Annotated in this window: 80 protein-coding genes, 1 pseudogene, 1 riboswitch and 1 other annotated feature (2 of these 83 running past the window's edge); of the genes and pseudogenes, 63 read left to right on the top strand and 18 right to left on the bottom strand. The window is 45.1% G+C overall.

Translation table 11 applies throughout. The annotated features are described in order from the left end of the window. The 3 genes in view from opuFB to MHI55_RS14090 are tightly spaced (at most 57 nt apart) and all read left to right on the top strand, a layout consistent with a single transcriptional unit that may run on beyond the window. A protein-coding gene (gene opuFB, locus MHI55_RS14080) for an osmoprotectant update ABC transporter permease/substrate-binding subunit OpuFB (protein WP_340390339.1) crosses the window boundary here: on the top strand, nt 1-32 show its 3' portion. The gene continues 1,483 nt to the left of window position 1, outside the view; 32 of the gene's 1,515 nt are visible here — the last part of the coding sequence; the start codon falls outside the window, past its left edge; it ends in the stop codon at nt 30-32. Between the two features lie 50 nt (nt 33-82). Then, nucleotides 83-1,429 (top strand): NAD(P)/FAD-dependent oxidoreductase, encoded by a 1,347-nt coding sequence (locus tag MHI55_RS14085; RefSeq protein WP_340390601.1) that lies wholly within the window; start codon nt 83-85, stop codon nt 1,427-1,429. Between the two features lie 57 nt (nt 1,430-1,486). Next, on the top strand, nt 1,487-2,095 hold the full coding sequence (locus MHI55_RS14090; RefSeq protein WP_340390341.1) for a DUF1349 domain-containing protein: 609 nt from the start codon (nt 1,487-1,489) through the stop codon (nt 2,093-2,095). 230 nt (nt 2,096-2,325) lie between these two features. Here MHI55_RS14090 and MHI55_RS14095 read toward each other — a convergent pair whose 3' ends face one another. After that, entirely contained in the window at nt 2,326-2,799 is a 474-nt protein-coding gene (locus MHI55_RS14095; RefSeq protein WP_100528913.1) for an SET domain-containing protein, read from the bottom strand. Nucleotides 2,800-2,996: 197 nt separating this feature from the next. Between MHI55_RS14095 and MHI55_RS14100 the strand changes: the two genes are divergently transcribed. Next, nucleotides 2,997-4,553, top strand: a complete 1,557-nt coding sequence (locus tag MHI55_RS14100; RefSeq protein WP_017688769.1) for an ABC-F family ATP-binding cassette domain-containing protein — start codon at nt 2,997-2,999, stop codon at nt 4,551-4,553. A gap of 474 nt (nt 4,554-5,027) precedes the next feature. Continuing rightward, on the top strand, nt 5,028-10,232 hold the full coding sequence (locus MHI55_RS14105) for an S-layer homology domain-containing protein (protein ID WP_340390343.1): 5,205 nt from the start codon (nt 5,028-5,030) through the stop codon (nt 10,230-10,232). Between the two features lie 169 nt (nt 10,233-10,401). Here the strand turns inward: MHI55_RS14105 and MHI55_RS14110 are convergent, their stop codons facing one another. Continuing rightward, a complete protein-coding gene (locus MHI55_RS14110; RefSeq protein ID WP_340390345.1) occupies nt 10,402-10,962 on the bottom strand; it encodes an NAD(P)H oxidoreductase in 561 nt (186 codons plus the stop codon). Nucleotides 10,963-11,139: 177 nt separating this feature from the next. Between MHI55_RS14110 and MHI55_RS14115 the strand changes: the two genes are divergently transcribed. The 5 genes from MHI55_RS14115 to MHI55_RS14135 all read left to right on the top strand — a co-directional run bounded on the left by MHI55_RS14115 (nt 11,140) and on the right by MHI55_RS14135 (nt 17,368). Continuing rightward, nucleotides 11,140-11,529: a winged helix-turn-helix transcriptional regulator gene (locus tag MHI55_RS14115; protein ID WP_133384562.1), complete on the top strand. Its 390-nt coding sequence runs from the start codon at nt 11,140-11,142 to the stop codon at nt 11,527-11,529. A gap of 219 nt (nt 11,530-11,748) precedes the next feature. Continuing rightward, nucleotides 11,749-13,584, top strand: a complete 1,836-nt coding sequence (locus tag MHI55_RS14120) for an assimilatory sulfite reductase (NADPH) flavoprotein subunit (RefSeq protein WP_340390347.1) — start codon at nt 11,749-11,751, stop codon at nt 13,582-13,584. Nucleotides 13,585-13,637: 53 nt separating this feature from the next. Further along, nucleotides 13,638-15,359: an assimilatory sulfite reductase (NADPH) hemoprotein subunit gene (gene cysI / locus MHI55_RS14125; protein ID WP_100528917.1), complete on the top strand. Its 1,722-nt coding sequence runs from the start codon at nt 13,638-13,640 to the stop codon at nt 15,357-15,359. Nucleotides 15,360-15,637: 278 nt separating this feature from the next. Next, on the top strand, nt 15,638-16,354 hold the full coding sequence (locus MHI55_RS14130) for a YebC/PmpR family DNA-binding transcriptional regulator (RefSeq protein ID WP_036608916.1): 717 nt from the start codon (nt 15,638-15,640) through the stop codon (nt 16,352-16,354). A gap of 729 nt (nt 16,355-17,083) precedes the next feature. Further along, complete coding sequence (locus MHI55_RS14135) at nt 17,084-17,368, top strand: hypothetical protein (RefSeq protein ID WP_339784125.1); 285 nt, start codon at nt 17,084-17,086, stop codon at nt 17,366-17,368. Between the two features lie 496 nt (nt 17,369-17,864). Here MHI55_RS14135 and MHI55_RS14140 read toward each other — a convergent pair whose 3' ends face one another. Further along, nucleotides 17,865-18,287: a hypothetical protein gene (locus tag MHI55_RS14140; protein WP_076249507.1), complete on the bottom strand. Its 423-nt coding sequence runs from the start codon at nt 18,285-18,287 to the stop codon at nt 17,865-17,867. Nucleotides 18,288-18,389: 102 nt separating this feature from the next. Between MHI55_RS14140 and MHI55_RS14145 the strand changes: the two genes are divergently transcribed. From MHI55_RS14145 to MHI55_RS14155, 3 genes and pseudogenes are all read left to right on the top strand, one after another. Next, nucleotides 18,390-18,542 (top strand): hypothetical protein, encoded by a 153-nt coding sequence (locus MHI55_RS14145; protein WP_340390350.1) that lies wholly within the window; start codon nt 18,390-18,392, stop codon nt 18,540-18,542. A 304-nt stretch (nt 18,543-18,846) separates the two neighbouring features. Next, nucleotides 18,847-19,908, top strand: a complete 1,062-nt coding sequence (locus MHI55_RS14150) for a DUF3427 domain-containing protein (RefSeq protein WP_340390352.1) — start codon at nt 18,847-18,849, stop codon at nt 19,906-19,908. A gap of 91 nt (nt 19,909-19,999) precedes the next feature. Beyond that, nucleotides 20,000-20,221: pseudogene (locus MHI55_RS14155) on the top strand (YebC/PmpR family DNA-binding transcriptional regulator); the annotation flags it as partial. A gap of 90 nt (nt 20,222-20,311) precedes the next feature. On the opposite strand, the gene MHI55_RS14160 reads toward MHI55_RS14155, so the two are convergent. The 4 genes from MHI55_RS14160 to MHI55_RS14175 form a co-directional block, all read right to left on the bottom strand. After that, complete coding sequence (locus tag MHI55_RS14160; RefSeq protein WP_076327893.1) at nt 20,312-20,800, bottom strand: DMT family transporter; 489 nt, start codon at nt 20,798-20,800, stop codon at nt 20,312-20,314. Between the two features lie 14 nt (nt 20,801-20,814). Continuing rightward, nucleotides 20,815-21,513 (bottom strand): cyclic nucleotide-binding domain-containing protein, encoded by a 699-nt coding sequence (locus MHI55_RS14165; protein WP_340390602.1) that lies wholly within the window; start codon nt 21,511-21,513, stop codon nt 20,815-20,817. A 45-nt stretch (nt 21,514-21,558) separates the two neighbouring features. Then, nucleotides 21,559-21,984 carry a DMT family transporter gene (locus MHI55_RS14170; protein ID WP_076327895.1) on the bottom strand — a complete coding sequence of 142 codons (426 nt, stop codon included), beginning with the start codon at nt 21,982-21,984 and terminating at the stop codon, nt 21,559-21,561. 482 nt (nt 21,985-22,466) lie between these two features. Next, on the bottom strand, nt 22,467-23,264 hold the full coding sequence (locus MHI55_RS14175) for a Nif3-like dinuclear metal center hexameric protein (protein WP_340390354.1): 798 nt from the start codon (nt 23,262-23,264) through the stop codon (nt 22,467-22,469). A gap of 348 nt (nt 23,265-23,612) precedes the next feature. Between MHI55_RS14175 and MHI55_RS14180 the strand changes: the two genes are divergently transcribed. From MHI55_RS14180 to MHI55_RS14265, 18 genes are all read left to right on the top strand, one after another. Next, nucleotides 23,613-24,203, top strand: a complete 591-nt coding sequence (locus tag MHI55_RS14180) for a biliverdin-producing heme oxygenase (protein ID WP_315372717.1) — start codon at nt 23,613-23,615, stop codon at nt 24,201-24,203. 410 nt (nt 24,204-24,613) lie between these two features. Next, complete coding sequence (locus MHI55_RS14185; RefSeq protein WP_340390356.1) at nt 24,614-26,191, top strand: TerB N-terminal domain-containing protein; 1,578 nt, start codon at nt 24,614-24,616, stop codon at nt 26,189-26,191. 6 nt (nt 26,192-26,197) lie between these two features. Then, the gene (locus MHI55_RS14190) at nt 26,198-27,541 is read left to right on the top strand and encodes an ATP-binding protein (protein WP_340390358.1); all 1,344 of its coding nucleotides are present in this window, start codon (nt 26,198-26,200) and stop codon (nt 27,539-27,541) included. Next, complete coding sequence (locus MHI55_RS14195; RefSeq protein WP_340390360.1) at nt 27,538-29,757, top strand: DEAD/DEAH box helicase; 2,220 nt, start codon at nt 27,538-27,540, stop codon at nt 29,755-29,757. The genes MHI55_RS14190 and MHI55_RS14195 overlap by 4 nt, the downstream gene beginning before the upstream one ends. Nucleotides 29,758-29,904: 147 nt before the next feature. Then, a riboswitch (purine riboswitch) is annotated at nt 29,905-30,015 on the top strand. A gap of 106 nt (nt 30,016-30,121) precedes the next feature. After that, nucleotides 30,122-31,075: a DMT family transporter gene (locus MHI55_RS14200; protein WP_017688752.1), complete on the top strand. Its 954-nt coding sequence runs from the start codon at nt 30,122-30,124 to the stop codon at nt 31,073-31,075. A 205-nt stretch (nt 31,076-31,280) separates the two neighbouring features. Beyond that, nucleotides 31,281-31,706, top strand: coding sequence for a cupredoxin domain-containing protein (locus tag MHI55_RS14205; protein WP_017688751.1), 426 nt, complete (start codon nt 31,281-31,283; stop codon nt 31,704-31,706). Nucleotides 31,707-31,802: 96 nt separating this feature from the next. After that, nucleotides 31,803-32,825: an SDR family oxidoreductase gene (locus MHI55_RS14210; protein ID WP_076249496.1), complete on the top strand. Its 1,023-nt coding sequence runs from the start codon at nt 31,803-31,805 to the stop codon at nt 32,823-32,825. A 156-nt stretch (nt 32,826-32,981) separates the two neighbouring features. After that, nucleotides 32,982-40,484 carry a fibronectin type III domain-containing protein gene (locus MHI55_RS14215; protein WP_340390362.1) on the top strand — a complete coding sequence of 2,501 codons (7,503 nt, stop codon included), beginning with the start codon at nt 32,982-32,984 and terminating at the stop codon, nt 40,482-40,484. A 126-nt stretch (nt 40,485-40,610) separates the two neighbouring features. After that, nucleotides 40,611-41,321, top strand: a complete 711-nt coding sequence (gene treR / locus MHI55_RS14220; protein ID WP_047842758.1) for a trehalose operon repressor — start codon at nt 40,611-40,613, stop codon at nt 41,319-41,321. 173 nt (nt 41,322-41,494) lie between these two features. Beyond that, nucleotides 41,495-44,833 carry a DUF5107 domain-containing protein gene (locus tag MHI55_RS14225; protein ID WP_340390364.1) on the top strand — a complete coding sequence of 1,113 codons (3,339 nt, stop codon included), beginning with the start codon at nt 41,495-41,497 and terminating at the stop codon, nt 44,831-44,833. Between the two features lie 52 nt (nt 44,834-44,885). Further along, complete coding sequence (locus tag MHI55_RS14230) at nt 44,886-47,225, top strand: beta-galactosidase (protein WP_340390367.1); 2,340 nt, start codon at nt 44,886-44,888, stop codon at nt 47,223-47,225. Between the two features lie 365 nt (nt 47,226-47,590). Continuing rightward, nucleotides 47,591-48,571 (top strand): glycoside hydrolase family 5 protein, encoded by a 981-nt coding sequence (locus tag MHI55_RS14235; protein WP_076327755.1) that lies wholly within the window; start codon nt 47,591-47,593, stop codon nt 48,569-48,571. A gap of 179 nt (nt 48,572-48,750) precedes the next feature. Next, nucleotides 48,751-50,820 carry a bifunctional aldolase/short-chain dehydrogenase gene (locus MHI55_RS14240; protein ID WP_340390369.1) on the top strand — a complete coding sequence of 690 codons (2,070 nt, stop codon included), beginning with the start codon at nt 48,751-48,753 and terminating at the stop codon, nt 50,818-50,820. A 19-nt stretch (nt 50,821-50,839) separates the two neighbouring features. Next, the gene (gene rhaA, locus MHI55_RS14245) at nt 50,840-52,111 is read left to right on the top strand and encodes an L-rhamnose isomerase (protein WP_036670709.1); all 1,272 of its coding nucleotides are present in this window, start codon (nt 50,840-50,842) and stop codon (nt 52,109-52,111) included. 158 nt (nt 52,112-52,269) lie between these two features. Further along, nucleotides 52,270-53,943: a ribonuclease J gene (locus MHI55_RS14250; protein WP_340390371.1), complete on the top strand. Its 1,674-nt coding sequence runs from the start codon at nt 52,270-52,272 to the stop codon at nt 53,941-53,943. Nucleotides 53,944-54,188: 245 nt separating this feature from the next. Next, on the top strand, nt 54,189-55,172 hold the full coding sequence (locus MHI55_RS14255) for a LacI family DNA-binding transcriptional regulator (RefSeq protein WP_036608469.1): 984 nt from the start codon (nt 54,189-54,191) through the stop codon (nt 55,170-55,172). 147 nt (nt 55,173-55,319) lie between these two features. Then, nucleotides 55,320-56,795, top strand: a complete 1,476-nt coding sequence (locus tag MHI55_RS14260; RefSeq protein ID WP_340390373.1) for a sucrose-6-phosphate hydrolase — start codon at nt 55,320-55,322, stop codon at nt 56,793-56,795. A gap of 26 nt (nt 56,796-56,821) precedes the next feature. Then, nucleotides 56,822-58,804: a sucrose-specific PTS transporter subunit IIBC gene (locus MHI55_RS14265; RefSeq protein ID WP_340390375.1), complete on the top strand. Its 1,983-nt coding sequence runs from the start codon at nt 56,822-56,824 to the stop codon at nt 58,802-58,804. Nucleotides 58,805-58,990: 186 nt separating this feature from the next. Here MHI55_RS14265 and MHI55_RS14270 read toward each other — a convergent pair whose 3' ends face one another. Together MHI55_RS14270 and MHI55_RS14275 are read right to left on the bottom strand one after the other, a co-directional pair. Next, on the bottom strand, nt 58,991-59,890 hold the full coding sequence (locus MHI55_RS14270) for a manganese catalase family protein (protein ID WP_101313990.1): 900 nt from the start codon (nt 59,888-59,890) through the stop codon (nt 58,991-58,993). 128 nt (nt 59,891-60,018) lie between these two features. Continuing rightward, nucleotides 60,019-61,746: a cellulase family glycosylhydrolase gene (locus tag MHI55_RS14275; protein ID WP_340390377.1), complete on the bottom strand. Its 1,728-nt coding sequence runs from the start codon at nt 61,744-61,746 to the stop codon at nt 60,019-60,021. Nucleotides 61,747-62,068: 322 nt separating this feature from the next. On the opposite strand from MHI55_RS14275, the gene MHI55_RS14280 reads away from it, so the two are divergent. From MHI55_RS14280 to abc-f, 5 genes are all read left to right on the top strand, one after another. Then, nucleotides 62,069-62,899, top strand: a complete 831-nt coding sequence (locus MHI55_RS14280) for an amidohydrolase family protein (RefSeq protein WP_340390379.1) — start codon at nt 62,069-62,071, stop codon at nt 62,897-62,899. 239 nt (nt 62,900-63,138) lie between these two features. Beyond that, the gene (locus MHI55_RS14285; protein WP_036670717.1) at nt 63,139-64,581 is read left to right on the top strand and encodes a 6-phospho-beta-glucosidase; all 1,443 of its coding nucleotides are present in this window, start codon (nt 63,139-63,141) and stop codon (nt 64,579-64,581) included. A 424-nt stretch (nt 64,582-65,005) separates the two neighbouring features. Beyond that, nucleotides 65,006-65,836 (top strand): PRD domain-containing protein, encoded by an 831-nt coding sequence (locus MHI55_RS14290; protein ID WP_074094875.1) that lies wholly within the window; start codon nt 65,006-65,008, stop codon nt 65,834-65,836. Between the two features lie 211 nt (nt 65,837-66,047). After that, a complete protein-coding gene (locus tag MHI55_RS14295; protein WP_340390381.1) occupies nt 66,048-67,937 on the top strand; it encodes a beta-glucoside-specific PTS transporter subunit IIABC in 1,890 nt (629 codons plus the stop codon). Nucleotides 67,938-68,424: 487 nt separating this feature from the next. Then, the gene (gene abc-f / locus MHI55_RS14300) at nt 68,425-69,894 is read left to right on the top strand and encodes an ABC-F type ribosomal protection protein (RefSeq protein WP_340390383.1); all 1,470 of its coding nucleotides are present in this window, start codon (nt 68,425-68,427) and stop codon (nt 69,892-69,894) included. 147 nt (nt 69,895-70,041) lie between these two features. On the opposite strand, the gene MHI55_RS14305 is transcribed toward abc-f, so the two are convergent. After that, entirely contained in the window at nt 70,042-70,632 is a 591-nt protein-coding gene (locus tag MHI55_RS14305) for a biotin transporter BioY (RefSeq protein ID WP_215075083.1), read from the bottom strand. 112 nt (nt 70,633-70,744) lie between these two features. On the opposite strand from MHI55_RS14305, the gene MHI55_RS14310 reads away from it, so the two are divergent. The 5 genes from MHI55_RS14310 (at nt 70,745) to MHI55_RS14330 (ending at nt 75,174) form a co-directional block, all read left to right on the top strand. After that, nucleotides 70,745-71,599 carry an ATP-binding cassette domain-containing protein gene (locus MHI55_RS14310; protein ID WP_340390385.1) on the top strand — a complete coding sequence of 285 codons (855 nt, stop codon included), beginning with the start codon at nt 70,745-70,747 and terminating at the stop codon, nt 71,597-71,599. Then, nucleotides 71,584-73,347 (top strand): ATP-binding cassette domain-containing protein, encoded by a 1,764-nt coding sequence (locus MHI55_RS14315; RefSeq protein WP_340390387.1) that lies wholly within the window; start codon nt 71,584-71,586, stop codon nt 73,345-73,347. The genes MHI55_RS14310 and MHI55_RS14315 overlap by 16 nt, the downstream gene beginning before the upstream one ends. A gap of 159 nt (nt 73,348-73,506) precedes the next feature. Further along, nucleotides 73,507-73,806, top strand: coding sequence for a hypothetical protein (locus MHI55_RS14320; RefSeq protein ID WP_253508087.1), 300 nt, complete (start codon nt 73,507-73,509; stop codon nt 73,804-73,806). A 166-nt stretch (nt 73,807-73,972) separates the two neighbouring features. Continuing rightward, entirely contained in the window at nt 73,973-74,548 is a 576-nt protein-coding gene (locus MHI55_RS14325) for a GNAT family protein (protein WP_340390390.1), read from the top strand. 44 nt (nt 74,549-74,592) lie between these two features. Next, nucleotides 74,593-75,174: a GNAT family N-acetyltransferase gene (locus tag MHI55_RS14330; RefSeq protein WP_340390392.1), complete on the top strand. Its 582-nt coding sequence runs from the start codon at nt 74,593-74,595 to the stop codon at nt 75,172-75,174. Between the two features lie 117 nt (nt 75,175-75,291). Here MHI55_RS14330 and MHI55_RS14335 read toward each other — a convergent pair whose 3' ends face one another. Then, nucleotides 75,292-75,651, bottom strand: a complete 360-nt coding sequence (locus MHI55_RS14335; protein WP_076249478.1) for a MerR family transcriptional regulator — start codon at nt 75,649-75,651, stop codon at nt 75,292-75,294. Between the two features lie 102 nt (nt 75,652-75,753). Between MHI55_RS14335 and MHI55_RS14340 the strand changes: the two genes are divergently transcribed. Both MHI55_RS14340 and MHI55_RS14345 read left to right on the top strand, forming a co-directional pair. Further along, nucleotides 75,754-76,464, top strand: coding sequence for an SDR family NAD(P)-dependent oxidoreductase (locus MHI55_RS14340; RefSeq protein WP_339187707.1), 711 nt, complete (start codon nt 75,754-75,756; stop codon nt 76,462-76,464). 258 nt (nt 76,465-76,722) lie between these two features. Then, entirely contained in the window at nt 76,723-77,193 is a 471-nt protein-coding gene (locus tag MHI55_RS14345) for a GNAT family N-acetyltransferase (RefSeq protein WP_340390394.1), read from the top strand. A 255-nt stretch (nt 77,194-77,448) separates the two neighbouring features. On the opposite strand, the gene MHI55_RS14350 is transcribed toward MHI55_RS14345, so the two are convergent. Both MHI55_RS14350 and MHI55_RS14355 read right to left on the bottom strand, forming a co-directional pair. Next, a complete protein-coding gene (locus MHI55_RS14350; protein ID WP_340390397.1) occupies nt 77,449-78,966 on the bottom strand; it encodes an ATP-binding protein in 1,518 nt (505 codons plus the stop codon). Continuing rightward, nucleotides 78,966-79,649: a response regulator transcription factor gene (locus MHI55_RS14355; RefSeq protein WP_340390399.1), complete on the bottom strand. Its 684-nt coding sequence runs from the start codon at nt 79,647-79,649 to the stop codon at nt 78,966-78,968. Before MHI55_RS14355 ends, MHI55_RS14350 begins: the two co-directional genes overlap by 1 nt. Nucleotides 79,650-79,873: 224 nt before the next feature. Between MHI55_RS14355 and MHI55_RS14360 the strand changes: the two genes are divergently transcribed. The 6 genes from MHI55_RS14360 to asd all read left to right on the top strand — a co-directional run bounded on the left by MHI55_RS14360 (nt 79,874) and on the right by asd (nt 87,341). Continuing rightward, complete coding sequence (locus MHI55_RS14360; protein WP_340390603.1) at nt 79,874-82,039, top strand: glycosyltransferase family 39 protein; 2,166 nt, start codon at nt 79,874-79,876, stop codon at nt 82,037-82,039. Nucleotides 82,040-82,318: 279 nt separating this feature from the next. Continuing rightward, entirely contained in the window at nt 82,319-83,305 is a 987-nt protein-coding gene (locus MHI55_RS14365) for a glycosyltransferase family 2 protein (protein ID WP_076249473.1), read from the top strand. Then, on the top strand, nt 83,298-83,690 hold the full coding sequence (locus tag MHI55_RS14370) for a GtrA family protein (protein ID WP_101314006.1): 393 nt from the start codon (nt 83,298-83,300) through the stop codon (nt 83,688-83,690). Before MHI55_RS14365 ends, MHI55_RS14370 begins: the two co-directional genes overlap by 8 nt. 57 nt (nt 83,691-83,747) lie before the next feature. Then, nucleotides 83,748-84,620 (top strand): UTP--glucose-1-phosphate uridylyltransferase GalU, encoded by an 873-nt coding sequence (galU, locus tag MHI55_RS14375; RefSeq protein WP_047842782.1) that lies wholly within the window; start codon nt 83,748-83,750, stop codon nt 84,618-84,620. 149 nt (nt 84,621-84,769) lie between these two features. Continuing rightward, nucleotides 84,770-85,615: a class I SAM-dependent methyltransferase gene (locus MHI55_RS14380; RefSeq protein ID WP_340390402.1), complete on the top strand. Its 846-nt coding sequence runs from the start codon at nt 84,770-84,772 to the stop codon at nt 85,613-85,615. A gap of 190 nt (nt 85,616-85,805) precedes the next feature. Continuing rightward, nucleotides 85,806-86,083, top strand: a binding site (T-box leader). 172 nt (nt 86,084-86,255) lie between these two features. Next, a complete protein-coding gene (asd, locus tag MHI55_RS14385) occupies nt 86,256-87,341 on the top strand; it encodes an aspartate-semialdehyde dehydrogenase (protein ID WP_017688716.1) in 1,086 nt (361 codons plus the stop codon). A gap of 260 nt (nt 87,342-87,601) precedes the next feature. Here asd and MHI55_RS14390 read toward each other — a convergent pair whose 3' ends face one another. Beyond that, nucleotides 87,602-88,120: a MerR family transcriptional regulator gene (locus tag MHI55_RS14390; RefSeq protein WP_340390404.1), complete on the bottom strand. Its 519-nt coding sequence runs from the start codon at nt 88,118-88,120 to the stop codon at nt 87,602-87,604. A 172-nt stretch (nt 88,121-88,292) separates the two neighbouring features. Here MHI55_RS14390 and MHI55_RS14395 point away from each other — a divergent pair, with 172 nt between their 5' ends. Continuing rightward, nucleotides 88,293-89,144, top strand: a complete 852-nt coding sequence (locus tag MHI55_RS14395) for an aldo/keto reductase (protein WP_340390407.1) — start codon at nt 88,293-88,295, stop codon at nt 89,142-89,144. Between the two features lie 120 nt (nt 89,145-89,264). Here MHI55_RS14395 and MHI55_RS14400 read toward each other — a convergent pair whose 3' ends face one another. Then, nucleotides 89,265-90,233 (bottom strand): bile acid:sodium symporter family protein, encoded by a 969-nt coding sequence (locus MHI55_RS14400; RefSeq protein WP_340390409.1) that lies wholly within the window; start codon nt 90,231-90,233, stop codon nt 89,265-89,267. A 171-nt stretch (nt 90,234-90,404) separates the two neighbouring features. On the opposite strand from MHI55_RS14400, the gene MHI55_RS14405 reads away from it, so the two are divergent. The 3 genes from MHI55_RS14405 to MHI55_RS14415 all read left to right on the top strand — a co-directional run bounded on the left by MHI55_RS14405 (nt 90,405) and on the right by MHI55_RS14415 (nt 93,211). Further along, a complete protein-coding gene (locus tag MHI55_RS14405; protein ID WP_124114481.1) occupies nt 90,405-90,845 on the top strand; it encodes a DUF6376 family protein in 441 nt (146 codons plus the stop codon). A 325-nt stretch (nt 90,846-91,170) separates the two neighbouring features. Next, a complete protein-coding gene (locus MHI55_RS14410) occupies nt 91,171-91,926 on the top strand; it encodes an SDR family NAD(P)-dependent oxidoreductase (RefSeq protein ID WP_076318015.1) in 756 nt (251 codons plus the stop codon). A gap of 487 nt (nt 91,927-92,413) precedes the next feature. Beyond that, the gene (locus MHI55_RS14415; RefSeq protein WP_339286696.1) at nt 92,414-93,211 is read left to right on the top strand and encodes a sulfite exporter TauE/SafE family protein; all 798 of its coding nucleotides are present in this window, start codon (nt 92,414-92,416) and stop codon (nt 93,209-93,211) included. Here the strand turns inward: MHI55_RS14415 and MHI55_RS14420 are convergent. Continuing rightward, nucleotides 93,186-93,356, bottom strand: coding sequence for a hypothetical protein (locus tag MHI55_RS14420; RefSeq protein WP_155985036.1), 171 nt, complete (start codon nt 93,354-93,356; stop codon nt 93,186-93,188). The two genes, MHI55_RS14415 and MHI55_RS14420, sit on opposite strands and share 26 nt — an antisense overlap. Before the next feature lie 42 nt (nt 93,357-93,398). Between MHI55_RS14420 and MHI55_RS14425 the strand changes: the two genes are divergently transcribed. Both MHI55_RS14425 and MHI55_RS14430 read left to right on the top strand, forming a co-directional pair. After that, nucleotides 93,399-95,780, top strand: coding sequence for a polyprenyl synthetase family protein (locus tag MHI55_RS14425; RefSeq protein ID WP_340390411.1), 2,382 nt, complete (start codon nt 93,399-93,401; stop codon nt 95,778-95,780). A gap of 266 nt (nt 95,781-96,046) precedes the next feature. Next, nucleotides 96,047-98,674, top strand: a complete 2,628-nt coding sequence (locus MHI55_RS14430; RefSeq protein ID WP_340390413.1) for a PAS domain S-box protein — start codon at nt 96,047-96,049, stop codon at nt 98,672-98,674. A 127-nt stretch (nt 98,675-98,801) separates the two neighbouring features. Here the strand turns inward: MHI55_RS14430 and MHI55_RS14435 are convergent, their stop codons facing one another. After that, complete coding sequence (locus tag MHI55_RS14435) at nt 98,802-100,568, bottom strand: ABC transporter substrate-binding protein (RefSeq protein WP_340390415.1); 1,767 nt, start codon at nt 100,566-100,568, stop codon at nt 98,802-98,804. A gap of 367 nt (nt 100,569-100,935) precedes the next feature. Between MHI55_RS14435 and MHI55_RS14440 the strand changes: the two genes are divergently transcribed. The 3 genes from MHI55_RS14440 to MHI55_RS14450 all read left to right on the top strand — a co-directional run bounded on the left by MHI55_RS14440 (nt 100,936) and on the right by MHI55_RS14450 (nt 106,288). After that, nucleotides 100,936-102,171, top strand: a complete 1,236-nt coding sequence (locus MHI55_RS14440; RefSeq protein WP_340390417.1) for an MFS transporter — start codon at nt 100,936-100,938, stop codon at nt 102,169-102,171. A 605-nt stretch (nt 102,172-102,776) separates the two neighbouring features. Then, complete coding sequence (locus MHI55_RS14445) at nt 102,777-104,522, top strand: ABC transporter ATP-binding protein (protein WP_340390419.1); 1,746 nt, start codon at nt 102,777-102,779, stop codon at nt 104,520-104,522. Beyond that, nucleotides 104,519-106,288, top strand: a complete 1,770-nt coding sequence (locus tag MHI55_RS14450) for an ABC transporter ATP-binding protein (protein WP_340390421.1) — start codon at nt 104,519-104,521, stop codon at nt 106,286-106,288. Before MHI55_RS14445 ends, MHI55_RS14450 begins: the two co-directional genes overlap by 4 nt. 115 nt (nt 106,289-106,403) lie before the next feature. On the opposite strand, the gene cyoE is transcribed toward MHI55_RS14450, so the two are convergent. Then, a complete protein-coding gene (gene cyoE, locus MHI55_RS14455; RefSeq protein ID WP_036608378.1) occupies nt 106,404-107,333 on the bottom strand; it encodes a heme o synthase in 930 nt (309 codons plus the stop codon). A 464-nt stretch (nt 107,334-107,797) separates the two neighbouring features. Here cyoE and MHI55_RS14460 point away from each other — a divergent pair, with 464 nt between their 5' ends. The 5 genes from MHI55_RS14460 to MHI55_RS14480 form a co-directional block, all read left to right on the top strand. Further along, a complete protein-coding gene (locus MHI55_RS14460) occupies nt 107,798-108,718 on the top strand; it encodes an NAD(P)/FAD-dependent oxidoreductase (protein ID WP_340390604.1) in 921 nt (306 codons plus the stop codon). Nucleotides 108,719-109,016: 298 nt separating this feature from the next. Beyond that, nucleotides 109,017-112,190 (top strand): cytochrome P450, encoded by a 3,174-nt coding sequence (locus MHI55_RS14465; protein WP_340390423.1) that lies wholly within the window; start codon nt 109,017-109,019, stop codon nt 112,188-112,190. A gap of 205 nt (nt 112,191-112,395) precedes the next feature. Further along, nucleotides 112,396-112,710, top strand: coding sequence for a hypothetical protein (locus MHI55_RS14470; protein WP_340029614.1), 315 nt, complete (start codon nt 112,396-112,398; stop codon nt 112,708-112,710). A gap of 574 nt (nt 112,711-113,284) precedes the next feature. Further along, on the top strand, nt 113,285-113,872 hold the full coding sequence (locus tag MHI55_RS14475; RefSeq protein ID WP_047842796.1) for a TetR/AcrR family transcriptional regulator: 588 nt from the start codon (nt 113,285-113,287) through the stop codon (nt 113,870-113,872). Nucleotides 113,873-113,940: 68 nt separating this feature from the next. Next, nucleotides 113,941-115,343, top strand: partial view of a DHA2 family efflux MFS transporter permease subunit gene (locus MHI55_RS14480; RefSeq protein WP_076249950.1) — the 5' portion only. Its footprint extends 79 nt past the window's final position; 1,403 of the gene's 1,482 nt are visible here — the first part of the coding sequence; it begins with the start codon at nt 113,941-113,943; its stop codon lies off the right edge, out of view.

Here is a 115,343-nt window from a genome sequence, read left to right on the forward strand (position 1 = left end):
CAGAGTACCTTAAACAGGCTGGATTGCTGTAACTTCAGACATCCCTGCACTAGATGTACCAAAAGGATGAGGAGGAACCATGATGACACAAAAAACGTATGACTTGATTGCAATTGGAACAGGAAGCGCGGCAAGCTCTGTTATCACCCGTTGCGCTGAAGCTGGATGGAAAATTGCTGTAATTGATGAACGTGAGTTCGGCGGAACGTGTGCACTGCGTGGCTGTGATCCCAAGAAAGTGCTGGCTGGAGCGGCTGAGCTGATTGACTGGAATGAACGGATGCAAGGGAAAGGAATTCAGGGACAGGCGACCATCAACTGGTCTGAACTTATGGCCTTTAAACGCACCTTTACCGAGAGCATACCTAGAGCAAGTGAAGATCAATTCAAACAGGCCGGAATGGATACGTTCCATGGTAAAGCTTCATTTGTCGATGAAAATCATATTCGAGTTGGTGAAGAAGTTCTCCATGGGAAACACATTCTGATTGCTACCGGTGCAAGACCTGCGCCACTTGAGATTGAGGGCTCGGAGCATCTTATATATAGTGATGACTTTCTGGATCTGGAACAGTTGCCGGATCGTTTAGTTCTGGTAGGCGGCGGATACATTGCATTTGAGTTTGCGCATATTGCGGCCAGAGCCGGGACGGAAGTCCATATCCTGCATCGGAGTGAACAGCCTCTGAAGTCGTTTGATGTGGAGCTTGTAGAATCTTTGTTGCAAAAATCAAAAGAGATCGGCATTCATGTTCACTTGAACGCGGAGGTGAAGTCCATACGGCAAGAGGGGAACGCCTATGTCGTTCATGGCACACGTAATGGTGCAGATCACCAGTGGCAGTGCGGACTTGTCGTTCATGGAGCCGGGCGTGTTCCTAATGTGGATGGGCTGGAATTGGAGAAAGCCAACGTCAGCTACAGCAAAAAGGGGATTACGGTGAACGAGTACTTGCAAAGTGAAAGTAATCCGAGAGTGTATGCTGCTGGCGATGTAACGGATACTAAAGGGTTGCCTTTAACCCCGTTAGCAGGTCAGGAATCCCGGGCTGTATCGTTCAATTTGTTGGAGGGAAATCAACACAAACCTAATTATAAGGTGATGCCTTCCATTGTGTTTACTGTCCCTGCCCTTGGAGCTGTAGGTATGAGCACGGAACAAGCCAAAAAAGAGGGCTACGAGGTGCAGGTAAATGATATGTCGAAATGGTATACTTACAAGCGAACTCATGAAAAATTTGCCATGGCCAAAGTGGTGATCGATAAATCAACCGGGCGTATTCTGGGCGCGCATGTGCTCGGGAGCAAAACAGAAGAATTGATTAACCTTTTTGCAATGGCGATTCAGTTCAATCTGACTATCAATCAGTTAAACACCATGAATTTTGCATATCCTACTGCTGCATCGGATCTGGGTTCTTTAATTTAGAAGTGATGAAGTGAGGATGAACCCCCCTTTGGGACGGAAGAAAGGATGAAAATAACGATGTCATCGGATTTTATTGGGCTTCATGAAGGCAAGTGGACTAAGGAACCCGTTGCTGCACGGATGAATGGGGATCGTTTCGTTGTGGAAGCTAGGGAAGGCAGTGACTTTTGGGAGAACACATTCTACGGGTTCTGTCATCGGGATGGACACGCCATGCTTGCTCCATGGGACGGAACGGAAGCGATTGAGGTATCGTTTGATCTAAGCTCATTCACCGAATTATATGACCAGGCGGGATTAATGTTATGGTACGGAGAAGACCAATGGATCAAGGCCGGAGTTGAGGTCAATGATGGTGTGGCACATGTTGGAGCCGTCGTGACGGATACGTATTCCGATTGGTCACTCTCTCCTGTGCCAGAGTGGGGTGGACGAATCGTAACAATCAGAGCCTCCTACAGTAATGAGGCTGTTGTCATTCGTGCACGCACAGATGAGCATCCTTGGCGTACGATTCGGGTTGCACGGTTTGCCTATCCAACGAACAAACATGCAGGTCCATTTCTGTGTTCACCAAAGCGAGCAGGGTTTGAGGTAGCCTTTACCAAGTGGAGATCCACGACACCCGATCAAGACTTGCATACAGATCCGCCGATTACAGATTAAAACAAGTTAAGATGCACGATAAACAATAAAACATGAACAGGTGTATCTGGCTTAGAAAGCAAGACAACACAAATAAGCAAGTCTTCCATTAACGGAGGACTTGCTTATTTGTGTGTTTAAACTTTGGACTGTGAAAAGTCTCCAGTTACTCATTTCATCATTCACCGGGTACAGTGAGTTCTTTTCGCACATACAACAGAGTGCTTGCGAACTTTACTTGAGTTTAACGTTTATTTACTCGTGTCCGTATCCAGGGAATGGGGTTCAGTCTCTTTTTCACCCTCATCATCATTGGACTTATTGAACTCCAGCATACGCTCCTCGTAATCGTCCAGGAACCATAACGGGTCCATGCTGTCTTCCTCACCGTTGTAATTGATTACGATTTCGTCGCCAGCTTTGATGTCTGTATACGCGTAGAAGTCAAAGGTGTGGTTATCAAAATTGATATCGTAAGTAGCGTTAGGTTCATAAGAGTGGTTGATCAGACTGCCGTAACCGAGCAGAATTGCGGTATGATTCGCCCCATATTCGAACACGTAATCTTCCAAAATCGTTTTTTCGACATGCTCATGATCTTCATTTGGGTAAGGCACAACGGGTGCCTGATGGATAAGCGTTCCTTTGGCAATATCAACGGTAGCAAATACCCCGCGGTTAAACTCACCACCATCACCCAACTTGGATTGTTTCACTTCAATCATAATCTTCACCTGATGCTCTTCGAAGAGCTCCGTTCTATATAATAGTAATTCGTTAAGGCAAAATTTTAACCCATACTTTCATATAAGGCAAATTTCAGACAAAAAGGTGGAATAATTTTTAATATGGCGTTGAGTTGTGCAGGATATAACGCTTATAATATACAAAGAATTAAGTCTATATAGAAAAGGTGTCATGAATGAGCATATTAAATGTAGAAAAATTAAGTCACGGTTTTGGTGACCGTGCTATCTTTAACGACGTTTCATTCCGCCTGTTGAAGGGCGAACATATTGGTCTGATCGGGGCCAATGGTGAAGGTAAATCCACCTTCATGAACATTATCACAGGAAAACTTCAGCCGGATGAAGGCAAGGTGGAGTGGTCCAAACGGATGCGGGTTGGTTATCTGGACCAGCATGCTGTATTGAATAAAGGCCAATCGATCCGTGACGTACTTCGCGGCGCGTTCCAGTATTTGTTTGACATGGAACAGGAAATGAATGATATGTATGGCAAAATGGGCGATGTTACCCCGGAGGAGCTTGAACAACTGCTTGAAGACGTAGGTACGATTCAGGATACGCTGACAAACCAGGATTTCTACATGATCGATGCCAAAGTGGATGAAACTGCACGTGGTCTGGGCCTGACGGATATCGGTCTGGATAAAGACGTCAATGACCTGAGTGGTGGACAACGTACCAAAGTACTGCTTGCCAAGCTGCTGCTGGAAAAACCCGATATTTTGCTCCTGGATGAGCCTACGAACTATCTGGATGAATTGCATATCGAATGGCTGAAACGTTATTTGCAGGAATATGAGAATGCTTTTATTCTGATCTCTCACGATATTCCGTTCCTGAACAGTGTTATCAACTTGATCTATCACATGGAGAACCAGAATCTAACTCGTTATGTGGGCGATTATGATCACTTCCAGGAAGTGCATGAGATGAGAAAACAGCAGCTGGAGTCGGCGTACAAACGCCAACAACAAGAGATTGCTGACCTCAAGGATTTTGTAGCGCGGAACAAAGCAAGTGTTGCTACACGTAATATGGCGATGTCCAGACAGAAGAAACTCGACAAGATGGATGTCATCGAGATCGCCAAGGAGAAACCGAAACCGCAGTTCAACTTCCGTGATGCAAGAACATCCGGCAAGCTCATTTTCGAAACCAAAGGTCTTGTAATTGGATACAACGAACCGTTGTCCAGACCACTGGATCTGCGTATGGAGCGCGGACAGAAGATCGCCCTTGTTGGTGCGAACGGAATCGGTAAAACAACCCTGATGCGTAGTATTCTGGGTGAAATTCAAGCTCTGGAAGGAACCGTTCAACGTGGTGAACATCTGGAGATTGGTTACTTCCAGCAAGAGATGAAGGATGCCAACTACAATACATGTATTGAAGAGATCTGGCAGGAGTTCCCTTCGTATACCCAATTCGAGGTGCGTGCTGCACTTGCAAAATGTGGTTTGACTACCAAACACATTGAGAGCAAGGTAGCTGTACTAAGTGGTGGGGAGAAAGCTAAAGTGCGTCTCTGTAAGCTGATCAATAATGAAACCAACCTGCTTGTGCTCGATGAGCCGACGAACCATCTGGACGTTGATGCCAAGGAAGAGTTGAAACGTGCGCTCAAGGCCTACAAAGGCAGTATTCTTCTGATTTCCCACGAACCGGAATTCTACCGTGATGTCGTTACGGAGACGTGGAACTGTGAGTCGTGGACCACGAAAGTATTCTAAATAGAGGTTGTTCAAAAAGTCCGCTTTTGATTACGAATCATGTGCGAGCTTGCGAACAAGCTCGAAGCGTGAGAAAAGGCGCGAATTTTGCTTGCAAAACAGGCAGAACTCGCGCCTTTTTTGCGTGGTTTTAACGAAAAATGTTTGAGCCCAATTCACAGTTGACAGCTTGAATAAGGCAATAATATAATTCAGGAAAGCGATTACATTTATATGTTGAAAACCTGTTTCACTGCATAGGGGCAAAGAAAACACGGTATTCCGTATGGGTATCATTGCACTTAGAAGGGAAGACGGGTCTTTTTTTGCACTCCAATGAAACCGGTTTCATTAAAATAAGGAGGTGGACAAGAGCTCGTTACTGACCACTGGTTGCTGAGGATAGGCTGAACAACAACACCGCGCTTTCAAGAACCATGCTTTCATCTTTCACGCCAAAGGAGAGAATGAACATTGGATAAACTCAGGAAACCCATGATATTTATGTTATCAGCAACACTTGCGCTGTCTTCGGGACCGTTGATGCTGCCGAGTAAGGCGTATGCCGATCTGAGCAGTATACCCGCCACGTTGTTGCAGGACGATTTTTCGGATGGGAATTACACGGAATCACCTGCGTGGAACGTAAGCTCAGGCAACTGGGAAGTGATTGCTGACCCGACAGATGCGTCCAACTTCACGCTTTTCCAGAGCGATACCAATGAAGGCATCATCTCTACTGGAGACTCCATGTCGGACATGACCGTGTCCATGCGCTTTTACACGGGAGCCGGTCAAGGATATCCGGGAATATTGCCGCGGTTTCAGGATAAGAGCAACTATTATTATTTTCAAATGCAGGTACCTAACAACAAATTGGTCTTCAGCAAAAAGGTGAATAACGGCGATACAACGTTGAAAACGGTGGACTATGCGTTTGCCAAAGATACGTGGTACACACTCAAAATAGTGCTGTCGGGTGCCACCATTCGAGGATATATCGCCGAAAATGGCTCCGATCGGTTGGTATTTGATTTAAACGATTCTTCCATTGGGTCAGGTGTTGTTGGCATTCGAAATAAGTGGCAGTCGGTACATATGGATGACGTTATTATTGCCGAGCAGCCACCAGTGAACGATGCTTTGCTCGCCATTGCAGAGCAGACGGCATCTTCGGTTTCACTGCAATGGTCTGAAATCGTAGGTGCATCAGCCTATCGCCTGTACCGTTCCTCTACGCCAGAAGGCGGTTATTCTCTGGTAACCAGTACCGGATCTTTGGAACATACGGATGTAGGATTAAGCGGGGATACGGTGTATTATTACAAGCTCGCTTATGAATACGGAGGTCTAACCGAGTCACTATGGACTGCTCCTCTGGAAGTTCGGACGACTGCGGCGGCACCACAGGCTCCTGGCGAATTAAAGGCCGAAGCACTTAATGCCACAAGCGTGAAGCTATCTTGGTCCGCTGTGGACAAGTCAACGGGTTATCGCGTGGTTCGGGCCGAAGCTGGCAGTGAGCAATACGAGCAGATTTATGAAGGGAAGGGACTTACTTATACAGACCAGGAGCTTGAGCCCGGCACTAGCTACAGCTATCGTGTGACGGCCTATAATGCAGCTGGTGAGTCAGCGGCCACTGTTGCTGAAGCTACGACATACTCCATTGACTCTCCAGCAGAGTTCGCTGCCACAGCTGTGAAGGATACATCAATCTCTCTGGGGTGGAATGTCCTGCCTGGATCTGATGTAACGTATACCCTGTCCAGGTCAACCAGTGCTACGGGTACGTATCAGCAGGTCTATAGTGGCAATGAAAACACGTTTAACGATAGCGGTCTGACGATGGGCACAGGATATTTTTACATCATTCAGGCGACCGTGGACGGCGTAACTTCTCCAGCATCCGCACCGCTGGGTGTTGCCACAGTTCGCACAAGCATTACACCAGGGCAATTGTGGCCAGATCTGGACGGGAAACCGATTGATGCTCATGGGGCTGGCTTTTTCTATGATGAACAGACGGAGACCTATTACTGGTATGGCGAATATCATAAGGGCGGCTGGCCAGCTGTTGGTGTGCGTGTGTATTCATCCAAGGATCTGATGAATTGGAAGGATGAAGGCATGGCTTTAACAACAATTCAATCCATGGATGATTTTGACAATGACCCGTTGATCTCCAAATTGTATGCGGGGCGTGAAGACCGCGTGGATATCTGGGCAGATATCCGCAAAGGACGGATTATTGAACGACCAAAGGTCATCTACAACGACAAAACGAAGAAATACGTGATGTGGGCCCACATGGACGGCGACAAAGACCCCTATAACGATAATGCGAATTATGGTAAGGCGCGGGCCGGTTATGCGATCAGCGACTCTCCAACAGGGCCTTTTGTGTATCAGAAGAGTTACCGGATGGACAGAGCTCCCGAAGGGGAGAAAGATTTCTTCCCAACCGATAAGGGTATGGCACGTGATATGACGTTGTTCAAGGACGATGACGGCACTGGCTATCTGATCTACTCCAGTGAGGAAAATCTGACGCTCTATATCTCCAAACTGAATGAAGACTACAGTGACGTAACAGGGTGGCATAAGGAAGGACGAACGGATGACAAAGGCAATCCGGTACGAGATTCCACCTATCAGGCGGAATACGGCGTAGATTACGTGCGTGTGTTCCCGGGAGGGCAACGTGAAGCACCGGCGATGTTCAAGTATCAGGGGAAATATTATATTTTGACTTCCGGAGCTTCCGGTTGGGCCCCTAACGAAAACAAAGTGACGGTGGCGGATAACATTTTTGGCCCGTGGTCAACACAGACCAATCCGTTCGTGCGCACGTTGCCAACCGATCCTGATCCAGGCAAGGCATTTGGCACACAGACGACTTCCGTCATACCGGTTGATCCGGAAAAAGGCAAATTCATTTACGTGGGGGATACGTGGAATGGTGGCAATTTCTCGAATGATGCTGCAAAATACGTGTTCTTGCCAATTGAGTTTGGAATAGGCTCCGACATCGCGATCAAGTGGTATAACAGCTGGACACCTGATCTACTGAATTCGATGGGCAAGGTAGATATTGCTGATCCGTTGCCAGAAGCCGTGGCGCTAGGCAAAGTACCATCCCTGCCAACAACATTGAATGTGCGCGACGGTGGAGCACTGGTATCAACGCCAGCAGTATGGACGATTGATAACCGGGCCATGACGGCAGAGGATTTTGCCAAGCCAGGACCGCTCACATTACAGGTAACGACACCGGAATATAACAACAAAAAGCAGGCAGTTCGCGTAAATGTCATTCCGGAGAATACACTCTATTTTGTGAACAGCGGGGGTTACGAAACGGCTGATTACAGTCTCATGGGTGATTATATGAAGGGAACGCTTGCGAACCCGGAAACGGCGGATCAGATGTACGCTCAGGCTGAGGGACGTAATTGGGGTTATGTCAGCGCAGATGCACTGGCATCCGGTTCGAATGGCGGGGATATATTCTCGACCGTACGTTATCTGAACGGTGGAAATGTCAGCAATTCTCCTAAAGGCACGGACTTAACCTATAGATTTGATGTGCCAAACGGGACATACGATGTGTACGCCGGATTCAACGATCCGTGGACCAATACATCGCGCAGAGCGAATTTAATCATCAATGGCACCAATACCGGTGCAGTTACTTTTACGCCTGCCAACGTTAGAGCCCAGAAAGGCATCAGCGTGTCGGACAACAAGCTGGAGTTAACCGTGCGTAATACGGCATCACAGGACCCGATGATTAGCTGGATTATGATCGTTAAACCTGACGCCGCACCACCTGCAAATGATAGTGCTGGCCTTACTGCTGATGCGTTAGATTCAACGAGCGCAACGCTTCGCTGGGATGCTCATCTTGGTGCAGCAAGCTACAAGCTCCACCGCTCAGATCGTGAGCAAGGTGAGTATAAGGTGGTTTACAGTGGCAATGGACGGAAGTACACGGACAGTGAACTGAACCCCGGCACGGAATATTATTACAAAGTGGAAGCTTTGGATGCGACGGGGCAATCCTTGAGAGGTGTATCTTCCGCTTATCAGGTGCATACGGCTCAGCAGAGCGCTGCCGATGTAGCTACAGGCATCACAGCATTGGAACAGCCTTCCGCAGGCACGAAAAAACTGAAGTTACCATCCGTGCCGCAAGGTTTCACGGTTAATATCGCTTCCAGTTCGGTACCGTCGGTCATACAAACCGATGGAACGATTGTTCCACCATCTAAGGAAACAACAGTAACCCTGGAGTTGGAAATTACTCGAACTTCTGACGAGAGTAAAGCCTTGACTGTACCGTTGACAGTGAAGGTGCCGGCGTCTGTTCCTTCCCCTGGAGGCACGGACCCTGGTTCGGGCGGTAATCCAGGCGGCAATTCTGGTGGAAATCCAGGAAATGGTTCTGGTTCATCCAGCAATGGTGGACAATCCGGAAGTGGTAACCCAAGTGCAGAGAATGCGGTACCACAACCTAAACCGGAAAAGGACCGTTCTGTTCTGGAGTTGCAGGGACAGTCAGATCAGAAGGGTTTAGTGCAGTCCAACGTGGATGCTTCAACGATTAAAGATGCTTTTAAAGTTGCCCCCTCAACAGATGCGGGCCAGCGCTTGGTCGAACTTCGGCTGAAGCCGGTTTCGGGAGCAACGGCATATGAATTGTCTCTGCCTGCCGCTGCCTTGATAGATCAGGGTGAGTCACATGTGTTCAACATTGTTACAGAGCTGGGAACGTTGGAGCTTCCTGCGACACTGTTAACAAAGGATATCGTTGGTGATGGGATTGCATCAATCCGATTGGTCAGAACGGAGCTGCCAAAAACAGTCGCAGATCAGCTCGGCACGAAATATGGAGTCCAGCTTGAACTTCAACTGGATGGTCAACCATGGCCATCGGAAAGCGAATTGATACTTCGTCTGCCTTTCCAATCCTCACAAAATGCTCAGCAGGATCGGATTGTAGCATTTGCTATCGGCGCGAACGGTGTGGCAACTCCATTACCGCAAAGTTACTACGATCCAAACAGCGGGCAACTTGTATTTTCCGTAACATCACTCACAGGAAATTATGCTGTTGTGCCTGTTGAGCAGACATTCGCAGATCTTGCAGAAGTGCAGTGGGCCAAGAAAGCAATGGAGGCTTTGGCTGTTAGAGGTGTAATTGATGCTGAGGCAAGTGGTGATTCCACGCAGTTACATCCAAAACAGGAGATGACCCGCGGCCAATACATGCAGTGGTTGATGACTGCGCTGGGCTTGAATGCTTCTTCCGGGAATGCGTTCTCTGATGTAAACGAAAATGCTCCGTACTACGAAGCAGTTACAGCTGCGCGTTCGCTAGGTATTACTAGTGGTACCGGTGACGGGCGCTTCTTGCCAGAGTCCACGATCACTCGTCAGGAGATGATGACGTTGACAGTGAGAGCACTTGCGGCGGCTGGACTGGTTGACTCTGAGACGACTGTAACAGATAACCTTACTCGTTTCCGTGACGCTTCCGAGATTCGCTCCTATGCCAGGGATAGTGTGGCATTACTTGTGAATCTGGGTATCGCCCACGGGTACAATGGTGAAGTGAAACCACTTGCCGAAGCGACCCGAGCCGAATCGGCTACGTTGTTATATGCGATGATGAGCAAACTGGTATGGAAGAAATGATGATACACCAGAATCGTAGCGTGTGAAAAAGAAGGCTTACTTTGACCTGGAACTCAGGTTGGAGTAAGCCTTCTTGATTGCACGCCCGTCATGGGCGAAAAGTCAGTTACTCAACGAACGAGTAACCTCCTATCGTTTTGCAGTTGTTATCTGTAATATTTGCAAATTGTTAATTGTAATGTTTGCCGATTTGATATGCTTGCTCAAGCAAGCCTTCGATATGTTCTTTGGATTCTGAAATGGTTTCATAGAGGAATTCGACTCGGGATTCCTGCATTCTTGCATAACCTGCGATCCCATTATTCAGATAATTGGAGATCATGTTGTAATAGTCGTATTTATGGAATGAAGCCTCCGTTCCTCCAGCTAGTGCAATCCACAGTGCCTTTTTGGAGTTTGCCTTGTTCAGCAGCCCCATGTTCCATACCTTGTCCAGATAGGCTTTGAGCATGGAGGGAACGTTGTACCACCAGATCGGGAAAACAAATACAATGGCATCAGCTGCAAGCACACGATCCAGCTCCTTACGAATCACAGGGGCATGCTGTTTATCGGGATTTTGCCAGTCGCGCTCATCTTCTACACGATATAGGGGATCGAATCCGTCATGATATAGATCGAGGATATCGATTTCATGGAAATTCTCCTGCATACCTTCTATAAAACGATTCATCACAGCAAATGTTAGGGAGTCCTGTCTTGGGTGAGTAACGACCAGTTTAACTTTCATGTAGGAGTAACCATCCTTTTTTCTTTTTATTTTGGTTAAACATTCTGACCAATGTTATTATAAGTTTCATGACATCTTCTTGAGAAGTACGCACCTGAGAGTGCTGTAGATACTTTGGGGTTCTTCGGTTACTTTTAATAACGGGTATACATATATGTGAATTATGGGGGAGTACAAGTGGAACAAGAAATGAAAAAATATGAGAGTGGTGTGCAGGCCATGCTGGAACTGGTCGGTGGAAAATGGAGGATTCTTATTCTGCATCAGTTGATATCAGGTAAAAAACGAACAAGCGAACTTCGCAGAGCCATTCCTGGCATTACCCAGAAGGTCTTAACCCAGCAGCTGCGTGAACTGGAAAAGAATGAAATCATCCATCGGATCATTCATCCCCAGATTCCGCCCAAGGTAGAGTATGAGCTGACAGAGTACGGCTTGACACTACAGGACATCATTGACCGCATATGTCTGTGGGGAGAAAATCATTTGGACAGAGTATACGGAGATAAAAGCAGAGTGCTGGGAAATGATTTTAGTGACTATATTCCACTTTCAACTTCAACTTAAGCTGGCCGCCAAATTAAAAATAAAACAAAAACCGTCCTTGATTTGAAAAGGAGGGTTTTTGTTGTTTTTTGTCCTTTATCAGCGAAACTGATAAATGCTATAAAATCATTGAAATTGACCCTCAACACCCGGTGTGTTAGGTTTTAGAGAGAAGAAATTAAATTAATGTGATGATTTTAGTCGGAATTAAAATCGAAGCAATGCGCGAGGTGGCAAACAGTGGAACTTCAAGTGACAAACAGCCCTTTTAATCAAGAACAAGTTGAACTGCTTAATCGTCTTATTCCTACGTTGACCGATGGACAACGGACTTGGTTGAGTGGATATATTGCAGCAATCCAGGCAAGCGCGACAATAGCGGCTCCAACTAACCTGGTACAGGCTGCACCCACTACAGGTATTGCACCTGTCAGTGCTCCGCCAGTATCACGGGAAGTTACCGTGCTTTTTGGTTCACAAACCGGGAATTCCAGTAGCCTATCGAAAAAGCTGGCCAAGAAACTTGAAGAGCAAGGTCTTCAGGTAACGTTGTCATCGATGGGAGATTTCAAACCGAACGGACTCAAGAAAATTGAAAATCTTCTCATCATCATCAGTACGCATGGCGAAGGCGAACCACCAGATAATGCGATTCCGCTGCATGAATTCCTGAACAGCAAACGGGCTCCGAAGCTTGAAGGACTTCGTTACTCGGTGTTGGCTCTGGGAGATACCTCCTATGAGTTCTTCTGTCAGACAGGTAAGGACTTCGATAAACGATTGCAGGAGTTGGGTGGTACAGCGCTTGTACCGCGTGTGGACTGTGATGTTGATTTTGATGAAGCAGCTGCAGAGTGGATGAATGAAGTACTGGCATCCTTAAGCAGTACATCTGCTGGTGCGAGTACGGTAACCACTGAGGCTGTCACAGCAGCGGTGAGCGGCGGGGAATCCGAATATGATCGCACGAATCCATTCAAGGCTGAAGTGTTGGAAAATCTCAATCTGAATGGCAGAGGATCAGATCGTGAAACACGCCACATTGAGTTGTCTTTGGAAGGCTCCAGTCTGGACTACGAGCCAGGTGACAGCCTTGGGATATTCCCTGAGAATCATCCGCGCCTTGTGGAGGAATTGATTGCAGCCATGGGATGGAATGCCGATGAACGCGTGACCGTGAATAAAAACGGGGGTCAGGCATCTGTGCAAGAAGCGTTGCTGCGTTATTTTGAAATTACAGCTGTGACGAAACCGGTCGTGGAACAACTTGCGAAACTGAATCCTGGGAGTGGCCTGACGGCGTTACTCGCAGATGATTCCGAATTCCGCAAGGTCATGAATAGCTGTGATCTCCTGGATCTGGTACAGGATTATAATCTGAAAGGGATTCCTGCTGCAGAATTCGTAGCTGCTCTTCGCAAAATTCCGGCACGTCTGTACTCCATAGCGAGTAGTTCGAAGTCTTTCCCGGATGAAGTTCATCTTACCGTTCGCTCGGTACGTTATGAAGCGCGTGGCAGAGAACGTTACGGTGTGTGCTCGGTACATCTGGCAGAACGAATCGAAGCTGGCGACACCCTGCCTGTATATATACAGCATAACCCGAATTTCAAGCTGCCTGAGAACCCGGATACACCGATCATCATGGTTGGCCCAGGTACAGGTGTTGCACCGTTCAGATCTTTCCTTGGTGAGCGTGAAGAAACAGGAGCAGAGGGCAAGACATGGCTGTTCTACGGAGATCAGCATTTCGCCACTGACTTCTTGTACCAGACGGAATGGCAACGTTGGCTCAAAGATGGTGTGCTCACGAAGATGGATGTAGCCTTCTCACGTGATACGGAACAGAAAGTGTATGTACAACATCGTATGCTGGAACACAGCAAAGAACTGTACCAGTGGCTCCAGGAAGGTGCAAGCGTATATATCTGTGGTGACGAGAAAAAAATGGCACATGATGTGCATGCTGCGCTCACCACGATTCTTGAACAAGAAGGCGGTTTATCGCCTGAGCAGGCATCGGAATATCTGACACGGTTACAGCAGGAGAAACGTTATCAGCGGGACGTCTATTAATTACCGGCCCAGCCGGATTGCACCATCCCGCAGAGACGAGAGGAGAAAGCAGCATGGTTTATAATAACTTACTTAACCCACAGCGCACTAATAGCGATGTGGAAGATATAAAGATCAAAAGTGATTACTTGCGCGGAAGTCTGACCGAGACGTTGGCTGATCGCATCACGGGTGCAATTCCAGAGGACGACAACCGTCTGATGAAACACCACGGTAGTTATATGCAGGATGACCGTGACCTGCGTAATGAGCGTCACAAATCCAAGCTGGAGCCTGCATACCAATTCATGTTACGTGTGCGTGCTTCCGGTGGGATTGTAACCCCGGAGCAGTGGTTGATGATGGACAGAGTGGCACATAAATATGCGAATGAGACGATTCGTCTGACCACACGTCAGTCTTTCCAACTGCATGGCGTATTGAAGTGGGATCTTAAGAACACCATTCGCGAAGTAAACGATTCGTTGTTAAGCACACTGGCTGCATGTGGTGACGTGAACCGTAACGTGATGTGTAACCCAAATCCGAATCAATCCGATGTGCATGCTGAAGTGTATGAGTGGGCATGTCAGGTGAGCAATCATTTGGACCCTCGCACCCGGGCTTATCATGAGCTGTGGCTGGACGGAGAGAAAGTGGTTGATTCCCAGGACTCGGATGAAGAAGTTGAACCAATCTATGGCAAAGTGTATTTGCCACGGAAGTTCAAAATCGGTATTGCTGTACCACCATCCAATGATGTGGACGTCTATTCACAGGATCTTGGCTTTATTGCTATTGTGGAGAACGGCAAGTTGCAAGGCTTCAACGTTTCCGTAGGAGGCGGCATGGGGATGTCTCATGGTGACGCCAAAACCTATCCTCAGGTGTCCAAAGTCATTGGTTTCTGTACGCCGGAGCAAATGATTGATGTTGCAGAGAAAACAGTTATGATTCAGCGTGATTATGGAGATCGTGCAGTTCGTAAACATGCTCGTTTCAAATATACGCTGGATGATCGTGGTGTGGAGTGGTTTGTCGAAGAGCTGACCACCCGTCTGGGATGGAAACTGGATGCGGCACGTCCATATCATTTTGAGACTAACGGAGATCGATATGGTTGGGTAAAAGGTAATAATGGTAGATGGCACTACACGCTGTTCATTCAGAATGGTCGTGTAAAGGATGTTGATGGATATCCTCTCATGACGGGTTTACGTGAAATTGCCAAAGTGCATACGGGTGATTTCCGTCTGACTGCGAACCAGAATCTGATCATCGGTAATATTAGCAGCCAGAAGAAGAAAAAGATCGAAGCGCTGATTCAGCAGTATAATCTGACCGATGGTGCGCATTACTCTGCGCTACGCAGAAGTTCAATGGCTTGTGTTGCGTTTCCGACCTGTGGCCTTGCGATGGCTGAGTCCGAACGTTACTTGCCGTCCCTGATCGATAAACTGGAGCCTGTACTCGACGAAGCTGGGCTGAGAGACAAAGAGATTGTCATTCGGATGACCGGATGCCCGAACGGATGCGCAAGACCGATGCTGGCAGAGATTTCATTTATCGGTAAAGCACCTGGGAAATACAATATGTATCTCGGTGGCAGCTTCACCGGACATCGCTTGAATAAGCTGTACAAAGAAAACATTGGTGAAACTGAGATTCTGGACACGTTAACTCCAATGGTGAATCAGTATGCCAAAGAGCGCAACGAAGGGGAACATTTCGGAGATTTTGTCATTCGTGCGGGTTATGTTCCTGAAGTGTTGGATGGTCGACAATTTCACGCTTAATTGACCGAGTAAGATAACTGAAATTAGGACTGATTTAGGGCGGAAGCATTCCTTTATGGGGTGCTTCTTGTCTGCTATATATGGAGTGAATAGAGGTAACGTTAGTTGCTGCTGAGAGATTTATGAGAGGATAAACTGAGGCTAATCTTCAAATGGAGATGGATAATCACCGCAGTTATTCCCATTATTTCGTGTGTATTAACTTGTTGAAGTACGCTCAACAAGATATAATGGCATAGTAGAAAGCAGATTAAATGTTGAAAGTGAGCGGAAACGATATGGGTCGTAAGTGGAATAATATCAAGGAAAAGAAAGCTTCAAAAGATGCAAACACGAGCCGGGTCTACGCTAAATTCGGCGTTGAGATCTATGTAGCTGCCAAGAAGGGCGAACCGGACCCGGAAGCGAACCGTGCACTGAAAGTCGTGCTGGAACGTGCCAAAACGTATAATGTACCCAAAGCCATCATTGATCGTGCGATGGAAAAAGCAAAAGGCAGCGGGGATGAGAACTATGAAGAGTTGCGTTATGAAGGCTTCGGACCGAATGGTGCGATGGTCATCGTTGATGCACTCACCAACAATGTGAATCGTACAGCGCCGGAAGTGCGCTCTGCGTTTAACAAAAACGCGGGTAACATGGGTGTCAGCGGTTCTGTTGCTTACATGTTTGATCCAACAGCGGTTATTGGTATAGAAGGTAAAAACTCCGAGGAAGTACTGGAACTTCTGCTTGAAGCAGATGTGGATGTACGTGATATCGTGGACGAAGACGATGCTGTAATTGTATATGCAGAACCGGATCAATTCCACGCTGTACAAGAAGCATTCAAAGCTGCTGGTATTACTGAGTTCACAGTAGCCGAGCTGACCATGCTTGCGCAAAACCATATTGAACTTCCAGAGGATGCACAAGCTCAGTTCGAGAAACTGATCGATGCGCTTGAGGACCTTGAAGATGTTCAACAAGTTTACCATAACGTAGAGTTCGTTTAAGAGAACGAGGCGATACGTGGTATGATTGCATCTTTGTAGCCTTGTCAGGGTAGGACAAATATTAAGAATTCATCATTTTTATAGCTCAGCGAGGGTATACATGTTAGCGCTTGGTGATTTTTATGATGATATACGTTTTCCTATCTAAGATGTCTAAGGGCAGTATTAAAACTCACTTTTTGTATGGGAAAATCCATATAAGCAGTGAGTTTTTTTATGTTATTTGAAGATGGTTACAAAGAGTTTCTTTTTGATTAGGAGATCAAGGATTATAGTATCCCCACTATAAAAGGATATAGAAATAACAATCGGGCGTTTCTAAATTACTTATGTAATGAATTTTCAGTTGTTGAAGTAGAAGAGATCAACACCTCTCACATCAAAGCATATCTTATGAACTTGGAATTGAAAGGACTATCAGAGACCTACATTAATGGAATACAAAAAAATATCCTTCATTTTTAAAATTCATTGTGGAGGAAGGGTATATCGATGAAAAGAGAAATCCAGTGCTAGGTTTGAAATGGATGAGAGAACCTAAAGTTAAACTAGTGAGGCTGAAAACAAGGCGAATGGTAAAGAAGCAGCAGCATATTTTAACGAAGATAGAAGTTATGTTACTGTTGAGGATGAATCAGGTTTAATTATTCAAGTAAGTAACAGAAACGATCCAGATTGGGAACCGGATAGTACAATAAAAATTCTTACTCACCAAGAAAGGAGAAAAAAATGAGTCTTTCAAAGAATAACATTATAGACAAAGCAACAATACGTGGTGGTCTGTATTTATATAGTTTTTCGGATGCGATTGATCTAATTACTTACTGTAAGGATAATAACTTGAGCATCTTAGGAATCGATGCTTTTATAATCTCCAAGGATAAAACACAACCAGTAAGTGAGCATAGTGTTGACTATTCTGCTTCTCAGCAAAAAGGGAATTGGGACAGGGCTATTACATTTATCCAGAGTAAATCGAGTTTGAATCATATGTATGAAGTTATTTACTCGTAGGAAAGAGATACATCTATTGAAGAACGAACATACTCCGTTCTGGACTTGATGGCATATAAAGCTATGGTCCAATTCGTTACTAAATATTCAGAGAAGAATCCTTCTGCGAGTTTTGAACAGTTTTAGAGTTTGTGAAACTTTCGGGTTCATGTACTCCAATCGACTCTAACTCATGGAAAGTGGAAGAACAATCTCGTTAGATAGTCTTTTAATTTACTTTGTGCGAAAAAACACTATTAGCACTGAGCTATTAGTGTTTTTTGTGTCTCATTATTTTTCTCATTGGATGAATTAAGCATTTCATACTGTTCCTGAAAGTGCTTAGTGATGGCTTCTTTTCTAATTTAATCGAATGTTTTACCCTTTGTTTGTTCTTGTATATCACCATGTATAGGTCCTAATGATCCGACCACATCCAATAGACTTTTCTTCTTAGATGCAATCTTGTTTTCGGTCATTAACGATCATTCCTTTTATTCTGTTAAAACAGTACATCCTAAATGTGTTTTTTGGTGATCACTTGCCAAACTTTTAATCCTAGTGAATAAGCAATGAGAATCATAGTCTGATTCCATTGAATCTTATATTCCTTTTTATCAATTGTAGCCTCTGTAAGTATATTCGTGATTTTATCAGCTGTTAATGGTGTATTCAATTTCTCAAATCGATTTAGGTGCATATAATGTTCTTCATTCTCTTCCCCATTGTAATCATCAATTTCAACAATACCTGTAGCTATCCCTCTTGCAATTATCCCTACACCACTACTATAGAGATAAACAATATCGTTTGCTTCGATTGTGTCGATATAATGCTTCCAAGGGCTATAGTAAGCGGCACATTTCATGTTACTAATCATGTCACTTTCAGCTTGGGGGTTGTTTGATTTATTTGTATTAATGATATACACCTTTGGCATGTTCTCATTCCTTTTCACAATAGTAACTATAATTATATACAGTTTTAACCATAAATGATACGATAGGTAAAGGATTTCATAAAAAAGTGGAGGTATATTTATATGGCTGGAGCACCTGAATGGACAAAATCTGAAAATCTAGCTATTTACATGTTTTTGGAGAAATATCCTCACAAATCAAGCGAAGAAATAGCTGAGGAGATTTTCAATAACAGCTTACTAAAAATCACTTCTTCATACATAGAAATAACGTGAATACAATTAAGCGGCATGTAGACTTGCTACGAAAGCCTGAGCATCAGGGTAGGCTCTTTGTACAAGATTATAAAAATCTTGAAGAAGAATAGAAGATCATCAATTTACATAAAGTTGACCAAAGATTGATGCAGTGCTAATTGCACTGTATCTTTATATTACACAAAATGATTAAATATAGTACGACAAAGAATGTAATGTTGTATAATCTCAATTTCATCTTGTGTATTTAGTATAGTGCTGCAACTGTTTATGTTGTTGAGATTTAAGGGTGAATTTCAAGTGATTAGGAGCTAATTATTAAATGATTCCACAAAACATAGTTAAACAAAATATCTTAGATGCTATAGCTGTAATACATAAAGAGGGTGTACCAAAAGAGAGAGAATCAACTAAATATCATTTATGGTATAATGGTGGGCTGTATCCACCGAAATATGTAATAAGTGTTGCAAATAGGTTTGCTAATGGACATGCTTTAAGTCGTGATAGGTTTAATGGGGGAGCAGAAACTAACAACTTTCTTAAGCGATTAGGGTTTGAAGTTATAGAAGAAACTTTAGCTACAAAAAATGAAATGCAAATGTCAGAAGAACAAACATTTAGAGTGGGAGAGTATTATTCGCGGAATGATATATATCAGAAATTAAATGTTCCAAAAGCTAAACAAAAAGGCCATTGGAATACTGGATATACTCAATATGAGAAGGATTCTTTCATCTTTGCAAATGTGGGAACCGCAGGGCGAACCGGACATGACCATCCAAATCGGTTTGATGGAAATGATCTTATTTGGTATGGGCGAAATAAAAGTACATTAACACAGAGTTCTATACAATCCCTAATCAATCCAGAGGGACGAACATATATATTCGCGAGAGAAGATAGTAATGATCCTAAATTTTTGTTTTTAGGAAATGGAAGAGCAAAAGACTATTTTGATGAAAGTCCAGTTAAAATAATATGGTCTTTTGATAATGAAACTGAAAATCATCCAGAAATTCTTGCGGAAGAAGTCAATGAACTTGAAATATATACTGAAGGCTCTGTAAAGAAAGTATCAGTAAATGTATATGAAAGAAATCCAATAGCTAGGAAGAAGTGTATAGAACATTATGGATTAGGCTGTCAAGTATGTGGGTTTAACTTTGTTAACATTTACGGAATTATCGGTGAGAACTTTATCCATGTTCATCATTTGAAGCCTTTGCATGAGATTAGTGAAAAATATGAAATTGATCCAGTGGAAGACTTACGCCCTATATGTCCGAACTGCCATGCTATGTTACATAAACGTAAACCGGCATATTCCATTGAAGAACTAAAACGGATTATTAAAGATAAAGTTACCGATACGCCTCATTGATGTTGTCTCTAATGCTTTAACTACATTTAAGAAGGATAAACATGTCTGTTATAGTAAAATAACTCATAATTTGGTATGATAAATGTATAAAATTCCATACAAAAAGTGAGAGAAATACAAATATAAGCACGCTGTACAAGAAGCATTCAAAGCTGCTGGTATTACTGAGTTCACAGTAGCCGAGCTGACCATGCTTGCGCAAAACCATATTGAACTTCCAGAGGATGCACAAGCTCAGCTCGAGAAACTGATCGATGCGCTTGAAGACCTTGAAGATGTTCAGCAGGTCTACCATAAAGTAGAGTTCGTTTAAGAGAACGAGACGATACGTGGTGGTATGATTTCATAAAAAGAGTGTCTGACCAATCTGCGGGATTGGACGGACACTCTTTTTTTTGTTCGTTTATGAGTCAGACTGAAGTTTTCCAGGGGACTGCTCTGATTTTTCCGATTTACTTCCACCGAACTTGAACAACACAATTCCCCCAACAATGACAAGTACACCGAGCAGCTGATTCCACGAAAAAGGAATTTGCTCCAGACCGAGCCATCCCATGGAATCAAATAGTAGCGCAAAACTCAATTGGGACGTCAGTACGATCGAGATGGCATATGTGGGACCAAGCAGCTTCATCCCTTGCACGAGACAGAAGACCACGCCAACGCCGATGGCTCCACTGAGCCAGTACCAGGGCTGCATATGCTGGAAGCTAAATGTGTTCTTGCCCTCCACTAGCAGAGAGATGAGGAACGAAGCAATGAATCCGGTGAAAAGCACCATCGTTGTTGTGGACCATGAACCGGTGCGTTCATTGACTTTGCTATTAAAAATCGTTTGCAGACTGACAAGTGCACCTGCCAGTAGTGCAAGCGAAATACCTGTGATTAACATGGTTGTCGAACTCCTTATTCATAAATATTGTGACCTGTTATTTCCCTTAGACCCGCTCGATCCTTGATCATAATCAATCCCTGATGTCGTTCAATTAACCCGTCTGCACAGAGCTTCTGGATGACCCGGTTCAGGTGTCGGTAACTGGTGCCGATCAGATTCGCGATGTCGGTCAGATTGAACGCGTCCAGCCCTTCATGAACGACGTTGCCCGCTTCTTCTGTTGAGATGGAGAGCAGGTAGCTTACTAGACGAACCTCAACGGGATACATCAGGTTGAAATTGGAAAAGTTCGAGTCAATGTAGAATTTGTGTGAGATGATTTTGAGCAAAAATTTAAGCAAAGGTGCATAATCGCTGGCAAGCTCAGCGAGCCATTGATAATGAATGCGAAGCATCACCACAGGTGACACGGCCTGAACCGTATTAACAATATCGCTTTCACGGACATACTCTATGTCACCGACAACTTCAAGCGGTGTTTTGAAACAAAGCACCAGCGTTTTATCCTGTGCGGAGGTGGTGAAAATCTTGATTTTACCTTCGACCAGTACGTACAAATATTCGGAAGTTTCCCCTTCACGACAGATCAGTTCACACTTCTCAAAGTGGCATAACGTCATATGTGTACGCAGGGGCTCGTGAAATACAGTTTCGAGTTGATATTGCTTCAGATATTGTATTAATTGTTGCTCGTTATGGATCTCTTGCACGCTGTTATTCACCCCCGACGATATGTTTCAATCCTTCTTCAAAAACTATAGTTTCATAATAATGACACCAGTCACCATTAAGGCAATGCCTAGAAATTGCGGCAGTTTCATCTTTTGTTTCACCACGCCGAACCAACCGTTACTATCCACCAGAAAAGTCAGGAACAGCTGAGCAATGAGCAGAGCCGAGATCGTGAACGTAACCCCAATTTGCTGAATGGCCGTCACTTCGCTGAAAATAATGACGGCGCCAAAAGCACCTCCAGCCAAGTACATAGGTTTTACTTGTTTGAGTCCTTGAAGGTTGGTGTCTCTAACAAACAGTAGGATCAGCGCCGCTAAGATGAAGCCTGTCAGTTGTGTAATCGTAGCGGCCTGCCATGTGCCCATGTCGGTGCTAATCCGAGTATTGGCAACACCTTGGAGCGTGATGCACGCGCCGCCCAGTAATGCAAAAATAATTCCTCTCATATGTACGCTCCTTATTCAATCACTTCGACTTCTATTATTAAATGATAAATTAACTCTGAACGCCAAGGACAAATGTCCTGAGCTTTGAAGTCACAGCATTTAGAGTACTATAAAGAACTCGGTAAATCCAGATGGGGCATGAAAAGATGCGTGGCATATGTGCTCAGTACTCATTTTTCATCATAATCTAACGAACCAGTGACACCTTATTGTACTGATTCGACTGAATTGAGAGATCTAACGAATCTCAGCGACGTTAAATGGGCTATGTTGGGTAGAAATGGGCGGTAAAACAGGGGGGATGGAGGAATATATTCGCTCAATAGAGTGTGTCATGTTCGTTAGCTATCCAAGAACTGAAACGAGAGTCTGCCTAGCGTACCCCGGAGCATAGTAAGTATCCAAAGCTCTAGGGTAGGATAGGCAATGAGATTAGAAGCAATCAGCCAGAAGATCCTCACCGTACAAATCCAATGATCCTTCTAGATCACAGTGTACACAGGCTTCTCGTTTACAAAACGAACAGACAATTCGGGAAAACGTTCTGCCAACCTGTTTGCCAATAGCTTCATTCCCGAAGCCTCGCTCTCGGCATGCCCCATCATGATCAATGCCTTGGACTTGCCTTGTTGCACAGCATCACGGATATATTCCGGTGTCTCCCATTCGAATCCTTCTCCAGCGATGATGAGATCCAATTGCTCATTCTGAATCAAGGGAATCGTCACAGGGCCATTGCCACGAAAACCTACCAATACCGCTGCACGTCTACAGACTATTTCCGCATTGCCTGCAACGCGTACATAATCGATGCCCAGGCAATTTTTCACATGGTGAGCAATAGCTTCAACGGTGCTTTCTTCCGGAAAGGAAAGGATATAGGCTTCCGGTCTTTTATCCTCCACATAGGAGGACCATCCCAAGGCCTGAATCAGTCCTTCGGTAATGCCATCCGGTTGGAACCGGTGGATGATATCATGACATCGATAGATGGAAATGCCTGCTTCGTCGATCAACTTTCTTTTGTCCACATAAACCGAATCATTTGCAAGCCAATCCGTATGACTGTGATGGTTGTAGAAGGGGGATTCATGCGCAATGATCAAGTTTGCACCTTCCTTTATGGCTTGTTCAATAACATAATGTGTGGGCATAAAAGCAATGATAATGCCTTTGACCTTACGATCAAGTGAGCCCGTAATGAGCTGATCTACCGTGTTTTCCGGCAGTTCAATGTTATCTGTGAGATGAAGTACAACGTCTTGAACTGTAAGATCCATAGAATGCATTCCTCCAATGACAGGATATAAAGTTAGTGTACCATGTTGACATCTGAAATCTACTGCCTTCCAGATTATAGGGTCGTTTTTATTGTTTTCGGTTAATACTAAAACATACAGATTACAGTCAGTTAAGATAACAACGGAGGAATGTATTGGCTGTACACGGATGTTGGATTCATATAGTTTTCTCAAACAAGAATAAGTATACTTACATAGAGTCTATGTTTGTATCAAATGGAGCTGAGTGCAGCGCAAGTAGTTCTATTTTAAGGCACAATGAGAATTAATTGAGGATAAGCATTCATTTGCAACAATAAAACAGATTGTGAAAGGGGATAACTAGGGATGACAGCAACAACTATTATGGAACGTCTGAAGAGCGAGACAGCTCATTATCACAGACAAGTAGAACAGAACCCTTATGCAAAAGCCATTATGAATCAAACTGTGACTATAGAAGAATATAGAACATATTTAGAGAAATTTTATGGATTCCTGAAACCGCTGGAGGATCAGGCTGTACAACAGCCTTTCTGGGAAAGTACGGGACTGGATATTGAGATTAGAGGCAAGGCTGGACTGTTGGAAAAAGATTTACGAAATCTGGGTGCCAGTGAAGAGGAAATCAGCCAACTTCCGCTCTGTGAAGAACTACCGGATATTTCAACACCTGCCCGTTTGTTCGGATATCTGTATGTAATTGAGGGGTCCACGAACGGTGGACAGATCATGACCAAGCGTTTGTCGCAGTTCCTGACCATTGAAGCTGATCGTGGATTGGAATATTTCAATGCTTACGGCTCAGAGACAAGAACAAGATGGAGCGAGTTTACAGGTTTGCTGCAGCAGTCCATCAGCACTCCAGAAGATCATGACAACATGGTGCATAGTGCATCAGAGACTTTCCGACTATTAGATCAATGGATTAATACGTAGGGCGGACTTTTTTCATATATTAAAAGGAACCTATATAAGTTGAAACAATACATTTACACCTAACGGAGAGGACAGAAAAAAGCTGGAAAAGCGGAGCGTTCGCCTAAAAGCTTTCTGAAAGAAAGCTGCATCGGAAGCATACGCTTATAACCGGATTTTTCCTTTAGAAAAGGGAATCGATAAAATCTGGGGATAACAGCGATTGGAAGGTTATTCTGTCATCGTAGTGCAATGTGAAAATCATTATTTCAACTTATATATATCATGATGAAAAGAGGGCAGAAATGCCTTCTTTTTTGTGTCCAGGAATGTCTAAATTTCGTCACCGCAGACACAGGACAAGTGATATAATGATCCCTATGGATACACTTGTTCGTATTCTGTCTTGGAGGAGGGTGAGATAACGTTCTATGAAAGACAACTCAAGACAATTGGAATTTATGGAGATAGATCTGAGTGAAGAACCTGAAACAGCAGCAGTTCCGGTTCCCGATCGTTCAACCATTGTGCAGTCTGCACATGATACGATGCAGCATCGTGGAGGCATATTGTCCTCAGAGAAACGTTTTGTAGAGGAAGCAAAGCAGTGGGCAGAGATGGAGGGGGATGTATCCCCGTGGGTTCCCTTTATGAGTTACTGGCCAACGTATGGCGTGATGAATGAAGCCCAGCGCAAGTGGTATATGTTTTGGAGGAAGGAAGTACGTCAGGGGAGATACCCGGATACCGATCTGTCCTATCTATTTGTTCATATCTACGAGTTAATTAACGGCATTGGCTGGCAGAATCCTCAGGATGGTTATGATCAATTGAAGCAGCTATGGGTGAACTACCGTGAACGGCTGCCCCAATTAAATATATATATGCAAGAGTGGATGGTCGATTATGTGCTGGTCCATCAGATGGAGATGTCCTTATCCGAGGTCATGGGCCTTTCGGGCGGATACCTGCCAGCAGAGATGCTGGATAGGGAGCTGCAACGCATTTTACAGGATAATGTATCGGATATATCGCTGAATATGCTGCAAAGATACTATGATTACGATATTACGCTCAGTAAATTCTACAGAGATGGCGGCAAAGAAGTGATGGAGCAGTACATCCCGCGGGTCATGGCCTTGGTTGATTCGTACCTGGAACGTACGCGACAAGTTGGACTGTTGCCTGAGTGTGATCCTAACGATGAACGCACGATGGAGCGCATTCTGTTTCGCAAAGCAGTCTATGATGATTCGATCTATGGAAGATCGGTATCGTTCAGATATATGCCCATAGGTGAACAGGCTGAATTTGTGCAGATGGTTACGCGAATCTATCGATGTACTGAAAACAAACTTCGTGAACTGCTCGGATTCAGAGGCAGATTGCGAGGACAGACTCTTGAACCCGAACTTGCAAATCTGATTGAACGTTACCTGGACAAAACATACGCGATCGAACAGGCGGAGTCTGTGGAACAACCGATGATTCGTATTGATTCAGAGAAACTGGCGTCTTTACAGCAGGAAAGTGAGTACGTGCGATTGGCGCTTACAATTGAGGATAATCACCCTTCTGAAGTGAAGGATGAAGAGATTAATAGCGCAAATGTTACAAGTAATCCATTCGATGTACTGGAAGCAAGGAATGAGATCACTCCAACTGAAGGTTCCATGGAGTCGGAGCCATGCGCAGTAGAGATTGCAACAGGAGCGCAAGTAGAATCGATTAGGTTGCAGTGGGACGAGTCTGCTGAGGCTGATCTGGATGAAGAATGGCTGCTCTTTGCCAAGGAACTCTCCCCTCAGCAGGTACAAACGATTCATGTTCTACTTGGCGCAAGTCCAGATACGGAGCTGATGCGTCTGGCTGAGCAATATGGAACGATGCCTACACTTCTGCTGGATGAAATTAATGATGTAGCTATGGAAACGATCGGTGATCTTCTGATTGATGGTGATCGGATTGTTCCTGATTATATAGATGTGTTCGAACATGTGAAGAGGTGATACGCAGTGACAGAACTTAAAATACCAAAGCGGCTGACCACCGCACTTGTAAATTCATTGACAGCTGGTGTTGTCCCGCGCATAGGACTGGAGCAGATTGCTGTTGGTCGGAAACCGGAAGTGGAAGCCATCTTGCGGGATATGGACAATATCGCCGAGGGAGGCGCAGCGTTTAAACTCATTACGGGTCGTTACGGCAGCGGTAAAAGCTTTCTTTTGCAAATGATTCGTAACTATGCGATGGATCGGGACTTCGTTGTTGCGGATGTGGATCTGTCACCTGAGCGTCGATTGGTGGGAACCAAAGGGCAGGGACTTGCGACATATCGCGAACTGATGACTCGTCTGTCTACACGCACACGCCCGGATGGGGGAGCGTTGGAGCCGATTTTGCAAAAATGGATCGCAGGGTTGCAACAGTCCACGATGCAGAGTCAGAACTTGCGCCCGGATGATCCCGCTCTGCCGCTGGAAGTAGAGAAGCAGATCTATGCTGTGACGGGGGAGATGCAGAATCTGGTTCACGGCTTTGATTTTGCCAAGGTACTGGCTTCGTATTGGAACGGGTACAAGCTGGCTGATGATGATCGCAAACAGGCGGCACTTCGCTGGCTTCGAGGAGAATTTGCAACCAAAACGGAAGCGAAAAAAGAACTGGCTGTTGGCGTTATCATTGACGATGACAACTGGTATGACTACTTCAAATTGTGGTCTGAATTCACAGCGCGCATTGGTTACAAAGGATTGTTGTTGTTCATTGATGAAGCGGTGAATCTGTACAAAATTACAAACAGTGTCTCCCGCCAAAGCAACTATGAGAAATTGCTGACCATGTTCAATGATACGATGCAGGGCAAAGCGGAGCACCTGGGCATATTTGTAGGCGGTACGCCGCAATTTGTGGAGGATGAACGGCGTGGATTATACAGCTATGAAGCGCTTCGCTCCAGGCTTATTGATGGTCGTTATGCAGCCAAAGCGTATGCGAATTACACAGGTCCGATCCTGAAGCTGGCGATGTTATCGCATGAAGAGATTCTGATTCTGCTCCAGAAGCTGCGACAGATTCATGCCTTGCATTTTGGATACAGCGCAAGTCTGACGGATGAACAATTGGTTGATTTTATGCAAACGGCGGTGAACCGGCTGGGTGCGGATGAATTGCTGACCACGCGTGAAGTGGTACGCGACTTTATGGATGTACTGCATACGTTACACCAGAATCCTGAAGTGACTTATACTCAATTACTTGGCGAGCGGGTTGCCAAACCTCAGGAAACGGGTAAAGGGGCAGATGCTTCCGCGAATACAGATGATCTGGACGACTTTCTGGCGGAGTTTGAATTATGAGTGATAATCCGTTCTATCGGCTGGCGCCGTTTGTTCAGGAATTTATATATAAAAAAAGATGGGAATCGCTTCGTCCTGCTCAGATTGAGGCCTGTAATATCTGTTTTCATACCCCTCATCATATGCTGATTGCGGCGGGAACGGCCTCCGGCAAAACGGAGGCGGCTTTTTTTCCTGCATTGACCGAGCTGTATGAACGGCCTTCCAAGTCGGTTGGTATTTTGTACATTGGACCTCTGAAAGCCCTGATTAATGATCAATTCGAACGTCTTAAGGATCTGTTATCCGAAGGAAATATTCCGGTTTGGCATTGGCACGGGGACGTACCTCAGGCGGAGAAAACAAAACTGATGAAAAATCCGTCCGGTGTGCTCCAGATAACGCCAGAATCGCTGGAAGGTCTGCTCATGAATCGACCGAATGCAATCCCGGCGCTGTTTCATGACTTGCGATATGTCATCATCGATGAGGTGCATGCTTTCATGGGAGCGGATCGGGGCATTCAAGTACTCAGCGAACTTGCCAGAATCGAGCGTATGGCTGGCTGTGCACCGCGAAGAGTGGGCTTGTCCGCTACACTTAGTGACTATGATACGGCTACATCTTGGCTTGCTGCGGGAACGCAGCAGGGAGTGGATGTGGTCTCTTCCCCGGGCGGTCGCAAGCTGCGACTGCGGGTGGAACATTTCTCTTTTCCAGATGCACAGGACGAGGAGCAGGCGGAGCAGCTTCATAACGCACGCAAAGCGTACTACGACTTCATCTATGAGAGCACACATCGTAAAAAAGCGCTGATCTTCACCAACAGCCGAACGGATGCAGAAGTCACCATTCTTGAGATGCGGCGAGTCGCGGCTCGCAGGCAAGAGCGTGATGTGTTCCATGTACATCATGGAAGTATCTCGGCTATGCTGAGGGAAGAGACGGAAGCTGCCCTACGCACTGGATCGGGGCCTGCGGTTGCTGCGGCAACGGTCACGCTTGAACTGGGCATCGATCTGGGCGAACTGGAACGTGTGGTTCAGCTCGGTGCACCGTATAGTGCGTCTAGCTTTGTACAGCGTCTGGGACGTTCAGGGAGACGAGAGGACATGGCATCGGAGATGCTTTTTGTATGTCCGGAGGAAGAGGATGAGGAAGCGCAATTGCCAGCACGTATGCCGTGGACGTTGATGCGTGCGATTGCTGTTATCGAACTGTATGTAAAAACCAAATGGGTCGAGCCGCTTGAAGCCCGCAAAATGCCCATAGGTGTGCTCTATCATCAGACGATGAGCATGTTGAAAAGTATGGGGGAGGCGGAGCCGAGAGATCTTGCGGAAGCCATCCTTTCGCTGGCTCCATTTGCGTTGATTAGACCTGATCAATATCAGGTATTCCTGAATTACCTCATTGAGACGGATCATCTGCAATGGACAGAGGATCGAACATTGATCATCGGTCTGACAGGTGAGAAAATTGTGAATAATTATCGCTTCTACGCCGTGTTTAAAGACGATGAGGAACATAAAGTACTAAACGGCTCGGAAGAGATTGGTTCGATTACAACCGTGCCCCCACCTGGCTATTGCTTCTCGCTCGCAGGCAAACTGTGGAAAGTGGAAGAGGTCGATCACAAGCACAAGGCTGTGTATGTGAAGTCTGCAAAAGGTAAGGTAGATACGTTATGGCTTGGAGCGGGAGGAGATATTCATACGTCGGTAGTACAGAAAATGCGTGAAGTGTTGTCAGACTCAGTGATCTATCCCTATCTGTCACCACAAGCCGTCAATCGACTTGAACGGGCGCGCCGCCTAGCTCGTGAAAGCGGACTGTTAAAGCAGGTCGTGATTCCGGCAGGGGGGGATTCGATGTATGTTCTTCCTTGGGTTGGAAGTAAATCATTCCGTACATTGGAGCGCCTGATGAAGCATAATCTGTCCAAGAAACTTGCCTTGCGTTCGGTTGTGCCCATGGAGCCATATTATTTTGTAGTATCCGGCAAGGTCGACGAACGAACATTGTTAGCCGAGATCATGAGTGAGTGTCGAACGGCTGAAGACGCATCTGCGTTACTGGCAAAAGATGAAGCGCCTTATCTGGGCAAGTATGATGAATTTGTCGCGCCGCCTTTGATCCGTGAGGCTTTTGCTGTGGATGGGTTAGATTTAGATGGATTGAAGGCAGGTTTACAACAAACATTGGAGTGGGACTCCTCAAGCTCCAATCGGACATGACGTTTTTACGTAATCAGAATACTCGAAGTATAGTACAGCGATCGAAGCGACTCGGTGTAATAATTTAGTTCAACTTTTTATACGGAATAGGGTTGACACCATCTCACCTCCCATGTAATATATGAAAAGTCGTCACACACGAATTACATCAAATTGCATATATCATTTCGTATAACCTCGCAGGCCGAAAGTGTACACAGGGCGAGGGTCTCTACGGGAAGCCTATACTTCCTAACTACGATGCCAAGGAATCAATGTATTCCTTGCTCGTAGTTAGGATTTTTTGCATTTAGATGGTGTCTGTGACCTTGGCATGAACCAACATGCGGGCGTATTTTTCTTATCATCAGGAGGTTTATTCACAATGAAATATTATCTGTCCGTTCTCGCGGGAGCGATGAGCTATGGCATATTATCCACGATTGTGGTTCTGGCGTACGGCGAAGGATATAAACTTGGAGAGGTTGTGGGAGCACAGCTGATCACGGGTTTTCTTCTATCCTGGATGCTGGCGCTATACACAAAATTTAGAACAAAACGTAAGTCACAGGCAAATGGCAAAGCATCAGGAGCCGTGGCACAGGTATTCAAGCGGTTGACGTGGAAACAACGTCTGATATTGATGGCTGCTGGAACACCAACGGTAATAACAGGTCTCGTGTATTATCAGTCTTTGCGTTACATTCCGGCTTCACTTGCCATTATCCTGTTGTTCCAGTTCACATGGATTAGCGTATTGATTCAGGCGATAAGCAAACGGCAACGTCCAGACAAAGTCACGTTCCTGACGTTGATCATTCTGTTTGGTGGAACTTTGCTGGCAGCGGGTTTCCTGGAACAAGGATTGGGTGAGTTCAACGGTCTGGGTATTGCTCTTGGACTAATGGCAGCCGTAAGTTATTCCCTGTTTGTCTTGTTCAGCGGCAAAGCGGTTCCTTCAGCGCATCCAGCCTTCCGCAGTGCGTGGATGGTTACAGGCGGATTGATCCTGCTGTGCATTTTGTTCCCGCCGACATTCCTCTTTAACGGATTGATCTGGAGCCAGTTGCTTGTATTTGGATTGCTACTTGGATTCTTCGGGGCATTCATTCCACCAGTACTGTTCGCTATTGGCGTTCCGCATATTGGTGGTGACATGGCCGGAATCCTGGGTGCAGTGGAGCTTCCAATTGCAGTATTGTTATCCTCAATCGTGCTCCATGAGCATGTCAGCGGATTGCAATGGTTCGGAGTTATTATTGTACTCATTGGTGTAGCCCTGCCAGAGTTGTATAAATTACGCATGAGACGAAGTCGGAATACACCGATCTATTCCTGAGTTATACCAAAAGGGATATAGCAAAGCATGAACGGGAATACCCGTAGATAAGCCTGAGAAATCAGGCTTTTTCTATTGAAATATTTTTGCTCAATCGCAATAGCCCAGAGGGGTCATTTTCATTGTCATGCGAATCAGGTATGCTTAATGAATACATCCGTCTGTTGATTGAATATTGATGGGACATCGAATGAGGAGTGTTTATATGAAAAGCTGGTTTGGAAAAACATGGCCTTGGTTAACGCTGGGTCTGACCGTTGTTGTACTGCTTGGATCATTTTTGGTTTATTTTATGGGCAAAGACGTATCCCCGGGATCGGGAAGTGCAGTAACTGCACAAGCTGAGACTCCGGAGGATTTGAAGGGATATGAAGTCATTGATGTGGACGTGAGCAACGATGGTTTTGGACCAGACGTTATCGAGGTGAAGGCTGGCGTACCGACCAAAATCAACTTTATTCTGACCCGGTCGGTGACACATGTGAAATCAGTGGGATCACAAAAGCTTGGCATGGATCTATACATGCAAAAGGGACCCAATTATTATACGGTCGACAAAGATCTGCCCAAGGGAGAATATGAGATCCATTGCGGCATGTACATGATATATGCAACGATTAAGGTCGTATAAGCAGAAGGAGCAAGGTTTCGGGTCACCGAGCTTTGCTCCTTTTTTTGGTGCGTGATATCATGAGAAAGTGGGTAAAATCGATCAGGAGGTGGCGAAATGAAAGCGCTATTTATTGGAGGGACAGGCACCATCAGTACGGCCATTACGGAGATGCTTGCACAGCAAGGCTGTGAACTTTATTTAATTAATCGTGGCAATCATAACGATGACTTACCTAGTGAGGTCAACGTACTTCAAGCCGATATTAATGACGAGGCACGTGTAGCGGAACTGATTGCTGATCTGGAATTTGATGTTGTGGCAGACTTTATCGCTTTTGTACCGTCTCAATTGGAGCGAGATTACCGTTTGTTCAAGGATAAAACCAAGCAGTTTATATTTATAAGTTCAGCATCAGCGTATCAGACTCCTCTGGCCGATTACCGGATCACGGAAGGGACGCCCTTATCGAATCCATATTGGGAGTATTCACGCAACAAGATTGCCTGTGAAGACTATCTGATGAAACAATACCGCGAGCATGGGTTTCCTGTTACCATCGTGCGTCCGAGCCATACGTATGGCGACAAATCGGTACCTCTCGGTGTTCATGGTGCTCAAGGCAGCTGGCAGGTTCTCAAGCGTATCCGTGAAGGAAAACCCGTTATCATCCACGGAGATGGCACCTCACTGTGGACCATTACGCACAATACTGATTTTGCCAAAGGGTTTATTGGGCTTATGGGAAATATCCATGCCATTGGTGAATCGGTACATATCACCTCGGATGAATCCGTCACCTGGAATCAGATTCATGAGATTATAGCTGGTGTGTTGGGCGTTAAGCTTCATGCGGTGCATGTACCCTCTGAGTTCTTGGCCGCATGCAGTGATCAGGATCTTCGCGGCGGATTGCTGGGTGACAAAGCCAATACCGTTGTCTTTGATAACAGCAAGCTGAAGCGGCTTGTTCCGGAATTTGTAGCAACGACAAGAGCTGATCAGGGCATTCGACGTACGATTGAGCACATTCTGGCGCATCCTGAATTACAGACCGAAGATCCGGAATTTGATGTATGGTGTGACAAGGTCGTTGGCGCACTAGACGAAGCGTTATTAAAGATCAGAGATGAGAAATGAGAAGTAAGGCATTCATGATCAAGTGTTTACATTCATGCGCTTAATCGTTATAATCAAGAAAAAATGACACTTGTTAGGGGAGGCACCCCAACTTAGGACATCGTTCCTTTGTTGGGGTGCCTCCTTTTTTTTGTGTGCCAAAAAGGAGAGTAGACGTTGAAGAAATCAGGAAAACGTGTGAAGAAACAAGCGGAACAGTTAACCAAAGTGGTATTGGCATTTGCGTTATTATCACCTCAAGCCCTGTTGCTTGAATGGGGCGCAACGACGGTAATGGCTGAAACGGTTGAAACCATCGGGATTGTATCCGATACGTCCAGCATGAAGGCTGTACAGTCCTCCAAGGTGAAAGTGGAGATGAACAGTGATGGTAAATACAGAATTGTATTACTACCAAACACAAATGTATTTTACGGTGGTGATACAGGGAATGTATCTACGATTATCGACCATAATGGATCACCCGTGAACTTCAAAACATTGCCGCTTAATTATTACCGAATTAACAATAATGTGATTGAAATGTCCCGGCAAAAGGACAATGTCGAATATATTTTGCGTGTATCTATCGTTAATGCTACCTCACAAGGTGGGTACATGAAGGTTGAACTGGAAGCTATCAACCGTAGTGGAACGGCACTGAATCTGGGTGGAACATTTTATTGGGATACGATGGTGAATGGTAATGATGCATCTCCGTTTGAAGTCATCGAGAATGGATGGCGCAATTACAGCGGCGGCGTTCAGGTCACGGCTTTTTATGCGAATACGTACAATGTTGTGAATGCAGATCGCATATACATGGGACAGTACAGCGGTCCGGACAATGCGCAGCTAACAGGGGGTTCTTCACCTTCGTCATTCACTCCAGGCCAGACCGTTACGGCTAGTGATACAGCTGCACAATTCTGGTGGAATGCCAAAGCAACAGCGAATCAGGCTTCACGCAAATTTTCAACGATCGTGGGAATCGGCCCTCAGAACGTTCCGCCTTCATTTACACTAACGGCTCCTTCTTCGGGGCAAACGTATTACAAAGGCGAGCAACTTCAGATCTCTGGTACAACGCGAGATACGGATGTAGGCGACCTGTTGACCGTGAAATGGTCCATTGATGGTGGGTCTGAGAACATTTTGACTCAGATGACTGCAACGGGTTCAAATCAGTCTTTCAACACCAATTACACATTGCCTGACACCCTGCCAGATGGTACACACACGTTGCAAGTATGGGTCATGGATGACAAAGGTGGAGTATCCTCGGCAGGAACCGTTAACTTCACGGTAAGGAGTTTTGTTGTGCCCGGAACGCCGACGTACACATTGGTTAATTCTAATAACTTGACGGTCAACTGGGATAAGAAGGCCAATGACGCCTCTGTTACGTATGAGCTGAAGAATATGACGACGAATCAGAACGTGGATACAGGTGCATCAAACAGTCGGCAGGTGACTGGGCTCACTCCGAATACGAGTTATTCTTTTGCTGTACGTGCCAAAAATTCAAGTGGTTCCTTCACGGGGTACTCCAGTCCATCCACCAAATATACATTGGCGAATCCACCGGCTGCTGCGGCTGTGACACAATCAGGCAACTCTGTTACAGCGAGCTGGAATAATAATGGAAATCCTGCGGGCACCCATTACAAAACGGAAATACGCAGTCCAGGTGGGCAAGTCCTCGCAACGAGAACAACAACTTCCACACGTACAGAATTCGCCCTGACTGGACTCGCGGACGGAAAATATGAAGTATTTGTGGCGGCACTGAATGGTGAAGGGATACAGACCCCGTTTATATCCGCTGGAGAGATGATTAAGGATACAACGGGTCCAACTGCTCCTTCCGTTACAGTCACTCCATCCACTTGGACCAAGGAAGATGTTCTGGTCACGGTTGAAGAAGGCGAGGATGCTTTGAGCGGAACTCAGAAGACTGAAGTTAAAGTCGGTCCGGCAGGAGAATGGCGTGAATATAGCGATCCGTTTACCGTAAACAGTGAAGGCAACACAACTGTTATGGCACGCAGTATTGATGCGTTTGGTAATACAGGACAGGAAACGGCTGTGACAGCTAGGGTAGATCGGACGGCACCAACGCCTCCCGTCATCTCGCTGAATCCGCCCGATTGGACAAAAGCGGCGGTAATCGTGACATTAACGGAGGGTACGGACGAAGCAAGTGGCATTGGTCTGACACAATATAAGCTGGGAAGTGAGGGAGAATGGATCGACTATAAGGCTCCTCTTACACTAAGTGAAGAAGGGATAACCGAGATTTACGCACGAAGTGTTGATCGGGCCGCCAATGTCAGTGCTTCCACTTCGGCAACAGCCAGAATCGACAAGACTGGGCCTGAGCAACCAACGATTACGTTAAGTGAAGAGGATTGGACGAATCAGGATGTAACTTTTGCAATAAACAGTGGTGAAGATGCAGGCAGTGGGCTTGCCAAGAGTCAATATCGACTTAACAAAGAAGGTCCCTGGATCGATTACACGGGCGAAGTGACGGTTACCGATGAGGGAGAAACGATTCTATATGCACGCTCACTTGACCGTGTAGGCAATATAAGCACATCCGCTCAGGCTACGGTTCGAATCGACACGACAGCTCCAACCGAGCCGGTGATTAGTATAAGTCCTTCTGGATGGAGTAAAGAACATGTAAAATTCACTATCGCTGGAAGTGTGGATGAACAAGCGATATCCTATGAATACAGCATGAATGATGCCCCGTATATGACAGGAAGTAGCGGTACAGTTAGTACAAACGGCGCTACCACCATTCGGGCCCGAGCAAGAGATACCGTTGGTAATGTGAGCAAGGAAGTGAGTCGAATCGCCTATGTGGATCAGATGGCTCCAACGATAACATTTGCCCCGAACGGACATGGCTGGACGGACATGGATATATCCACTACCATTCAGTATGCCGACGCCCACTCAGGCATTCAAGAACTGGAACAATTCTATCAAGTTACGAACAGTGCAGAATCACCGGAGCATTGGCTTGAAGCCCGCTCTGACCAGCATAAAATATCCATCGAATCGGAAGGTATATGGTACATTCATGCGAAAACCATGGACAGAGCAGGGAATACATATGAGACAACATCATCACCTTACCATATTCAACGCAAGCCCGAGCAACCGAGTCATGTGAGAATGACACAGATCGCTGAGACATCAGCTGAACTTACAGTGGATTTGCCAACAGGGGAAAGGTATACCAATGGATATCAGTATGAGATAACGAATAAAACGACAGGACAGTCATGGACACTGGATTATCCTAACCACAGTATAATCGATAACTCCCTAAGCGGTGGTCAGGTCTATGAATATGAAGTTAGAGTGAGAAACCATACCGGAGTAAGTGATGCAGTAAGTGTTCAAGTATTAACTACCCCGGCAGCTCCCGGAACGTTGCACATTAGAAAAGTAGATTCACAGCCCAATTTGGCCGAAATTCATTTTGATTCAGTACGAGGAGCAGATGCTTACCGCATCATCGCGACTACTTCGGACGGTGCCACCGTATTTGATCAGACGGTATCTGATCCTGGCAGCCTTCCCTATGTTAGCAACCTCGTTCCAGGTACCATTCATAACATTTCGGTAACGACAATGAATGAAAGTGGAGCAGGTGGTAGCAGTAGAACCGGATTCCTCACACTGCCGGCAATGCCCGGAGAATTTATGGCCGTTCAAATTCAGGAGCATGATATTTCATTAACGTGGGAGACAGTTACCTCTGCGACGTATTATGGGCTTTCACGCGATGGAACAGCCATATATGAAGGAGAGCAGACGGAGTATCTGGACTCGGGTCTGGATAGCGGAACGGAGTACAGCTATACGTTAATAGCCGGAAATGAGACAGGAACAGGACCGTTGGCAGGATTACCTTTGCTCAAGACTTTACCTGGGCAGGTGTCCGGCTTACAGGTATCCGATGCTTCCACAGGGAGCCTTCGACTGAATTGGGAAGCAGTACGTGGAGCCGATCGTTATGATTTATGGTTGAATGGAGAGAAGTCGGGAACGGTTCCTGCTGGAACCCAAGAATGGGTCTTTGCGGGACTGAGTTCAGGAACATCTTATCAACTGGATGTACAAGCAGTGAACGGAAGTGGACAGGGGATGCGCAGTTCGGTATCAGGAACAACGCTACCAGAGAGCCCCTCGGGACTTCACGTTGTTCAAGTAACTGAACAGGGAGCAATCTTGAGCTGGGAACCTGTAGCTGGGGCAACGAAATATCGGGTGGTCCTCGATGGACAGAGCCATGAGATATCAGATACACAACTCGCAGTTCACCACCTGTCAAGCAGTCATGAGTATACCTATGAAGTACAGGCGGGCAATGCTGCTGGGTACGGTGTATCTACCAGTAGTACAATTCTTACGCTACCTAGCAGGCCGGAAGGACTTAATGTCACATCGACTGGTGAGACAAGTATGGGACTTGCATGGCAAGCTGTAGATACGGCGAATCTCTATATTGTGAAAATCAATGGAACAGAAATGGGCAGAACATCAGAACTGGCCTACATGCTTGAGGGATTGTTGCCAGGTACAGAGTACGCTTTGGAAGTTCAGGCTGTGAATGCTTCTGGATCAGGTGAAACAGCTCAGCTCATCCGATTGTCCAAACCTGTGTCGCCTGCCGAAGTACTTGTTGATTCAGGAGTACATCATGCAAAAGTTTCCTGGTCTGTCGTGGAAGGTGCCGCTGAATACGTGATTGAGCAGAATGGTAAGGAGATCTATAGAGGAATGGAGAATGAAGCAACGATTACAGGACTCAAGGATGGAACGTGGCATCGCTATCAACTATGGGCGGTCAACAGACAGGGAACTCGTTCTGAAGCGACGGATGTATCTCTGCTGACTTTGCCTGAGAAACCCGTTAAGGTTGCAGTATATGATGTGGCAAAAAACAGCCTGGGTCTGGATTTCAGTAACACTGGTGTCCAAGGGGCAGATCATTATGTCATTGAACGGGATGGAAGAGAGATCGCTCAGATGGATTTAAGTGAAACCCAATTCGTAGACAAGGATCTGTCGCCGGGAACGAAATACACTTATGTGATTCGGGCAGTCAATGCGAGTGGAACGAGTGGGCCGCTTAATTTCAGTGTAATGACTCAAACGTTGCCATTGATTGCAGAAAGTATCACAGTGAAAGCCGGAACACATGCAGTGGATCTGGCTTGGGATGTTGTTCAGGGAGCAGCTGCATATGAGATCCGTAATAGGATAACGGGAGATGTGCAGAGCGTGTCTGAACCGTCTGTACATCTCAATAGTATGCTGGATGGCACGGCGTATGAATTCGAACTTGTTGCGATTAATGAAGATGGGCATCGGTCAGAGTCTATTCAGATTCAAGTTTTAACGAAACCCATATCACCTCAGACGGCAGGCATCACACACATCACAGATAAGACTGCGGTATTGGACCTGACTGGAAGCTCAACACGGGGAGCAGAGCAATTCATCATTATGCGGGATGGTGTTGAAGTCGCTAAGGTTCCAGCGGATCAAGCTTCATTTGAAGATCTTGGACTGACACCAGGAGAGCATTACACGTATACCATCAAAACATCCAATGCAACGGGAGAGAGTGATTCCGGTTTCGAAGTTCACTTGCGAACGTTGCCTGCGATCATTCATGAACCTTTACATGCAAGCAAGATTGGGGAAAAAGAGGGATTGATCTCTTGGCCAAAGGTACAAGGTGCGGAGGGATATACCATACGTATCGGAGATCAGATGTTCACCACGATTGAAGAAGGGGATATCACAGAGGTGAGATTAACTCATCTGGAGAGTGCAACCCGATATGATCAGGTACAGATTATTCCTTATAATACGGCTGGTTCAGGAAACCCAATGACCGTGACTCCTTTTTACACCTTGCCTCATGTTGATTCACTGGAAATGAAGATATACCCCGAGACAGATCACGCCAAACTGGAATGGGACTTCCCATATGGGAACGAAACATTCGTTGTATTGCTGGATGGCACGGAAGTATACCGAGGCACACAAAAAGAGTTTATCGTTGATCAACTGGATGCAGGCAAACAGTACTCGATTGAAATCTACACAGAGAATGATCAGGGAGATGCATCGGAGAAGCTGGCGTATTTCGTTCTGACCAAACCAGTAGCTCCTGTCAAAGTAGAGTTTAATTCAGCGAAGGATCACATTCGTCTTCTATTGGAACAGAGCCGGGTCGAAGGTGCCGAGTTGTTTATCATTGAGCGTGATGGTGTGGAGGTTGCTCGTGTTCCTGCAGACGAACTGTTCTATGACGACAAGGAACTCGAACCGGGCGTGAACTATATCTATATAGTGAAGACCATGAATGCCTCGGGCAGTAGTGATGGTGGTTATTACCTTCATGCCATGACTTTGCCCGGTAGTGCTGCTTCACTTCCTGTAGTAGAGGGGCGTTCCATGTATGGTGCAGACATCGTATGGGAACTGATTCCTGGTGCTGCGGGTTATCGAATCTATCGAAATGAAGAGCTTGTGGGAACAACAACGGAGACATCAATACATGTGTCTGAATTAATCAGTGCAGAGCGTTATACTGACTTTGCAATTGTTCCATTTAATGAGGCAGGGGAGGGTGAGGCGCTCCTGGTTCCGGAATTCGAGACGTTGCCTTCCGAGGATCTGACAGTTGCAGCCGTAGCGCAAGGCACAAGTACGATTAAGCTAACTTGGGAACTGGATTCAATGAATGAGGTGATTGTGATCACCCATAAAGATCGTGAGATCTACCGTGGCACGCAGCGCAGTCATGTATGGACAGGACTGAATGCCGAGCAGCATTATGAGGTGGAAGTATGGACGGAGAATTCAGCAGGTGAAAAAAGTGAAAGAAAACGGGCAGCAGCCATGACTTTTCCGTATCCACCATCCGCCTGGAGCGGTGGCGGTGCAACCCCGAGTCCAAACGGTACATCGGAACAAGCCGATGAGGTGAGTTCACAACCAGAACCGTCTGAGCAGCCTGATGTACCTGTGAAAAAAATTATCAAATTTATTGATATCAGCCAAACATTCAATAAAGATCAGATCACCTGGCTGGCGGAACAAAATATCATTCAAGGTGTAAGTGAAACTCGCTTCGAGCCACGCCGTCCGATCACGCGTGCAGAATTTACCGCATTAATCGTGCGTCTGATGGGTGTGGACACAACGGTTAATGAACAACATGGATTTCAGGATGTGAACGATGAGGATTGGTTTGCTCCTGAGATTAAGGCAGCCGTTCACCATGAGATGGTTCAAGGCATGGGGAATAGGAAATTCGCTCCACATGCGCTGGTGACACGGGAACAGGCATCCAAGATTATAGCTAATGTTGTCCGTAAAATCAGACCGGAACCGCTGACTTCCCCAAAAGCGTTTACCGACCAGACTGATGTATCTAATTGGGCCAAAGAAGAAGTGCAGGAACTTGCAGGTTTGTACATGATTACAGGATATGAAGACGGCAGCTTCCGTCCCATGCAGCACTTAAGTAGATCCGAAGCTGCAGCGCTGATCTTCCGTTTAAATAAGCTAATTCAAGTCATGGATGAGAAGCGTACAGATCAAGTGGAGAAAGCGTCAGCGTTCGATCGTCATATCTAGATTGAATTGATTCTTACATGTGTTACTGCAATCATCGGAAGTAACGACATTACCGCTTGATTGGTTTTTAATGTTATAATAGTTGCCAATATGATAAAAAAGGGTAATGAACAATGGTGATGAATAATGAATAATAAATTTATCCGGATATATGAAGATATTGCAGATCGTATTCGGACCGGAGAGATTGAGGCAGGGACGTTACTTCAATCGGAACTGGATCTATCGGAAAGTTATCAAACGTCTCGAGAGACTATTCGCAAAGCATTGAAAATGTTGTACGAAGAAGGTTACATTCAGAAGATTCAAGGCAAGGGCTCGATTGTACTGGACATACGCAAGATCGATTTTCCCATCTCAGGTCTGGTTAGTTTCAAGGAATTAGCCAAAAAAATGGGACATCGTGCTCAAACGTATGTGAAGGTTTTTGAGGAGCAACAGGTCGATCAGGCGTTGCACAAGAAGATTAACTTTGGTCTGAATGAACAGGTCTGGGAGATCAGACGTGTGCGCAAAGTGGATGGAGAGCAGGTCATACTGGACAAAGATTACATTAGCCAGCGGCTTGTTCCTGGGCTCAGCAAAGAGATCTGTAATGATTCCATCTATCAGTACATTGAGCAAGAGCTCGGGCTTTCCATTTCGTTTGCCAAAAAAGAGATTTTGGTGGAAGAACCCACCGCCGAGGACAGGGAACTGCTTGACCTTGAAGGTTTCCACAATGTGGTTGTGGTGAGGAGCCAGGTGTACCTGGAGGATGCCAGTCAATTTCAGTATACGGAGTCAAGGCACAGACCGGACAAGTTCAGATTTGTGGATTTTGCACGTCGCAGATAAGTTAATCAAGAACGATCAGAGAGTACCTTTCACTGCATTATTCAGTGGATCGGTACTCTCTTTGGTTATGGGGGAATCCGAAGATCGTCCATCAAGAACCGCTTAATGTCAATGTTCTTCCTGCATGTCGGAGCGTATGATCACAATATATACGAGGCCGAGGAGTGAGCGAATTGAATCACGTGACAGCGAAACCAAATGTTCGCATATGGGAAGAAACCAGAGATATTCCAACCTATGGTACAGGTAAACCGGACAAAAATCCGATGTTTCTTGAAAAGAGAATCTACCAGGGGAGTTCGGGTAAGGTGTACCCGCATCCCGTGATCGACAGCATTGAAGATGAGGCCAAAATGAAGTCGTATCGATTAGTTATTCTCGAAAATGAATATGTACGTATTGAGATGATGCCCGAACTGGGTGGACGGATCTATCGTGCGCTGGATCGGACCAACAACTACGATTTTGTATATTATAACCGGGTGATTAAACCCGCACTTGTAGGTCTGGCAGGGCCTTGGATTTCCGGAGGAATTGAATTCAACTGGCCACAGCATCATCGGCCCAACACGTTTGGTCCAGTCGATTATACATTTGGCAGTAATGAAGATGGAAGCGCTACCGTGTGGATGGGTGAGATTGACCGCATGTATGGTACCAAAATGACCGCTGGCTTCACATTACATCCCGGCAAAGCCTATCTTGAAATCCATGCCGAGGTATACAATCGCACCAGCGCACCTCAAACTTTTTTATGGTGGGCCAACCCGGCTGTAGCTGTCAACGATCATACGCAATCCGTCTTTCCACCTGATGTAACGGCTGTGTTGGACCACGGAAAACGGGACGTATCCCGCTTTCCCATCGCAACCGGCACTTATTACAAGATGGACTATTCCGAAGGTGTGGATATCTCGCGCTACAAAAATATACCGGTTCCAACATCCTATATGGCGTATAAGTCGGATTATAATTTTGTAGGGGGTTATGACCACGGGGTTCAGGCGGGTTTGTTGCATGTAGCCAATCATCATATTTCTCCGGGCAAGAAGCAATGGACCTGGGGGAACGGGGAATTCGGGCAAGCTTGGGATCGTCAGTTAACGGACGAGGATGGACCTTATATTGAATTAATGACCGGGATCTACACTGATAATCAGCCTGATTTTACGTGGTTACAGCCCTATGAAGCGAAATCATTCTCGCAGTATTTTATGCCGTATAAAGGAATTGGTATGGTCAAAAATGCAACGATTGATGCAGCGGTTAATCTGGAAATGGACGAAACGACCGGAATGGTAACCGTGATGGTATATGCGACGTCGGTTTTTGAACAAGTGACCGTTGAAGTGATAGGATCAACCACGGTATATCTCCATGAGAGATGTAATATCTCACCTACGGAACTATATAAATCTTCATTCCCGTGGAGCGGACAAGATGAATGGCATCAGGTGAAGTTAAGTGTTCGAACTGCGGAAGGAAAAGTACTTGTAGCCTATCAACCTGAACCTTCTGAGATTCAGGAAGTCCCAGACCCGGCCACACCACTCCCGCTACCATCCGAGATTCGTACGAATGAACAACTATATCTGGCGGGCCTTCATTTGGAACAATATCGGCATGCCACGTATGAACCGGAACCTTATTATCTGGAAGGTTTGAAGCGTGATGCAACGGATATTCGTCTAAACATAGCGTATGGCACATTGCTGCTGCGTAGAGGGGTGTTTCAAGATGCAGAGAAGCATTTCAGACAGGCCGTGCAATCACTGACATGGAAAAATACAAATCCGTATGATAGTGAAGCATTTTACCAACTCGGTCTGAGTTTGAAATTACAGGGGAAACAGGAAGAAGCCTACGCAGCCCTGTATAAAGCCGTATGGTCTGCACAGTATCAGGATACAGGTTATTACATGCTTGCTCAGATCGATACGGCGTTACATCGAGACATCGAAGCGTTGGATCACATCGAACGTTCGCTGATTCGTAATACCAGAAATTATAAGGCTCGCCATCTGAAGGTGGCTCTGTTACGTAGATTGGATCAAAATAAACAGGCCATTCAATATGCGCGTGAAACATTGGCACTGGACCCGGTTGAATTTGGAGCTGCACATGAATTAGTCCTGATCTACAGCGGAGCAACTGCACCTTCAGAGAGAGAACAAGCGGGGCAAACACGTGAGCATTTCCATCGTCTGATGCGAGGAGACGTTTATAATTATCTGAATCTAGCCGCAGACTACGCGGATTGTGGATTGTTGGAAGAAGCACTGACGGTACTCTCTTATGTTGAATCCGAAATTGCACAGCCGTATCCTATGGTTGGTTATGTTCAGGCTTACTTGTATCGTCAGCTGGGGGATGTGGAGCAGGCCCGGGAATGTCAAAAGCAGGGGAAAGCTGCTCCAACGGATTATTGTTTTCCTAATACGTTATTTGAATTCATGGTGCTTCAGGATGCATTGGCAGTGGATTCGAATGATGCGCGTGCTCACTATTACCTGGGAAATTGGTTATATGATCATAAACGCTACGAGGAAGCAATTACCCATTGGGAAACTTCACGCGAGGTGGATGCTGCATATTCGACTGTACATCGGAATCTGGGACTGGCTTATTATAACAAGCTGAATCACCCCGATCTTGCACTGGCATCATTAGAGGAAGCTTTCCGGTTGGATTCACAGGATGCCCGAATCTTCTACGAGTTGGATCAATTGCACAAGAAGATAGGGTATTCCTGCGAGAATCGAGTCAAATTGCTGGAACAACATATGGAGTTGGTTCACCACCGTGATGATCTGTATATCGAGTGGGTGACTTTATTGAATATGCAAGGTAGTCATCAAGAAGCATGGAATGCCCTTCAGACCCGGCGGTTTCATCCATGGGAGGGTGGAGAAGGCAAGGTAACAGGACAATATGTTACGGCACTGACAGAACTGGCAAAGCAAAATCTGGAGAAACAACAACCTGAACTAGCATTGGAATTGTTGAAGAAGGCTTTGGTTTACCCGGAGAACTTAGGTGAAGGTAAATTGGAGGGAGCCGGAGACAATCCAGTTTACTTTTATCTTGGCTGTGCCTACCAGCAACTGAAGAAGAATCAGGTGGCAGAGGAGAATTTCCACAGAGCATCCATCGGTTTGAACGAACCGGCAAGCGCGATGTTTTATAATGACCAACCGCCGGAATCCATCTATTATCAGGGTCTGGCTTGGCAGAAGCTTGGCAATGTGAAGGAAGCAAACCGACGCTTTAACAAACTCATAGACTATGCGGAAAGACATATGCATGATCACATCCGAATGGATTATTTTGCGGTATCTCTGCCCGATTTTCTAGTGTTTGACGACGATCTCAATCAGCGAAATGAAGAACATTGCAGGTATATGCGGGCATTGGGTCTTCTGGGGCTGGGGCGGACAAGTGAAGCCAAACTTGAGTTGGAGCGGATATTGGAGAAAAACCCGAATCATCAAGGGGCAATCATCCATCGATAAATTGATAATCGTTTCAACACATCCCATTTATATCGAAGGAGTTATATAATCCATGAATGATACTATAGCAGGTAGCCAGATTCGTTTCATATTGGATGCGGAAGATAAAGAGATTCGTGCGGGTCGCATGACTGGCAGTGGCGGCAAAAGCCCACGAGGGGAATCGTATGATTTTACAAACTATTATATGACTCGTAATGCTAAACCCCATATTCCGGTGGTAGGTGAGTTTCATTTCTCCAGATTCGCTTACTTGCAGTGGGAAGAAGAATTACTGAAGATGAAGGCAGGCGGGGTGAGCATTGTCGCTTCCTATGTTTTCTGGAATTTTCACGAGGAGCAGGAAGGCGAATTTAATTGGTCAGGAAATCTGAATTTGCGGCACTTTGTGGATCTGTGTGGCAAACATGAGCTGCCTCTGATCGTACGAATTGGTCCATTCTGTCATGGGGAAGTGCGTAATGGTGGAATGCCGGATTGGTTATTCAGTTATCCATTCGAAGTCAGGTCGAACGATGAAGGATATCTGTATTACGCTAAGCGATTATATCGGGAGATTGCCCGTCAGCTCAACGGCTGCTTTTATCAGGAGGGTGGCCCTGTTATCGGGGTACAGTTGGAAAATGAGTATATGCACGCTGGCGCACCCATGGATGCATGGGGGTATACCCGCGAAAAATACATTACCTCCGGCCGGGATGGACGAGAACATCTGAAGATGCTTCGCCATATTGCCGAAGAAGTCGGTATGAAGCCGATGTTCTATACTGCCACGGCCTGGGGCAATGCTGCCGTGCCTGAAGAAGGAACATTGCCTATGCTAGCGGGGTATGCGTACACACCATGGATTCCCAATCAGCCTCCAAGCCGGGAGTATTTATTCCGGGATCTGCATATGAATCCTGTGGAAGAAGTGGATTATGACAGTCTGGAGTACCCTGCTGCGTATTGCGAGCTTGCTGGAGGCATGCAGGTCAGTTATCACGCTCGTCCGGTTGTTGATGCGGACAGTGTCGAGGCGATGACCATTGTGAAACTTGCGAACGGCAGCAATCTGGTTGGGTATTATATGTATCACGGGGGGACCAATCCGATAGGCAAAAATTCATATATGAACGAGCAGGCATTGCCGAAAATGACGTATGATTACCAATCGCCACTCGGGGAATTTGGGCGTGTTGGTGAATCGTATGACCGCATTCGTACCTTGTCCATGTTCCTGGAAGGATACGGTGAGTTACTTGCACCAATGGGCTGTGTTGTACCGGATGGTCAACATGCGATAACACCGGAGAACACGATGGATATGCGTTGGTCTGTTCGCCAACAAGATGGCTCGGGATTCCTGTTCATGAATAATTATCAGGATCATGTGGCGATGCCTGATCGTGATATACAATTGGAGCTGCATACCAGCAAAGGGACTGTTTTATATCCAAGAGAAGGAACGATGCAACTGAAATCCGGCATGGCAGCCATTCTGCCTTTCCATATGAATCTGAGTGGAATGAAGATCATTAGTGCTACCGTTCAGCCACTGACCCGATTTATGGTAAATCAGGAGCTTACGGCTGTCTTTTATGCCCATGAAGGCATGGCGCCTGAGTATGTTGTTGATGCATCATCTGTTACAAATGTGGAGATGCCTGAAGGTACAGTATCGGAGCAGGGGAATGAAGTTGTGATACATCCGATTGCCGGCAAGGACCATCATCTGCAAATCACAACATCGGACGGTATGGTCATACGAATCAATACATTGACCCGTGAAGAGGCATTACATGCCTACCGTTTCCGTGTGGGCGGAGAAGAAAGGCTTGTAATTAGCAGCAGTCATCTGTATGTACAGAATGAGATGCTCCTATGTACATCTGTGGAGCAACCAGAGATGGAGGTATCCTTCTATCCGGCTCCAGAGCATGTTTCAGCTTCTGAATATGCCGTCTTAACCCAGTCTAAGCAAGGAGTATTCGATACGTATACATTCCAAGTTTCGCCTTACGAACCTGCTGTAGAGGTTGATTATCCGAAAGAGTATGCAGCAACACTGAGATTGGACACAGCGTGGCCGGAACAAGTAGATGACGTGTGGATTGAGATTGATTATGAAGGAGACGTTGCAACAGCACATATTCATCATCAGATGTTAACGGATCATATTCACTATGGACACAGCTGGATGCTTGGTTTGAAGCAATTCCGTCATTTGTTGGCCGATCACGCGCTTCGTCTGTCTATAACCCCAATTCGAAAAGGGACGACTGAGAGTTATGTGAATCAGGCTTATGTGGAGCGGTTTGAGGGCGTGGAGATTGGAAAGTTTAATGAAATTCGGGTGAGACCACAGTATCGGGTTGGTTTGGTATTGGCGGGAGTTAGAGAAGACACTTAGTCTAAATCAGGAGTTAAACAACAGATAAACAAGACTTAAACAAGAGTTAACTTTCGTTAATAATACAGAGGGTTCTTTCTCCGAACGATTGTGAGGGGAGAGAACCTTTTTTTTGCTGTGTTATGTAAAAACAAAAGATTCCTAATCATGGTAAAAATATCTTGACTGGTAAGCGTTTTCAATTTATTATAACTTCATAACCTTAACGATAAAGTTTATTTAAACTAAAAAAAGTAACTATAATAAAGTTATTAGTTGTTTATTTTATAACCAAAAAACTTCTATTACCAACGATTTTAGTTAACTTCTTGCCTGGAGCAGGGTTAATTGAAATAAAAAAAACAAATACAGGAGGTTCCAAACGAATGGTTAATCTGAAAAAGTGTACAATCTTCACGATTATTGCTGCTCTCATGTTCATGGTATTAGGGAGTGCAGCCCCCAAAGCATCTGCTGCTACAGGATTTTATGTAAGCGGTAACAAGTTGTACGATTCCACAGGCAAGGCTTTTGTCATGAGAGGTGTTAATCACGGACATTCCTGGTTCAAAAATGATTTGAATACCGCTATCCCTGCAATCGCCAAAACAGGTGCCAATACGGTACGCATAGTTCTTTCGAATGGTAGCCTGTACACCAAAGATGATCTGAACGCTGTTAAAAATATTATTAATGTGGTTAACCAAAATAAAATGATAGCTGTACTCGAGGTGCATGACGCTACAGGGAAAGATGACTATAATTCGTTGGATGCGGCGGTGAACTACTGGATTAGCATTAAGGAAGCTTTGATTGGCAAAGAAGATCGGGTCATCGTTAATATCGCCAATGAATGGTATGGAACGTGGAATGGAAGTGCGTGGGCTGATGGTTACAAAAAAGCCATTCCGAAACTCCGAAATGCGGGAATTAAAAATACTCTAATTGTGGATGCAGCCGGATGGGGGCAGTTCCCTCAATCCATCGTGGATTATGGACAAAGTGTATTTGCAGCCGATTCTCAAAAAAATACCGTCTTCTCCATTCATATGTATGAGTATGCTGGCAAAGATGCTGCAACGGTCAAAGCCAATATGGAGAATGTGCTGAACAAAGGATTGGCTCTGATCATTGGTGAATTCGGGGGATATCACACAAACGGTGATGTGGACGAGTATGCCATCATGAGATATGGTCAGGAAAAAGGGGTAGGCTGGCTTGCCTGGTCTTGGTACGGAAACAGCTCCGGTCTGAACTATCTGGACATGGCCACAGGTCCGAACGGAAGCTTAACGAGCTTTGGCAACACCGTAGTTAATGATACCTATGGTATTAAAAACACTTCTCAAAAAGCGGGGATTTTCTAATCCGCCGATGAAACAGGAACACTCTGACGTTCACGTCAGGGTGTTTTTTTAATAAAATAGTTCAATCTATAATGACTTTTGAATATTTCCGTTTGGTTTTAAAATATTTTGTTTTCAAAATAAAACAAAGATGTTAAACTCGGATTAGGAATAAAACAAACATTATCGGAGGGAAACAAATGGTACAGAGTTTATGGAATGCATCGCAGGCATCTGAGAAAACAACAGGACTTGAGCAGTTGGTTTACCGATCCAATCTGATTGGAACTGATCGCAGTGTATGTAACATCTACGGTGGCAATACGTCTACCAAAACGACAGTGAAGGATTTTCGTGGTCGTGATGTAGAAGTAATGTATGTGAAGGGAAGCGGCTCTGATCTGGGTTCCATGGAAGCGAAACATTTTACCGGACTTGGGCTCGAAGACATTCGACCATTAATTGAACGTGAATCCATGTCGGATGAAGAGATGGTTGAATATTTGGGACATTGCATGATTGATGCCAAGCAACCACGTGCCTCTATCGAGACTCTGCTGCATGCGTTTCTTCCATATAAACATGTTGATCATACGCACCCGGATGCCATTATCAGCTTGTGCTGTGCACATAACGGCAAGGAATTGGCGAGAGAGATCTACGGTGATCGTTTTGTATGGGTACCTTATGTACGTCCAGGGTTTACGTTATCTAAAATGATTGCTGAAAGCGTATTCTCGAATCCCAATGCCGAACTCGTGCTGATGGAAAAACACGGACTTGTCACTTGGGGAGAAACATCCGAGGAATGTTACGCACAAACGATCAAGATTATCAACGAAGCAGAAGCATTCATCGAAGCACGGGTGAACGAAGAAAGTTTGTTCGGTGGTGTGAAACACCCGGCACTTGCAGCAGAGGTTCGTCGTCAGATCGTATCACGTGTAATGCCAACAATTCGTGGAGCGGTATCGGATAGCAAAAAAATGATTTTGTCCTTTGACGATCAAGAGGACGTACTTGCTTTTGTGGGCGGAGCAGATTCACCGGAATTGTCACAGGTGGGTGCAGCTTGCCCGGATCATCTGGTACATACCAAAGTGGTACCTTTGTTCATCGATTGGACACCGGATGCGGAAGATATTGAAGGTTTAAAAGCCAAGTTGGTAGAAGGTGTGGCTGCCTACAAAGAGCAGTATCAACAGTATTTTGAGAGCAACAAAAACGAAGGTGATGTCATATTCGAAGCGGCACCACGCGTTATCCTCATTCCAGGTGTGGGCATGATCAACACAGGCAAGAGCTGGGCGCTTTCCCAAGTAAGCGGAGCGTTGTATCACAGAGCGATTGCCGTTATGCGTGGGGCTACTAGCCTGGGCCAATTCGTATCACTTAGTGCAAACGAGTCTTACAATGTGGAGTACTGGCCGCTGGAATTGTACAAATTGTCTTTGGCTCCAGCAGAAACCGAATTCTCCCGTAAAGTGGCGTTTATTACAGGCGGCGCAGGCGGGATCGGAAGTGAAACAGCACGCAGATTGGTATCTGAAGGCGCACATGTGGTGCTTGCTGATCTCAACCTGGAGGGCGCACAGAAGGTAGCACAGGAAATCAATGATCAGTACGGTGAGAATCGTGCTTATGCGCTGAAAATGGACGTCACCGATGAGGAAGCCGTTCAATCTGCGTATGCTGATGTTGCGGTGCAGTATGGCGGAGTGGATATCATCGTGAACAATGCCGGATTGGCGACATCCAGCCCATTTGACGAAACGTCCCTGAAGGAATGGAACCTGAACATGAATGTACTGGGTACAGGATATTTCCTCGTGGCTCGTGAAGCGTTCAAGCTGATGAAACAGCAGGGTATTGGGGGAAGCATGGTATTTATCGGGTCCAAGAACTCGGTGTATGCAGGTAAAAGTGCCTCAGCTTACAGCTCAGCGAAAGCGCTGGAAGCACATCTGGCACGTTGTATTGCAGCAGAAGGTGGAGAGTACGGCATTCGTGTCAACACGATTCTTCCAGATGCCATTCTACAGGGTTCAGCGATCTGGAACGGTTCCTGGAGAAATGAACGAGCAGCGGCATATGGAATTGAACCGGATCAATTGGAAGAGTATTATCGCAAACGGACGACATTGCTCGTGAATATCTATCCAAGAGATATTGCGGAAGGAATTGCATTCTTTGCTTCTTCGAAATCCGAAAAAACAACCGGTTGTATGATGACCATTGATGGCGGTGTACCGGCAGCATTTACACGTTAAATTAGGAGGGTTCTTGCGGATGGATAACCAAGTCAAGCAAGCGTATGTAGCGGCCAAGGCATTGTATGCCCAGCACGGAATTGATACGGACGAGGTACTGAACAAACTCGCGGAGATCAAAGTATCCGTACACTGCTGGCAAGGCGACGACGTCAAAGGATTTCTGAATAAAGATGGGGAGTTAACAGGTGGTATTTCCGTTACAGGTCAATATCCGGGCGCTGCGACCACACCAGCAGAACTTCGTAAAGATCTGGAGCAAGCTTTTGCTCTGATTCCCGGCAAACATAAGGTCAATCTGCACGCGATTTACACGGATACAGACGAGCAGGTTGAACTGGATCAGATTGAGCCAAAGCATTATGAGAACTGGGTGAAATGGGCGAAAGAACAAGGACTCGGTCTGGACTTCAACCCAACATGTTTTTCCCATGAAAAATCAAGTGACGGGTTCACGCTCAGTCATCCAGATCCTGAAATTCGCAAGTTCTGGATTGATCACTGCAAGGCATCCCGCCGGATTGGTGCTTATTTCGGGGAACAGCTTGGTCAGACTTGTGTAACCAATGTATGGGTACCGGACGGATTCAAAGATAATCCGGTTGACCGGTTGACACCACGCAAACGTCTCAAAGAATCGCTGGATGAAGTATTCGGCGAACCACTTAACCCGGAGCACAACCTGGACGCGGTAGAGAGTAAGCTGTTTGGTCTGGGTTCGGAAGCATATGTGGTGGGTTCTCATGAATTCTATATGGGTTACGGTTTGCAAAATGATACGTTAATCTGCCTGGATGCGGGTCATTTCCATCCAACAGAGGTTATTTCTAATAAACTGTCGTCCTTGTCTTTGTTTACAAGTGGCATTCTGCTTCACGTAAGCCGCCCGATGCGTTGGGATAGTGACCATGTGGTAATTATGGACGATGAGTTGCTGGAAATTGCCCGTGAACTGGTTCGACATGATCTGCTTGCGACCACACATATTGGATTGGATTTCTTTGATGCAAGCATTAACCGTGTAGCTGCATGGGTTGTGGGGACTCGCAACACGATCAAAGCCCTTCTCCGAGCGATGCTCGAACCAGTGGATGCCTTGAAACAAGCCGAATTGGAAGGGGATTACACGTTGCGTCTTGCCTTAACGGAAGAGTTCAAATCCTATCCGTTTGGCGCGATCTGGGACTACTATTGTGCCCAGCAAGGCGTTCCAGTTCGTGAAAAGTGGATCACCGATATCAAAACCTATGAACAAGACGTATTACTACAGCGTGATAAATCATTGGTGTAACCGCATTTATTTTTCGTATAAACCACTATGGAATGAAAATTCCGTGGTGGTTTTTTTGGCATAATCACGCTGAAATGCATAACTGAGGCGATTGCTTCCATACTAGGAATATAGATCAGTATCGTATACGATTGCCACGCAGAGGAGGAATAATAGAGTTGAATCTAGCCCACAACAAACTGTATATCGCTGCACTTGGCGGCGTGAATGAAATAGGGAAGAATATGTATTTCATCCAGTACCATCAGGACATCATCGTGATTGACTGTGGTTCGAAGTTTCCCGATGAGACATTGCCTGGTATTGATCTGATCATTCCGGATGTAACGTATTTGCTGGAGAATCTGGATAAAGTAAGGGGTCTTGTGGTTACCCATGGACATGAAGATCACATTGGTGGCATTCCCTATTTGTTAAAACAAATGAACATCCCGGTGTATGCATCCAGGCTCACTCGTGGGCTGATCGAACTTAAACTGAAAGAGCATGGGTTGCTACGCAAAGCCGACTTGCATACGATCGATGCTCATTCCAGCATTACGCTGGGAGGGATCGAGGTTTCCTTTTTTGCAACCAGTCATAGTATACCGGATTGTCTTGGTATCTTTTTTCAGACCCGAGCAGGCAATGTTGTGCATACCGGAGATTTCAAATTTGATATGTCGCCTGTACATGGACCTTTCCCAGATCTGCACCGTATGGCCGAGATTGGCAAACAGGGTGTCCATATTTTGCTCTCCGAGAGTACCAATGCAGAAAGACCCGGATTTACACCTTCTGAGCGTGTTGTGGGGGATCACATTCTGGATGCCTTTATTCGTGCAAAACAAAAAGTATTCATCTCCACCTTTGCGTCGAATGTCAGTAGGGTACAGCAGATTGTGAATGCAGCATTCGAGACGGGTCGCAAACTTGCATTGTTGGGCAGAAGTATGGTGAATGTGGTATCGGTGGCCAGTGAATTGGGGTATTTGCAAGTTCCTGATGGATTGTTGATTGAAGCTATCGATTCGGATCAGTTTCCACCAGAACAAGTTGTTGTATTATGCACCGGTAGCCAGGGAGAAGCGATGGCAGCATTGTCACGTTTGGCATCCGGTAAACATCCTCACGTAAGAATTAACGCCGGGGACACGGTCATTATTGCTGCCGGAGCCATTCCGGGCAATGAACGAAATCTTGCACATGTAATTGATAACCTGTATGTTCTTGGAGCACGTGTGATATATGGTTCAAGTGGTGCAGCTGGGATGCATGTATCGGGACACGGCAGTCAGGAAGAACTCAAATTGATGCTTACTCTGATGAAACCGGATTATCTGATTCCGATCCACGGTGAGTTTCGCATGTTGTATCAACACAGACTGCTTGCTGAATCCGTAGGTATAGAGCGTGATCATGTGTTTATCGTGAATAATGGGGATATGGTCCAGTACAAAGACGGCATTGCTTCGTTAGGTCCCAAAATTGCATCAGGAAATAGTCTCGTAGACGGTCTGATCATGGGTGATGTCGGCAATATTGTACTGCGTGACCGCAGGCAACTATCCTCCGATGGCATGCTGGTGATTGTGACTACACTGAGCAAAACGGAAAAACAGATGGTCACGTCACCCGAAATTATCTCTAGAGGGTTTGTATTTGTTAAGGATTCGGAAGAATTCATGCATGAGATCCATGAGCTTGTTCTAAACCGGATGGATGAGTTGACCGGGGCTGGGGTGAATCAGTGGAATGTGATCAAAAGAAAGCTGAAAGACGAGATCGGTCACTATATTTACGCTCAAACAAAGAGAAGACCAATGATCTTGCCTATTATTATTGAGGTTTGAGTCAACAGAGATAGGGATTATCCTTGCCCTGATCGTCTGTGCAAACATGTATATGGAAGCTAAACAGCCTGATGAATGTCGGATCATACTTCGGTATGTACGTCACATTACCATCGGGCTTTTGCTATTACATTGGGAATGTACAATAGATGTACGATAAATGGAGTTGAATCAAATTCGCCACGGGTTTGCGATTCGAAGTATAATAAAAGGTAAACTAGCTAATAGAAATAAGAGGAGTCTTTATGAATAAAACGATTTCTGATATCGCTCAGATGGCAGGTGTGGCAAAAAGCACGGTCTCTCGCTTCCTGAATGGCGGATCGGTTAGTGAGGATACACGCCAGAAGATTGAGCGCATTATCAAACAATACAACTATGTTCCCAATACATTTGCACAGAGTCTGAAGGCTAAGAAGACCAGTATCATCGGTACGGTTGTGCCACGTCTTGATTCTTTTGCAACATCACAGACATTGATCGGTATTGATGAAGAACTGCGGAGTAATCAGTATCAGATGCTGATCGCAAATACAAGTCAGGACATGCAACGCGAGATTGATGCCATCTATGATTTTGCACGACAGAAGGTATCGGGTATTATTCTGCTGGCTGCTGAAGTGACTGAAGCACATCTGAAGGCCGTTGAGGATATACGGATTCCGGTGTTATTGGTGGGGCAGCAGCATGAGCAATTGCACAGTCTGGTTCACAATGATGATCAGGCAGGTTATGAGATGGGCAGATATGTCGTCGAACAGGGTCACCGCAAGATCGTGTATATGGGGGTTAGCGAGAAGGATCGGGCGGTAGGAATCTATCGTAAACAAGGGTTCCAGCGAGCAATCGCCGAGTGTGGTGGATGTGAAGTGAAGTATTATGAGACAAGCTTTAAGATGTCTGAAGCCATTGTTACCGCTGAAGCCATACTGAAAGAGACCACACCAACGATCATCGTGGGGGCAACGGATAATATCGCACTGGGTGTGATGAAGATTGCATTCTCCAATAAAATTCGCATACCGCAAGATTTGTCTGTTACGGGATTTGGCGGATATGATATTACGGAGATGATTCACCCCACGCTGACGACGGTGAAATATCATTATTTGCAGGCGGGCAAAGTAGCGGCGAATCACATTATTCGTCTGGTCAAAGGCGAGTCGGTGGAGGAACGAACAACACTCGACGTAGAACTAATTCCTCGAGAAAGCGTTGACAAATTATAAAAACATCCTTTATGATAATTCCATCGAACCGGTTCCATTGTGAATATCCAATGCGGATATGCGAACACCGGTGCAGGCACTAATGCCATGGAATTATTTTTTTGCGTCGAATGGAACCGGTTCCTATATTTTGAATGGAGAACAGCTATGAAAATGACTAGAGAGCAACGCTACAGACGAATTGAGCAAGCGGAGCCTGGAGAGATTGCGAAGCTTGAAGCACAGATATCCGTATGTCCTTGGCGACAAAGTTATCACATTCAGCCGATAACAGGTCTGCTTAATGATCCTAACGGCTTTGCATATTATCAAGGCTATTATCATCTGTTCTATCAGTGGTTTCCACTTGGGACAGAACATGGCATGAAATACTGGTATCATACCCGCTCGAAGAATCTGGTGAACTGGGAAAATGTCGGGATTGGAATCGAACCGGGTGGCAGGTATGACTCACACGGAGCTTATTCCGGCAGTGCGATTGAAAAAGACGGCAAGCTGCATTTGCTGTACACAGGCAATACAAGGGATGAGGATTGGGTCAGACATCCGTATCAATGCTTGGCAGTTATGGATGAAAGCGGTTCAGTAACCAAACTGAATGATCCCGTGATCTCGTCTGTGCCAGCCGGATACACGGAACACTTCAGAGATCCCAAGGTGTGGCAACAAGGAGACACGTATTATGGTGTAATTGGTGCGCAGAGAACAGATGAGACGGGATGTACAGTGCTGTATCGCTCCATTGATCTGAACAACTGGGAGTTTCTTGGTGAAATTCGCACGCAGTTAACCTCCTTTGGTTACATGTGGGAGTGCCCGGATTATATGGAGATAGACGGGAAAGGTGTACTTGTCTTTTCCCCGCAAGGCATAGACGCTGTGGGAGATCATTATCAGAATATTTTTCAATCCGGTTATCTGATCGGTGAGCCGCTCAATCTCCAGACGAGAGAGTTCAATCATGGTGAATTTCAGGAGTTGGATCGTGGATTCGACTTCTATGCGCCGCAGACGATGCAGGGCCCGGACGGAAGACGTATTCTGGTTGGTTGGATGGGACTTCCTGATCTGGAATATCCGACAGACGATAGTGGCTGGGCTCATTGCCTGACCATTCCTCGGCAATTGTCACTGAGAGACGGCAAGTTAATTCAACAACCGGTTGCAGAGATGGTCCAATTACGTCAGCAGGAGGAAGGGACACATATTCGCGCAACGATTGATAATGAGAGTCGATCCTTCGCTGGTTTTAATGGGATTGCCTATGAGCTGATATGTGAGATAAGCCATCTAGAAGCAGAGATTGTAGGCATCGAATTACGGGCAAATGGAACTGAAAAGACGGTTCTTCTGTATGATCGGATTCAGCAGAAAGTTGTCTTGGATCGGACGATGTCTGGTGCCAAGTTGGCAGAGCAGAATGGCGTTGTACGACAGTGCACACTTACTGCGGAAGTGATTAAGTTCCATCTGTTCGTAGATGCATCTTCAGTCGAGATCTTTGTGAACAATGGGGAAGAGGTCTTTACCAGCAGGATTTTCCCAAGCCGGGACAGCGTGGACATTCGTTTCTTTACACGCGGAGGCAAAGCTGATTTTGAAGCAACTCAATGGAGTTATTAAGTATTACGTGAGAGGAATGAGATAACATGTCGGAGAATCAACGGATTGCCCAGGAAGTCATTCATGCCATCGGGGGCAAAGAGAATATCGCATCATTTGCACATTGTGCAACACGTCTTCGCATCATGGTGAAAGATAAAGAAAAAATTGATCAGAAAACGGTCGAGAACATCGAGAAGGTGAAAGGCGCCTTTTTCAACTCAGGTCAATATCAGATTATCTTTGGTACGGGAACAGTGAATCGAATCTTTGAAGAGGTTGAGAAGCTGGGCATCGAAGGAACGTCCAAGGATGATGTAAAGAGCCAGGGAAAAAAAGAAGGAAATGCTTTTCAACGAGCTGTCCGCACGTTTGGTGACGTATTTGTACCCATCATTCCCGTACTGGTAGCTACAGGACTGTTCATGGGATTGCGCGGATTACTTACCCAGAATGAAATTCTGGCGTTATTCGGTGCAACACCGGATGATATCTCGGCCAATTTCCTGTTGTTCACTCAAATCCTGACGGATACGGCATTTGCATTTCTACCTGCACTTGTAGCGTGGTCCGCATTCCGCGTATTTGGCGGAAGTCCAGTACTTGGTATCGTACTGGGGCTAATGCTGGTCAATCCCGCATTACCCAATGCTTACGCGGTAGCAGATGGATCAGCACAGCCGCTGCATATGTTCGGTTTTATACCTGTCGTGGGTTATCAGGGATCGGTTCTGCCCGCGTTCTTTGTAGGTTTGATTGGAGCCAAGTTTGAGAAGGTATTAAGAAGACGGGTGCCTGAGGCACTGGACTTAATTCTGACTCCTTTTATTACGTTGACAGTCATGATTACACTTGGACTATTCGCGATTGGTCCCGTATTCCATTCCCTAGAAGAGTGGGTGCTGCATGGAACAACTGCCGTATTGGATCTTCCGTTTGGCATCGCAGGTATTATCATTGGATTCTTCCATCAGATTATTGTTGTTACCGGTGTACATCACATCTTTAATTTCCTTGAGATTCAACTACTGGAGAAAACGGGATTCAATCCGTTCAACGCCATCATTACCTGTGCCATGGCAGCTCAAGGAGCGGCTTGTCTCGCAGTCGGTCTGAAGACCAAAAATATGAAACTCAAAGCACTCGCATTACCTTCTTCCTTGTCCGCATTTCTGGGCATTACGGAGCCAGCGATCTTCGGAGTTAACTTGCGTTATATGAAACCATTTATTATGGGACTTGTTGGTGGTGGTGTGGGTGGTTTCATCGCTTCCTTGTTCCATCTGCAGGGTACAGGCATGGCTGTAACGGTTATTCCCGGTACACTGCTCTATCTGAACAACCAACTGCCGTTGTATATCTTGTCCAACGTAGTTGCCATGGCGATTGCATTTGCACTTACCTGGTTCTTCGGATATAAGGATCAACCGGTCGCAGAAGAATCGGTGAGCCATGAGAACAGTGGAGTAACATCAACTGAAGTTAAAGCAGAGGACTCTAATCCGCGTATTAATTCAGTTACCGATGCCGTTACAAGCAATCGTCCTAAGGTAGATTTTCTCGAAATCGCTTCGCCAATGAACGGTACCGTCGTTGCTCTGGAGCAGGTTCCTGACCCCGCGTTCTCGGAAAAACACATGGGTGAGGGCATTGCCATCGAGCCATCAGAAGGAAAAGTGTATGCACCGTTTGATGGTTTCATCGCACATGTCATGAACAAGAGTAAACATGCGGTGATACTGGAGCATGAGACGGGTGTACAGATGCTGGTTCATATCGGAATTAATACGGTTGGACTAAAAGGAAACGGTTTTACCGCACATGTGAATAGTGGAGATCGTGTAACTGCAGGACAATTGTTGATTGAATTTGACATGGATGTCATTCAGGCTGCGGGTCTGCCGTTGATTACACCTGTGTTGATCCCAAGTGGAAACGAAACGATAGCAACTGTTACAGCAACGTCATCTGGCCATGTTCAAGCCAATGGGGAAGTGGTACTTGTAGTGAAATTTACTGAGCCACAATAGTGGCACGTTATAAGGGGAATGGGAGAGATGTATCTCTCCCATTTCCCTTTTTTGTGTCCAATCGTATGAAATTAAAGAAACAGATCATCGGTGATCTAAGTAATCCAAGTGAGTTAGCACGCAAGAGAGCACCATTTTACGATTATCCAATCGACACCCTATGAAAAACAAACGTTAATTGTGATCCTACAGGCCAGCGTGACGTTTCAGTCGCTCGGCAATCTGCATTAGATCTTCCGCGGATATTCCTGGCGCAAATTCTTCCGGCAGATCAGGTAGCTCAGGCACTGGCCCTCCATAACCTGGCAAGCCGGCAAAAGCCTCCAGTTTACCGCCATCGGTTGGGTGTGTTCCTTTCCAGATTTGTGCAATGCCCTGATAATCCTTGTCGCTGAACGTGTACAACCTGCGGTGCTCACCCTTCGCTTCCCACTTACGTGTCGTTTCAAAAGCTTTATTATCCAGTCGCGGAATAGGGAACATCTTTGTTACATCAACGCCCGTTGCAATTTCCAGTGCCTTGGCATACGCAAGAACGTGCACACCGCCGCGTACAAGCAGATAACCTGTCATTTCTCGGGCTGTTTTGTTGTCGGTCATTTCGTAGACTCTCATTTTGTGGGTTCTGGCTCCGCACTCAAGAAAGAAATTATGAAGCAGATCAAAGATCAGATTGCCACTGCTCACGACATATGAACCATTCCAGGGTCTTCCCATGGAGTCATAAGGGAGCGCTGTCTGAGCCGATTCGATAAAATGTGAAGTCATCCGTGCGTCTTTGCCTACACGTAGCGGGGTAGAGTCCGGGGCGCCTGGTGAAGTGGAACCTTCAAGCATCAGGTTAATCGTATTGGCGACAAGTTCGACATGGCCGAATTCCTCCGCAGTAATACTTGCAACAATGTCATAAAATGGACGCAGCTTGGATCTGCCTCTGAAATTAAATGACTGAAACATATAGTTATTTAATGTTGACATCTCCCCGAACTTTCCACCAAGCAACTCCTGAACTGCACTAGCTCCATTAGGATCCGGATTATTGGATATGGGTAGTTCGATGGCAAGACGGTCTACACGTTTAAACATGACATTTCCCCCTCAGTCCTAGTTACTGTAAAAGTATGAAGGGTTACTTGTACGTTATTCGGTCGTTGGTGAAACAAAAAAACGTTCTGCCAGAGCTTAAAGCTCTGAACAGAACGTTAGATGAGTTCTTATTTGGAAGTTACGCCAACAACGCTTGTTCCATTTTTCGTGATTTTGTACGTCAGCACATCTCCGTTCCAGAAATGGAACTTAAGCGTGACTTCGCCATCATTGGTTTCATTGAAGAAGTTAGGTTTCAGTTCAATCACATTACGTTCGTAATCTGGGCTAAATGTGTAGGAGAATTCTTTGAATGGAGTCCAGTTCTGTGGGCCGGCGTTCTCTCCGTTTGCATATGTTGCTTCCATCGTGGCGAGCTGATTGCCGTTAAACGTAGTCGGAATGGCAAATGCACTGGTTGTACCTGTTGCATCGTTCAACTTAGGTGTGTCATATTTAATGATATTAAAGTTCCAGTCAGCACCTTCATTGAATCCAGCCGTGAGTGTGGCATTTACGCCCAAATCACCAGAGGTTGTCAATTTGGTTAACAGATTGGATTTTAACGTAAGTACATCTTTTTTGATCGTATAGTCTTTACCTCTTACAAGAGGGGTGGTGCCATTTTTCAACGAATTGAATTTGTTCCCATTCAGATTGAGTTTTACCTTCTTATCTTGAATGGCTTCATTTTGTTTAAGATATACGAGATCCGTTTCGGCTGTGGATGAGCGACCTGTCCAGCTGGCTTTCATGGTATCAAATAATTCCTGATCAGACCAAGTAAAACTTGTGCGACCGAAGTGTTGACCGTTATCCCACAACATCGTTGTCATCTGTTTTTGACGCAGATATTGTCCAACGAATTCGAAGAATTTCAGTTTTTCGCCTTGCTCAATGACACCTGTGTGCTGGTCAAACCCAAGCAAGCCATACTCACCAACGATAACTGGAATGCCTTTCGCTGTAAAAGCATTGTATACCCGATCAAAAGTGTCGGTAACGTCCTTCTGTACTTCCTCGTTATACTTGGTGTAACCTGCGATGTTCACACTGAATGGCCAGAACCCGTAGTAGTGAACGGTTGCAATAATATTGGTGTCATTCAATTTTTGAATGGTCTTATTCAGTTCATCCAGATCAGGTTGAGCGGAAGAGGTATGCATCGTTGGAAGTACAAGTGGACGTGTCTCGTTGTTTCCACCCGAAGTTCTTACGATCTTGTGAAAAGAAGTATTCAACTCGTCCAGCATGCGATATCCAATCGCTGCATCTGTTGTGCCGCCTTCAGAGAAACGTGGTTCGTTAACACTTTCGAACATGAGTTTATCGGATGCATCTTTGAATTTGTCCGCAATCTGAGTCCAAGCAGCGTTGTAACGTGCAAGCACGTTGTCATGGTCTTTCTCCATGTAACTGATCCAACGCCAAGAATCATGGTGAAGATTGATCATGACGTAGAGATCCGCATCAAGGGCCCAGTTTACTACTTCTTGAACCCGATTCATGTAAGCGGAATCAATTGTGTAGTCGGGTGCGTCACCGATATGGGCTTCCCAGGTTACAGGAATACGGATACTGTTGTAGCCCTCATCTGCGATCGACTGAATTAGTTCCTTCGTAATGCGTGGGTTGCCCCAGGCAGTTTCATCTTCACCAACGGCGTCCAGAGAGTTACCCAGATTCCAGCCAGGCTCCATGGCGTTTACATAGGTCTGCATTTTGCTTGGAGCGGGTGATGCATTGGCCTGTTCGCTGTTGTCAGTTGCAGCTGAAGCCATAGCCGAGGAGAATAGAGATAGAATCATGGCAGTCACAAGCGTAAGAGAAAGGACTGATTTGCGGTTTTTTTTCATTAATATAGTCTCCTTCGAATAGAGAATGGTTGAACGTGAATAGCGGTTAAGCAGGGTGGAAATAGAGCTCAACGCAAACAAAAATTCACTTGTTTAATACTAGAATCACCACCGATTTATGTACTGAAAGCGTTTTCGTAATTTACTATATCATGATTTAATATTGGACAATACCTTCACAATTGGAATAAAAATCATGTGAAAATCAGTGATTTTGTCATATGAATAGATTGTGTAGTGAGCGTTTATTTCATTGGAAATGAAAATCATATGGTTGCTTTTTAATGATAATTAGATTTAAATACCCTGGGAGGGATCCAATATGAAGCTGGATGCACATCAACATTTTTGGGAATACAACGTCGCCGAGTACGGATGGATTGGAGAAGAGATGAAAGTCATTCGTCAATCTTTTCTTCCAAAAGATCTTGAACCTTTATTGATCCAATCCGGACTGGAGGGATGTATTGCGGTACAAGCCAGACAATCACTGACAGAAACCGAGTGGCTTCTGCAGTTGGCAGATCGGCATGAATGTATCAAAGGTGTTGTCGGATGGGTGGACCTTTGTTCGGATGAAGTTCGGAATCAGCTTGAACTGTTCGCGTCCAATCCGTATCTGAAGGGCGTACGTCATGTCATACAGGATGAACCTGATCTGAAGTATGTATTGAGAGAAGACTTTCAGCGCGGAATTTCATTGCTAAAAGAGTATGATTTGGCCTATGATCTGTTGGTATCCAAGGAGCAACTGCCTTATGCCGTTGAACTGGTTAAGGCGTTTCCTGAACAGCGATTTGTACTTGATCATCTAGCCAAACCCGACATAAAATCAGGTATACTCTCACCCTGGAAAGAAGCGCTTGAGTCATTGGCCGCACAACCCAATGCGTACTGTAAACTTTCAGGGATGGTGACGGAAGCGGACTGGGCAAATTGGACTCCAAAGGATTTTACAGCCTATCTGAATATCGCCATAGAAGCCTTTGGTGCAGAACGGTTAATGTTCGGGTCCGACTGGCCCGTGAGCAACGTTTCAGCTCCATATTCTGAAGTATTCGGTCTCATTATAAGTCACATTAATGGCCTACCTATACTAGATCAACAGATGATTCTTGGCGGCACATGTGCTACGTTCTATCAAATATCGTAGTGGGCAATCCGAAGCTAAACCGGTTTCAAGAAGTTGACAACTGTTCTGATTCTTGCTAAAGTTTTATCCAATCCGCATAATCATGATCTGGGAATGTTACCGATATGGGCATAACCTGAGCTGGCTTGTTTACACGTAATCGTGTACCCAGGCTGGTTCGGGTTTTTTCTATTTTGTCTTTTTAATATTCTAACGATTTGAGCGGGTAGTTGAATTACATATTTGGAAGGAGAATGATGATGACGAATTTTAAATTTCCTAAAGACTTTCTGTGGGGTGGAGCCATTGCTGCCAATCAGGCGGAGGGCGCGTATCTGGAAGATGGCAAAGGGCTGAGTATCGTTGACTTGCTGCCAACAGGAGAGAACCGCAGAAGCATTATGAAAGGCAATGTTCCAGCTTTTACACCGCTTGCTACCGAGTTCTATCCTTCGCATGAAGCAATCGATTTTTATCACCGTTACCCTGAAGACATTGCTTTATTTGCAGAAATGGGATTCAAAGCACTGCGTGTCTCCATTGCTTGGGCACGGATTTTCCCGACAGGAGAAGATGCACAGCCAAATGAAGCCGGATTACAATTTTACGATAACCTGTTTGATGAATTGTTGAAAAACGGCATTGAACCTGTGGTTACATTGGCTCACTTTGATGTACCTGTGCATCTGATCGAGAAGTATGGCAGCTGGAGAAGTCGTGAACTGGTAACTCTTTTCGAGACTTACGCTACAACGGTATTCACTCGGTACAAAGACAAGGTGAAATACTGGATGACATTTAATGAGATCAACATGCTGTTACATCTTCCGTTCCTTGGGGCGGGGCTGGCGTTTAATGAAGGGGATAACATCAAGGAAATTCAATATCAGGCTGCTCACCACCAACTGGTTGCAAGTGCACTGGCAGTCAAGGCATGTCATGAGATTATTCCTGGTGCAATGATTGGGTGTATGCTCGCCGCAGGAAGCTTCTATCCGTATACTTGTAATCCAGAAGATGTGTTCCAGGGCATGGAAAAAGATAGAGAGTCCTATTTCTTCATCGATGTGCAGTCACGTGGGGAATATCCGGGTTACGCCAAACGTTTCTTCAAAGATCACGAGTTGAACATTGTTATGCAGCCGGGTGATGCAGAAATCTTGAAAAATCATACCGTAGATTATATCGGGTTCAGTTATTATTCAAGTCGTACAACCAGCACCGATCCGGAAGTTATCAAAAATATGACCAGTGGTAATGTATTTGGCTCGGTAGCCAATCCATATCTGGCGAAGTCCGAGTGGGGCTGGACGATTGATCCTAAAGGATTCCGTATTACCGCCAATCAACTACATGATCGTTATCAGAAGCCGCTGTTTGTTGTTGAGAATGGATTTGGTGCCAATGACGAGGTTACACCGGAAGGTGAAGTGGATGATGCGTACCGGATTGACTACTTGAAACGACATGTAGCTGAAATGGGTGAGGCCATTCAGGATGGAGTGAACATCATCGGTTACACCAGCTGGGGACCTATTGATATTGTAAGTGCCTCCTCAGGTGAGATGAGAAAACGTTATGGCTACATTTACGTGGATCGTAATAATGAAGGTCAAGGTGAGCTGACACGACTGAAGAAGAAGAGTTTTGAGTGGTACAAAAATGTGATCGAATCCAACGGAACAAACCTGGGTGACGCGTAATTTATATTTTTCTGAATTAAAATGGTCTTTTACGGCAATAAAACATCGGAAGTTTCATCTATATAAATTGAACTAAACATTTACACAAAACAGAGAGGACAGAAAAAAGCTGGGGATAACAGCGATCGGAAGGTTGTTCTGTCATCGGAGTAGCTAGTGTAAATATTATCTAGTTCAATTTATATAACCATGGGACTTCCGTTTGTCCCCGCATTGAAAGCGTTGACATATAGTCAGGTTCGCGCTATACTTGACGCAATTATATCGTTTCTGGGATTGTTACTACACGACGTAGGCAAAACCTAAGCACCAAAAAAAGCAGACCGCCATGTCTTGTTTATTTTGTGATGCTTCAGGTTTTTTTTGTATGCCCAAAAGACGATGTATAACTGCCAAGAGAGTGGAACGTGACGGGGGGATTGAATTGAAAATAGCAAAGGTTATCAACAATAACGTCATTAGCATCTATCAGGCGGATGGAGCAGAGCTTGTGGTGATGGGACGTGGGATTGCCTTTAAGAAAAAGCCGGGGGATAAAGTAGACGAGACCCGCATCCAGAAAGTATTTGCATTGAAAAACAAACAAACATCCGATAATTTCAAAATGCTGCTGCGGGAAGTTCCGATGGAACTGATTGAAATTGTGGAAGAGATTATCACGTATGCGCGTGAGAATCTGGGTCGAAAGCTGAATGAGAACATCTATGTATCTCTTACAGACCATATTAACTTCGCCATCGAACGTTATCGGGAAGGCGTGGAGATCAAGAACGCATTAATGTGGGAGATCAAACAGTTGTACAAGTCCGAATTCGAACTGGGCCTGAGGACGTTGGAACAGATCAACACTCGTATGAATATTGAGCTTCCACCCGATGAAGCCGCTTTTATTGCCCTGCATATTGTTAACGCAGAGATGAACGAAGAAGTTATTACAACGATGAATATTACGAAGTTTATCCAGCAGATTATTAATATAGCGAAATATCATTTCAAAATGGAATTTGATGAGGACTCTCTCAGTTATTTTCGCTTTATCACACATCTGAAGTTCTTCTCCCAGCGTGTGCTCAGTGGTACGCATTACGACAACAACTATGATCATTTCTATGACATGATTAAGGAGAAACATCCGGATGCCGCAGCGTGCATGGAGAAAATTGAGTTGTTTGTCAAAAAAGAGTACAACCATGAGCTGACCAATGAAGAAAAGTTGTATCTGACGGTTCATATCGAACGAGTGGTTAATCGATAATATTTAAATGTTGACAAAAATGGTTTTATTATAATAATATGTGATTAACAGGAATTAAATACGATTTAACTGGGATTGTTACTGGTTATGCAGGCAAAACCTAAGTCATGAGAAGGTCAGGACCATTGTGTCCCCTTGCTCAAGGCTTAGGTTTTTTGCGTGCAAAAAAATCGGTAAGAGGCCTGTTTGAGAAAAAGTGGGGGTGCAGATCATGAGTCAAGAGAAACTGGCCAAAGAGATTGTAGAACTGGTTGGCGGTGAGAAAAATGTGGAATCGCTGGTTCATTGTGCAACACGATTACGGTTTGTATTGAAGGACGATGCCAAGGCAGACAAAGCCAAACTGGAGAAAACAGAAGGCATCATCGCAGTCAAAGAAAATGGAGGACAATTCCAGGTGGTTGTTGGTAACAAGGTGCCTGAAGTCTATAGTGCCATTGGACAGATCAGTAACATTCTGGACGATTCGACTGATAAAGAAAAACCTCGCAAAGCAGCCAAAGGGCTCGGGGGGATTATCGATATCATATCCAGCATCTTTGCACCACTTCTGGGTGTTATGGCGGGAGCCGGTATTCTAAAAGGGTTATTGTTGATTGCGAGCAATATTGGATGGCTGGAAACGACAGAAACAACATATACGATCTTGTATGCAGCAGCAGATAGTCTCTTCTATTTCCTGCCTCTGTTGTTAGCGGTTACAACAGCACGTAAATTCCAGGGAAATATGTTTGTCGCGATGACGATTGCAGGAGCACTGATCTATCCGTCCATCGTTGCGTTGAAATCAGAGGGAACACCAACGGATTTCTTCGGTATCCCTGTCATCTTGATGAACTATTCATCTACAGTTATTCCTATCATTTTAGCTGTCATTGTCATGAGCAAGTTGGAAAAGTTCTTTAATAAAACACTTCACGATAGTGTGAAAAACTTTGTTACGCCATTGTTTTTGCTAGTGATTATGGTACCTCTGACATTGCTTGTATTTGGACCATTTGGCGTATACGTTGGTAATGGAATTGCAGCTGGACTGGTTGCCGCATTTGGATTCAGTCCATTGCTCGCAGGAGCCGTTATGGGTGCAAGCTGGCAGCTGCTCGTTATCTTCGGAATACACTGGGGCTTGATTCCGGTATTTATCAACAACGTTGCAGTGTATGGACAGGATGGTGTTAAACCAGCTGCGACAGCTTCAATCTTTGCTCAAACGGGTGCTGCTTTTGGGGTTATGCTGAAAACCAAGAACAAAAAACTGAAAACGCTGGCTGGATCATCCACGTTGACCGCATTATTCGGTATTACCGAACCGGCCATCTATGGGGTAACATTGCCACTAAAACGTCCATTCATTGCAGGGGTTATCGGTGGTGCAGTTGGTGGAGCTATTATTGGCCAAGCGGGCACATTGGCATTTGCATCCGGCGCACCAGGGTTGCTGACCTTGCCAATCTTCTACGGACCAGGCGGACAAGGTTTCCCAGGATTGATTCTGGGTATCGTAGTATCGTTTGTTGTTTCGGCTGTGCTGACGTACATCATGGGCTTCAAAGATCCGGTTGAAGAAGAAACAAAATCCGAATCTACGACATCCGCTCAGCAATCTGTTCGTGCAACGAATGCTTCAGACGAAAATGTATTTAGCCCAATCGAAGGAACAATTGTGGAATTGTCGGAAGTTCCAGATCCGGCCTTTGCATCAGGAGCAATGGGTAAAGGGATTGCGATTGAGCCAACTGTGGGCAGAGTTGTAGCGCCTTTTGACGGCACAGTTACCGTTGCATTCAAGAAAAAACATGCCTTGGCTGTAGTATCAGACACCGGTGCTGAGATATTGGTTCACGTGGGAGTTGATACCGTTAAATTGGATGGGCAACATTTTGTTTCCCATATCAAAGAAGGCGATCGGGTCCAAGCGGGAGATCTGTTGCTTGAGTTCGATATTGCACAGATTAAGGCTGCTGGGTATCATACGGTGACACCTATTATTGTAACCAACTCAGCCAACTACGAAGAAGTGATTCCGCAGGCTACAGGTCGGGTTAGTAGCCAAGAGCTTCTATTAAAGTTAAGTAACGGTAATGTTCAGGAACAAAAGTAGATTGATGTACTAATCCGAGGGTGTAGTGTTTTCATGGTTCCGTTGACATGGTGGAATTGGAAAATTATAATTAGAATTGTACATCTATACATGATAATGAAAGGTGGATTATTGAATATGACACATGCAATGAGACTGCGCTTCCTTCCTTTGAATCGGTAATTGAATACGTTCAAAGGCTCTGACTATTGGTTCAGAGTAAACGGGATCAGTCTGTCATTTTCAATCATCCTGACCTTAAGATAAGTGTTATACTCGCTTACCCGTTTACGTTGAATCACAGGCCGTGGCCTGTGATTTTTTGTTTTTCTTCTGATTATCTTACTCAGGTAAATAATTAGGTACAGGCGCTCAATACAGACTACTGGAGGTAGCCGCTATGATGACGTTACTGTTCTATTGATACGAGCTGGCACGATAAGCTCGTATCGATAGAAGCGTGCTTCGCTATCGATACGAAATAAATCTTATTTCGGAGGTAGCGAATATGGAAAAGATATGTTTTGAATTAGAACAGGTTGAGATGACCTATATGGATAAAGTAATACTGAACATTGAGCGACTGGCTGTGCATCAACTGGATCGCATTGGTGTAGTAGGTGGTAATGGTCAGGGTAAAAGTACACTGTTGAAACTCATTGCGGGGCAGATCCAACCAACAGCCGGAAAGATAAAACGTCATGCTGAGTTTGGTTATTTGGAACAAGTGGAACCACCCCAGTCTAACGAGAGTATCGAAGTTGACGGGGCTCTACTCAGTAAATTAGCCATACCTCAACACGATCAGCCATGGAGTGGTGGAGAACAGACCCGTCTAAAACTGGCTCAAATGTTCACTCATTATCATGAAGTACTGTTACTGGATGAACCAACAACACACCTGGATCAAGAGGGCATTACATTTTTACTGGATGAATTGCGTTATTATTATGGGGCGCTTGTGCTGATCAGTCATGATCGTGCGGTTCTGGATGAACTGGTGACCACGATCTGGGAAATCCATCAAGGTGAGGTTCACGTATATTCCGGCAACTATAGCGATTATCAGGCACAGAAGAGGCTGGAGCGTGAACAACAAAACCAGGCCCATGAGCAGTTTTCCAAGGAGAAAAGACGACTGGAGCTGGCCGCTCGGGAAAAGATGAAGAAAGCCGAGAAAATAACGCAGGCCGGAAGCATGTCCAAAAAAGAATCCAAGGCAAAAACAAACCGTATGGTTGAAACAAAATCCAAAGGCACCAGTCAAAAAGCGGTGCACCGCGCAGCCAAAGCGATTGAACAGCGGATGCAACAACTTCACGAGGTAAAAGCGGTGCAAGAGGATCGGCCTATGATCTTCCGTCAGCCAAAGACACTGGAGCTGCACAATCGATTTCCGATTATGGCAGATCGCCTTACACTTGTGGTGGATGGAAACATATTGTTGGAGGATGTAAGTTTTCAAATTCCATTAAAACAAAAAATAGCGATAACCGGAGCCAATGGCAGTGGGAAAAGCACATTGCTTAACCATGTTTTCCATGTGGGAGATCAGATCACAATGTCTCCAAAAGCAAAGCTCGGTTATTTTCAGCAAATGAGCTATCGATTCACGACAAAAGAGACCGTATTACAATTCCTGAAAAATCGTTCGGAATATGAGGAATCTGAGTTGAGAAGTGCGTTGCATGCGATGCAGTTTACAGGTAATGACTTGCTGAAGAATGTTGGGACATTAAGTGGAGGAGAAGCGATTCGTCTTCAATTATGTCACTTGTTTCTTGGACAATATAACATTCTATTGTTGGATGAACCGACGAATTTTCTTGATATGCATGCATTGGAAGCGTTGGAGCGTTTTATCAAGGCCTATGAAGGAACGATTCTGTATGTATCTCATGATCAGAGGTTTATTGAAAATACAGCGGATCAACAATTTCAGATTACAGAGCGTCAATTAATTCAGGTGAATATATAAGTTGAACTAAAGAATATTTTACACTGGACACTCCGATGACAGAACAACCTTAGAGGAAGAGAAGTAACAAAAAACAGCCAAAGTGATTTTGGCTGTTTTTGTTTTAGAATATGAAGGCTTGTGATCTAATAGGATATGTAGCTTCTATTAAGAATCCGCTTTTATAACCGTGGAATGCATGTTACCTGTGAGACGTTGAGGTGGGAAAACCATTCGCACTGGCGCAATGATGATGGCAGCAAATACAGCTTTGATCAGATCCCCAATTATGTAAGGATAGAACCCTTGAATCATGGCCTCAGGTAGGTCCATTTTGTAAGCATAAGCAAGCCAAGGGACACCAGATACATACACGAGCAATGAACCAAATAGTTCAAATACAACAAAAGCGAGAATGAATCCTGTGACACCTTTGATGTTGATTCGTGCAAGCAACAGTCCAATCAATAATGCGGAGAACGGCCACATCATCACATATCCTCCGGTAGGTCCAAGAAGTACTGCAAGTCCTCCGGTCCCGTGCAGCAAGGGGAATCCAAGAGCGGTGAGCAGAACAACCATCGTGACACTTAGAAAACCATAGAGTGGACCAAGTAATCCTCCGGCCAGCATGACAGCCAAAGTTTGTAATGTTATCGGTACAGGGGAGAAGCCAATGGGAATGCTTATGTAACCAAAAAGCACTAAAATTGCGGCCATAAGTGCGCTGAATACAATGCCTCGCAAAGATAATTTCATGTTTGAACAATCCTCTCCATTTTGGTAATATGATTGTTAACCAATTATATAAATGTGGTTGACGATTAGGATCGTACCACATAACAATAGAAAGGGAAAGGACTAATTTACGATGCAAGGCAACCTGCCTATAATTACATTAGAAGATGTTCGAGTGCATTATGCTTCCGAAGGTAGTCAGGTGAGAAAAGCACTGGATGGGGTCTCACTTACGCTGCACCAAGGAGAATGGATTAGTATTGTAGGGGCGAATGGCAGTGGAAAAAGCACACTCGCTGGACTACTGATTGGATTCATTCCACTATCTGGTGGGGTACGGGATATCTCGGATGAACTTACCGTTCGGGGTGTACTGCAGCAACCGGATGCACAGGTACTTGGCGATACGATTGAAGAGGAGTTTCATTTTGCGCTGTCACCATTGATGGAATCTGTAGAAGAGCAATTGGAGCACAGGCAGGATGCATTACATACCGTAGGACTTCAATATCCCCCGGAGAAGGCGGTCTCACAATTATCTGGGGGACAGAAACAACTGCTTAATATTGCTGTAGCGCTCGCAGCCAAACCGGATATACTGATTCTGGATGAGCCAACAGCCATGCTTGATCCGGGAGCAAGAGACCGTATCGAGGCCATCGTTCAGAAGATTACCCAGCGGGGTACAACGGTGATCTGGATTACACACCATCTGGAGGAAGCAACCCTGTGTGATCGAATCATTGCTATGGAGAGTGGACGTAGTGTGTACGACGGGGAGCCGAAGTCCTTTTTCTATGAAACAGAGTTGAATGAGAAGGCTACTAGGGAAAATGAGCAGCTATCTCCCTGTGAACGGTTAGGATTGGACCCTCCTTTTACTGTAAAAACTGCGTTATTGCTCAAGCAAAAAGGTATGATGCCAGAAGCCATGCCACTGCGACCCGAGCAACTGGCTAAGGAGGTCGCACGTTGGAGATTGAGCTGACCGATATACGTATAGAAGCATCAGAATCGGGCAAACGTGCCCTGCTTGAAGATGTGAGTGTACAGTTGAACAGTGGGGAAATCACCTTGTTGCTGGGCTGTACGGGTTCAGGAAAAACGACTTTACTACAGACGTTGGCTGGTCTAAGACCGCCCGATGCAGGAAGTATCACATTGGATGGCACTCCTTTCTGGAAAGAAGGAAAAGTGCCGCAGTCGATTTTATTGCAAACGGGACTATTGTTTCAATTTCCGGAACAACAACTGTTTGCCCGAAGTATTCAGCGTGAATTCTCATATTCTCTGCGTCCCTATCGACTTTCAGAGAAACAGCAACAAGAGCAGATCACAAAAGCACTGAACCAATGGGACCCGCCAGTATCCCCGGAGTTGGGCCGACGTTTTCATCTGGACAGGTCGCCATTTGCTCTAAGTGGGGGAGAGAAGCGCAGGCTTGGACTTGCTCTCGGAAGTGTGACCAATCCACACTGGCTTCTGCTGGATGAGCCGAGCGCAGGGTTGGAAGCGCAAAGTGTCGGGCTTCTGCTGGATGTATTGGAGCAACATCGTCTGGCAGGTGGTGGGGGTGTGGTAGCGACCCATGATCTGGATACATTTTTGCCTTGTGCGGATCGAGTATTGTTGTTGCAGGAAGGCCGTCTAATTGCCGATCTTACGCCGAGAGAACTTCACAAAAGACCTGAACTGCTGGAGCAAACAGGGATTGGACTGCCACCATCGATGAGACTGGCACAGCAGTTAAGAGAAGCGGGTCTTGAGCTGCCTTTGACCGCGATGACGCCAGAGGAGATGGCTGAAAGTATTGTTCAGTCCAAGTCAGTTGAAGTACAGATTCAAAACGAATCGAAAGAAGCATCAGAGACAGTAACGATGGAAGTCAAGAGCGATGTAATGAAGTATGAAAAAGAAACACTGATGCTGTCGTCCGTTGAAACTGAAGATGATCCAAAGCTTCTTCCGAACACCTTGACTCATTCAGGCGGATTATATGGCGTTATGGACCCGCGTCTGAAATGGATTTTGTATATTTTGCTGGTCACCGCAGCTATGCTTCAACAGCGATGGCTGGGATTGACGTTAACACTGGTGCCGGTAGTAGCAGCACTTGCCGTGCTCCCGCGTCAGACTTTGGCTGGATGTATGAAGTTAATGAAGCCATTATTATTCTTTTTCATCATATCAACGGCGTTATCTGGGACAACTCTTTCAACAGAGGGAGGAGGTCTGCACTTTGGCTTTTCCCTGATGCAGGCGGAGGGCACTTTGCTGAATGTGTATCGTTTGTTTATCGTCACATTGGCAAGCCTTTGGTTTTCGTTGACGACACCTTATGGGCGAATGGTAGAAGGGCTGAACTGGGTACTCGGTATCGGTAAAAAGATCAGGTTGCCCGTAGCTTCGTTTGCTCTAGCTGTAGCGTTAATCTTTCGATTTATCCCGATGATCTGGAGTGAGTGGCAGCGATTCTCACTGATCGTGCGGGCACGTGGAAAGGCGGCTTTAAGACCAAATACCGTTCGAATTCGTGATCTGGGTCCAATGGTGATTCCCTTGTTAATGGCACTGTTCCAACGTGCAGAGGATATGACCATTGCGATGGAAATGCGTAAAGTTAGAGAGCACTCTACGCTCGGAGGACGTTCATCATTATTGGTATGGTCCAAACGTGATACCTGGATTAGCATGGCTGGCCTCATTGTTTTTGTACTTTTAATATGGATTCGCTAATTGTGATGGTGATAATGATCGTGATGGATCCGGTAATGAATAAGACGATGGATTAGAACAATAAACGCAGTGTTTTCCAAAGATCATGCATAAATGCGTTTGTCCTCGCTCACAATAAGTGGACGTTGGTCATCTGAAGTGGATCAGGAGGGATAAACGATGAAAGATAAGTTTTTGCGTGAAGAACGGCAAGAATATACCGATGTGTCTACGGTGGAGTCGCAGCGAAACGATATCACACTCGAAGAATTCCCGGAGGGCCCTTACGGTTCAGCTTTACTATCCGAGTCTCTTGGAAAAAGTTCTCCGTGGCGGGCAGATCAGCGGTCTGCACATCGTTTTGATTATGAAAATCATGAGCTTCACGAGGGAGACGTACGGGATTATCCAGGTCAGGATGTTTTTGACGAAACGGTTCCGGATAACGTGTCCAAACCTCAATATACGGAAGAATCGTAAAGAGATTTTGATATAAAGTAGAGCGTAGCCTCCGACAGGTTTTATCCTGTACGGGGGTTATTTTCGTTGTGTTTAATGAAAACAAATCTCCTCCAATTCCACATTATGGGTTATTATGTTTGTAGCGCGAAGTAAAAATCTGGTTGAATATGTGGGGAGACTTGGAATGAGAGAGATCGATTATAGTCAATATTTCTGGCAGGATGACAAGGTTAGATTGCGTGCTTTGCGTGAGGAAGATTGGGAAGATCATTATTATAACCGTTTTGATACACCCGCCCGTCGGTTATTGGAGTGTGCAGTAGAGTTGCCGCCAACCCATGTTGAAGCGAAGAGTTTCACGGAAAACTTCTCTGATTTTTCTTTAGCCAAAGGACGGATCATGTTTACAATTGTAAGCATGGATGGTGAAAATGTCGGAGGTGTGAATCTGAACAGCATTGATGAAAGGAACGGTACCTTTAGCATTGGCATTCAAATTGACAGGGATCATCGAGGAAAAGGATACGGGACCAGAGCCGTTCGAATCTTGTTGAAGTATGCCTTCTTTGAGCGCAGGCTCAACAAATTTAATGATTATGTACTCCAAGGAAATGAACCTTCCGCAGCGATGATGAGAAAACTTGGATGTGTTCAGGAAGGTGTGCGTCGCCAGGTGATCTACACCGATGGAAAATACCAGGATATGATCCTCTTTGGATTAACCAAAGATGAGTTTATAGAAAAAGAGGGCCTTGTTTGAAGTAAAGCTAATAAGCTGAAATTAAGTGTGTAGTAGGAGGAATTATGAAGCAACTCATACAAACTGATGAATTAATCATCGATTGCAAGGATATTTATTTGCGCGAGTATCGAATTGACGATTTGGAGAAACTGCAAGAAATTACGTGGCAACCTGAGGTGTATGAATTCTTACCGGGATGGAACGCTACGATTGAAGACAGGACCCTGTGGCTCACCGAATATGAAATCCCTGAGAATCAGCGTTTTAAACAAGCTGTGATGGTGGGAGAGGATATCGGAGAGTTATACTTACGAATGGCTATTGTTCTCAAAGAAAATGACGAGTTTATCGGATGGTGCTGCTCAGGGATCAAGGACGAACTGCCAGCACCCAATCGGGAGATTATGTACGGTATTTCGAAACACTTCAGAAATTGTGGTTACACCACGCAGGCGCTCAAAGGAATGACGGAGTATTTGTTTGAACATACAAACGTGGAAGTGTTAAATGCCATCGCTTTGACTACCAATCCAGCATCTAATAAGGTGATACAGAAATGTAATTTTGAACGGGTCAGCTCGATCGAGATCGAGGATGAAAAGTATAACCATTACCACCTGCGTAAGGGCGAAGATCATTTTTGATTGAACTTTTAACCTCATTGAAAATCGCTATAAGTTTCAACATTTCAGATCAGGTTAGACAGTTAATGCTGGCTGCCTGATTTTTTCTGTCATTTAGTTTATAGGACAAGGTTTCTGCTAATAATTTTCCCCTCGATAATAGCGCTCCAGTTTGTTATCCAAATGAACAAGCTGCGCTTTTTTCTCCTCTATATCATTCAGCAACTTTTGCTTTTGATCCTCAATCAGCTTGGTTCTTTCCTTCAGCGTGGAGGTTCCTTCGTTGACCTGATCATAATATTTTTTGATGTCTTCCACACTCATCCCGGTTTCGCGAAGGCATTTGATAAAAACCAGCCAGTTCAGATCATCCTCCAAATAAAGACGGTTATTCTGCTCATTTCGTGCAGCAGGTTTCAGCAGTCCCTTTCTTTCATAAAAGCGGATCGCTCCAATGGAGATTTCAACTTTTTTCGCTACTTCTCCAATCGTTAACATGTTAATCCCCCTTTGTATAAAAATAATTTGACCTACACTAAGTGTAGCATAGTAACTTATATATTGTTAAATATAAATCAAATTATGGAAAGAAGGATTCGCATGAAAAAGACTGTTTTTGTAACCGGAGCAAATAAAGGAATTGGATATGAAATCGTAAAGCAATTGGGTGAAGCAGGTTGGAAAGTTATCCTTGGTGCACGTAGTGTTGAACGGGGGGAAGCGGCTGTTTCAGAGTTAACTTCCAGGGGGTTAGACGTAGAATTCGTACAGATCGACATGTGCGACTCGAAGAGCATTGAGCAGGCAGCCGATACGATTCACAAGAGTTATCCAGCAATAAACCTTCTGGTCAATAACGCGGGTATGCCGGGTGCTTTCTCTCATTCCTTTACGGATACAAAAGAGGAAGATCTGCGGAACGCCTTTGAAGTGAACTTTTTCGGCACCTTCCATTTGAATCAGCGATTGTTCCCGTTAATCAAAAATAATGAAGGCACAATCATTAATGTATCAACCGACATGGCTTCTCTGGACCATATGCAAAATGCGGAATTTACTTTAAATGCCTTCGACTATAACTCATCCAAAACGGCCAACAGTGCCATGACACTTTCGATGGCCTATGAAGTGAAAAACAGCAGGGCGCAAGTCTTTGCAGTAACGCCCGGATTCACATCAACAGATCTTAATGGCAATGCCGAAGGCGGCAAATCAAAAGAAGCCGGCGCTGCGATTATCGTTGGCTATGCAACGGATGGCAAACGCCATAACGGAGAATTCCTAGATGAAAATGGCGTGTACCCTTGGTAATCCAACGTTCGTACTGGATGATCTTGTCCCCCGGATGATTACGGAAAGTTAGATGAAGTATTGGCGTGGTTCCGTTACTTAGATATCAAGGAATATGAGAATACAACGTCGAATAAAAAAATGATAGTTTATCTTGTTTGTATGCTGTAAATGAAACAAACACCAAACGTAGACGAACATCTTTTTTGTACTAAGTTAACAGAGCATGTACTATAAATCCTGTCTCTAACAAGCGTATCAATCGGAGGTATATATTTAATGGAGGTTTCACTATATAAAGCAGATTTAAAAGATGCAGTGACTATTCATGAAATAAAAGTCAAAGCATTTATGCCCTTGTTGGAAAAATATCAGGATTTTGCAACAAGCCCCGCCAATGAAACCGTAGAAAGAATTATTACTCAAATCAATCAATCTTTCACAGATTATTTCATAATTCATCATCTTGAGGTTGCTGTTGGTGGAATCAGAGTAGTGAAAAAAGATAATCATATCTATAGTATTAGCCCAATTTTTATACTGCCAGAACATCAAGGAAAAGGAATTGCTCAAAAAGTCTTTACAATGGTTGAGCAGATATATGATGATGCAAAGTCATGGAAATTAGGTACCATCTTACAAGAGAAAGGGAACTGTTATTTGTATGAAAAGATAGGCTACAAAAAAACGGGTGCAACAAAAGCAATTAACGACAAAATGACAATGGTATTTTATGAAAAGCATATATAAGCTTCAAATCCTTGAATAAGATGTCTCAGATTCGTTAGCCTGAAACCCATTGGGCTACCAACATAATAATCGGATACAAAAAGAATCCCCCATTCATTTCTTAACCGAAATGAGTGGGGGAATTCGTCATGCAATGAAAAGCCGGAATTAAAATGGAAGATGAGCATCGTTTGGAGAGCCTGCCTAGATCTTACGTAAAGCTGCGTATAGCCAACTTATAGCTTACGTATAGCCTACTTGCAGCCGACGCTCAGCCTAGACATCAGCCTTATACAACGGCATTAATATCATAAATTCAGTTCCTACGCCTACCTGACTTTGTACGGTAATATTCCCACCATGCGACTCCACAATCGAGCGGGTAATGGCTAGACCGAGACCTGCGCCACCTTGTTTGCGCGAACGAGAACTGCTTGTGCGGTAAAATCGCTCAAAGATATGGGGCAGATGTGCAGGTTCAATGCCTGTACCGTTATCCTTCACTGATAATTCAGCCTTATGATGCGTGGCATATAACGTTATGGAGATAGCTCCATGTTCAGGATCGGTGTGCTGCACCGCGTTATGGAACAGATTCAGCACAACCTGTTTCAGCTTGTAAGGGTCAGCAAGTACATACACTTCAGCCGTCAGATCAAGATGAATGGATCTTTGCTGAGCCATCATGGCGAGTTGTGGTTGCATTTCGAGCAGCAGACTGTCTAGCTGAATGACCTCCCGCTCCTGCTTTGGAGCCTGATCCAGTTTGGTTAGTAACAGCAAATCTTCAACCAGCTTGTTAATTCGTACGGATTCGCCGTGCATGCTGTCCAGCGCTTTATACAATTGATCTTGATTGGTCGCTGCGCCCCGTTGTAGAACTTCAATGAAGCCGTGAATGGAGGTGAGCGGGGTACGAAGCTCATGAGAAGCATCAGACAAGAAACGCTGCATCTGCTCTTTCGATTCCCGCTCCGCTTCAAACGAATTCTCCAGCCTTTCAAGCATGCCATTGAATGAAACTGCGAGCTGATCCACTTCCTCTTGTCCCTGAACGACGGGAAGGCGTTCTGCGAGGCTGCCTGCATCGATCTGCTGTACTTTATTCACCATGTTAGATAGGGGAACCAGCGTCCGGCGTAATACCTTAGTGTATAGAATAAGACCGGCTACCATGGCCAACAGCGATAACATGAGGAAGATCAGAAGCTGTTTAATAATCAAGTCTCTCAGTGGCTTCGTAGCCGTGCCCATCTGCACCATCGGTAAACCGCGATTGCGTGGACCGGGTGAAGCAAATACAATCAATTGCTCATTCCCTTGGCTATCCGTGACGATCCGGTAGGGAATGTGTTTTTGTTCTTTCAACTCATCTGTAATGTCCTGATATTCAGCGGATGATAGTTGAGGGGCTTTCAGACCGTCTTCCCCAAAAACATCCTCGAACGTACCTTCGTTATCAAACAGGGCTAGTGAACGGTCAGGAATAAACAACACCCGATTACCAGACCCGTTTCCTGCCTGTCCACCAAAAGGATTGTTGGAAGAGCCGTTACGTGACTGGATACCGAGCCAAACCGGGGGCATGGACATGAGCTGTTCTTCCATGGTTTTTGCCTGATTCCGGTAGAGAAAGCTTTCCATGATCCAGAATTGCAGAATACCGATTAACAATAACAGCCCGGCAAGTACGAACAGAGAACGTGAGAGCAATTGAGAACGTAATGAACGAGGCCATATCCAGTGGTGGAGACGTCTTATACGAAGTTTATTTTTCTTAGGTAGCGAGTTCATCAGAGATCCACCCTGTACCCGACACCCCGAAGCGTACGAATGAGTTTATGCTCTTTATCCCCGAGTTTGTCGCGCAAGGAACGAACGTAAACCTCCACAATATTTTCTTCCCCGCCAAAATCATACCCCCAAACCCGGCTCAGAATGGTCGCTTTGCTAAGCACAATCCCATGATTAAGAACAATAAATTTTAACAGTTCGTATTCGGTAGGAGATAACTCCAAGACCTGATTCTGATAGGTGATTTCTTTGCGCTGATCATCAATTCGGAAGGGACCGTGGGTGACGGCTCCTATTAATAAAGGAAATTGATTCCGCAGTCTGGCCTGAATCCGGGCGAGCAGCTCATCGAAGGCAAAGGGTTTGATCATGTAATCATCAGCACCTAGCCAAAGGCCCTTAACCCGATTCTCGACTTCATCCTTCGCTGTCAGCATAATTACACCAACCTCGGCACCGGTCTTACGCAGACGCTCGACCACTTCGAATCCATCCATCTCTGGCATCATGACATCCACAATAGCCATATGTGGCTTGAATTCAAGCGCTAACTCAAGCGCAGCCGCTCCATCGGGTGCGGTGCGCACATCGAAGCCCTCATTGCTTAATCCAAGCTCTAGAAATTGTAAAATATGTGGTTCATCATCAGCCAATAGTATTTTAATTCCGCTGCTAAGCTTCATAATGTGCTTCTCTCCTTGCCTGATCCATCTAGATTTCTCCCACACTTCGGAGGGACTGTATGTAGTATTATCGCTTGCCAAACTGAAATTTAGCTGAAAGGATTGTGAATTATCCTCAGACAACATTCAGCGGGCACTCATCCCAGCTTTATTTTGGCATGTCACAATACTAGACATGAAGAACTTTGAAGGAGTGATTAACTTTGAATAACACCAAAAGAAGGATGGATCTTGTCCTTCTGCCGATTGTATTACTGGCGGCATTTCTGAATGGGTACGGTATCTGGAACGATCAATATGCCAATTCCTATTATACGACTGCCGTTGGGAGTATGCTCAGCAACTTCCATAACTTTTTCTATGCTTCACTAGACTCGGCAGGCTCGGTCACTGTAGATAAACCACCTGTTGTCTTCTGGATCCAGACGGCCTTTGCCTATGTCTTCGGATTGCACGGATGGAGTGTTATTTTGCCTCAAGTATTAGCAGGAATCGGTTCGGTGCTCCTGATCTACCTCATGGTGAAACCTACATATGGTCTTGCAGCAGCACGAATCTCGGCACTTGCGATGGCAACTGTGCCTGTTGTGGCGGCAGTCAGTCGGACCAACAATATTGACAGTATGCTGGTGTTTACACTACTGCTGGGTTCATGGTTTTTGTTCAAAGGCAGCAAACAAGGCAGTACTTGGCGCATCCTGGTTGCTTTTGGGTTAATAGGCGTAGCCTTTAATATGAAAATGCTTCAAGCCTACATGATTCTCCCGGCTTTTTACTTGTTCTATCTGCTCGCATTTCAGGCGAAATGGAGAAGGAAGATCATCCTGCTGATCGGCAGCACGGCGGTTCTGGCGGTCGTTTCTTTATCCTGGGCGGTCACTGTGGATTCTATCCGCGAAGACGAGCGGCCTTATATCGGCAGCAGTGAGACAAACTCAGTCATGGAACTCGCCTTTGGATACAATGGACTGGCACGCCTAACGGGTCAGCAGAATACTGCAGGTAACGCAGGTATGCCAAATGGTATGGGACAGGGAAATAATCGTGGCAATCGAGGAGACTTGTCTTCAGGTCCTAATCAGACAGACAGTGGTGTTCCTGGCGCTGGGCAAGATGTCAATGCACCGGATAACGATAATATGAATGGTTCGAACGGCTTGAACGCCATGGGTGGCATGAATGGGCCGAATGGCAATTTCCCGAACGGGCAGATGCCGAATGATATGGAAATGCCAAATGGAAGAAATTTCGGCGGTGGCATGGGAGGCATGTTTGGTACAGGGGAGAAAGGTCCTCTGCGTCTGTTCCAGACTGAACTGTCAGGCCAAGCTAGCTGGCTGTTGCCAGTTGTGCTGCTTGGGTGCATTGCCCTATTTGCAGGGTTAAGACGGAGAAATATAACCAGCAAGCACAAGGAAGCCTTGTTCTGGCTGGCATGGCTGCTTCCCGTTGCTGCCTTTTTCAGTGTGGCAGGTTTCTTCCATCAGTATTATCTGATTATGCTTGCACCTCCAATTGCGGCGCTGACTGGCGCAGGATTTGTAGCAATGTGGAAGTCATATCGTGATCGCAATGGTTGGCAGGTATGGTTGCTTCCGGTGTCCGTGCTGCTGACGACCCTGTTCGGCTGGTATATCATGCAGGTGTACAACGATACGATTGGTGCAGGCTGGTCCATTAGTGAAATGATCGCAGGCATTCTGGTCACGATCATCCTGATCGTTATGCTTTATCGCACACATCGATGGAAACAGGGCTTTATTATCGCGGGATTCATGGTGATGCTGATCGGTCCAATCTACTGGGCATTCACCCCAATTACTTATGGTGGTAACAGCATGATTCCGGCAGCGGGACCTACTGGTTCCAATGGTATGTTTGGTGGAGCAGGAATGGGCATGCCGATGGGTAACGGTACAGGAGACACGGAAATGCCTACAATGGGAGGCCGTGGTGGAATGGGTAACCGTAACGAAGAAGTGGATACAACCACACTGAATTATCTGAAAGAGCACAATACAGGCGAAACGTATCTCTTCGCCACAACAGACTATAATCAGGCAGCACCTTATATCATCGACGAGAAAGCATCGGTAATTACGCTTGGAGGTTTCTCAGGTTCAGACCCTGTATACACAACGGAGGAACTGGAGCAACTCGTCAAGAGTGGGCAAGTGAAATACTTCATGGTTGGTGGCATGGGTGGCCGCGGAGGGAACTCGGATATTAGCGATTGGATCGAAGAGCACGGAACCGAGATTCCAACGTCAGAGTGGAAGACAGGCACCGACAGCGGATCTATGGATAACGGAGACACGGAGAATGAAGCTGGACTTGGATTTGGATTCGGATTCGGCGGTCAGACGACTTTGTATGAAGTGAAATTGTAGCTATATAAATTGAACTTATCATTTACACGATAACGGAGAGGACAGAAAAAACCTGAAAAAGCGAAGCGTTCGCCTACAAGCTTTCTGCAAGAAAGCTACATCGGAAGCATATGCTATCTCCGGATTTTCCCTTAGGAAAAGGGAATCAAAAAAATCTGGGGATAACAGCGATTGGAAGGTTGGTCTGTCATCGAAGTGTACAGTGTAAATATTCTTTAGTTCAATTTGTATAGAATAAAAATCTCGAACGAAGTCCATTGGAAAAGGGAGGGGACAAACATGGCTCACGCGTACCGATACAGCATTATTATTCCCATGTATAACGAGGAAGCGGTGATCGAGGAGACTTATCGGCGTCTGAAGAAGGTCATGGGCAGCACAGGAGAGAGTTATGAACTGTTGTTTGTTAATGATGGCAGCGTGGATCGAAGTGCACAGATGATCCGTGATTACGCCCGTTGGGACGAGAGTGTGAAGCTGATAGATTTTGCCCGTAACTTCGGACATCAGATTGCGATAACAGCTGGTATGGATTATGCAGTGGGGGATGCGGTGGTTATTATTGATGCGGATCTACAGGACCCTCCCGAACTGATACTGGATATGATCGCCAAATGGAAAGAGGGCTATGAAGTCGTATATGCCCGTCGCACCAGACGAAGTGGGGAAACTCGCTTTAAGAAATGGTCGGCGAGTCTGTTCTATCGTGTACTTCGTGCTTCAACGGATACGGATATCCCGGTAGACACCGGAGATTTTCGCCTAATTGACCGCAAAGTATGTGATGAGATGAAACGTCTTCCGGAGAAAAACCGATTTGTGCGCGGGTTAGTCAGTTGGGTCGGATTTCGTCAGACTGCTATTGAATATGAACGCGATGAACGTCTGGCAGGTGAAACAAAGTATCCGCTGAAACGCATGCTGAAGCTTAGCCTGGATGGCATTACTTCATTTTCGTATAAACCGCTCAAGCTCGCAGGTTATGTAGGTGCGATCCTGTCGGTTGGCGGATTCATCTATATGTTAACGGTTATTGTTTCGGCCATCTTTACAGATTCAACAATTAAGGGATGGCCATCCATTGTGAGTATCATGCTGATGTTTAACGGATTCATCCTGATCATGCTGGGCATTCTGGGCGAGTACGTAGGCCGAATCTATGATGAGACCAAGGCGCGTCCGCTATACATTGTGAGAGACGTAGTTCAGGCCGAGGGCCAGCAAGCGCAATCCCGATTGACAGCCCGAGTTGCTCATCATGACTAAGCGTCTGGTGACACTCTTCAAGTTCGGTATTGTGGGTGTTGCAAATACGGCAGTGGATGCGGTGGTGTTTGCTTTGCTTGCAGTGGTCGGTGTACCGGTTCTGATGACTCAAGTAATCTCGTACAGCTGCGGTGTTGCGAACAGTTATTGGCTGAACGGCAGGTGGACTTTTCGAGATACGGCACGAGGGGGCGGCGATAGAACGAAACTTATTCGTTTTCTAATCACCAATCTTATCGTTCTCGCGTTATCTGCCCTCATTCTGTTGACATTGCACGATGTACTGGGTTGGAGTCTAGTGATGAGCAAGATCCTAGCGACCTTGATAGGGATGATTCTGAACTATATGGCCAGCAGATATTGGGTGTTTCGTATCGCTACTTAGCTGCCCACAGCGTGCAATATTGGTTATAAGAAGCAAATGAAAGGAGTGTATGATGATATGCGAATTAAAAAAGCAGTTATTCCGGCAGCGGGTCTCGGAACCCGTTTCCTGCCCGCGACCAAAGCACAGCCTAAAGAGATGTTACCGATTGTAGACAAACCGGCCATCCAATACATTGTTGAAGAAGCAGTACAATCAGGCATTGAGAATATCCTCATTGTGACCGGACGCAACAAAAAATCCATAGAGGACCATTTTGATAAATCGGTTGAACTTGAACACTCTTTATATGCCAAGGGCAAACAGTCTTTACTGGAAGAGGTGCAGGCCATCAGCGAGATGGCCAATATTCATTTTATTCGTCAAAAGGAACCACTGGGTCTGGGGCATGCCATTGGGTGTGCACGGCAATTTGTAGGGGATGATGCCTTCGCTGTACTGCTGGGAGATGACATAATGGTGTCTGATCCACCTGCACTTGCTCAGATGGTCCATCTCTATGAAAAGACAGGCAACCAGATCATTGGTGTTCGTCAGGTAGACGCGGCAAATGTGAGCAAATATGGCATTATTGATTCGAATGGTGCAGAGGACCGGGTTCACCGAGTCACCAATCTGGTCGAAAAACCTTCCCTTGCAGAAGCGCCATCCCGAACAGCTGTAATGGGACGATACATTCTGAAACCTTCCATCTTTCCAATCCTGGATCAGATCGAGAGAGGTGCTGGAGGGGAATATCAGTTAACGGATGCCTTGAAAGAAGTAAGTCAGGTGGAGGAACTGTTGGCCCTTGAACTGGAGGGGCGTCGCTACGATATAGGTGATCAATTCGGATATATTCAGGCGATCTTGGAGATCGGACTGTTGCGCAAGGAATTACAGCCCATGCTGACACCCTATCTTCAGAAGCTTGCAACTCAGTGGGCATAGGAATTGATATGTAGCAGAGGTTTAGATCTGCTATAGGACGAGTTCTCCTCCGTGCCATGGTTCTGTCATAGACTCTAGTGTTGTACAATTATTCCAGTAACGCTACAATTAGCAAGAAGTTTAGGTTGCTTTTTGAGGAGTGAGGAATCATGAATGAATCTATCATCAGGGACCTTATTAAGTATATGGACGTGGAGGACAACGGCGCCATTCAGTACATTCAGACCGAGCATCGGATGAAACTGGGACTCTTTTGGGGGATACAGGAAGGCAGCCGGGTTCTGGAAATCGGGTGTGGTCAGGGAGATACAACGGCCGTGCTTGCACATCTGGTGGGGGAGCACGGGTACGTTCATGGTGTAGATATTGCACCAGAGGATTATGGTACACCGCTGACCGTAGGCGAAGCGGCAGCCAGGCTGCGGAGATCTCCACTGGGTGATCGAATTCGAATGGATTATGATTTTGATATTCTGAGTGATCAGACTCAATTCGCCGAGAATGAGTTTGATGTTATTGTACTTTCCCATTGTTCTTGGTACTTGAAATCGTTTGACGAACTCGCCCAGATTCTTAGCAAGGTTAGGACGTGGGGACATCAGTTATGTTTTGCTGAATGGGATGCACGAGTAACAGATGTGAGCCAGCTCTCACATTGGTTATCCGTTCTGATTCAGTCTCAGGTCGAATGTTACAAGGAGAACAGCTTCTCCAATGTGCGCACGCTCTTTACACCGGGGGATATCCAAGAGCTTGTCTCTGCCGCAGGGTGGACGATTAAGGAAGAGAATTCGATCCATTCTCCTGAGCTGCAGGACGGTCGCTGGGAAACCGAAATGACACTGGCAGAAGCGCCTGTGGAACTGAAACTGCTTCCGATCCCGGACAAAGTAAAAACACTTCTTCTTTCTGAACTAAAATTACTTAGGACACATCATGCCACGGGGCCTGTGAGCCCACTGGGAACGTATGCGATGGTTGCCAAAAAGCAGTAAAGAAATAGCTATTTGTAGTATGTTATAATAAAAATGTCTATCGACGTACTTTTCACAGAAGACAGACCGTTTAGCTGAAGTTTTTCTTGCGATAATTGAATAGTTCAGCTCCGCTGGAAACATATAAATTCCATGATCTAAAAAAATGTGTTTACTTCATCACAGTAATTTTGATATTATAATCGCAATATCAAATGCGACGAAGAGACGAGTAGATAAAAATCATTCTTTCAAAGAGAGCTCCGGCAGCTGAAAAGGAGTAAAGAACTTTTTATTGAATAAAGACTCAGAGCAGCACATCGGAACTTAACATTTAAGGGATGGTGTGACAGGAGCTCCTGTTACAGAGCTAGAGTATGAACGGTCTACAGCTTTCAATATGGTTGTAAACCTTTACTTGAAGAGGCGGATATGGTGACATATTGGCGAATCTGGGTGGTACCACGAGAGTTCAATCTCGTCCCTGAGACTATTGTCTTGGGGATGGGATTTTTTGGTTTTTCCGGGCTGTGACTACACGCTTTGGAATTGCCTGAATAGTGTTAATTAGGAAGTCAATTTCATAATACGTTGTTTTTAGTGAGTTATGAAATTGACTTGAAGAGAAGAATCACTTAAACCGAAAGGAAATGATGATTGAATGTCAGCAAAATTGAAAGTTGGTATCGTCGGAGGAACAGGAATGGTGGGTCAGCGTTTTGTGGACCTGCTCGATCAACATCCATGGTTTGAAGTAACAGCTATTTCTGCAAGCGCCAATTCGGCAGGTAAAACATATGAAGAATCCGTACAAGGCAGATGGAAACTCGCAGTTCCTATTCCGGAAGCTGTGAAGAAAATCGTTGTTCAGGATGCTTCCCAGGTTGAGGCTTTTGCCAGCCAGGTTGATTTTATTTTCTGCGCGGTTGATATGAAAAAGAATGAAATTCAAGCACTCGAAGAAGCTTACGCTAGAACAGGCACACCTGTCGTGTCCAATAACTCGGCTCACCGCTGGACAGCAGATGTACCAATGGTAATCCCTGAGATTAACCCGGGACATCTGGACGTGATTGAAGCTCAACGCAAACGTCTGGGCACAAAAACCGGATTCATTGCTGTAAAGCCAAACTGCTCGATTCAGAGCTATGTGCCTGCACTGCACGCCTTGCGTGAGTTCAACCCGACTCAGGTCGTGGCTTCCACGTATCAAGCAATCTCCGGAGCAGGTAAGAACTTTACCGACTGGCCTGATATGCTTGATAATGTCATTCCATACATTGGTGGCGAAGAAGAGAAGAGTGAGCAGGAACCACTGCGGATCTGGGGTAGCATCGAAAATAATGAGATCGTCAAAGCATCGGCTCCATTAATTACAACACAATGTATTCGTGTACCGGTAACGGATGGACATCTGGCTACTGTGTTTGTAAACTTCGAGAAAAAACCAAGTAAAGACGAAATTTTGGAGCGTTGGTTGCAGTTCAAAGGTCGTCCGCAGGAACTGGCTCTGCCAAGTGCACCAAAACAGTTCATTACGTATTTTGAAGAAGAGAACAGACCACAGACAAAACTGGATCGTGACATCGAACGCGGAATGGGTGTCTCCACAGGCCGACTGCGCGAAGATTCACTCTATGATTACAAATTCGTTGGATTGTCCCACAACACGCTCCGCGGAGCGGCAGGTGGCGCGGTTCTGATCGCAGAACTGCTTAAAGCCGAAGGATATATTCAACCTAAATAAGCATAAAGGCATCATGAGCAGCAACAGATTTCTGAACAGGATATTTCATGAAAAACCATCACTTGTTGATGGTTTTTTTGTATTGTGAACAGGGACCAGAAAATGGGCAGGAATAGATTAAAGAGATCCCAGCAGAGGGTTGTAGTGGCGAAAAACGCCGACAATGTTGTCGGCGTTTTTTACTCAGGCTCATTTAGATATACATAATGTAAGAAATAGCCTATATGTTTAGAACATACGTGAGCTATATCATGTGAAGTTTAAGATACTATGCTAGTTTGCTGCTTCATAGCAGTTGCTGGGCACTGAGCCGAAACCTCGGCTTCAGGAAGACTGCAACTTTTTAAACGGGATGCAGGACAACTCCCTTCTTCGTCACGCTTGGTTTCCCAATTGACCGGGTTGGTCATATCCGGGATGCGCTGCTCCAAAATGGCCTGATATTGACGTGCTTTCTCTTCCAAATGGGCTACGCGGCTCTTGGCCTCTTCAAGCTGAATCAGCGCCGCTTCCTTATACTCCATCATAAGTGCGAATCGCTGCGAAACGGTTGAATCACCTTCGAGGCAGAGATCGACGTATGTTTTAATATTTTCAATCGGTAAACCTGTCTGCTTGAGGCATTTGACGCCATGTAGCCAATTGATGGATTCTTCATCAAACACCCGAATATTATTTTTATTTCGTTGAATGCTCGGAACCAAGCCTTTATCCGTGTAAAAGCGAACAGCGTGCTCTGTGAGTCCCGTAAGCTGGGCAGCATCCTGGACAGTATACATATGTACTCCTCCTTCTAAAAAAATATTGGAGACCGCTTGACTTCGTGTAAGACGAAGGAGCTAGGGTTATTGTAACGCAAGTCGGCCGGAAGTGGAATCCTCGCTTTGTTGCTGTATTTCAGGAATACGTGACCACTTGCGATTCACAATTGGACCATAGGAGGAATTGAATATGCAAACTGTAACCTTGAACAATGGAGTGAAAATGCCGATTATTGGCTTTGGTGTCTACCAGGTTCCCGATGCTGATGAATGTGAGAACACGGTATATGAGGCGCTGAAGGCCGGTTACCGCCTAATTGATACCGCTGCCGGTTACCTAAACGAAGAAGCGGTTGGACGTGCAATTAAACGCAGTGGCATAGCGCGGGAAGAACTTTTCATCACGACAAAGCTTTGGATTCAGGATGCAGGATACGAAAGTGCCAAACGGGCGTTTGCCAAATCGTTAAGTAAGCTGCAGCTCGATTATCTGGATATGTACCTTATTCACATGCCGTTTGGGGATTACTACGGCGCATGGCATGCGATGGAAGAACTATACCGTGAGGGCAAGATCAGGGCTATTGGTGTCAGTAACTTCCTACCTGACCGCCTGATGGACCTCATCGTCCACAACGAAGTTGTGCCTGTCATCAATCAGATCGAAACGCATCCGTTTCAACAGCAGGTCGACAGCGCTGTTTTCATGAAAGAACAGGGGATACAGCACCAGTCATGGTCCCCGTTCGCCGAAGGTCGCAACAATTTATTCAGCAACGAAGTCTTGGTTTCCATTGCCGAGAAACATAACAAATCCGTCGCCCAGGTTGTACTGCGCTGGCTTGTGCAGCGGGATGTTGTTGTTATTCCAAAATCAGTACGCAAAGAGCGGCTTATCGAGAACTTCGATATTTTCGACTTTGTACTAAGCCCGGAAGAGACTGCAACCATTTCCACACTGGATACCAAGGAAAGTCTATTCATGAAGATTGATAATCCTGAAGTTGCCAAGATGCTGGGCAATATGAAAGTGGATTTGTAGCCAAGAACTGATTGCTAGGTTTACGAAACGTAGCATTATCGTAGCACTTGTAGTAATAAAAGCAATCCAATGCAAAACGCCGACAATCATGTCGGCGTTTTTTTATCATCCAATATTTTGTTAGGCAGCGGATGTCTTATCCGACTTTTGCAGAAGCTGCGATCGACGACCGAGCAGATAACCTGTCAGGGAAGCGAGCATCTGTTGAAATACCATGCCAAGCACGACGGGGACAGCAACAGGTGGCGGAAAATACGAAACAGCGAGTACTGCACCTGCGCTGATATTACGCATACCTCCATTGAACACCAGAGCGACCTGATCGGCCTCGTTCCAGCCTAGCAATCGGGCGATGAAGTAACTTAGCGCATAACCGAATGATGCCAGTAAAATAATGATGACCGCAAGACCAGCCAACTTCCAGTTGAAATCAGCCAAGTAGGGCGCAACGACAGATCCGTTAATCGCAACGACAGATGCCATGAACAATTTGGATAACGGATTCAACCTTGGTCCCCAGACTGGGACAATGGCGCCTTTTGTCCACTCATTCAGCAGCATACCGAGCAGGGATGGTACAACAATCATCCAGAACAGACTGCTCATCATGGCTGCCGTGTCCAGTGTAACACTGGTGCCGATTAACAGGGACAACACCCCGGGCACTACGAAAGGAGCAAGCATGGTATCAATCAGGATGATGGATAGCGTAAGTGCGATATTGCCCCGATAGATACTGACCCAGATGAAGCTGCTTATTCCTGTCGGAATCACGGCTGCCAGAACAAGGCCCGTTATGGTGTACGCATCTGTAGGGAAAACCAGATGACCCATACCGAGAGCAATTAGAGGCATCGCCAAATGCAAAATAAACAGACATACAAACAGGGGGAACGGCTTTTTCAGCACGTTCACAAAATCCCGTATCCCAAGACTGATACTTCCAGCGAACGTCATGAACGCAAAAAGCCAAGGGGATAAAAAGGTATAAGAAGAAAGAAAACTCCCGCATAACACGCCAATAATAATGCTGATTGGGGTAATCAGTGGCATGATGCGGTTCAAGCGTTGGTTCAAGGCTTGAAGCATAATCATGACATCCCTTTACCGTGTGATTTTACTATTATACATCTTAATAACGTTGGCTGCAGACCCATTTGCAATGAAGCAGTCTGAACAGGTATCATGGACTTGGAACAAGGATTCCGATTAGGAGAAGGGGAGATGATCATGTTCATAAGAAAAAGAAAGCACACATTAATGATGACAGGCCTTATTGCATCAAGTATTCTTTTGATTTCGGCCTGTTCTGTCGTGGAACAAGCTAATCAAAGTTTAAATTATGTGAGTGGGGCTACTGATTATATAGAACAGGTATCAAACGCCGGGGCTGATCTGCAAGAGCTCGCATCGGGTGCGGTGAATAATCCGGAGATTACAACGCAGATTCAGGAGAAAATCGATCTGATCCAAGCAGAAGCAAGTGAATTTTCTCAGTTGACTGCTCCTGCAATAGGAGAGAGCATTCATGAAAATCTGGTTAGTTACAATACTCAATTAACAGAAGTCGTGGACAATTTCGAGAATACAATTGCAGAGCAAGGTTTTACGGCAGAAAATTGGGAGAAGACAGGCATTCCTGAACTGATTACGAACATCAATAATTTGAAAGATCCGCTAAGCGGACTTCAGGGTGAATAGGTTGAATTAATTTTCAATATGGAAGACAACACAGTTTGAAATTCTCATATTTTATAAGGGCGAGATATCGGAATGATTGAATTACCGTTATGCTCGCTTTTTTATTATCCGAAAACTCATGCATATTTAAAATCACAGGAGCTAGACTATATCATGTAAATAGGAGATGTATATGACATTTATCTCATATTTATGTGAAGCTGATCTATGGTTTGACAAGGTTGGGACAGAGGCGTATGATAAGTATATAAGTTAATAAAATATAGTTACTTACTATAAGTTTTGAACTGCCCTTAAATATATTTTGCCAAAGGAGAGCTGAGTCATGACTCAACACAATGGAAAAGTAATCATTATTACAGGTGGAGCAAGTGGTATTGGTAAAGAGACAGCACTTCAACTTTCGGATCAAGGTGCGACTATTGTTGTCGCTGACTACAATGAAGACGGAGCGAAGAAGCTTGCGGCAGAGATTGAAACAGCAGGCGGAACAGCGGGCGCGTACAAAGTGGATGTATCCAAAGGGGACGAGATCAAAGCCCTGATCGACTGGACCGTAGAGCAATATGGTACGTTAAGCGGTATTTTCAATAACGCAGGTATTGGACTTGTGAAGCCATTTCTGGAGATGGACCCGGAATCCTATCACAGAGTCATTGATGTAGATCAGCACAGTGTATACTACGGTATGTATTATGGCGCGAAAAAAATGGTTGAATTAAATGTACAAGGTACTATTGTAAATACAGCTTCGATCTATGGAAGCGTTGCTGCAGTAGGTAGCTTCAACTACAACGCAGCCAAGGCTGCTGTTGTTATGATGTCCAAATCCGGTGCATTGGAACTAGCTGAGCATGGAATTCGTGTAGTTGGTGTAGCACCTGGCTTTATCGAAACACCGATTCTGGGTGATGACCAAGCCATGAAGGATGCGCTTGCTACTCAACATATGCGTGGAGAGCTCATTCAACCGGAGAAAGTAGCCAGTGTGGTTACATTCCTGTTCAGTGATGCAGCAAGCGCAGTGAACGGTACAACCGTAGCCGTAGATGATGGATTCCTCAGCTTCAAAACCAAATAAGAAACCTACTAAAATTAAGAGAACTTATCTCAAAAAAACAGAAAAAAACGGTGCAGAACGATTTATTCGTTTTGCACCGTTTTTGTATTTTCATTATAAAGTAATCGAGGCATATGAGAGGGAAATAAGTTTGTCGAATCATCCCGAAATTTCAGAGATCGTGATACAATTAACAAGGTTATAGCTTTTTATCATTTTGTGGTGTCATATACAATTCGAACTCCGAGAGAGCCATAACTCTCTTCTTTGTAATTACATTGAGAACAAGTTTTGGTCGAGCATAACGCATCGTTATGAACTTGTAATTTTTCATTGCACTGTGGACATTTATTTTCAAAAAGAGTCTTCAACACGTTAAACATGCTTAATCACTCATTTCGGATTAATTTACTTGGTTTTTATTATAACGGATAATATTCGCTGTGTATAGCACTTTTGAGTGATATCGAAATGAGATTTATATTGCACGAAAGGAAGCGCATAACCGATGGATCTTCTGCTTTTTGTCATCATGTTTATACTGGGTCTGGTCGGTTCATTCTTCTCCGGTTTGTTGGGTATTGGTGGGGCCATTATCAATTATCCGCTACTGTTATATGTTCCATCCTGGGTGGGATTGGAGCCGTTCTCAGCACATCAGGTATCGTCGATTAGTATGTTTCAAGTGTTTTTCGCTTCACTTGCTGGTGTGATTGCATTCCGCAGAAAAGTAAAAACGGGTAGAAGCGGTGGGGCGATCGTTCACCGAGGTTTGGTGCTATACATGGGCTCCAGCATTCTTGCTGGCAGTCTGATCGGCGGGTTCATATCCGGTCATCTGGACGGAAGGGTTATTAATCTGATCTATGGCATTCTGGCGATCATGGCGATTGTGCTTATGCTGATTCCCGGAAAGGGAAAGCTTGATACCTCAGCTCCACTGGTGTTTAACCGATGGATTGCAGCAGGCACTGCTTTTGCAGTAGGCATTGTATCAGGAATTGTTGGTGCGGGTGGTGCCTTTATCCTTATTCCTATCATGCTGACGATTCTCAACATCCCCGTACGAACGACGATTGCTTCTTCACTGGCGATTGTATTTATCTCCGCAATCGGCGGCGTTATAGGGAAAATTACGGGTGGAGAAATTCCGATAGAACCCATCATCTATACGGTGATCGGCAGTCTGCTCGGGGCATCCCTTGGTTCACGGGTTAGTTCGATGATTAATGTGAGGGTACTTCGATATGCATTAATCGTACTTATCGCCATCACAGCGGTTAAAGTCTGGTCATCCATTCTGTAAAATCACGTATATGGGAATGAACAATGACGATTTCGTAACCAAACGGTTGGATCGCCGTATAAAGGTTATGAACATGAGCTGAAGCGTTGGATACACGATCAAATGAGTTCAGTTTTCGTCCATGGAGCACCTCATCTCCTTTCATGGATACATGTTTAACATTAATAGAATTTGAGGTATCCACCCTATGAATAACGTACTTACAGAACAGGCTGATGCAGGATATCGGCTAGCTGAGCAGAAAGCATCTCAGTATTTTACTTCTCTTAGGCAGCAACTTATGGATAATACGTATACAACAGCACTTACCCAAGATATTCATGTATGGCAAAGGAAACATATTCATCGTTTTGCCTGGCTTTCTCTTTTATCACCTAGCAAAAGAAAACCGGATCCCCGGGATGTTCATAGATATATCCACTGGCTGAATACGACAGGAAAGCTGGATGATTACCTGGATCGGAGTATCTCCTATATTTATATGCGGGATCTGGGGCAAGCCCTTGATTCTCCGGGTACGCAGGCCCGAATTCAGAACGTTGTCCAGAATACTAAAAAATACTTTATGGACTCAGCTACTGGGCGAAAAGGACAGCCTGATTATATCAGTCTGGCTGCGTTGTACCGGTGGGGACAGAAGGAGCACATTGAAACGGCTGTCATCTGGGTGATGAACAAATTAAAGAATGTAGCATCCAACATCCCGAAGGAGCTGGATGCAGAGCAGGCGCAACGGAAGCTCATCAAGATCATTCTTGGCGTGGTCCTTCATGTGGACGATGAGATGAATGAGCAGACACCACCTGAAGAACGTGCCCGGAGATTTGATGCGGCGATCCGACTTGGTTATTCGTACGGTTTGACGTATCCATTTGTGGATGATCTGCTGGATTCTCAAGCTTTGACTGTTCAAGAAAAAGAACAATATTCCCTGATGATACGCGATGCACTTCTTACCGGGGTCGTACCTGATCTGGGAGATTGGAAAGGCAGCAATCTTGAAGTAATTGAATATGTACATTCCGAGCTTCGGGAAGCATTTGAGTACATCAAGAACTACCAGCATCCAGAGAAACAGCGCACGTTTTTAGAGCAATCCTATGTGTTCTTTCAGTCTCAGGAGATCGATCGCAACAAGAAATTAGCCAATGCGAATTATAGCAATGAAGAACTGTACATTCCGATTATTATCAAATCTTCTTCTTCCCGATTAATCGTCCGGTCTGTTCTCAGTGCACCGGTGGATGAAGGATTTGATCTGCGAACATTCTATTACGGGATATATAATCAGTTGGCTGATGATTTTGCCGATATGTTTGACGATATGGAAGAAGGGGCAGTAACTCCATATACGTACTATTTGAAGTATCGAGATTTGCGTCCCGATTTGATTAATCCATATGAATTGTATTGGGCAGTCATCTCTCATCTAATCCATGATGTTTACAACTCGGATGCCAAGACCCGTGAGGTCATACTGGATCGTGCCATTAACGGGCTGAAGCGTTGTAAAGAACGGTTGGGGCAGCAAAAATATGATGAAGTGATGACGATCTTTGCCTCTGGGCAGCCTGAATTCAATCAACTGGTTCAACAGATGGTGCGAAAAGCAGATGACGTTGATTTCCTTGATAAATTGTTACGGGATCAGGTTGTGCTTCAATTGAAAAATGACAAGCAGGAGAAAGAGGAGTTCAAACAGACCATTCGAACGGTTCGCGAACAGATTAATGTGGAGTTGCAGATTGCGAAGCCCGGTGGCCTTCATGAGATGAAAGAAACGCTGATCGATGCAGCCAATTACAGTTTGCAAGGCGACGGAAAAAGGTTACGTCCGATATTAACTTGGGTTATGGGCGTGCGCGAGTATGGTCTTCATGAATCATCCATCGTTCCGCTGCTAAGATCATTGGAGTACATGCATACCGCTTCCCTGATCTTTGATGATCTGCCTACGCAGGATAATGCTTCGACAAGACGTGGACGTTCAACGCTGCACCATGTGCACAATAGTGCCACAGCAGAGCTAACCGGTCTATTTCTTATCCAGAAGGCGATTGGAGAGCAATCCTCATTGAATCGTTTTGATGCGGCGACCGTGCTCAGACTCATCCAGTATTCGGCTGAAAAAGCAGAGGATATGTGTATGGGGCAGGCCATGGATCTGAATTCCAAAGGCAAGGCATTGACGCTGGAGCAGTTGAACATGATCTGTTTTTACAAAACTGGCATTGCCTTCGAAGCTGCCCTGGTCATGCCAGCGATACTTGCCCAAGTGAAGGAACCGGAGATGGCTGCGCTGAAAAAGTTCGCTTATCATGCGGGGATCGCCTTCCAGATCAAGGACGACTTGCTGGATTTCGAGGGGAATCACCTCATTCTTGGGAAACCTGCAGGTCAGGATGAGCGGAACAACAATTCAACCTTTGTGTCTATTCTGGGTGATGAAGGCGCGAAGAAAGCGATGTGGGAGCATTATTGTCTTGCTACAGATGCATTGAACGAGATGCCGAAACCTATTCCATTTTTGAGACATTTATTGGATTATCTTATTGGTCGCGAGCGCTAACCCATTTTTCTAATGATTCCGTGTTGCATATGACTCATAATGATATATAATGACAAAGTTCGGGATTCCATGTGGATGGATTCCGGGCCTTGTTTGGTTTAAAGACACAAATCTCTTAAAAGATTTGTTTCAACGGTTGAAATTCTGGGTATTAAGCAGGTACTGTTGTTTTAAAACTGACTAATTTTTATAGAACATCTTATATCAGTAAAAATTTTAGATTCGACAAAATTTACATGGAGTCTATGCCAAAAGGAGAACTTACAATGCAGGTTCAAAAGGTCGATCATCATGAATTGTTCGAGCAGATCTATAACCAAGCACCTATTGGGATTGCACTCGTTGCTCCAACAGGGCAATGGATGAAAGTGAACCCTGCTTTTTGCTGTATGCTAGGTTATACAAGTGATGAATTAATGAATCTCACGTATCAGGATATTACACATCCGGATGATTTCTCACAAGATATGATCTGTAGTTATGAGCTATTTGAAGGTAAATCAAAAGAAAATCAATACGAAAAACGTTACATTAATAAAAATGGTGACATCTTATGGTGTTCAATACATGTTTCCTTGGTTCGAAACGAAATTACGGATGAACCTCTTTATTCCGTTTGCCATATTGTTGATATTTCCAATCGTAAACTGTCTGAACAAAAACTTCTCCATCGTGAAGAAATGTTCAAACTTATTACGGATCATGCTCAGGAGATCATCTATATTGCCGATTCAGAGGGAGTTTGTCGGTTCTGCTCACCGTCAGTCCAACAAATATTAGGTTATTCCCCGGAAGAAGTCATTGGCCAAAACAATAATGCGTCCTTTCACCCACAAGATCTGGAACGGATCTCACAGATGGATTTGACTAAAGGTAATCTGTTGAATATTAGAGTCCGCCATAAAGACGGGCATTATCTTTGGTTTGAAACCACATACAAGGTCTTTGGTGATGCGGAGCATGAACAGCAGATTTTTACAATTGGACGAGATATATCAGAGCGAAAAAAACAAAAGGATATCAGTGCAGAGGCTGAACGTATCGCCTTGATTGGTAGTTGGGAATGGGATATGGTCTTAGACCATATTACATTTTCAGATCAGATCTTTGAGATTTTTGAACTTGAACGCACCTGCAAACCATATCGTATAAGTGATGTTTTTGATGTTATGGATGCCGAAGATATAACCTCTTTACAAAAACATATTGCAGGGGTAAAACAGGGTGAACCGCTCGATTTTGAATACAAACACATCAGCTCTGATGGGAATGAGAAGTATCTTCACTTGCGTGGATTAATTACGCTTGATGAGCATGGTCACCCAGTTCAGCTGAACGGAACACTACAGGATATCACTGAACGCAAACGCATCGAATTTAAATTGCAGGAATCTGTGGAGCGATACACTTCGCTTAAGAAATACAATCATGACGCCATTATTTCGTTTAACATGGATGGTAATATTATGAATGCAAATCCAGTAGCGGTGAAAATGACGGGTTGTCCCGTGGCTGAAATGATCGGTACAAGCATAAGCAGATTTATCGGAGCCAGTAATCTGGGTCTGATTCTGGGCAGTGATTATGAGATGGCTGAAAAGGAGATCAACGCTGTTCGGCACACGGATGGATCTGAGACAGAAGTCTTGGCTACGCTTGCTCCAATTATTATTAATACATCCAATGTCGGGTTTTACCTGATTGCCAAGGATATTACGGAGCAGAAAAAACTGCTGGTAGCCAAAGAGACAGCGGAGAGAATGAATAAGGCCAAAAGTGAATTTTTGGCGATGATGAGTCATGAAATCCGCACACCTATGAACGGTGTAATTGGGATGACGGATTTGCTTTTGGATACTCCTGGACTTAGCGGGGAACAAAAGGAATATATCGAAATCATCCAGAAGAGTGGAGATTCCTTGCTGGCCATCATTAATGATATTCTTGATTTTTCCAAAATCGAATCAGGCAAAACCGATCTGGTAGAAGATCCTTTTGATCTCGTAGAGATCGTGACCGAGACGGTGCAAATCGTAAGACCACTGGCTCGTGAAAAGAAGCTGGATGTTCGCATGTGCGTAGAAGATGTTATTCCAACTCCGGTGTATGGTGATGCTTATCGTCTTAAACAGGTACTTACCAATATCATTGGCAACGCGGTCAAATTCACTTCAGAAGGCGGCGTAGAAGTTAAAGTGGGAGTTAAGGAGCAGTACGGCAATAACGTGCAGCTTTATTTTCAGGTAAAAGATTCGGGCATTGGCATTCCGGCTGAGAGGAAACAACAGTTATTTGAACCTTTCTACCAACTGGAGAATTTTATGACCCGCAAACCTCAAGGTACCGGTCTTGGCCTTGCCATTAGCAAGAAACTGGTGGAGCTTATGCAGGGTGAGATCTGGATCGAGGAATCGGATGAACCGGGTACAATATTTATATTCACCGCCCAATTTAAATTAAATAACGGTGAAGAGAGCAACAGGTTGGATCAACAGCAGAAGAAGAGCAGAACATCAGCCTTGCGGATTTTAATTGCAGAAGACAATGAGGTGAATCAACTCGTCCTTAGCAGGATCGTTGAGAAAAAAGGGCATTTCGTGGATCATGTGGCGGACGGTGTTGAGGCAGTCGAGGCGGTCAAACACACTTCATATGATATTGTCTTCATGGATGTGCATATGCCAAGGCTTAATGGATTCGAAGCGACAAAAGCGATTAAAAATGCTTTGCCCCCCGAGAGTTGTCCATTCATTATTGCGGTAACTGCAAATGCCGTAAGAGGAGACATGGAAAACTGCTTGAAGGCAGGCATGGATGCGTATGTCAGCAAACCGATCAAAATCGAGTCCATTATGCAAGCATTGGAGACCTATTACATCAAAAATAATCTCTGAACGCGTTACAAATGGATTCATGAGTAAAAAGCTGCTAGCTTATCATAAATAGGCTAGCAGCTTTTTTTGCTGTTCCATGATTTTGTCCTCCATCCTGCATCCCACAGATGCGACTAAGGACAAATCTCTAAGGATTTTTGATCCACAATTTGGAGATGTCCATATATCCGAATTCTGCGATCTGCATGCCGAAGATGCTCTGATCCAGTTCAGCCTGCTTGTTCATGTGACAGCCATGCAAGATCCAGCAGTGATCACGTAGCAAGGATTCAGCTTCATCCAGGAGCGCAGTACGGTCTGGCCGATGAAGCTTTGCAAAATGATCCAGTTTGTCATCCAATAGAGACTGGAATGCAGGAGACATACACATATGAAAATGGTTGGACAGGTTTTTGAAAAAATGAATCATGCCGTACTGCCAATCTTCCTCCAGTATCTCTTCAGCCAGAATCAATTGTGCGTTTGTGGTTTCCTCTGAGTTGAAATAATCCACAACGGCCTGCATGCTGATGTTCATTCCGATGGACTGCGCACGACATTGAAACCACTCCGCAACGTCTGCATCTTTATTATGCTTATATGATAATGTTATCGTCTCACCTTGGTACCCACAGTTATGCAACAATTCACGAGCATGCTCAAGAGAGGCAGCGGTCCAGTCTTGGGCTGCACTTCTCCAAGGCAGAAAGCTGCTGGCAGGTGTAATCCGATTCCCGCCGAGATCTCGGACAAGTGCGACCGAATCATAGACGATACGCAGGGCTTGTCGAAATAAGGGATGATGATGGATGCCTTCCTTGTGAAAATTGAACAGCATATACTGACAACCAAGCGCCGGATAATTGATACTGTTCGTCTGATCACAGCCTGTTGCCAGACTCAATCGATCTGTACCGGGTAGCTCATAATAGCGATCATTTGGACTCAGGTCAGGCACAAACCAGAAATGCACTTGATCCAGATGTGGTCGGATACCGTAGTACGCATCAAAAGCGGTAAGCTCCAGCACATCTTCATTCAGCTCAGAGATCTGAAAAGGACCGGTACCTATCAATGTATTGGCTACATTGTAATCGTAGGGCAGGATTGTCATCCGAATACAACTGAACAGATGCAAGAAAAACCGATTAGGACGATGTAGAACAAACTTGATACAGTAATCACCAGCTACTTCCGCACGTTCGATATCCCGATATAACCAGATGGAGGGACTATGTACATCAATCAATCGTTGCAACGTCGCTTGCACATCCCGGGACGTCATGATACGGCCGTTGTGGAAACGTACACCTTTGCGAAGATAGAAGGTCCATAAGCGATGGTCCTCGCTACACTCCCACATGTGCGCCAGTGCTGGCAGGAATGATTCTGTCTTGGCGTCATAAGTGATCAATGTATTACAGACCTGGCTTAATAGGTAGGTTTCAAATGCAGTATAAACAAAGGCTGGGTCCAAACCACCTAACTGGCGTGACCTCATGATGCGCAGGATATCCTGACCAGAGGCAGTTTCATCGTGGCCGTGAAATCCCATCTGTTGATGAAGGGAGAGCATGAGCTGTTCTCGCAATGTATCATCCATCTGAACGGTTCCGATGAGTTCAATGGCATCTTTCATTTTGCCTTTACCCAAAAGTTCGGTAAAACTCGCTTCCAACGCTTCATTCATGCTACGCAGCATCGTTAACTCCGAATGATGTCCCCGTCCACGACCGGGTTGCCAGTGGATGAAGCCTTGCTCCTCCAATTTTCTGAGAATGAATTTCACATTGCGAGGTGTGCAGCACAAGGCAGCGGACAGGCTATCGATCGTTACCGCTACAGGTTCATAAAGTTTGAATGAAAGTTGTTCGGCCCCGGCGAGCCTTATAAAGTGTGTATGCAGGGTATCCATGGTCATGACTCCTCTATTAAAGGTGAAAAGTGTGATCATATGTTTACACTTTTACTTCCCCCTTTTATCTTTACAATTATACATTAGTAGAAGTTGTTCAAAAAGTCCGCTTTTGATTACGAAAGATGCCTAAAGACATCATCAGCATCGAATATGGAATTCAGCCGAAATGAGTGGGGGCTTACGAAGTATGTTTCCTTTGGAAACATTGCAGTTGCTCACGTAGTTTTCCCTACGCTCCGCTACTCCATTTCTAGCTTAATCCCATCTTCTCGGTACTGAAAACCGAACTTTTTGAACACGAATTAGTAGAGGTTGTTCAAAAAGTTCGCTTTTGAAGCACTTAGAAAGAATAGGAGAATTTCGCATGAAGCAATATTTAAGGCAAATTCACCCCTTGGCATGGACGATCATTATCGGAACCATGTTTGGACGTCTTGTGACGTCAATGAGTATCCCGTTTCTATCCATCTATCTGACACGTGTACTAGATGCTACACCGACCCAGACCGGTATTACTGTGGCGGTTAGCTCGCTGGCAGGTGTCATGGTCAGCTTTTATGGAGGTTATATTTCGGACCGGATCGGGCGCAAAATCGTGATGTTAATCTCAGTATTTAGCTGGGCAGGTGTGTTTTTTATTTTTTCAGCAGCAGAGCATCTATGGGTGTTCTTTGTTGCCAATACGTTAAACGGATTATGCCGCGCAGTATTTGAGCCCACCTCCAGAGCACTGTTATCGGATATTACTTCTCCGGAGAACAAATTGCTGGTGTTCAACCTCAGATATGCTGCAGTTAATCTTGGTGTGGTCTTTGGGCCAATTATCGGATTTCAGCTGGGATCATCTGAATCGACGTTTCCGTTTGTGATTTCCGGCTTGGTATACATAGCCTATGGACTTGTATTATTTCTGCAATTCAAGCTACAGCATGCCAATCTGCCAGAGCGTCACCAGGCAACCGCACCACGTTTGCGTGAAGCACTCATGACCACCGGTCGCGATCGTGTATTTCTGCCAGTATTAATCGGTACCACATTCTGCGTTCTGGGTTACGGGCACTTTAGTTCTACGTTGGCACAGTACTTGGCGAGAAGCCCGATCTTTGAGAATGGAAGCCAGATGTTCTCGTACATGCTTTCCCTGAATGCCGTAACGGTACTGATTATTCAGTATCCTCTTGTGCGAACCTTCCGAAACTTCCCACCGCTTGTTCCTCTGATTGTGGGTAACCTGCTGGTCGCAACCAGTCTGATGATGGTTGGAATCGCTGAAGGTGTACTCATGATGATGATGAGTGTCATACTATTTACCATTGGGGAAGTGTTATTGTTCACCATGATGGATATGCTCATTGACCGGATTGCAAAGCCGGAATGGAAAGGGACGTATTTCGGGACTATCGGCTTCAATAATATCGGTAGTGTCATTGCTCCTGTCATGGGAGGGGTGTTGTTAAGTCAATTTGGAGCGGAGAATGGTTTCGCTGTTTTTCTACCGATTGCACTGACGACTGCCCTGGGAGTACCTTTTCTTCTGATCGCACATCGACGTCTTGTTGTTAGAGAAAAACAAACAGAGCCTACATCATTGAGTATGTAGCGAGAATTGAAAAGTTTAATGGCATGAATTAAATAACAATTCAGTTAAAATTATCTTGACGGATGTTAGTCCAGCGAATACAATAAACAACAAATATGTGAAACGGGTGGGATGATGATTATGTTTATGCCTATACAGATTTCGAATCGATAACTGAATACGCATGAGCATAGTGACATTAATCCAATTTTTTTTGCAATGATCGCGTTGGGACAGTCATGTTTGTGCACCTCTGTCGTGGACGCTCATCATTATTGCGATGCAGAGGAGATACGGGAAATGCTTTGCATTTCATTCGATCTCTTTTGGCTACAAGCTGTAGATGAACATTAGTTCATCTATGGCTTTTTTGCATGCATTCCACCCAATTTGTTCACATGGAAAGGAGCGTTTGGAGCGTTATTTTATAAAAAACTAACTTGTTAAAAAGGAGAATGTACAATGGTCAACATATGTTCTACATATCAATTATGGGCGGGAAATCCCGATTTTAATGTCATTATGTATGATTCATCCTAGTGATCGCAAATTTTACTGTCGTTAAGATCATCAACAAATATGAATAGCCAAGAACAATTAAATAAACCGATAAAGAGGTGGGACCTGTGCCCAAAACAGAGAAACGCTCCATGTCTTGGCTGCTGCGCTATCTAAAACCAGTTAAAGGACGGCTGGCCTTACTTTTAATCATGTTGCTCACATCAACGGGGCTTCAGCTCTTGAATCCACAGATTATCAAACGATTTATCGATACAGCAGCAAGTGGGGGAGTCCTCACCAATCTTGTTCAGCTTGCAGGAATATTTCTGGTTGTTGCCGTGTTTAATCAACTCATCACGGTAGCGGTCAGTTATTTGGGGAACGACGTGGCCTGGCGGGCCACGAATCAACTGCGCGGAGATCTGCTGAAGCACTGTCTGCGTCTCGATATGCGTTTTCATAATGTGAAAACACCTGGAGAGATGATTGAACGTGTGGATGGTGACGTAACGAGTATCTCCAATTTTTTCGCAATGTTCATTGTGCAAGTGATCGGGAGTTTTGTGCTGCTGGCCGGAATTCTCGGATTCATGTTCAGTGTTAATGTACCCATTGCTTTGGTCATGACCGTGTTCACATTATTATCGATCCTGTTCATGGTCTTCATCCGAAATCTGGGCGTGGACTCTTCCAAAAATGAACGGGCTGCAAGTGCCTCTCTGTTCGGATTAATTGAAGAACGTATTGCCGGAATTGAAGATGTGCAAGCAAATGGTCATGTGCCCTATGTGATGAACCGTTTTTACCGTACGATGCGCACGGTATTCCTTAAGGGGAGAAAAGCCTGGCTGTTACGAGTTATTCCTTGGAATACCACGGTAGTTCTGTTCGCTCTAGCGGTCACTGCGGTGCTTTTGCTAGGTGTGCATTATTATATGGAAGGTCTAATGAGTATCGGAACATTATTTCTGATCTACCAATATACGCAGATGCTGAATGATCCGATTGAGATGCTTGGAGATCAGGTGCAGGAGTTTCAAAAAGCAAAATCAGGCATGCTGCGCTCCAGAGAGCTGTTGTCCATGCAAAGTGTGATTGAAGAGGGTACAGAGGAGCAATTGCCGGAAGGACCTCTTGGTCTGGAATTCAGTCAGGTGCACTTCAGTTATAACCAGGATAAACCGGTATTGCAGGACATTACCTTTGCCATTAAACCTGGAGAACGTCTAGGAATTATCGGTCGCACAGGTAGCGGTAAATCCAGTCTTAGTCGTGTTCTTCTCCGGCTGTACAATCTGGATCGGGGGACGATCCGTGTAGGTGGAACGGATATCACAAAGCTTTCGTTACAAGCACTCTATCGCCGGGTAGGCATGGTGACACAGGATGTACAGCTGTTTGATGGCACGCTGCGTGACAATCTGACCCTGTTCAATGGAGATGTATCGGATCAGATGATCAAGGAGACGACGGATCGCCTTGGACTTAGCCAATGGATTAATTCACAACCAGAAGGACTCGATACGTATCTGGCAGCAGGTGGAGCTTCATTGTCGGCAGGGGAAGCGCAGTTATTTGCCCTAACCCGCGTATTCCTGACCGAACCGAGTCTGGTTATTCTGGATGAGCCGTCGTCACGTCTGGATGCCGCGACCGAAGGTATGCTGCAATCTGCAATTGATCAGTTAATGAAACGATCCACCGGAGTCATCATTGCTCACCGACTGGCTACACTGGAGAAAGTGGACCGGATTATGGTGCTAGGTGATGGGAAGGTACTGGAATTTGGAGCGAGAGAAGAACTTGCCAGTAACCCGGCATCTCACTATGCCAGACTGCTCATTACAGGCCGAGAGGAGGAATTGGCATGACTGTAGCAGGATTTATAGGCCGTTTGTTTCGATTCAGGCCTTTGTTGTTTATAATCAACGGATTGTTATGGTGTATATTTCATTCCTTGCCGTTAGCTATTGGTATTGGGATGCAGTGGTTTTTTGATCGCACAACAGCGGGTTCTAATGACTACATGTGGCTTGCTGTGCCGCTTATCTTTATTGCTTTGGTCCGAATGGCACGGGTGGGCACATTTTTTGTAGCCTTCTATGCATGGGTTACGTATCTGTATCATGTTCAGGCGATTTTGCGAACCAACATGCTCGCAGCAATCATGCGCTGGCCTGGGCGTAATCTTCCGGCTTCACCAGGAGAGGCGATGAGTCGCTTTCGGGATGATGTCGATGAAGTCGTCGAGTATGTAGAATCATGGGTGGACTTCTGGGGACGACTTGTATTTGCTGTTGTGTCTATCGTCATTATGGCAAACATTAATTGGCAGATCACATTGGTTGCCGTGTTACCATTGGTGGTTGTGACCTTACTTAACAATCTGTCCGGAAATCGGGCTCGGAAGTATGCACAGGTTAATCGTGAATCGACTGGGCGAATTACCAGTTTTATTGCGGAAACGTTTGGAGCCGTGCAAGCCCTGAAACTGGGTCAGGCCGAAGAGAATGTCTCTTCACGTTTCAACCAGTTGAATGAAGATCGTCGCCAGGCTGCACTTCGAGACAATCTGTTCAAGCAGTGGATGAGATCAATGAATCAGCATGTTCTAAGTATCTGTACCGGATTGATTCTACTGATGTGTGCAGCTGAGATGAAAGCAGGGAACTTTACCGTAGGTGATTTTGCCTTATTCACCAGTTATCTGGCCAATATCGGATTTAGCATTTCACTGTTTGGTTATATGGTGTTTCAGCACAAAAGGCTCAAGGTATCCTATGATCGTATGCGTAAGCTATTCCGCCCAGGGGAAGAAGACCGGATCATGGATTCGAGGGAAATCTATCTGTATGAAGATCCGCCGGAGCTTGTAAGTGAACAGAGGGACCCTAAGGAGAAGTTGCAATCTCTTGAGGTGAACAAGCTGACTTATCAATATCCGAATTCTGCAAATGGCATAGAAGAGATCAGTTTCCGTCTGAAACGTGGACAATTTCTTGTGATTACGGGACGGATCGGATCAGGTAAATCAACACTTGTACGCACACTTCTTGGACTTTTACCCAAACAAAAAGGGGAGATTCACTGGAATGGAGCGGCTGTTGATCCAGCCACATTCCTGATGCCGCCTAGAGCCGCGTATACCCCTCAAGTGCCAAGATTGTTCAGTGATACGTTGAAAGAAAATATCGTCCAAGGCAAACAGGGTAACACCGAGCAAGCCCTTGAAAAAGCCATTCGTCTGGCTGTGATGGAGAAGGATATCAAACATCTGGATCAGGGGCTTGAGACCCCGGTTGGTCCAAGAGGGGTGATGCTGTCAGGCGGGCAGATTCAGCGCGCGGCTACAGGACGCATGTTAATGACGGAGGCGGACCTGTTTATCTTTGATGACCTGTCCAGTGCACTGGATGTGGAGACAGAACAACAAGTATGGGAAGGGCTGTTCCAAGAGCCGGATGTCACCTGCATCGCAGTTTCTCACCGCAGGGCAGCACTTTCCAAAGCAGATCACATTATCGTGATGAAAGATGGACGCATTGAAGCCGAGGGAAGTTTGGCCGAATTGCTTGCCACCAATGAAGAGATGCAGCTGTTGTGGCAAGGGGAACAAACCCCCGCCAAAGTTGGATAGCTTAAAAAATTTAGAAAAGATAATAAAAAAACAAAAAGCCTTACAGACGACTCCTTGAAAGAGGACAGTTTGTAAGGCTTTTTATCGTTATAACGAGTGGAAAGATGGAATATTTTTATCTCATCATCTGAGCAATCAAGGAATACGCAATGATGACCAGGAAGATAATAGTGATATGGTTAATGGAGAAGATAAACATCCGTTTGGACCATTTCTCTGTTTCTTTCTTGTCAAAGGTAGCCACACTGAGAATGAGCCAAGCCAAGCTAACCAGAAATGCCACAATAGCGACAAATGGACTCATCGGCCAGAATAAAAAGCTGGAGATCAGTAACAGTACCAGATACACATTTGTCTGAATGTATGTCCGTCTGATGCCTTTAACAACGGGTAGCATGGGAACACCAGCAGCTTTGTATTCGTCAAAACGACGAATCGCAATCCCGTAGAAGTGAGGCATTTGCCATAAGAGCATCGTAACGACCAATGCCCAGATCTCGAAATGACCCAGTTCCGGTGAAATGGCTGCCCAACCGATGAGTGGAGGCACAGCACCCGAAAGACTTCCTACTTCCGTGTTGTAGATCGTTGTACGTTTGGTCCACATCGTGTAAGGGAACACGTAAAGCAACAGACCCAAAATACCAAATACAGCAGCGGATGGGGAAGCGATGTACAACATGATGCCCCCGATGATGGTGATTGCAATACCGAGAATCAGACCCGACTTGGTATCTACGCGTCCCGTAACGGTAGGACGTTTCTTCGTACGTTCCATGATCGCATCAATATCACGATCATACAAGTTGTTAAACACCCCTGCAGCTCCAATAATGAGAGAAGATCCAATAAAGGAAAGGATGATTGGTACAATATTAGCTAAGATTGAAGCATCAAATACATATAAAGCCAAACTTAAACCCGCAAACATGGCGATCAGGTTGGACTTAATGATTCCGATTTTGATCGTATCGAAGAATACTTTCGGAATCGAGCTATACTCCAGGCTGATATTGGTCTGTGAACCATTGTTCAATGTTTTCAAGAACTCACTTCCTATATCTATACTTGTATATTATGTCGCTATTATACCATTCAATACACTATGTGATTTAATTAACGTTTTAGTATTTAAAATAATGTCATTTGATTGTGAACAATTTAAAAACAAGGTTGTTTTTAATTGTTAAATAATTATTTCTGTGTTACAGGAGAGAAATCAAAAATCCGAGTATAACAGTGATCCAAAGTTTGTTCTGTCATTGTAGTGTAAGTGTAAATAATCTTTTATTCAACTCACACAGGCTGGATTGAAGAACGTAGTTAAAGATATATGTTGCAAAATGGTTAGGTTTTGTTTATTGTAGATATAAGATATCTTTAATAGTCTTTTTTTAAAATGTGTTCTTGTAAATCTCCGATATTACTTTCTTAAGAGAAAGCGGAGGTTATTTTTAAAACTTAATTAGAGATATTAAATGTCTGGAAAGGGTGTATAGTATGAGTAATATGAATCAACTCTTGGATGTACTTATTATTGGTGGAGGACCAGCGGGGCTTAATGCAGCCCTAGTACTTGGCAGGGCCCGCAAGAACGTTGTGGTCATTGATGATGAGACACCGCGTAACTGGGTTACAAGGGAGACTCATGGGTTTGTGACAAGAGATGGGGCAAGTCCACGTGAATTCCGGAAAGCTGCCAAAGAACAGATTGCAGCGTATCCCACAGTTCAATTTGCTTCCGATACGGCAACAGCGATAACAGGTAGCGATGGTGATTTTGAAGTTAAGACTACTCAGGGGGCAAGTTATCGCACGAAAAAGATTTTGTTTGCAGTAGGTAAGAAAGATCTGCCTCTAGATATTAACGGATTAACAGAGGTTTACGGTAAAAGTGCGTTTGTGTGTCCATATTGTGATGGATGGGAGTTAAGAGACCAAGCGCTGGTCATCATCGTTAGTGGAGTTAACGCATTACATATGGCAAAAGTCATATCCGGCTGGACAGAACGTTATACGATCTGTACGAATGGATCAGATTCCTTAACCGATGAGCACCGTGAAGAGCTGAAGCAGCATCATGTTACTGTATTCGATGCACCGATTCAATCCATTAATTCTGAAGAAGGGATGGTACAGCAAGTTGTACTAAATGACGGTACAGCGATTCCTTGCACAGGAGTTTTCTTCCAACCGAAACTGTTTACCGGATCAGAACTGCCAAAGGCTATCGGTTGTGAAATTACAGAATCAGGAACGGTTATCGTTGATGCTTCAGGCAAAACATCTGTAGCGGGTGTATACAGTGCTGGTGATGCAGCATCCGAGATATATCAGGCAATCACGGCTGCGTCTCTGGGGGCATTGTCTGCGGTAAGCATTAATAATGAATTGAATTTCGAGAACTGGGATGGGCCAAGTCATCATTAGAATAAATTAAAAGTTTCATAGAATCATAGCATCATTGCTTCATACAGTAGGGGATTGCATATGCAATCCTCTATTTGCTGTTATTCAACTTAAACGTTGACCGGTTCAATTGAAAGTTATTCAGCCGGAAGAAAATTTGATATTAAATCAATTATGGTTTAATGTATTATCAAATGATATATATTACTATCATTTATGAAATCATCAAAGGAGAGATCACTTATGAATGAAAGCAGAACAGCCATCATATGGCTAACGAATACCTTGCTCTACGGCGTACAGTTAAGAGGTGATCATCATGAGTGATGCAACTTACATTCCACAACCCAAAATGTATGGACCACTTGGCAATCTGCCCTTAATTGATAAAGATAAACCAACGCTGTCGCTAGGCGTTCTGGCTGAACAGCATGGACCAATATATCGACTTACCGTTCCCGGTTATTCCGGTTTAATCGTATCTGGGCCAGATCTTGTCGCTGAGTTGTGCGATGTGTCCCGTTTTGACAAATTTGTATACAATGAACTCGAAAATGTACGTGCCTTTGGAGGCGATGGTTTATTTACAAGCAGAACATCGGAGCCAAACTGGAAAAAGGCCCATAAGATTCTGCTTCCCACTTTTAGCAAACAGGCCATGAAAGGTTATCATCCCATGATGGTGGATATTGCGGAACAATTGATCAACAAATGGGCACGCCTCAATTCCAACGATACGATTGATGTTGCGGACGATATGACACGCCTTACGTTGGATACCATTGGACTATGTGGATTCAATTATCGATTTAACAGTTTTTACAGACAGGACCACAGTCCTTTTATTGAAAGCATGGTTCGGGCATTAAGTGAAGCTATGCAAAAGAGTTCACGTTTGAAAATTCAAAATCTGCTTATGGTGAAAACCAAACGACAGTTCCAAGCGGATATTCAGACGATGTTCTCTCTGGTAGATCAGATTATAGAGGAACGTAAAGCGAGTTCAGCACCCGAAGAGGTCGACTTGCTCGCACGTATGTTAAATGGCAAAGATCCGGAGACTGGCGAAATGCTAGATGATGAGAACATCCGTTATCAGATTATTACGTTTCTCATTGCCGGACATGAAACCACGAGTGGTTTATTATCTTTTGCTCTTTACTTTCTACTGAAAAATCCGGAATCGCTTCAAAAGGCGTATGACGAGGTGGATCAGATATTGGTCAGTGACTCACCACAGTACGAGGAAATTCTTCAGCTTTCTTATATTCGCATGATTCTTAGTGAATCGCTTCGTCTCTGGCCAACAGCCCCGGGATTTGATGTATATGCCAAAGAAGACACCGTCATAGGTGGCAAATATCCCTTGAAGAAAGGGGAGAGTTGCAGTATTCTTTTGCCCCAGCTTCACCGTGACAGAGAGGCATGGGGAGAGGATGCGGAACTTTTCCGTCCAGAGCGATTTGAAGATACGGCGAAAGTGCCTCATCATGCGTATAAACCTTTTGGTAATGGGGAGAGAGCGTGTATCGGCATGCAGTTTGCTTTATATGAAGCAACACTTGTGCTTGGCATGGTCCTCAAACATTTTGAGCTGATCGATTATAGCAACTATGAGTTAGATGTTAAACAGACACTGACATTGAAGCCGGGAGACTTCCGGATCCAGGTGAAAGCGCGTGAAGTGTCACAAAAGATGAATAAGTCTACCAGATCTGTGGAAGAGAAACCTGCTCCTGTTGTTCATAAAAATATAGCAATTGACAGCCAGAGGGGAGAAATCCTGGCCGTTGAAGCAGATGGTAAGCCTTCGCTCCTGGTGTTATATGGTTCCAATCTGGGAACGGCAGAAGGCATTGCCCGAGAGCTTGTGGAAAAAGGGCGTTCGTATGGAATCCCAAGTGAAGCAGCCACTCTGAATGAGTGTGTTGGCCGCATTCCCCGCCAAGGTGTCGTTCTTATCGTCACAGCTTCGTATAACGGTAAACCTCCGCAAAATGCTACGGCATTTGTAGACTGGTTAAAGGGAACAGAGTCAGAGAAAGCACGGGATGTAAACTATGCCGTTCTGGGCTGTGGGGATCGGAGTTGGTCCGGGACGTACCAGAGCATTCCTCGATTAATAGATGAGAGGCTTGAAGAATGGGGAGGTAAAAGACTGTTATCCCGCGGTGAAGCCGATGCCGGAGGTGACATGGAGAAACAAGTCGAGACGTGGCAGCATATGTTGTGGCCTCAGGTGTTGAGTGTCTTGGGGATTAGCGAGGAAGCAATCAAATCCTCGAAGCCAAGCGCCAGCAGACTTCAAATGGAGTTTGTCCGCGAGAAAACGGATATGCCTCTTGCACGAACTTATGATGCCAGCTATGCCACGGTTGTAGTCAATAAAGAGCTTCAGGCGCTGGGAAGTGGAAGAAGCACACGTCACATCGAAGTGTTATTGCCTGAAGGCATGAATTATAGAGAAGGCGACCATCTCGGCGTGTTGCCTAGCAATCCGAAGCAGAATGTGGATCGGATACTCAGTCGGTTCGGACTACGTGGGGATACTCCGATCCAATTAACTTCGGACGTCAGCCATCTTACACACCTACCACTGAACAGACCCGTCAAGATTCATGAGTTGCTCGCTTATTGTGTGGAATTGCAGACACCAGTCTCCAGAACACAGTTGCAGGAGTTAGCTAATCATACGATATGTCCACCTCATAAGCGTGAACTGGAAGGCATGTTGGATGAAAACAGCTACAGGGATGATATTCTTGCCAATCGAATCACCATGTTGGACCTGCTAGAAAGGTATGAGGCGTGTGAGTTGCCTTTCGAAAGGTTCCTTGAACTATTGCCTCCGCTTAAGCCCAGATATTATTCAATATCCAGCTCGCCAAGTCTGAATTCCGAGCAAGCAAGCATAACCGTATCGGTAGTAAGAGAGCCTGCATGGAGTGGCAAAGGCGAATACCAGGGAGTTGCTTCATCGTACCTCGCTGGTTGTTCATCCGGAGAAGATATTCTCATGTTTGTACGTACATCTGAATCCGAATTTCATCTGTCGGAAGAGGCTGATGTTCCGATGATCATGGTGGGACCAGGCACGGGGGTAGCACCATTCAGAGGTTTCCTCCAGGCGAGAGCTGTTATGAAACAGAGAGGTTTGTCTCTAAGTGAAGCGCATCTGTTCTTTGGGTGCAGGAATGATTCAGATTTCATATATCGTCAAGAGCTTGAACAATACGAGCGAGAAGGGATCGTTAAACTACACACTGCTTTTTCTCGTGCGGAGGGCAAGCCCAAAACGTATGTACAGCATCTAATGAAAGAGAATTCCGAACAGTTAATTCACATGCTGATAAACAAAGGAAAACTCTACGTATGCGGGGATGGAAGCCAGATGGCTCCTGCGGTAGAAGAGACTTTACAGCAAGCGTATCAGGAGGTGCAGGGAGCAACGGTGCAGCAAGCGAAAGACTGGCTTATCCAGCTTCAGGCCTAAGGACGCTATGTGCAAGACGTATGGGCGGGTAATAAACCGGTTGAATCCTCTCAATATATCTATTAAAACTTAAAATGAAAGAGTAGTTCACATGAATTTAATCAAATATTTTCACTATATGACAAATATTACATTTTAATAGAGTGATATCCTATATGATGAATATGTACTTAAATACGAAAGGAAGATGAAGATGAAGATGAAGATGAAAAAGAAACTTATGATCGGTCTTTTAACTGTCGTTGCATGTTTCACGCTTGGCTCCACATCTTTTGCAGCTAGTGTACCTTCAACTTCAGTCAATAATTTACCCGAAAGTACACAAGTCGTTCCTTACGCACAAAAGTATATAACTTGGCAAGTTATTTTACCTAAGTCTCAATTCCCAACGCTTGGTGATATTCCAATGACAGCTAGTTATAATGTTGATCCATACTGGGGACAACTCACACTTCAATCAGTTGATGGTCAGACAGGTTATACATGGACCGTGACCTACGCAGGTTATGTCAATTATTAAGTAGTAATGGAATAATGCTACTCATCCAAAAATAGCCGCTCGATTTGGAGTTTCACATCCAAATCGGCGGCTGTTTTGATTGGATTTGTAAGAACGAGTAATGACTCTTATCTGGAATCCTAAATCGTTGCTGTACTGTTGTTGGCGCTCAGGGCGGAAATCGGATCGAAAAGAGGGCCCTGTTATACGAGCAGTGCAATATCTACTGATTGAGCGGACTATCACAGAAAAGACCATGATGGACTGATCAGGTGTTATAAAGCGCATTAAACAATATCTCTGAACTTGTATACTTTGCTGTGTTCACAGCATTCCAATTTTCGAATTTAATTGAAACGATCTGAGTTGGCCTTACCCATTTACGGGGCAGTTCTTAATAGGTTCTGTTAATAAGTCTACCAAATTGTATCACTGCTTTTCTCACAAATGAAAATTTAAATGTAAGATGTTGTGATGACTGCCTTATGAGAATGCTTTCAAATTTAAATTCTAAATTTTTGATTGACAGTCCTTATCTGAACGAGTTTAATTATATAGACCGATTGTTATAATTATTTGAAGGAAGTGGCTTTCGTTGAGTGAAAAGTCTAATGCTAGAGAGTCTATTGTCAGCACAGCAGCGAGACTGTTTTTTTCACAAGGATATCATGCGACCGGTCTGAATCAGATCATCAAAGAGAGTAGTACGCCGAAAGGGTCGTTGTATCATTATTTCCCGCAAGGCAAGGAAGAGCTCGCGCACGAGTGTATTCAAAAAGCCAATGAACATATCTTGCAGACATTTGAGAAAACATTTGCAGCCCACGACAATACGGGGGATGCCATTCAGAGATTTATTCATGATTTGGCTCATGAAACAGAAGCAGCCGGGTTTACCGGATTTCTGCCATTCAGCTTCTGGGCAGCTGTGGAGACATCGTGTATTAGTCAGCAGTTGCGTATTGCTTGTCAGGGTGTATTTGCAGATTGGCAGGATGTCATTAAGAAACATCTGATTCTGGATGGCGTTGGTGAAGAGAAGGCGCGGGAGACGGCACTTCTGATCATTTCTTTGATGGAGGGAGCACTGATTATCAGCCTGACGAATCAGGATAAACAGCCTCTGCTGACGGCTGCTGAGTATTTGTCGGTTGTGACGAAGAACGCCAAACAGATTCAATAATTTATACCAAGAGACAGAGAAAAAGAAAGTTCGATACGTTTGAGGAGGATGGGATCGTGGAGGTTTCCATGAAGGCTGATTCTGCACAGAATCAACAAGAAACAAAGCAATACAAGGTATTTCCGATTTTGTTCGCGATGCTGCTGAGCGGCTTTATTGGTCTGTTTGGAGAAACGGCATTAAACGTGGCATTGACGCCACTTATGGGACTGCTTGAAGTAGGACCTACAACGATTCAATGGTTAACCACAGGATACTTGCTTGTATTGGGAATCCTGGTACCGGTATCTGGAACGCTGTTACAGTGGTTTACAACCAGACAGCTGTTCACAACGTCCCTGATTTTCTCCATTGCAGGCACATTCGTTGCTGCGCTTGCACCTAGCTTCGAAATTCTGTTAGTGGCACGGGTACTTCAGGCTGTAGGTACAGCGCTGTTGCTGCCACTGATGTTTAACACGATATTGGTTATTTTCCCGATTGAAAAACGTGGTGCTGCCATGGGACTGATCGGTTTGGTTATCATGTTTGCGCCAGCAAGCGGTCCGAGTATCTCCGGTCTGATCCTGGCTAATCTGAGCTGGCACTGGATCTTCTGGATTTCCTTGCCGTTTTTCATTATCTCACTGGTATGTGGCTTGCTGTTCTTGCCGAATATTTCGAAATTGACCAAGCCCAAAATTGACATACTGTCTATTATATTGTCCACCCTTGGTTTTGGTGGTATCGTATACGGATTCAGTAGTGCAGGTGGACATGGGGATGGTGGCGGAGGCTGGACCAGTCCGGTAGTTGTTGCTACTCTCGTTATTGGTGTGTTGTCCTTGCTGTTATTCAGTATCCGTCAGTTGAGAATGAAACAGCCAATGATGGATTTGCGTGTATTCAGATATCCGATGTTTACTGTCGGTTTGATCCTGGTCTTCATCTGTATGATGATTATTTTGTCATCCATGTTGATTCTGCCGATGTATCTGCAACAGGGGATGGCTGTCACGGCACTGACTGCAGGATTAGTCTTGTTGCCAGGTAGTCTGTTAAATGGATTCTTGTCTCCAGTCATGGGACGTTTATTTGACAAGTTTGGTCCTAAATGGCTTGTTATTATCGGAATGTCAATCGTGGCGATTGTCCTGTTCTTGTACACGGGTATTGAAGCGACGACTTCCCTTGGAACGATTATTACGCTGCATGTATTCATGATGGTCGGTATCTCGATGATTATGATGCCTGCACAGACCAATGGTCTGAATCAACTGCCACCTGAGTACTATCCGCATGGTACTGCCATCATGAATACGTTGCAACAGGTATCCGGAGCAATCGGTACGGCTGTTGCGGTAAGTATACTGAGCGCAGGACAGTCCAGCTTCTTGAGCGGTGTGGCGAATCCGGAGAGTCCGGAGAATAAACTGGCTGGTTTCACATCAGGTATACAGAATGCATTTGTTTTTGCACTGGTTCTGGCGAT

It is taken from the genome of Paenibacillus sp. FSL E2-0151 (assembly GCF_037993015.1).
GTDB classification, from domain to species: Bacteria; Bacillota; Bacilli; order Paenibacillales; family Paenibacillaceae; genus Paenibacillus; species Paenibacillus amylolyticus.

What these genes read in the sequence shown, in the direction of transcription:
- MHI55_RS14400 (WP_340390409.1), bottom strand. Translation starts at nt 90,233, where the DNA reads ATGCTTCAAGCCTTGAACCAACGCTTGAACCGCATCATGCCACTGATT.
- MHI55_RS14355 (WP_340390399.1), bottom strand. Translation starts at nt 79,649, where the DNA reads ATGAAGCTTAGCAGCGGAATTAAAATACTATTGGCTGATGATGAACCA.
- MHI55_RS14350 (WP_340390397.1), bottom strand. Translation starts at nt 78,966, where the DNA reads ATGAACTCGCTACCTAAGAAAAATAAACTTCGTATAAGACGTCTCCAC.
- asd (WP_017688716.1), top strand. Translation starts at nt 86,256, where the DNA reads ATGTCAGCAAAATTGAAAGTTGGTATCGTCGGAGGAACAGGAATGGTG.
- MHI55_RS14420 (WP_155985036.1), bottom strand. Translation starts at nt 93,356, where the DNA reads ATGAAAGGAGATGAGGTGCTCCATGGACGAAAACTGAACTCATTTGAT.
- MHI55_RS14210 (WP_076249496.1), top strand. Translation starts at nt 31,803, where the DNA reads ATGAAAGCGCTATTTATTGGAGGGACAGGCACCATCAGTACGGCCATT.
- MHI55_RS14370 (WP_101314006.1), top strand. Translation starts at nt 83,298, where the DNA reads ATGACTAAGCGTCTGGTGACACTCTTCAAGTTCGGTATTGTGGGTGTT.
- MHI55_RS14110 (WP_340390345.1), bottom strand. Translation starts at nt 10,962, where the DNA reads ATGAAAGTTAAACTGGTCGTTACTCACCCAAGACAGGACTCCCTAACA.
- MHI55_RS14360 (WP_340390603.1), top strand. Translation starts at nt 79,874, where the DNA reads ATGGATCTTGTCCTTCTGCCGATTGTATTACTGGCGGCATTTCTGAAT.
- MHI55_RS14135 (WP_339784125.1), top strand. Translation starts at nt 17,084, where the DNA reads ATGAGTCTTTCAAAGAATAACATTATAGACAAAGCAACAATACGTGGT.
- MHI55_RS14335 (WP_076249478.1), bottom strand. Translation starts at nt 75,651, where the DNA reads ATGTTAACGATTGGAGAAGTAGCGAAAAAAGTTGAAATCTCCATTGGA.
- MHI55_RS14090 (WP_340390341.1), top strand. Translation starts at nt 1,487, where the DNA reads ATGTCATCGGATTTTATTGGGCTTCATGAAGGCAAGTGGACTAAGGAA.
- MHI55_RS14280 (WP_340390379.1), top strand. Translation starts at nt 62,069, where the DNA reads ATGAAGCTGGATGCACATCAACATTTTTGGGAATACAACGTCGCCGAG.
- MHI55_RS14380 (WP_340390402.1), top strand. Translation starts at nt 84,770, where the DNA reads ATGAATGAATCTATCATCAGGGACCTTATTAAGTATATGGACGTGGAG.
- MHI55_RS14405 (WP_124114481.1), top strand. Translation starts at nt 90,405, where the DNA reads ATGATGACAGGCCTTATTGCATCAAGTATTCTTTTGATTTCGGCCTGT.
- MHI55_RS14185 (WP_340390356.1), top strand. Translation starts at nt 24,614, where the DNA reads ATGAAAGACAACTCAAGACAATTGGAATTTATGGAGATAGATCTGAGT.
- treR (WP_047842758.1), top strand. Translation starts at nt 40,611, where the DNA reads ATGAATAATAAATTTATCCGGATATATGAAGATATTGCAGATCGTATT.
- MHI55_RS14390 (WP_340390404.1), bottom strand. Translation starts at nt 88,120, where the DNA reads ATGTATACTGTCCAGGATGCTGCCCAGCTTACGGGACTCACAGAGCAC.
- MHI55_RS14150 (WP_340390352.1), top strand. Translation starts at nt 18,847, where the DNA reads ATGATTCCACAAAACATAGTTAAACAAAATATCTTAGATGCTATAGCT.
- MHI55_RS14275 (WP_340390377.1), bottom strand. Translation starts at nt 61,746, where the DNA reads ATGAAAAAAAACCGCAAATCAGTCCTTTCTCTTACGCTTGTGACTGCC.
- MHI55_RS14340 (WP_339187707.1), top strand. Translation starts at nt 75,754, where the DNA reads ATGAAAAAGACTGTTTTTGTAACCGGAGCAAATAAAGGAATTGGATAT.
- MHI55_RS14425 (WP_340390411.1), top strand. Translation starts at nt 93,399, where the DNA reads ATGAATAACGTACTTACAGAACAGGCTGATGCAGGATATCGGCTAGCT.
- cysI (WP_100528917.1), top strand. Translation starts at nt 13,638, where the DNA reads ATGGTTTATAATAACTTACTTAACCCACAGCGCACTAATAGCGATGTG.
- MHI55_RS14305 (WP_215075083.1), bottom strand. Translation starts at nt 70,632, where the DNA reads ATGAAATTATCTTTGCGAGGCATTGTATTCAGCGCACTTATGGCCGCA.
- MHI55_RS14265 (WP_340390375.1), top strand. Translation starts at nt 56,822, where the DNA reads ATGTCGGAGAATCAACGGATTGCCCAGGAAGTCATTCATGCCATCGGG.
- MHI55_RS14260 (WP_340390373.1), top strand. Translation starts at nt 55,320, where the DNA reads ATGAAAATGACTAGAGAGCAACGCTACAGACGAATTGAGCAAGCGGAG.
- MHI55_RS14325 (WP_340390390.1), top strand. Translation starts at nt 73,973, where the DNA reads ATGAGAGAGATCGATTATAGTCAATATTTCTGGCAGGATGACAAGGTT.
- MHI55_RS14175 (WP_340390354.1), bottom strand. Translation starts at nt 23,264, where the DNA reads ATGGATCTTACAGTTCAAGACGTTGTACTTCATCTCACAGATAACATT.
- MHI55_RS14440 (WP_340390417.1), top strand. Translation starts at nt 100,936, where the DNA reads ATGAAGCAATATTTAAGGCAAATTCACCCCTTGGCATGGACGATCATT.
- galU (WP_047842782.1), top strand. Translation starts at nt 83,748, where the DNA reads ATGCGAATTAAAAAAGCAGTTATTCCGGCAGCGGGTCTCGGAACCCGT.
- MHI55_RS14170 (WP_076327895.1), bottom strand. Translation starts at nt 21,984, where the DNA reads ATGAGAGGAATTATTTTTGCATTACTGGGCGGCGCGTGCATCACGCTC.
- MHI55_RS14195 (WP_340390360.1), top strand. Translation starts at nt 27,538, where the DNA reads ATGAGTGATAATCCGTTCTATCGGCTGGCGCCGTTTGTTCAGGAATTT.
- MHI55_RS14180 (WP_315372717.1), top strand. Translation starts at nt 23,613, where the DNA reads ATGACAGCAACAACTATTATGGAACGTCTGAAGAGCGAGACAGCTCAT.
- MHI55_RS14085 (WP_340390601.1), top strand. Translation starts at nt 83, where the DNA reads ATGACACAAAAAACGTATGACTTGATTGCAATTGGAACAGGAAGCGCG.
- MHI55_RS14470 (WP_340029614.1), top strand. Translation starts at nt 112,396, where the DNA reads ATGAAAAAGAAACTTATGATCGGTCTTTTAACTGTCGTTGCATGTTTC.
- MHI55_RS14450 (WP_340390421.1), top strand. Translation starts at nt 104,519, where the DNA reads ATGACTGTAGCAGGATTTATAGGCCGTTTGTTTCGATTCAGGCCTTTG.
- MHI55_RS14160 (WP_076327893.1), bottom strand. Translation starts at nt 20,800, where the DNA reads ATGTTAATCACAGGTATTTCGCTTGCACTACTGGCAGGTGCACTTGTC.
- MHI55_RS14395 (WP_340390407.1), top strand. Translation starts at nt 88,293, where the DNA reads ATGCAAACTGTAACCTTGAACAATGGAGTGAAAATGCCGATTATTGGC.
- MHI55_RS14460 (WP_340390604.1), top strand. Translation starts at nt 107,798, where the DNA reads ATGAATCAACTCTTGGATGTACTTATTATTGGTGGAGGACCAGCGGGG.
- MHI55_RS14140 (WP_076249507.1), bottom strand. Translation starts at nt 18,287, where the DNA reads ATGCCAAAGGTGTATATCATTAATACAAATAAATCAAACAACCCCCAA.
- MHI55_RS14330 (WP_340390392.1), top strand. Translation starts at nt 74,593, where the DNA reads ATGAAGCAACTCATACAAACTGATGAATTAATCATCGATTGCAAGGAT.
- MHI55_RS14365 (WP_076249473.1), top strand. Translation starts at nt 82,319, where the DNA reads ATGGCTCACGCGTACCGATACAGCATTATTATTCCCATGTATAACGAG.
- MHI55_RS14100 (WP_017688769.1), top strand. Translation starts at nt 2,997, where the DNA reads ATGAGCATATTAAATGTAGAAAAATTAAGTCACGGTTTTGGTGACCGT.
- MHI55_RS14465 (WP_340390423.1), top strand. Translation starts at nt 109,017, where the DNA reads ATGAGTGATGCAACTTACATTCCACAACCCAAAATGTATGGACCACTT.
- MHI55_RS14320 (WP_253508087.1), top strand. Translation starts at nt 73,507, where the DNA reads ATGAAAGATAAGTTTTTGCGTGAAGAACGGCAAGAATATACCGATGTG.
- MHI55_RS14095 (WP_100528913.1), bottom strand. Translation starts at nt 2,799, where the DNA reads ATGATTGAAGTGAAACAATCCAAGTTGGGTGATGGTGGTGAGTTTAAC.
- MHI55_RS14310 (WP_340390385.1), top strand. Translation starts at nt 70,745, where the DNA reads ATGCAAGGCAACCTGCCTATAATTACATTAGAAGATGTTCGAGTGCAT.
- MHI55_RS14230 (WP_340390367.1), top strand. Translation starts at nt 44,886, where the DNA reads ATGAATGATACTATAGCAGGTAGCCAGATTCGTTTCATATTGGATGCG.
- MHI55_RS14145 (WP_340390350.1), top strand. Translation starts at nt 18,390, where the DNA reads ATGGCTGGAGCACCTGAATGGACAAAATCTGAAAATCTAGCTATTTAC.
- MHI55_RS14235 (WP_076327755.1), top strand. Translation starts at nt 47,591, where the DNA reads ATGGTTAATCTGAAAAAGTGTACAATCTTCACGATTATTGCTGCTCTC.
- MHI55_RS14435 (WP_340390415.1), bottom strand. Translation starts at nt 100,568, where the DNA reads ATGGATACCCTGCATACACACTTTATAAGGCTCGCCGGGGCCGAACAA.
- MHI55_RS14345 (WP_340390394.1), top strand. Translation starts at nt 76,723, where the DNA reads ATGGAGGTTTCACTATATAAAGCAGATTTAAAAGATGCAGTGACTATT.
- MHI55_RS14410 (WP_076318015.1), top strand. Translation starts at nt 91,171, where the DNA reads ATGACTCAACACAATGGAAAAGTAATCATTATTACAGGTGGAGCAAGT.
- abc-f (WP_340390383.1), top strand. Translation starts at nt 68,425, where the DNA reads ATGGAAAAGATATGTTTTGAATTAGAACAGGTTGAGATGACCTATATG.
- MHI55_RS14130 (WP_036608916.1), top strand. Translation starts at nt 15,638, where the DNA reads ATGGGTCGTAAGTGGAATAATATCAAGGAAAAGAAAGCTTCAAAAGAT.
- MHI55_RS14270 (WP_101313990.1), bottom strand. Translation starts at nt 59,890, where the DNA reads ATGTTTAAACGTGTAGACCGTCTTGCCATCGAACTACCCATATCCAAT.
- MHI55_RS14415 (WP_339286696.1), top strand. Translation starts at nt 92,414, where the DNA reads ATGGATCTTCTGCTTTTTGTCATCATGTTTATACTGGGTCTGGTCGGT.
- MHI55_RS14255 (WP_036608469.1), top strand. Translation starts at nt 54,189, where the DNA reads ATGAATAAAACGATTTCTGATATCGCTCAGATGGCAGGTGTGGCAAAA.
- MHI55_RS14295 (WP_340390381.1), top strand. Translation starts at nt 66,048, where the DNA reads ATGAGTCAAGAGAAACTGGCCAAAGAGATTGTAGAACTGGTTGGCGGT.
- MHI55_RS14205 (WP_017688751.1), top strand. Translation starts at nt 31,281, where the DNA reads ATGAAAAGCTGGTTTGGAAAAACATGGCCTTGGTTAACGCTGGGTCTG.
- rhaA (WP_036670709.1), top strand. Translation starts at nt 50,840, where the DNA reads ATGGATAACCAAGTCAAGCAAGCGTATGTAGCGGCCAAGGCATTGTAT.
- MHI55_RS14430 (WP_340390413.1), top strand. Translation starts at nt 96,047, where the DNA reads ATGCAGGTTCAAAAGGTCGATCATCATGAATTGTTCGAGCAGATCTAT.
- MHI55_RS14200 (WP_017688752.1), top strand. Translation starts at nt 30,122, where the DNA reads ATGAAATATTATCTGTCCGTTCTCGCGGGAGCGATGAGCTATGGCATA.
- MHI55_RS14240 (WP_340390369.1), top strand. Translation starts at nt 48,751, where the DNA reads ATGGTACAGAGTTTATGGAATGCATCGCAGGCATCTGAGAAAACAACA.
- MHI55_RS14285 (WP_036670717.1), top strand. Translation starts at nt 63,139, where the DNA reads ATGACGAATTTTAAATTTCCTAAAGACTTTCTGTGGGGTGGAGCCATT.
- MHI55_RS14105 (WP_340390343.1), top strand. Translation starts at nt 5,028, where the DNA reads ATGATATTTATGTTATCAGCAACACTTGCGCTGTCTTCGGGACCGTTG.